This window comes from Pseudomonas sp. WS 5412 (assembly GCF_012985615.1).
Taxonomy (GTDB): domain Bacteria; phylum Pseudomonadota; class Gammaproteobacteria; order Pseudomonadales; family Pseudomonadaceae; genus Aquipseudomonas; species Aquipseudomonas shahriarae.
Genome location: NZ_JAARMB010000024.1, coordinates 1 through 83,245 on the forward strand (window position 1 = coordinate 1; position 83,245 = coordinate 83,245).

Annotated in this window: 79 protein-coding genes and 2 tRNA genes; 46 read left to right on the top strand and 35 right to left on the bottom strand. The window is 60.8% G+C overall.

Annotated features, from left to right (window positions below; genetic code table 11):
* The first annotated feature begins 700 nt into the window (after positions 1-700).
* The 22 genes from HBR94_RS24365 to recX all read left to right on the top strand — a co-directional run bounded on the left by HBR94_RS24365 (position 701) and on the right by recX (position 14,919).
* Positions 701-1,045, top strand: coding sequence for a phage holin family protein (locus HBR94_RS24365; RefSeq protein ID WP_057439345.1), 345 nt, complete (start codon positions 701-703; stop codon positions 1,043-1,045).
* A 21-nt stretch (positions 1,046-1,066) separates the two neighbouring features.
* Entirely contained in the window at positions 1,067-1,579 is a 513-nt protein-coding gene (locus HBR94_RS24370) for a hypothetical protein (protein ID WP_170045670.1), read from the top strand.
* Positions 1,580-1,583: 4 nt separating this feature from the next.
* A complete protein-coding gene (locus tag HBR94_RS24375; protein ID WP_057958617.1) occupies positions 1,584-2,195 on the top strand; it encodes a phage baseplate assembly protein V in 612 nt (203 codons plus the stop codon).
* A 9-nt stretch (positions 2,196-2,204) separates the two neighbouring features.
* Positions 2,205-2,537 (top strand): phage baseplate protein, encoded by a 333-nt coding sequence (locus tag HBR94_RS24380; RefSeq protein ID WP_038442971.1) that lies wholly within the window; start codon positions 2,205-2,207, stop codon positions 2,535-2,537.
* A complete protein-coding gene (locus HBR94_RS24385; RefSeq protein WP_170045671.1) occupies positions 2,534-3,529 on the top strand; it encodes a baseplate J/gp47 family protein in 996 nt (331 codons plus the stop codon). Before HBR94_RS24380 ends, HBR94_RS24385 begins: the two co-directional genes overlap by 4 nt.
* The gene (locus tag HBR94_RS24390; RefSeq protein ID WP_057439349.1) at positions 3,526-4,164 is read left to right on the top strand and encodes a phage tail protein I; all 639 of its coding nucleotides are present in this window, start codon (positions 3,526-3,528) and stop codon (positions 4,162-4,164) included. The genes HBR94_RS24385 and HBR94_RS24390 overlap by 4 nt, the downstream gene beginning before the upstream one ends.
* Positions 4,161-4,691: a phage tail protein gene (locus tag HBR94_RS24395; RefSeq protein ID WP_057958619.1), complete on the top strand. Its 531-nt coding sequence runs from the start codon at positions 4,161-4,163 to the stop codon at positions 4,689-4,691. The genes HBR94_RS24390 and HBR94_RS24395 overlap by 4 nt, the downstream gene beginning before the upstream one ends.
* 39 nt (positions 4,692-4,730) lie before the next feature.
* Entirely contained in the window at positions 4,731-5,576 is an 846-nt protein-coding gene (locus HBR94_RS24400) for a hypothetical protein (protein ID WP_128593207.1), read from the top strand.
* 2 nt (positions 5,577-5,578) lie between these two features.
* On the top strand, positions 5,579-5,848 hold the full coding sequence (locus tag HBR94_RS24405) for a hypothetical protein (protein WP_057439350.1): 270 nt from the start codon (positions 5,579-5,581) through the stop codon (positions 5,846-5,848).
* Positions 5,849-5,940: 92 nt separating this feature from the next.
* A complete protein-coding gene (locus HBR94_RS24410; protein WP_057444703.1) occupies positions 5,941-6,144 on the top strand; it encodes a hypothetical protein in 204 nt (67 codons plus the stop codon).
* 2 nt (positions 6,145-6,146) lie between these two features.
* Positions 6,147-7,313, top strand: a complete 1,167-nt coding sequence (locus HBR94_RS24415) for a phage tail protein (protein ID WP_170045672.1) — start codon at positions 6,147-6,149, stop codon at positions 7,311-7,313.
* Positions 7,313-7,819 (top strand): phage major tail tube protein, encoded by a 507-nt coding sequence (locus tag HBR94_RS24420; RefSeq protein ID WP_057439352.1) that lies wholly within the window; start codon positions 7,313-7,315, stop codon positions 7,817-7,819. Before HBR94_RS24415 ends, HBR94_RS24420 begins: the two co-directional genes overlap by 1 nt.
* Positions 7,820-7,988: 169 nt before the next feature.
* Positions 7,989-8,555, top strand: a complete 567-nt coding sequence (locus tag HBR94_RS24425) for a phage tail assembly protein (protein ID WP_057958624.1) — start codon at positions 7,989-7,991, stop codon at positions 8,553-8,555.
* A gap of 128 nt (positions 8,556-8,683) precedes the next feature.
* A complete protein-coding gene (locus HBR94_RS28820) occupies positions 8,684-10,048 on the top strand; it encodes a tail tape measure protein (RefSeq protein WP_262383426.1) in 1,365 nt (454 codons plus the stop codon).
* Positions 10,048-10,431, top strand: coding sequence for a phage tail protein (locus tag HBR94_RS24435; protein WP_115128871.1), 384 nt, complete (start codon positions 10,048-10,050; stop codon positions 10,429-10,431). The genes HBR94_RS28820 and HBR94_RS24435 overlap by 1 nt, the downstream gene beginning before the upstream one ends.
* Entirely contained in the window at positions 10,424-10,636 is a 213-nt protein-coding gene (locus HBR94_RS24440) for a tail protein X (protein WP_057439355.1), read from the top strand. Before HBR94_RS24435 ends, HBR94_RS24440 begins: the two co-directional genes overlap by 8 nt.
* Positions 10,637-10,645: 9 nt before the next feature.
* On the top strand, positions 10,646-11,656 hold the full coding sequence (locus HBR94_RS24445; protein WP_170045673.1) for a contractile injection system protein, VgrG/Pvc8 family: 1,011 nt from the start codon (positions 10,646-10,648) through the stop codon (positions 11,654-11,656).
* Positions 11,657-11,673: 17 nt separating this feature from the next.
* Entirely contained in the window at positions 11,674-12,225 is a 552-nt protein-coding gene (locus tag HBR94_RS24450; RefSeq protein WP_115128869.1) for a glycoside hydrolase family 19 protein, read from the top strand.
* Positions 12,216-12,719, top strand: a complete 504-nt coding sequence (locus HBR94_RS24455) for a lysis system i-spanin subunit Rz (RefSeq protein ID WP_057958627.1) — start codon at positions 12,216-12,218, stop codon at positions 12,717-12,719. Before HBR94_RS24450 ends, HBR94_RS24455 begins: the two co-directional genes overlap by 10 nt.
* An 81-nt stretch (positions 12,720-12,800) precedes the next feature.
* Positions 12,801-13,301 carry a CinA family protein gene (locus tag HBR94_RS24460; RefSeq protein WP_032858393.1) on the top strand — a complete coding sequence of 167 codons (501 nt, stop codon included), beginning with the start codon at positions 12,801-12,803 and terminating at the stop codon, positions 13,299-13,301.
* 83 nt (positions 13,302-13,384) lie between these two features.
* Positions 13,385-14,443, top strand: a complete 1,059-nt coding sequence (gene recA, locus HBR94_RS24465) for a recombinase RecA (protein ID WP_029295312.1) — start codon at positions 13,385-13,387, stop codon at positions 14,441-14,443.
* A gap of 8 nt (positions 14,444-14,451) precedes the next feature.
* Positions 14,452-14,919 carry a recombination regulator RecX gene (gene recX, locus HBR94_RS24470; RefSeq protein ID WP_057439357.1) on the top strand — a complete coding sequence of 156 codons (468 nt, stop codon included), beginning with the start codon at positions 14,452-14,454 and terminating at the stop codon, positions 14,917-14,919.
* A 107-nt stretch (positions 14,920-15,026) separates the two neighbouring features.
* On the opposite strand, the gene HBR94_RS24475 is transcribed toward recX, so the two are convergent.
* Positions 15,027-16,139, bottom strand: a complete 1,113-nt coding sequence (locus HBR94_RS24475; protein ID WP_170045674.1) for a TIGR00730 family Rossman fold protein — start codon at positions 16,137-16,139, stop codon at positions 15,027-15,029.
* 355 nt (positions 16,140-16,494) lie between these two features.
* On the bottom strand, positions 16,495-16,929 hold the full coding sequence (locus HBR94_RS24480; RefSeq protein WP_057439359.1) for a PA3611 family quorum-sensing-regulated virulence factor: 435 nt from the start codon (positions 16,927-16,929) through the stop codon (positions 16,495-16,497).
* 192 nt (positions 16,930-17,121) lie between these two features.
* Between HBR94_RS24480 and HBR94_RS24485 the strand changes: the two genes are divergently transcribed.
* The 3 genes from HBR94_RS24485 to HBR94_RS24495 all read left to right on the top strand — a co-directional run bounded on the left by HBR94_RS24485 (position 17,122) and on the right by HBR94_RS24495 (position 19,083).
* The gene (locus HBR94_RS24485) at positions 17,122-17,832 is read left to right on the top strand and encodes a tRNA-uridine aminocarboxypropyltransferase (protein WP_057439360.1); all 711 of its coding nucleotides are present in this window, start codon (positions 17,122-17,124) and stop codon (positions 17,830-17,832) included.
* Positions 17,833-17,994: 162 nt separating this feature from the next.
* Positions 17,995-18,642, top strand: a complete 648-nt coding sequence (gene erdR, locus HBR94_RS24490) for a response regulator transcription factor ErdR (protein ID WP_057958630.1) — start codon at positions 17,995-17,997, stop codon at positions 18,640-18,642.
* A gap of 72 nt (positions 18,643-18,714) precedes the next feature.
* Positions 18,715-19,083, top strand: coding sequence for a diacylglycerol kinase (locus tag HBR94_RS24495; RefSeq protein WP_169959843.1), 369 nt, complete (start codon positions 18,715-18,717; stop codon positions 19,081-19,083).
* Here the strand turns inward: HBR94_RS24495 and HBR94_RS24500 are convergent.
* Positions 19,080-20,006 (bottom strand): LysR family transcriptional regulator, encoded by a 927-nt coding sequence (locus HBR94_RS24500; protein WP_032858383.1) that lies wholly within the window; start codon positions 20,004-20,006, stop codon positions 19,080-19,082. The two genes, HBR94_RS24495 and HBR94_RS24500, sit on opposite strands and share 4 nt — an antisense overlap.
* Before the next feature lie 126 nt (positions 20,007-20,132).
* On the opposite strand from HBR94_RS24500, the gene fpr reads away from it, so the two are divergent.
* Complete coding sequence (gene fpr / locus HBR94_RS24505; protein ID WP_003172178.1) at positions 20,133-20,912, top strand: ferredoxin-NADP reductase; 780 nt, start codon at positions 20,133-20,135, stop codon at positions 20,910-20,912.
* Between the two features lie 148 nt (positions 20,913-21,060).
* Here the strand turns inward: fpr and tsaA are convergent, their stop codons facing one another.
* The 5 genes from tsaA to rimO form a co-directional block, all read right to left on the bottom strand.
* The gene (tsaA, locus tag HBR94_RS24510) at positions 21,061-21,756 is read right to left on the bottom strand and encodes a tRNA (N6-threonylcarbamoyladenosine(37)-N6)-methyltransferase TrmO (protein WP_115128864.1); all 696 of its coding nucleotides are present in this window, start codon (positions 21,754-21,756) and stop codon (positions 21,061-21,063) included.
* Positions 21,757-21,759: 3 nt separating this feature from the next.
* Positions 21,760-22,221 carry a DUF1456 family protein gene (locus tag HBR94_RS24515; RefSeq protein ID WP_057439364.1) on the bottom strand — a complete coding sequence of 154 codons (462 nt, stop codon included), beginning with the start codon at positions 22,219-22,221 and terminating at the stop codon, positions 21,760-21,762.
* 66 nt (positions 22,222-22,287) lie between these two features.
* Positions 22,288-22,998: an rRNA pseudouridine synthase gene (locus HBR94_RS24520; protein WP_057439365.1), complete on the bottom strand. Its 711-nt coding sequence runs from the start codon at positions 22,996-22,998 to the stop codon at positions 22,288-22,290.
* A 128-nt stretch (positions 22,999-23,126) separates the two neighbouring features.
* On the bottom strand, positions 23,127-23,597 hold the full coding sequence (locus HBR94_RS24525; RefSeq protein WP_057439366.1) for a GNAT family N-acetyltransferase: 471 nt from the start codon (positions 23,595-23,597) through the stop codon (positions 23,127-23,129).
* A 103-nt stretch (positions 23,598-23,700) separates the two neighbouring features.
* Entirely contained in the window at positions 23,701-25,029 is a 1,329-nt protein-coding gene (rimO, locus tag HBR94_RS24530) for a 30S ribosomal protein S12 methylthiotransferase RimO (RefSeq protein ID WP_169959842.1), read from the bottom strand.
* A 321-nt stretch (positions 25,030-25,350) separates the two neighbouring features.
* Here rimO and HBR94_RS24535 point away from each other — a divergent pair, with 321 nt between their 5' ends.
* Positions 25,351-27,252, top strand: a complete 1,902-nt coding sequence (locus HBR94_RS24535; RefSeq protein ID WP_169959690.1) for a potassium transporter Kup — start codon at positions 25,351-25,353, stop codon at positions 27,250-27,252.
* A 200-nt stretch (positions 27,253-27,452) separates the two neighbouring features.
* Here the strand turns inward: HBR94_RS24535 and HBR94_RS24540 are convergent, their stop codons facing one another.
* The 4 genes from HBR94_RS24540 to HBR94_RS24555 form a co-directional block, all read right to left on the bottom strand.
* Positions 27,453-28,733, bottom strand: coding sequence for a virulence factor family protein (locus HBR94_RS24540; protein ID WP_169959689.1), 1,281 nt, complete (start codon positions 28,731-28,733; stop codon positions 27,453-27,455).
* On the bottom strand, positions 28,733-31,375 hold the full coding sequence (gene mprF, locus HBR94_RS24545) for a bifunctional lysylphosphatidylglycerol flippase/synthetase MprF (protein WP_170045675.1): 2,643 nt from the start codon (positions 31,373-31,375) through the stop codon (positions 28,733-28,735). The genes HBR94_RS24540 and mprF overlap by 1 nt, the downstream gene beginning before the upstream one ends.
* Before the next feature lie 279 nt (positions 31,376-31,654).
* Positions 31,655-31,731 (bottom strand) — tRNA-Met (locus HBR94_RS24550).
* Between the two features lie 194 nt (positions 31,732-31,925).
* Positions 31,926-32,002, bottom strand: a tRNA-Met gene (locus tag HBR94_RS24555).
* Positions 32,003-32,293: 291 nt separating this feature from the next.
* On the opposite strand from HBR94_RS24555, the gene dinB reads away from it, so the two are divergent.
* Positions 32,294-33,352 carry a DNA polymerase IV gene (gene dinB, locus HBR94_RS24560; RefSeq protein ID WP_057439370.1) on the top strand — a complete coding sequence of 353 codons (1,059 nt, stop codon included), beginning with the start codon at positions 32,294-32,296 and terminating at the stop codon, positions 33,350-33,352.
* A 137-nt stretch (positions 33,353-33,489) separates the two neighbouring features.
* Here the strand turns inward: dinB and HBR94_RS24565 are convergent, their stop codons facing one another.
* From HBR94_RS24565 to HBR94_RS24580, 4 genes are all read right to left on the bottom strand, one after another.
* Positions 33,490-34,443 carry a hypothetical protein gene (locus HBR94_RS24565; RefSeq protein WP_170045676.1) on the bottom strand — a complete coding sequence of 318 codons (954 nt, stop codon included), beginning with the start codon at positions 34,441-34,443 and terminating at the stop codon, positions 33,490-33,492.
* A 20-nt stretch (positions 34,444-34,463) separates the two neighbouring features.
* On the bottom strand, positions 34,464-36,179 hold the full coding sequence (locus HBR94_RS24570; protein ID WP_169959687.1) for a proline--tRNA ligase: 1,716 nt from the start codon (positions 36,177-36,179) through the stop codon (positions 34,464-34,466).
* Positions 36,180-36,308: 129 nt separating this feature from the next.
* Positions 36,309-37,841 carry an AmpG family muropeptide MFS transporter gene (locus HBR94_RS24575; RefSeq protein WP_057958638.1) on the bottom strand — a complete coding sequence of 511 codons (1,533 nt, stop codon included), beginning with the start codon at positions 37,839-37,841 and terminating at the stop codon, positions 36,309-36,311.
* Between the two features lie 43 nt (positions 37,842-37,884).
* Positions 37,885-38,238 (bottom strand): MGMT family protein, encoded by a 354-nt coding sequence (locus HBR94_RS24580; protein ID WP_170045677.1) that lies wholly within the window; start codon positions 38,236-38,238, stop codon positions 37,885-37,887.
* A 166-nt stretch (positions 38,239-38,404) separates the two neighbouring features.
* On the opposite strand from HBR94_RS24580, the gene HBR94_RS24585 reads away from it, so the two are divergent.
* Entirely contained in the window at positions 38,405-39,412 is a 1,008-nt protein-coding gene (locus HBR94_RS24585; protein ID WP_170045678.1) for a DUF481 domain-containing protein, read from the top strand.
* Positions 39,413-39,540: 128 nt separating this feature from the next.
* Here HBR94_RS24585 and HBR94_RS24590 read toward each other — a convergent pair whose 3' ends face one another.
* A complete protein-coding gene (locus tag HBR94_RS24590; protein WP_115128858.1) occupies positions 39,541-40,299 on the bottom strand; it encodes an SDR family oxidoreductase in 759 nt (252 codons plus the stop codon).
* A 75-nt stretch (positions 40,300-40,374) separates the two neighbouring features.
* Between HBR94_RS24590 and HBR94_RS24595 the strand changes: the two genes are divergently transcribed.
* The 4 genes from HBR94_RS24595 to groL all read left to right on the top strand — a co-directional run bounded on the left by HBR94_RS24595 (position 40,375) and on the right by groL (position 43,871).
* Entirely contained in the window at positions 40,375-41,106 is a 732-nt protein-coding gene (locus tag HBR94_RS24595) for a HugZ family protein (protein WP_057439376.1), read from the top strand.
* A gap of 66 nt (positions 41,107-41,172) precedes the next feature.
* Positions 41,173-41,649, top strand: a complete 477-nt coding sequence (locus HBR94_RS24600) for an FxsA family protein (RefSeq protein WP_057439377.1) — start codon at positions 41,173-41,175, stop codon at positions 41,647-41,649.
* A gap of 229 nt (positions 41,650-41,878) precedes the next feature.
* Entirely contained in the window at positions 41,879-42,175 is a 297-nt protein-coding gene (locus HBR94_RS24605; protein WP_017846112.1) for a co-chaperone GroES, read from the top strand.
* Between the two features lie 49 nt (positions 42,176-42,224).
* A complete protein-coding gene (gene groL / locus HBR94_RS24610) occupies positions 42,225-43,871 on the top strand; it encodes a chaperonin GroEL (RefSeq protein WP_057439378.1) in 1,647 nt (548 codons plus the stop codon).
* 74 nt (positions 43,872-43,945) lie between these two features.
* Here the strand turns inward: groL and HBR94_RS24615 are convergent, their stop codons facing one another.
* The gene (locus HBR94_RS24615; RefSeq protein WP_170045679.1) at positions 43,946-45,895 is read right to left on the bottom strand and encodes an LTA synthase family protein; all 1,950 of its coding nucleotides are present in this window, start codon (positions 45,893-45,895) and stop codon (positions 43,946-43,948) included.
* A 201-nt stretch (positions 45,896-46,096) separates the two neighbouring features.
* Here HBR94_RS24615 and colR point away from each other — a divergent pair, with 201 nt between their 5' ends.
* The 5 genes from colR to HBR94_RS28825 all read left to right on the top strand — a co-directional run bounded on the left by colR (position 46,097) and on the right by HBR94_RS28825 (position 49,868).
* Positions 46,097-46,780 carry a two-component system response regulator ColR gene (gene colR / locus HBR94_RS24620; protein ID WP_029295378.1) on the top strand — a complete coding sequence of 228 codons (684 nt, stop codon included), beginning with the start codon at positions 46,097-46,099 and terminating at the stop codon, positions 46,778-46,780.
* Positions 46,770-48,050: a HAMP domain-containing sensor histidine kinase gene (locus HBR94_RS24625; protein ID WP_057439379.1), complete on the top strand. Its 1,281-nt coding sequence runs from the start codon at positions 46,770-46,772 to the stop codon at positions 48,048-48,050. The genes colR and HBR94_RS24625 overlap by 11 nt, the downstream gene beginning before the upstream one ends.
* A 189-nt stretch (positions 48,051-48,239) precedes the next feature.
* A complete protein-coding gene (locus HBR94_RS24630) occupies positions 48,240-48,920 on the top strand; it encodes a class I SAM-dependent methyltransferase (RefSeq protein WP_057439380.1) in 681 nt (226 codons plus the stop codon).
* 4 nt (positions 48,921-48,924) lie between these two features.
* Positions 48,925-49,641 carry a lipopolysaccharide kinase InaA family protein gene (locus HBR94_RS24635; RefSeq protein ID WP_057444707.1) on the top strand — a complete coding sequence of 239 codons (717 nt, stop codon included), beginning with the start codon at positions 48,925-48,927 and terminating at the stop codon, positions 49,639-49,641.
* The gene (locus HBR94_RS28825; RefSeq protein ID WP_057958645.1) at positions 49,641-49,868 is read left to right on the top strand and encodes a hypothetical protein; all 228 of its coding nucleotides are present in this window, start codon (positions 49,641-49,643) and stop codon (positions 49,866-49,868) included. Before HBR94_RS24635 ends, HBR94_RS28825 begins: the two co-directional genes overlap by 1 nt.
* A 303-nt stretch (positions 49,869-50,171) precedes the next feature.
* Here HBR94_RS28825 and HBR94_RS24640 read toward each other — a convergent pair whose 3' ends face one another.
* The 7 genes from HBR94_RS24640 to HBR94_RS24670 form a co-directional block, all read right to left on the bottom strand.
* On the bottom strand, positions 50,172-53,210 hold the full coding sequence (locus tag HBR94_RS24640) for a multidrug efflux RND transporter permease subunit (protein ID WP_057439381.1): 3,039 nt from the start codon (positions 53,208-53,210) through the stop codon (positions 50,172-50,174).
* A 3-nt stretch (positions 53,211-53,213) separates the two neighbouring features.
* A complete protein-coding gene (locus HBR94_RS24645; protein WP_057958647.1) occupies positions 53,214-54,377 on the bottom strand; it encodes an efflux RND transporter periplasmic adaptor subunit in 1,164 nt (387 codons plus the stop codon).
* A 174-nt stretch (positions 54,378-54,551) separates the two neighbouring features.
* Positions 54,552-57,587 (bottom strand): multidrug efflux RND transporter permease subunit, encoded by a 3,036-nt coding sequence (locus HBR94_RS24650; protein WP_170045680.1) that lies wholly within the window; start codon positions 57,585-57,587, stop codon positions 54,552-54,554.
* Positions 57,584-58,744, bottom strand: coding sequence for an efflux RND transporter periplasmic adaptor subunit (locus tag HBR94_RS24655; protein ID WP_170045681.1), 1,161 nt, complete (start codon positions 58,742-58,744; stop codon positions 57,584-57,586). Before HBR94_RS24655 ends, HBR94_RS24650 begins: the two co-directional genes overlap by 4 nt.
* Positions 58,745-58,968: 224 nt before the next feature.
* Positions 58,969-60,066, bottom strand: a complete 1,098-nt coding sequence (locus HBR94_RS24660) for a DUF1513 domain-containing protein (RefSeq protein ID WP_170045691.1) — start codon at positions 60,064-60,066, stop codon at positions 58,969-58,971.
* A 2-nt stretch (positions 60,067-60,068) separates the two neighbouring features.
* Positions 60,069-61,133 (bottom strand): imelysin family protein, encoded by a 1,065-nt coding sequence (locus tag HBR94_RS24665; RefSeq protein WP_170045682.1) that lies wholly within the window; start codon positions 61,131-61,133, stop codon positions 60,069-60,071.
* A 31-nt stretch (positions 61,134-61,164) separates the two neighbouring features.
* Positions 61,165-62,595: a di-heme oxidoredictase family protein gene (locus tag HBR94_RS24670; RefSeq protein WP_115128850.1), complete on the bottom strand. Its 1,431-nt coding sequence runs from the start codon at positions 62,593-62,595 to the stop codon at positions 61,165-61,167.
* Between the two features lie 147 nt (positions 62,596-62,742).
* On the opposite strand from HBR94_RS24670, the gene HBR94_RS24675 reads away from it, so the two are divergent.
* On the top strand, positions 62,743-63,306 hold the full coding sequence (locus tag HBR94_RS24675) for a nitroreductase family protein (RefSeq protein WP_170045683.1): 564 nt from the start codon (positions 62,743-62,745) through the stop codon (positions 63,304-63,306).
* A 147-nt stretch (positions 63,307-63,453) separates the two neighbouring features.
* Here HBR94_RS24675 and HBR94_RS24680 read toward each other — a convergent pair whose 3' ends face one another.
* From HBR94_RS24680 to gap, 7 genes are all read right to left on the bottom strand, one after another.
* Entirely contained in the window at positions 63,454-65,592 is a 2,139-nt protein-coding gene (locus tag HBR94_RS24680) for a methyl-accepting chemotaxis protein (protein WP_170045684.1), read from the bottom strand.
* A gap of 126 nt (positions 65,593-65,718) precedes the next feature.
* Complete coding sequence (locus HBR94_RS24685) at positions 65,719-66,123, bottom strand: YbaN family protein (protein WP_170045685.1); 405 nt, start codon at positions 66,121-66,123, stop codon at positions 65,719-65,721.
* Positions 66,124-66,300: 177 nt separating this feature from the next.
* The gene (locus HBR94_RS24690) at positions 66,301-66,909 is read right to left on the bottom strand and encodes a biliverdin-producing heme oxygenase (RefSeq protein ID WP_170045686.1); all 609 of its coding nucleotides are present in this window, start codon (positions 66,907-66,909) and stop codon (positions 66,301-66,303) included.
* 128 nt (positions 66,910-67,037) lie between these two features.
* On the bottom strand, positions 67,038-69,605 hold the full coding sequence (locus HBR94_RS24695) for a TonB-dependent receptor (protein ID WP_170045687.1): 2,568 nt from the start codon (positions 69,603-69,605) through the stop codon (positions 67,038-67,040).
* 115 nt (positions 69,606-69,720) lie between these two features.
* Positions 69,721-70,689 (bottom strand): FecR domain-containing protein, encoded by a 969-nt coding sequence (locus HBR94_RS24700; protein WP_170045688.1) that lies wholly within the window; start codon positions 70,687-70,689, stop codon positions 69,721-69,723.
* Between the two features lie 82 nt (positions 70,690-70,771).
* Positions 70,772-71,290, bottom strand: coding sequence for a sigma-70 family RNA polymerase sigma factor (locus tag HBR94_RS24705; RefSeq protein WP_057439388.1), 519 nt, complete (start codon positions 71,288-71,290; stop codon positions 70,772-70,774).
* A 186-nt stretch (positions 71,291-71,476) separates the two neighbouring features.
* Positions 71,477-72,478 carry a type I glyceraldehyde-3-phosphate dehydrogenase gene (gene gap, locus HBR94_RS24710; protein ID WP_029295415.1) on the bottom strand — a complete coding sequence of 334 codons (1,002 nt, stop codon included), beginning with the start codon at positions 72,476-72,478 and terminating at the stop codon, positions 71,477-71,479.
* A 221-nt stretch (positions 72,479-72,699) separates the two neighbouring features.
* On the opposite strand from gap, the gene edd reads away from it, so the two are divergent.
* The 4 genes from edd (at position 72,700) to HBR94_RS24730 (ending at position 77,781) form a co-directional block, all read left to right on the top strand.
* Entirely contained in the window at positions 72,700-74,526 is a 1,827-nt protein-coding gene (gene edd, locus HBR94_RS24715) for a phosphogluconate dehydratase (RefSeq protein WP_057439389.1), read from the top strand.
* Positions 74,523-75,479 (top strand): glucokinase, encoded by a 957-nt coding sequence (locus HBR94_RS24720; RefSeq protein ID WP_057439390.1) that lies wholly within the window; start codon positions 74,523-74,525, stop codon positions 75,477-75,479. The genes edd and HBR94_RS24720 overlap by 4 nt, the downstream gene beginning before the upstream one ends.
* Positions 75,480-75,605: 126 nt before the next feature.
* Complete coding sequence (locus HBR94_RS24725; RefSeq protein ID WP_057439391.1) at positions 75,606-76,337, top strand: response regulator transcription factor; 732 nt, start codon at positions 75,606-75,608, stop codon at positions 76,335-76,337.
* Positions 76,327-77,781, top strand: coding sequence for an ATP-binding protein (locus tag HBR94_RS24730; RefSeq protein ID WP_169959677.1), 1,455 nt, complete (start codon positions 76,327-76,329; stop codon positions 77,779-77,781). The genes HBR94_RS24725 and HBR94_RS24730 overlap by 11 nt, the downstream gene beginning before the upstream one ends.
* A gap of 104 nt (positions 77,782-77,885) precedes the next feature.
* Here HBR94_RS24730 and HBR94_RS24735 read toward each other — a convergent pair whose 3' ends face one another.
* Complete coding sequence (locus HBR94_RS24735; protein WP_170045689.1) at positions 77,886-78,815, bottom strand: AraC family transcriptional regulator; 930 nt, start codon at positions 78,813-78,815, stop codon at positions 77,886-77,888.
* Positions 78,816-79,143: 328 nt separating this feature from the next.
* Between HBR94_RS24735 and HBR94_RS24740 the strand changes: the two genes are divergently transcribed.
* Positions 79,144-79,485 (top strand): antibiotic biosynthesis monooxygenase family protein, encoded by a 342-nt coding sequence (locus HBR94_RS24740; protein WP_057958661.1) that lies wholly within the window; start codon positions 79,144-79,146, stop codon positions 79,483-79,485.
* A gap of 8 nt (positions 79,486-79,493) precedes the next feature.
* A complete protein-coding gene (locus HBR94_RS24745; RefSeq protein WP_170045690.1) occupies positions 79,494-79,775 on the top strand; it encodes a hypothetical protein in 282 nt (93 codons plus the stop codon).
* Between the two features lie 147 nt (positions 79,776-79,922).
* Here HBR94_RS24745 and HBR94_RS24750 read toward each other — a convergent pair whose 3' ends face one another.
* Positions 79,923-80,555, bottom strand: a complete 633-nt coding sequence (locus tag HBR94_RS24750) for a flavin reductase family protein (protein ID WP_120734035.1) — start codon at positions 80,553-80,555, stop codon at positions 79,923-79,925.
* Between the two features lie 196 nt (positions 80,556-80,751).
* Between HBR94_RS24750 and HBR94_RS24755 the strand changes: the two genes are divergently transcribed.
* Entirely contained in the window at positions 80,752-81,507 is a 756-nt protein-coding gene (locus tag HBR94_RS24755) for a hypothetical protein (RefSeq protein ID WP_115128842.1), read from the top strand.
* A gap of 63 nt (positions 81,508-81,570) precedes the next feature.
* On the opposite strand, the gene HBR94_RS24760 is transcribed toward HBR94_RS24755, so the two are convergent.
* On the bottom strand, positions 81,571-82,890 hold the full coding sequence (locus tag HBR94_RS24760) for an MFS transporter (RefSeq protein WP_057439396.1): 1,320 nt from the start codon (positions 82,888-82,890) through the stop codon (positions 81,571-81,573).
* Between the last annotated feature and the right edge of the window lie 355 nt (positions 82,891-83,245).

The following is an 83,245-nucleotide window of genomic DNA, read 5'->3' on the forward strand; positions in this document are numbered from 1 at the left end:
GTTGTACTTCGCCAAAATGGGGCTGGTCTCGCTGCGCAGCACTGTGCAGGGACTCCAGCGTATTAGTTGAACCGCCGTATGCGGAACCGCACGTACGGTGGTGTGAGAGGGCTGAGGGAAAAAAAAAATCCCTCACCCTACTCGATCCTATGGAAAACCGCCCAGGGCCCACCACTCAAGGGGTTTATGCGCCAATGCATTATGCGAGTAAAAATAAATGCATTTGTGCATTGACTGTATATGCATACATGCATATTCTCCATCTCAAGCCAGCCAACAAGGTCTGGTGGAGGCGGCAAGGATGCTGCCAAGGAAGACAAGGAAGGCACGCAACACTGGCATGGACGCCACCGAGTGATGGCAAGGACGCCAGGCAATACCGGCAAGGATGCCGACGCTCTTTAGTTTCACGGTTTTACAACAGGCAGCGATGAACCGGCCTTGACGGTTCAGAGGGTTGGCAACTGACCCGGGTGTGCAGCGTAAAGCACCACAAGCAGTTATCCGGCAGACAGGGATCGTGGTCGGAAAAACATCGAGGAAAGATCCGTACCGCGCCAGTAGCGCCGAAAGATCCAAGGACCGCATTACTGAAAAGCCCGGGCTACCGGGCTTTTTGGAATGCCTACCGACACACCCATCCATCTATTTATCAAAGCACCGGCCACCTGCCGGTTTTACGCATTCCAGGAGGCGTGACATGACAAACGAGCAGCAAGCGTTGGCAGAAATGCCTATCTGGCTGGTGATTATTCTGGCCCTGATCGGCGGCGTGTCCGGGGAGATGTGGCGCGCCGACAAGGAGGGCGCCCGCGGTTGGTCGCTGGTCCGCCGCCTGGCCCTGCGTTCCGGGGCGTGCATGGTGTGCGGGGTGTCGGCGTTGATGCTGCTGTACGCCGCCGGCATGTCGATCTGGACGGCGGGCGCCCTCGGCTGCCTGACCGCCATGGCGGGTGCCGACGTCGCCATCGGCCTCTACGAGCGCTGGGCCGCCAAGCGCATCGGGGTGAATGAGCCGCCCGGTTCGCCCCCGGACTCAAAGTGATCGTTGCAAGGAAGCCACACCATGACCCTCATTGAAAAACCGTCACAACTGCCAATAGCCATCGGCCAGGCCCTGCGTGCGGCGTTCCCGGCGTTACGGGTGGGCAGCCCGCCGGGCATCCTGGCGGCGGATGAAACCGCCGTGGCAATCACAGTCGAGCGTAATGGCCCGGGCGTACGTTCCCTTGAAGGACGCAAGGCCCATGTGTTGTCGATCTCGCTCAAGGTCATGGCCGCCGAAGGCGCGCAAGCTTTTGACGCCTGCGACCTGGCGAGCCGGCTGATGGACCTGGTGCTGGATAACCGTTGGCAGTTGCCGGCGGCCCAGTGCGATGTGCCAGTCAACATTGTCGCGCTGCCATCGACCCTGGCGGGGGCCGACACCCAGTACGACAATTGGACCGTGTCCTTCAACCAAACCCTCTACATCGGCCCGCCGCTGCTTGACGACCCTATGGGCAAGCCGCTGTTTGCCCGCACCTGGGAGGTGTCGAATATCGACGACCCCGATCAATACCGGCCCCTGCAGGAGTAGCCCCATGTTCGACGCATTGTTACGCCTGCAATTGGCGCCCATCGTCGAGCGCCTGGCGCAGATGGAAACCCAGCTTGAAGACCTCTATCGGCGGGCCGAGAGTTTTTGCCGGATCGGCGTGTGCCAGGAGGTCGACGCGGCCAGCAATACCTGCAAGGTCAGGCATGGCGAGTTGCTGACCCCGGCGATTCGCTTTTTCAACCCCAGCGCTGGGGCGCAGACCGAAACGCGAATCCCCACGGTGGGAGAGCAATGCCTGCTGCTCAACTACGGCGGCGGCGAGGGCGGGGGGCAGTCGGTGGCGCTGTTTGGCCTGAACAGTGATCGCTTCCCGCCGCTGTCCAGTGTCGCCAGCCTGACGAGCCGGCGTTACCCGGACGGCACGCAAAGCGCCTACGACGCCGCCGGTCATGTGCTGGATTGGAGCAACGGCCCCACGGCATTCACTGGCTCTCGCGAGCAGGTGGAAATGAGTCTGGGCGCTGCCCGTTTGGTCATGACCGCCGCAAACATCAGCGTGCAGGTCGGTGCAGTCGGCCTGCTGCTGGATGCGTCCGGCGTTCACTTGAGTGGCCCGGTGGTGGACCACCAGGGTCGAGTTATCAGCACGGCATAAGGATTTGCCATGATCGGAATAGAGAGAAACACCGGAGCCGTGGTGGACGACTGGCCGCAATTTGTCCAGCGCGCCACCCGGGCCCTGACCACACCTTTGGGCACACGGCAGAAACGCCCGCTGTACGGTTCGCTGATCCCGCAACTGCTGGGGCAGAACCTGGGCGACGACCTGTTGATCCTCGCCCAAAGCCACGCTGCCCAGGCTTTTTACAACCCACAGAACGGCATCGCCGATTTTGTTCCGCAAGTCATCGTCGCCAATCGCCAGGGCGCTGGCCTGTTGCTGCGGTTTGCCGGCACCTGGAAAAACCGCAAGCAATCCTTCGAGGTGGTGACATGAGCATGTTGATCCCCGGGCAGAACCAATTGGCGCCGCCCGACCTGATCGCCGTCGACGAGTTCGAGCCGCTGCTGGCGCATTTCAAGGCGTTTGTCGTCGATTATGTCGCCGCCCGCGCCCCGCAAAGCGCGGCCAAGCTCAAGGTCAGCCTGGATAACGAAAGCGAGTTGCTGACCCTGGCCCTGGAAGCGTTTTGTGTGCGCCTGCAAACCCATGAGCGCAAGTACAACGCGCGCATCCAGCAGATGCTGGCGTGGTGGGCCACCGGCAGCAACCTGGATGCGCGCCTGGCCGATATGGGCCTGGAGCGCCAGGTGCTCGACCCCGGCGACCCGGCGGCATTCCCGCCCGTGCCGCCGACCCTGGAAAGCGATGATGATGCCCGTCTGCGTTACTACCTGGCCCCCCACGCACCGGCTGCCGGTTCGCGCATGCAGTATCGGCGCGAGGTCTTTACCCTCGGCGAGCGGCCGGCGGTGAAAGTCCACGGTACGGCTGCGGGGGTGGTGACGGTCAGCTATACCTTCGACCCGGATGGCTATGCCGCCCAGGTCAAGGACGGCAACGCCCGGCGCACCGCGCCTGGGCAAGTCATGGTCACCGTGCTGTCCCGCACCGGCAATGGCACGCCGTCGGCGGATTTGCTTGAAGGGGTGCGGCGCCATTTCGCCCGGCCCGATGTACGTCCGGAAACCGATTGGGTCACGGTGCAGGGCGCGCAGATCGTGCCGTACAAGATCCGCGTGGTGGCCAAGATCAACGCCGGCCCGGACTCGGGGCTGACACAAGTGGCGGCCCAGCAGTTGCTGCAGACCTATGCCGAGTCCTGTCACTGCCTGGAAGGGCGTGTGGACCCGAGCTGGATCGACTACACCATCCACACCGCCGGGGCCGCGCAGTTGGAGATTCTCGAGCCGCTGGCGCCGATCATCACCACGGCGTTCCAGGCCCCGTACTGCACGGGTGTCGAGGTGGAGGTGCGCAGCTTATGACTGAACAATCTCCCAGCCTGTTGCCTGCCAACAGCTCACCGCTGGAGAAGGCTTTGGACCTGGGCTTTGGTCGACTGCTCGAACGGGTCGTCCCGCCCTTCCCGGCGCTGATGAACCCGCTGCAAACGCCTGCGCCGTTCCTGCCTTACCTGGCCGCCGACCGCGGCGTCAGTGAGTGGAATGCCTCTGCCGACGAAACCGAAAAACGCCTCACGGTGGCGCTGTCCTGGCAAATCCAGCGCCAGGCCGGCACGCCCAAGGCGTTGAGCCACGCGGTCGAATCCCTGGGGTTTACCCCCAATATTCTGGCCTGGTACCAACAGCGCCCGCAGGCCCAGCCCTACACCTTCGACGTGCAGGCGATCATCGGGCGCAGTTGGTCCAGTGGCGACCACAACCGCTTGATCCGCCGTATCAATGCGGCCAAGAGCGAGCGCGACCTGGCCACCATCACCCTGGTGCATGAAGTGCACGGTGGGCTGCCGATGACCGGCGCCGCCCACCGGGCGTTGAGCGACGGCGAGTTGTCGCTGTGGGGCGCGCTGCCGGAACTGATGCTCAGTTCAAGGCTTAACAGTGCGGGCGTGGCCCAGCACTACACCATTAACGACTACGACCTCAGGGCGCAGCCATGACCGATGACATCACACGCCTGGTGCGCTTCACCTCCAAGGGATTGGATGAAGTGCTGCAGGCAAAGAACCAAGGCTTGAAAGGCGAAATCACCCACATCGCCGCCGGCACCGGCCGCTACAACCCCACCGGCAACGAAACCGCCCTGCGCAATGAGCGCCAGCGGGTAGCGATTGTGGACTACGAAGACCTGGGCCAGCGCCAACTGCGCATGGCCGCGCTGTTTGATGGCGATGGCGAGTATGAGATTGGCGAGTTTGGGTTTTATCTCGCCAGTGGGACGTTGTTGGCCGTGTATTCGGTGGCGGGGCAGTTGCTGACGTATAAGGCGGCGGCTGCTCGGGTGCTGCAGAAGTTTACGTTGGATATTTCGCCGTTGCCGGCGGATAGCGTGACGATTGTGGTGGGGAGTGAGAACTTGAATGTGTTGTTGACCGAGGAGATTGCAGAGCTTGCCACGGCCAGCGTTGACAATATGGCTCGGCATGTTGGTGTGCTATTTCGAGTCATGGCTCTGGAAGCCAAGTGACGAGCTGATTCATAAGATAAGCAATATAGGGAGTTGAATATGAGTATGGAAACTACGATCACTAGTTTGGTCGCGGCTGCAAATAAGCTAACCAGCGTGGTCAATGGGAAAGTCGCTGAAATAGATGCTTCTGTATTGGCAGCGGTTCGAGCTATTCCTGACATGTCCAGATTGCTTCATGTCGACGCGATAGCCGGTAGCGATCTCGCGTTAGGTACGGTTGAAGCACCGATTAAAACAATCAAAGAGGCGATGAGCCGAACTAAAACAACACCTTTTGTAATGATCGCCTTGAAGGCTGGTCAGACGCATGAGTACGCAGCGCCTACTGATCAGACTCCATATTGGTCAGTTTCTAATAAGCTGGTTTTTTACAAATATGGAGGGGGAAGTAATCCGGTTTTCTACCCAAAAGTTGGCGAGTATATGGCTGGCCGCTCCAACATTCATTTTTTGTCGCTTGAAGGTGGCAGTGTCTACTTTCGCAGCGTTGATGTGGTTATGCCTACTGTGTTGAAGGCAGAAACGTCCGATTGGTATTCCTTCGGCTCATCTCTGTTTTATCGTGCGCATGGTGCTGACTCTTCGGTACAGGGTTCGGTGACCTTTTCAGGGAACAAGGTGAAGCTGGGTGCGCTTAATGTTTTTCACTCAGGGTATTCTGCGAACTATAGGGTGGATCTTACGTATTCCGTTGTAGATGCTGAACTTTCAACAAAATTTGCGGATCTGTCTGGCGGTACGATGGTACTGTCGGTGTTTGCTTCGTCAATCACCCAGAATAGAACTTGGGCACATCTTGTTGGTGGTGTAGTCAAGGACTCCGGAGGGAGTCTGTCTAATTTGCTGAGTAATGTTGGCAACGTCGTGGCTGCTGGAGTTTGATGATGATTAAAGAATTCAGAAATAAAGATCAGACTTTCTACAATGTGACTGTAGAGCAGTTGCTTGAGATGGGGTTTTCTAAAGCCGAAGTCGACGCCGCTTTGCAGGTCGAACAGGCCGCTGATATAGCTTTCAATCGTCGCCTGGCTTACCGAACAGATTCGGACCCGCTCTATATGGAGTGGCAGTACGATCAAACCGAGGCCAAGGAGAACGCATGGCGGGCTAAAGTCGCCGAAATCAAGGCTCGTTACCCACTGCCAGGTGAGTAATCCGGCAGCAATCATAAACACCGCGAAAGCGGTTTTTTTTCGCATCCAAGAAAGCCCCATCGCTGGGGCTTTCGCGTTTCTGGAGTCCCCCCATGGCCAACCGCCAAACCTACACCGTCCTCATCCCATTCCCCACCGGAGGTGGCCACTGGTCCGCCGTCGGCCAGGAACTGGACCTGCTGGACGTCGAAGCAACCGCCCTGCGCACCGCCGGCCGCCTGGAATTGACCAGCGTGCTGGCTGCCGCCCAAGACACCCCACCGGCCAAGAAGGCCGTCACCAAGAAGGCTGAATAATCATGGCTGAGGTTTTGAACTTCGAGCATAACGGCATCACCGTCAATGCCAGCGAATCCCCCGAGGCCATGGGTGGCCTGGGTGACAACGTGATCGGTCTGGTCGGCACCGCGCCCAATGCGCACCTGTCGATCCCGAAAAACGCCCCGTTTCGCATCAACAGCTTCACCGCCCAGGCGCTGCTGGACCCGACCGGCGCCGAGTCGGGCACGCTGTTTCATGCGGTGTACCAGATCCTCAAAGTGGTCAAGGTACCGGTGTATGTGGTTATCGTCGAAGAGGGCGCGACCCCGGCCGATACCCTCAACAACGTGATCGGCGGCAACGAGCCGGTAACCGGTCGCAAACTGGGCCTCGCGGCGCTGAGCAGCGTCCCCGAAGACCTGACCATCATCGGTGCCCCGGGCTTTACCGGGACCAAGGCGGTGGCCGGTGAATTTGCCGCGTTCGGCAAGCGTATCAAGGCCCGTGTGGTGCTGGACGGCAAAGACGCCAGCGTCGCCGACCAAGTGACCTACAGCGGCGAGCTGGGTGGTGCCGACCTGGGTTTCGACCGTTGCCTGCTGGTGCACAACATGCCGTCGGTGTACTCCAAGGCGGCGAAGAAAAACGTGTTTCTCGCGCCGTCGTCCCTGGCCATCGCCGCATTGGCCAAGGTCAAGCAGTGGGAAAGCCCGGGCAACCAGGTGACCTTCGCCGAAGACGTGTCCCGCGTGGTCGAGTACAACATCCTCGACACCTCCACCGAAGGCGACCTGCTCAACCGTTACGGCGTGAGCTACTACGCGCGCACCATCCTCGGTGGTTTCTCGCTGCTGGGTAACCGCTCCATCACCGGCAAGTTCATCAGCTATGTCGGCCTGGAAGACGCCATCAGCCGCAAGCTGGTCAAGGCCGGGCAGAAAGCCATGGCGCACAACCTGACCAAGTCGTTCATGGACCAGGAGGTCAAGCGCATCAACGACTGGCTGCAAACCCTGGTGGCCGACGAAACCATCCCTGGCGGCAGCGTGTACCTGCACCCGGAACTCAACAGTGTCGAGAAGTACAAGAACGGCACCTGGTTCGTCGTGATCGACTACGGCCGCTACGCGCCGAACGAACACATGGTTTATCAACTCAATGCCCGCGATGAAATCATCGAGCAGTTCCTGGAGGACGTTCTCTAATGTTTACCAACCGAGTCAGACAGGCCATTGCGGCCACCCTCCAAGGCCTGCCGCTGTCGGCGACCGTTGAGGAATTCAGCCCGCCGAAGATCGAGTTCGAGATGGAGCCCATGTCCGGCGGGCGCTTTATCGCCGAAGAAATGGCCAAGAGCGCCAAGGTGCTGAACGCCAAGCTGGTGCTGCAAGGCGCCGGTCCCGAAATCATGCTGGCCCTGGGCGTGCGCTTGGGCGAAGACATCCTGCTCAACGTGCGCGAAGCGGGCCAGGACCAGGACGGCAAGACCTACTTCACCTACCACACCGTCGGCGGCAAGCTCAAATCCCTGGAGGAAGCCAAGCTGAAGATGGGCGAAAAGGTCACCACCACCCTGGATCTGTCCTGCCGCACCTACCATCGCCTGGACAACGGCGTGCCGGTGATCGACATCGACGTGCGCACCCAGAAGTTTGTGCTCAACGGCGTCGACATCCTCGGCGATGCCCGGCGTGCGGTGTTGATGCCGTAAGCCCTTCCACGAATCGGAAATAGGCACGGCCAGTGTGGGAGCTGGCTTGCCTGCGATAGCGGTCTACCAGTGACAAATGAGGCTGCTGACACAGCGCGATCGCAGGCCAGCCAGCTCCCACATTGACCGTGTCCACGTGTTCAACATTATTCATCAAGGAATTTCGCCCATGGCCTGGAAGCCACCCCTGCATATCCTGCTGGCGCCCATCACCGCCGACAGCGGTGCGACGATCGAGCAGATCCAACTCAAACCCTTGTTCTACGCCCCACAAAAACAGGCCCTGGCCCGTGCGGGCGATGACGAAGACGACCAGTTCTTCGAGCTGGCCAAACTGGCCACCGGCCTCTCGGAAAAGGAACTCGACCAACTCAAGCGCCCGGACTACGTGAGCATCGTCCAGTACGTGCACGACCTGTCGACGCGCCCGGCTTCGTTCTTTCTGGAAGGTTCCACCGAGCCCGGCGAGCAAGTGCAACTGCTGCTGCCACTGGAAGTGGCCGGCCGCGTATTGACCAGCGTCACCCTGGAAATGCCTGCCCTGCGTGCCACCAAAGTGATGAAAAAACTCGCCACCAACAAAGAGCGCGCCGAGTTCATTACCTCGCACTGCACCGGCCTGATGATCCCCGATCTGGACGGCCTGACGGTGCCTGATTGGACGGAATTGCAGGAGCGCATTGACGATTTTTTAAACAAACCGGCGGACTTCTTTCGCAGCGCGACATCGAAGTAATCCTCGACGTTGTACCGCTGGTTTACTCGGTAAACGAAGCGGAAATCCTCGAATGGGATGCCGCAAAAGCATTGCGCCGCTACGACATCGCGATCAATCGCCTTGGTGTCAAATAGGAGTAGAGCGAGATGCAAGACCCTCGATATACGCTCAAGCTCGCCGACGAAGACAAACGCTGGATGACCTTTCCCGCACTGGCCGAAAGTGGCGCCTTGCAACTGCCGGGCCTGCTTGAAGCACAGGACGAAAGTCTGGTTGGCGCCTCCAGTGTGGGCGGCGCAACCGAGCCGCCGTCTGAGCTGAGCCTGGCCCTGGCCAACGCCAGCCTGCATATCCACGCGTTGACCGAGGAACAGGTGCGCCTGCGCGAGAGCCTGGAAACCCTTAATGGCACCCTGTTTATCACGGGTGGGCCGCTGGGCGGCACGGTCGCTGAAACCATGACCAGTGCGCCGCAAGCTGCGCCCGAAGACAAGGCCTCGGCGACTGAGTCCTGGTTGAGCAAGAGTTCCAAATGGGTGGGTGAAAGCCTGCTTGATACGGTCAAGAGCCGGGTATCGGGCAAGGTAGTCGATGCAACGCTGGGCAAGTTGCCCTACGTCGGGAAATTGTTCCGGGACGATAGCAAGGACTGCTGCTGCCCAGGCGCCAGCGAACCCTTGACCGGGCGGGCTCGTTACGGGCCCAAAGGGTCACGAAAAACGGTGAGGCAAAACGGCACTGGCCGCACAAGCCCACCGATGCCGAGAAAAACCTCAGGGACCGGCAGGAGCGCCACTGGGCCCATGGCAGTCATGAGGAGCCTGGGCGAGCGCGCAGGCAAGGTGTTTGACGGCCTGAAAACGGGGTTCCTGGCGCGGGTGACTTCGGTAAGCGCTAGCCTGCGAAGGGTTTCTACCCGTGCGTTGAACACAGGCAAGGCGTTGCTATTAAAGAGTGCATCAGCCCTCGGCCTGCGCAAGGCCCCAGCCTCCCGCCTGGTCCCAACCCTGAGCCGGCTGGGGTCTATAGGCGTGCGCAGGTTGACGCCATTGCGCTCCGCCGAGGCCGCCATCAACGTCGTCCGGGGCGTGCGCAGCGGCAACATGCGAGCCGTCGGCAGCGGCCTCGGTACCGCCGGTGCCGCATGGGCCGGCGCTTCTGCCGGGGCGGCCCTTGGCACCCTGGTATTCCCTGGCGTGGGCACTGCGGTGGGCGGCGTTATCGGTGGCCTGTTGGGCGGCGAGGGCGGTAACTGGCTCGGTGAAAAATTGTTCGGCTCCAGTGACCGCCTGCCATCGCCCGATGCCGTGAGCAAAGAGCTCAACAGCGCCCGCTCGGACAACGTCCAGGTCACCCTGGCGCCGAGCATCCAGATCACCGGCGTCAACCCTGCCGACGCCCAGCAGGTGGTCGACCGGGTCCTGCAAAGCCTGCAAAACCAATGCGTGCCGATGCTCAGCGATTCACTGGCGGTTCGGCGCAATGCGGCACTGACCGACGGAGGTGATTGATGCGACAGCAGATGGTGTTGGGCGACTTTATTTTCGGGCTGTCCCGAGGGTTCGCCTATTCCGCGCTCCAGCGCAGCAGCGATGGTGGCTGGGGCGACCTGGAGATTATTGCCAGCAAGCCCCAGTCGCGACAGAACGGTCAGAAGCTGGAAAAACTGACCTTCAATGGAACCGCCATGGCGGCCGTCGGCATGCAGCGCCTGGACCAACTGCGCGCCTTGCAGGATGCACGGGCACCGCTGCCGCTGGTCGATGGCATCGGCCGCAATTGGGGGTTGTGGCGCATTACGGCGGTCACGGAAAACCAGGCCAGTGTGATTGATGACGGCACTGCCATGGTGATCAAGTGGACGCTGGTGCTTGAGGAATTTATCAATGCGTAGAGTCCGAAGTATTGCCGGTGATTCGGTCAACCTGCTGCTCTACCGTGAGCTGGGGCGGTGCGATGACGCGGCCGAAGAAACCCTCTGGCGCTTGAACCCCGGGCTTGCCGAGTATGGCCCAGTGTTGCCGGCGGGCATCGGGGTAATCGTGCCCGAGATGGACGCGCAACCGGGTGTTGCAAAGCCGGTTTCGGCCTGGGATTAAGGAGGCAACATGGCAACGGGATTTACCCCGGTCGTGGAGATTTATGGCGCCAACGCGGCCTTGATCAACCCACGGCTGATGCAGTGGAAGCACACCGACGCGGCGGGGATCGAATCCGACCGCCTCGAACTGACCATCAATATCGAGGGCCTGGAAGGCCTGCCGAGCCTGGGCGCCAAGATCGGTTTGCGCGTGGGTTACCGCGAGTCGGGGCTGGTGGAAAAAGGCGAGTTTGTGATTACCCAGCGCACGCCTTACCTGTTTCCCATGCGCCTGGTGATCGTGGCCACGGCGGCGCCGTTCAGCGTGATGGACCAGAGTGGCTACCGCCAGCGCCGTTCCGCCAGCCATGGGCCCACGACCCTCGGTGCGCTGTTTCGCCAACTGGCGACGCGGCATGGGTTTTCGCCCAGGGTGGCGCCGTCGCTGGATGGGATTGCGATTGATCATATCGACCAGTCCAACGAGACGGACATGGGCTTTATCACCCGCCTGGCCGGGCGTTACAACGCGGTGACCAAGCCGGTCAACGAGCTGTATGTGCTGGCGGAAAGCGGCCAGGTCAAGTCGCTCTCGGGCCAGCAACTGCCGGATGTGCGGCTGTCGGTGACCCATGACAACCGTCCCGGCGAGCAGGCGTTTATCAGTGCCCGGGTTGATGAAAATGCGCGGGCCAAATACCAGGGTTGCCGTGTCAGTTGGTGGGATGCCGCGGCCTCTCGCCAGCGCGTGGTCGAGGTGGGGATCGCGCCGTTCAAGACGTTGCGCCAACGGTGCCAGAGTGAAACCGAAGCGCGCTCAGTGGCACAGGGCGAGTTGCGCCGGGTGGGGCGTGAAGGTTTGAGCATCACCATCGACTGCCCTGGTAACCCGTTGCTGTCCGCCGAAGGCCTGTTGTTGCTGGATGAAACCTGGCCGGGCTATATGCAGGGGCGCTGGTCGATTGACAAGGTGACCCATGTAGGCGACACGACGACGGGGTATCGCAGTTCGATCATGGCCCGTGGATTGGCCTCTTAAATGGTTGGAGATCAAGGATGATCACGCTGAAGCAGTTGCAACAGATCCTGCCTAACGCCCGCGCCCAAGCGGGCGTTTTTATTCTGGCGCTGAACGCCGCCATGCTCCATCGACACATCACCGGGCCTAAGCGGATGGCGGCCTTTATCGCCCAGGTCGGGCACGAGTCCGGCGAGCTGCGTTACGTGCGTGAACTGGGCGGCGAACACTACCTGAGCAAATACGACACGGGCGCCTTGGCTGCACGCCTGGGCAACACTCCCGACGCCGACGGTGACGGCCAGAAGTACCGGGGCCGCGGCTTGATCCAGATTACCGGGCGGCGCAATTACCTGGCCTGCAGCCGGGCGCTGTTTGGCGATGAACGTCTGCTGCATTTCCCCGAACTGCTAGAGCAGCCGCAATGGGCGGCCGAATCCGCCGCCTGGTTCTGGCACAGCAATGGCTTGAATGAATTGGCGGACCAGGACCAATTCACCACCATCACCCGCCGTATCAATGGTGGCCTCAACGGACTGGAGCACCGCCAACAGTTGTGGGAAAAGGCGAGGGCGGTGTTATGCCGTTGAGCGGGCGCATATGGGCGGTTGCCCTGCTGATGGCTATCTCGGCGGCAGCCAGTTGGCAGGTCCAGGCCTGGCGTCATGGCCTGGCCTTTGAGCGCCAGGCCGCACGGCATTCAGCCCTGCTCAACCGGCAAAGCCAGGAAGCACAGGGCCAATACCGGGCCGAACAGGATAGGCGTCGGGCGTTGGAGCAACAGCTTCACGCCAGCGATCAACAACACACGCGGGAGTTGAGCGATGCACAGCGTCACCAGGTTTATCTGCGCGATCGGTTGGCCACTGCTGATGTGCGCTTGTCAGTCCTTCTCGACGCCACCGACCCCGCCAATGGCCGCGCAATGCCGGCCACCGCCGCCGGCAGCGTGGTTCATGGAGCCCCGCGAGGTCGACTTGACCCGGCGCATGCTCAACGAATTATCGGCATCACCGATGCCGGCGATAACGGACTGATCGCGTTGCGGGCCTGCCAGGCGTATGTAAGTGCCATCACCCGGTAATCTGTTGAAGCCGTCTGCTGCTTGCGTGGCCGATGGGCTCCTGTAGGGTAGGCAAACCCCCGCACTTTCCTGGAGACGACCGTGAAGGAAATTACCCAACTCGCCGCCGAACTTGGCCGACGTTTGCAGGTGCTCAATGCCCACGTCACCACCGCCGAATCCTGCACCGGTGGCGGCATCGCCGAAGCCATCACCCGTATTCCGGGGAGTTCGGCCTGGTTCGAGGCCGGGTATGTGACCTATTCCAATCGCCAGAAAACCCGTCAGCTCAATGTGCCGGAAGGGTTGTTTCCCAAGGTCGGCGCGGTGAGCCGTGAAGTGGTCGAGGCCATGGCCCGGGGCGCCCAGGAAAAAAGCCTGGCGCGGTTTGCGGTGGCGGTCAGCGGCGTGGCGGGCCCCGATGGCGGCTCGCCGGACAAACCGGTGGGCACTGTCTGGCTGGCCTGGGGTGTTGGTGACGAGGTTACGGCTGAGTGCCAGCACTTCCCCGGCAACCGCGACGAGGTCCGCCGACAAACGGTAAAAGCCGCATTAGAGGGGCTGTTGCGACGAGCTGCAGCAGAAATAGAAAATCAGGGGTAGGCGATCCCCGATCTTTATGGAACAATACTGTCTACTTATACAGGTGTTGGCCGTCAGGCCTTATTGATTACGTGAGGACTTTAATGGACGACAACAAGAAGAAAGCCTTGGCTGCGGCCCTGGGTCAGATCGAACGTCAATTCGGCAAGGGTGCCGTAATGCGTATGGGCGATCACGACCGTCAGGCGATCCCGGCTATTTCCACTGGCTCTCTGGGTCTGGACATCGCACTCGGCATTGGCGGCCTGCCAAAAGGCCGTATCGTTGAAATCTACGGTCCGGAGTCTTCTGGTAAAACCACCCTGACCCTGTCGGTGATTGCCCAGGCACAAAAAATGGGCGCCACCTGTGCGTTCGTCGATGCCGAGCACGCCCTGGATCCTGAATATGCTGGCAAGCTGGGCGTCAATGTCGACGACCTGCTGGTTTCGCAGCCGGATACCGGCGAGCAAGCCCTGGAAATCACCGACATGCTGGTGCGCTCCAACGCCATCGACGTGATTGTGGTCGACTCCGTGGCAGCCCTGGTACCAAAGGCTGAAATCGAAGGCGAAATGGGCGACATGCACGTCGGCCTGCAAGCCCGTCTGATGTCCCAGGCGCTGCGTAAAATCACCGGTAACATCAAGAACGCCAACTGCCTGGTGATCTTCATCAACCAGATCCGGATGAAGATCGGCGTGATGTTCGGCAGCCCGGAAACCACCACCGGTGGTAACGCGCTGAAGTTCTACGCTTCGGTCCGTCTGGACATCCGCCGTACCGGCGCGGTGAAGGAAGGTGACGAGGTTGTCGGTAGCGAAACCCGCGTCAAGGTTGTGAAGAACAAGGTGGCTCCGCCATTCCGTCAGGCTGAGTTCCAGATCCTCTACGGCAAAGGTATTTACCTGAACGGCGAGATGATCGACCTGGGCGTGCTGCACGGCTTTGTCGAGAAGTCCGGTGCCTGGTATGCCTACAACGGTAGCAAGATCGGTCAGGGCAAGGCCAACTCGGCCAAGTTCCTGCAGGACAACCCGGATATCGCGGCGACCCTCGAGAAGCAGATCCGCGACAAGCTGCTGACCCCGGCGCCAGACGTCAAGGCAGCAGCCAACCGCGAACCTGTTGATGACATGGCAGAAGCCGACGCTGATATCTGAGTCCAACGATGACAGTTGTACTCGATACGCTGGTTGCCGTACGGCGTACGGCAATGGACCTGCTCGCACGACGCGAGCACGGTCGTGTCGAGCTGACGCGTAAACTGCGTCAGCGTGGCGCCCCTCCCGAAATGATCGAAACAGCCCTCGACCGCTTGACGGAAGAGGGGCTGCTTTCCGAAGCCCGTTATCTCGAAAGTTTTGTTTCCTACCGGGCACGCTCGGGCTACGGCCCTGCGCGGATTCGTGAGGAATTGAGTCAGCGGGGCTTGCAGCGCGCCGATATTGAACTGGCGTTGCGTGAGTGTGGCATCAGTTGGCAAACGCAACTGGAAGACACCTGGCGTCGCAAGTTTGCCGGCCATCTGCCGATTGATGCCCGTGAGCGTGCCAAGCAAGGGCGCTTTTTGAGCTATCGCGGGTTTTCAATGGAGATGATCAGCCGCTTGTTGAGCGGTCGAGATCTGGACGACTAATTCTTCGGCAAGCGGCGATCAAAGGGGCTCGACAGCTCCCACATAAAACAGCACTAAAACAAAAGGCCCGCTATGAAAATAGCGGGCCTTTTTTGCGTTTTACGGCCTCACGCCGGTTCCGGCGCTACGCGTTGCTGTGTTTTACCCTGGGCTTGGGCCCAGTTCTCCGGCAAGTTGATGTAATCCACCAACTCCCGCAACCGCCCCTGATTACGCCCGGTGAAGTTGAACACCAGTCGCGTCAGGTGGCTGAAGTGCGCTTCATCGTGCTCTTCGCCCCCATAGGCCAATTGCTGGAAGTCATCACTCAGCCGCAGGTCAGCGAATGCCGTCTGTATATGCGCCAACGCACGCTCGCTGAGAGGGTGGTTCATGCGCACCACAAACTGGCGTTTCAACCAGCGGGTGGAGTGGAAGTTCGCGTAGAACTGGTTGATTTCGTTCACTGCCTCTTCGGCGCTGTGCACCAGGCGCACCAGCTTGAGGTCGGTGGGCAAGATGTAGCGGTTGGCCTCCAGTTGGCTGCGAATAAAGTCCAGGGCGCCTTGCCAGAATCCACCGCCGGGCTCGTCCAGCAGTACTACTGGAACCAGCGGGCTCTTGCCGGTCTGGATCAGGGTCAAGACTTCCAAGGCTTCATCCAGGGTGCCGAAGCCACCCGGGCACAGCACCAACCCATCGGCTTCCTTGACGAAAAACAGCTTGCGGGTAAAGAAGAAGTGGAACGACAGCAGGTTTTCCGTGCCATCAATGGTCGGGTTGGCATGCTGTTCAAAGGGCAGGGTGATATTGAACCCCAGGCTGTGGGCCAGTCCGGCGCCTTCGTGGGCGGCAGCCATGATGCCGCCGCCACCACCAGTGATTACCATCAGGTCCGAAAGGGCCAGGGCCGCGCCCACTTCGCGGGCCAGGGCGTAGAGGGGGCTTTCCACTGGGGTGCGGGCCGAACCGAAGACGGTGACCTTGCGGCGGCTTTTGAACTGTTCGAGCACACGAAACGCGTGGTCCAGTTCATTGATTGCTTTCAAGGTGATCTTGGCGTTCCAGCGGTCACGGTCATCCTGGGCCATGCGCAGCACGGTGAGGATCATGTCGCGATACAGCGAAATATTCGGGCTACTGGGGGCAATCAGGTTGAGTTGCGCTTCGACCTGCTGGGCGAGGTCGGTCCCGTTTCCTGGAAAATGACGATTCAGCAGGTCATTCGGTTGATCAGGCATTCAGCTTCTCCTTCGTTACAGAGCCTCGGCGTCTTATTGCAGGCTGCTGACGGCGACGAAACAGGCTCTGTATGTTCCTTGTGATTAAAAACCTTTGCACTGCAAGTCGCGCGAGGGCAACCTTTTTTGCCCTGGAAATGTTACCGGATCGCTCGATCATGAGCCCCTAAAGTCTTGTCTGGCAATAACTTAATAGGGATTGATCAAGGTTTTGCAGGAAGGGCTATGGCGAGGAGGCTTGTCTGCCGTTGGGCTGCGTAGCAGCCCCCCTGAGGTCTGGCAGATAGGCCGACAACTCAGGTTTCAGGGCTGCTGCACAGCTCAACAGGGGCCATGTTGGCGCTTGGGGAGGGACTTACTTTTTCTTCTTGGCCGGAGCCGGGCAATCCGCTTCGACGAACTTGACCGACGCCACTGGGCGGTTGGTCTTGTTTTCGGTGATTTCGTAGCGCATCACCGCGCCCTTGGCCATCAATTCGCGATAGCCTTTATTCAGGCAGACGCTCTGTCCCAGCTGGAAATACACGGCCTTGGGGTTGGCGCGCATCTGTTCGGCGCGCTCTGGCAGGACGCTCAGGTGGTCAATCAGTTGCATGCCTTCGACGGTGTAGGCCACTTCCAGGGTTTGTTCATCAATTTCCCTGGGCAGGTCCTTGTTGCTTTCTGCCGCGACGCTTTGCAGTTTCTTGTTCATTTGCAGCTCCACCAGGGAGGCTGCCTGGGCGCCGACGGGTAATACCAGCGCCAGGGCGACGGTCGGGGCGGCAAGACGCAACATAAGACGCAGCATGAAACTCTCCTGATTCGGTTACTGGTCCATAGACCCGTCACTGCGCTATGCGTTCAGTGGCGCGGGATTATAGGTGACCTGTCGCCGCGACGGCCAGGCGTATTGGTTGGGCGGCTCTGGTAAACTGCCGGCACTTTTGCTGCCCCGAGTTTTGCCCGTGTCGATTTTCATCGTTTCACAACGGCACCCGCTATGAGTCATGCGGTCTTCCGTCTGCGTACCCAACGCCTGGCCCGTGCCGTCAGCCCCTTTGTCGCACGCGGCTCGCGTGCCGAACGTTGCCCCAGATGCCGGGTCATCCCCGAATACTGCTTGTGTGCGTGGCGCCCCAAGGTCCAGGCCAGGTCGGCCATGTGCCTGTTGATGCATGACGTGGAACCGATGAAACCGAGTAATACCGGTTGGCTGATAGCGGATGTAATCGACGATACAAGTGCTTTTCCCTGGGCGCGCACGGCCGTCGAACCTGAGCTGCTGGCGCTGCTGGCCGACCCGCAATGGCAGCCCTATATCGTCTTCCCCGGCGAGTTTGTAGCGCCGCAGCGGGTGGTCAGCGAGGTCAAGGTGGCGGATGGCAAGCGTCCATTGTTTATCCTGCTGGACGGCACCTGGAGCGAAGCGCGCAAGATGTTCCGCAAGAGCCCGTATCTGGAGCACCTGCCGGTACTGAGCCTGGAACCGGAGCAGTTATCGCGCTACAAGTTGCGCCGCTCCAAGCGCGATGACCATTTCTGCACTGCCGAAGTGGCTGCCTTGTGCCTGGAATTGGCCGAGGACCAGCAGGCCAGCGAAGTGCTGGACGCCTACCTGGATGTTTTCAGTACCCATTACCTAGCGGCCAAGTTCCAGTTGGCGCTGGATCCGACGGACAGTGTCCATACCCGTCTTGCACCTTATCTGTAGGACTTCGCGGCCAGATGACATTTGCATGATGGCACTGCATCGCCTGAGGCGGCTAAAATGCCATCAAGCGTAACTGTTCGTGACAGCCGCTGGCTGGCACCTCTTACGTTGGTGAGCACCGAACCCATCGGTACTCCCATAAAAAACAGGATCATTTAATAAATGGCCACATACGAAATCCTGATTGCCGATGACCATCCGCTGTTCCGTAGCGCGCTGCACCAGGCGGTTACGCTGGAGCTGGGCGCGGATGTACGCCTGGTTGAAGTGGGCAGCATCGCTGAACTGGAAACCCAGCTCACTGACAAGACTGATTGGGATCTGGTGCTGCTGGACCTGAACATGCCCGGCGCCTACGGGTTTTCCGGCCTGGTACTGTTGCGCGGGCAATATCCGCAGATTCCGGTGGTGATGGTGTCGGCCCAGGAAGAGGCCGACGTGGTAGTGCGCTCCCGTGAGTTCGGGGCCAGTGGCTTTATCCCCAAGTCCAGTTCCATGGAGCAGATTCGAGCTGCGGTACGTACGGTGCTGGACGGTGATGTCTCATGGCCGCCCCAGGCATTTGAAGAAATCAACGTGTCTGCCGAAGCCAAGGCCGCCCAGGAAGGGCTCGCCAGCCTGACGCCCCAGCAGTTTCGTGTGCTGACCATGGTCTGCGAAGGCTTGCTGAACAAGCAGATCGCCTATGAGCTGAGCGTATCCGAGGCGACCATCAAGGCGCACGTCACCGCGATTTTCCGTAAGCTGGGCGTGCGCACCCGCACCCAGGCGGCGCTGCTCTTGCAACAGCTTGAGTCAATTTCCCATTAATAGAGCGGTGCTGTTCACGCTTTTTTGACTTGACGTGCTCTAGCTTCCTTCCATCATTTTTTGCTCAGTTGCCTGCCTATGTCGCCGTTCAAGGGTCAAACCGGTATCAAACGTATCTTCAACGCCGGGGGCTATTCCCTGGATGGTTTGCGTGCGGCTTTCACCGGCGAGGCGGCCTTTCGCCAGTTGGTCCTGCTCAACGTGATCCTGATTCCGTTGAGCTTCTTCCTCACTGTCAGCCGCGTAGAGCGCGCACTGTTGATTGCCGTGTGCCTGCTGGCGCTGATTGTCGAGTTGCTCAACTCGGCCGTGGAGGCGGCGATTGATCGGATTTCCCTGGATCGCCACCCGCTGTCGAAAAACGCCAAGGACATGGGCAGCGCCGCGCAATTCGTGGCGCTGACCATGATCACCGTGGTGTGGGCAGTCATCCTGATCTAGGCGATATTCGGCAGCACGATCTCGTCACTGCGCTGCACCCCGGCGGTAAAGGCGCGGCACAGCTCGAGGAATTCGCGCATGGCCGAGGTCTGGTACTTCTGTTTATGCCAGATAAAGTAGAACTGCCGGGCCAGGTCCAGGTCCGGGGTCTCCACCGGCACCAGGCTGCCGCGCCGGAACGCATCCCGTAGTGCCAGCCGGGAAATGCAACCAATCCCCAATCCTGACTCCACTGCGCGCTTGATCGCCTCGGTGTGCTCCAGCTCCAGGCGAATATTCAGCGCGCTGCGATGATGGCGCATAGCCTGATCAAACGTCAGGCGCGTCCCGGAGCCCTGTTCCCGCAGGATCCAGGCTTCATGGGTCAACTGCTCCATGGTCGCCTGCCCGCGCAGGGCCAGGGGGTGCTGGGGCGCGCAGAACACCACCAGTTCATCCTCGACCCAGGTTTGCACCTCGATGTCCGGGTGGCTGCAGTCACCCTCGATTAGACCCAGATCAATTTCGTAATGCGCGACCTGATGCACGATATGTGCAGTGTTCTGTACATGCAGCTTCACTTGGCTCTCGGGATGCTGCTGCATGAAGCTGCCGATCAGTAGCGTCGCCAGGTAATTGCCGATGGTCAGGGTGGCGCCGACCGCCAGGGAGCCGAAGCCGGACTTGCCGTTGAGCAGGTCTTCGATTTCCTTGGCCTGGTCCAGCAGCGCCACCGCCTGGGGCAGCAATTGATGACCCAGGGCATTGAGGCTCAGGCGTTTACCGGCGCGGTCGAACAATTGGCAGCTGGATTGGCGCTCCAGCTCGGTGATCGAGGTGCTGGCGGCGGATTGAGATAAGGCCAGAAGGCCAGCAGCGCGAGACACGCTTTCCTGCTGGGCGACGGCGACGAAGACTTGCAGTTGACGGAGAGTAAATCGCATATCTATATAACCGATAACCCTTATCTTAATAATCCAGTTAACAGATATTGTCGCCGCCATTAGAATACTGTGCAATTGCGCACCTATCATTTTTGGCGCTGACCCATTTCCAGGAGTTCCCCGTACATGAGCAACATGAACCACGAGCGTGTCCTCAGTGTTCATCACTGGAACGACACTCTGTTCAGCTTCAAGTGCACCCGCGACCCGGGCCTGCGCTTTGAGAACGGTCAGTTCGTGATGATCGGCCTGCAACAGCCCAATGGCCGCCCGCTCATGCGCGCTTACTCCATCGCCAGCCCGAACTGGGAAGAGCATCTGGAGTTCTTCAGCATCAAGGTTCCGGATGGCCCGCTGACTTCCCAATTGCAGCACTTGAAGGAAGGCGACGAGATCATCATCAGCAAAAAACCGACGGGCACCCTGGTGCTGGACGATTTGAAGCCGGGCAAACACCTGTACCTGCTCAGCACCGGTACGGGCCTCGCGCCCTTTATGAGCGTGATCCAGGACCCGGAAACCTACGAGCGCTTCGAAAAAGTGATCCTGTGCCACGGCGTGCGTTACGTCAACGAAGTCGCCTACCGCGAGTTCATCACCGAGCACCTGCCGCAGAACGAGTTCTTCGGCGAGGCGCTGCGTGAAAAGTTGATCTACTACCCGACCGTGACCCGTGAGCCGTTCGAAAACGAAGGCCGCCTCACCGACCTGATGCGCAGCGGTAAGCTGTTCAGTGATATCGGCCTGCCGCCGATCAATCCTGAAGACGACCGCGCCATGCTGTGCGGTAGCCCGAGCATGCTCGACGAGACCAGCGAAGTGCTGAACAGCTTCGGTCTGAAGGTTTCGCCACGCATGCGTGAGCCGGGTGACTACTTGATCGAGCGTGCGTTCGTCGAGAAGTAAGCGCGACTATAAAAATGTGGGAGCTGCCCGGTGGGGGAGCTGGCTTGCCTGCGATGGCATCACCGTGGTGTAGCTGATACACCGAGGTGCCTATATCGCAGGCAAGCCAGCTCTCACACCGGCCAGCTCCCATATTTGTTTTTGGCGTTTATTCGGCCGCAACCACTTCAAGCACGCAAATCACCCCAGTCTCGGGATAGTGCCAACGCACGTCCACATCCCAGAACCGCACACCATATTCGCGCTCCGGCCCTGGCGTCTGATACGCCGGCCGGGGGTCCTGTGCCAGGCACTGCTCAATCAGCTCCACCAACGGCTCGCCAAGGCGCTGGGCGTGGCCTTGTGCCTGGTGCAGCGCGGTCTTCAGCCACTGCACGGGAATCAGCTGTGGCGCGCTGCTTGCGATGCGGTTGGTGGCCGTGTCGATGATGTCGGCATAGGGCACATACGGCTTGATATCCAAGACCGGCGTGCCATCGAGCAAGTCGATCCCGGAAATCCACAGCCGGCCCGGCTCCACCTTGTCCAGCTTCACCACCGACTGGCCGATGCCATTGGGGCGATGGGTCGCGCGGGTGGCAAATACGCCCATGGACGTGTTGCCGCCCAGGCGCGGCGGGCGCACTTTCAAGCGCGGCTTGTCTTCCAGGGCCTGATGAAACAGGAACAGCAGCCACACATGGCTGACCTGCTCCAGGCCCTGTACGGCCTCACCCTGGTCGAACGGCGCCACCAGCTCCAGCACGCCCCTGGCGGCGGGCGCCAGTTGGGGTTGGCGCGGGATGGCGAACTTCTCCTTGAAGCAGGAGCGCACGAAACCTACGGGTGAGACGTTGTAATTCATGGCTTACGCGCGAACCCGCAGGGTCAGGCCCTTGAGGAAGTTACGCAGCAACTGGTCGCCGCACGGGCGATAGTTGGTGTGGCCGAACTTGCGGAACAGTGCGCTCAATTCCGGCTTGGACACCGGGAACTCGGCCGCCTTGAGGATGGCGTGCATGTCGTCTTCCTTGAGCTCGAAGGCCACGCGCAGCTTCTTGAGGATGATGTTGTTGGTCACCGGGGTTTCGATCGGCTGCGGGGGACGGCTTTCGTCCTTGCCGCGCTTGAAGATCACCAGGCCATCGAGGAAGTGCGCCATGACTTCGTCGGGGCAGAACACAAAGCCTTCTTCCTCGTCTTTCTTGAGGTAGGTCAGCAGGTCGTCCTTGGACACTTCCATGCCGCCGATCTTGATGATCTCGACCATCTTGTTGTCGCTGATGTCGAGCATGTAGCGCACGCTGCGCAGTACGTCGTTGTGAATCATGGTGGGCAATCCTGGTATTCGACTGTAGACATCGCCCGGGCGGGCGATCTCGAGAAATAGGGTGGCTTAGAACTTTTCCTTGCCGGACATGTAGCGCCATTGGCCGACCGGCACCTTGCCGATGGACACGCCGCCAATGCGGATGCGGCGAATGGCCACAACCTTCAGGCCAATGGCTTCGCAGAACAGGGCGATGATGCCGGGCTGCGGGTTTTTCAGGGCAAAGCGCAGGCGGTTCTCGTTCTGCCAGCTGGCTTTGACCGCAGGCAATTCCTTGCCTTTGTACATCAGGCCATGGGCGAGGCGGTTCAGACCGTGCTCTGCCACGTCGCCGGAGACCTCAACCACATACTCCTGCTCGATCTTGGCGGCATCGGCCGTCAGCTTGCGCAGGATCTTCCAGTCCTGGGTAAACACCAACAGGCCGCTGGCCTTGGCCTGCAGGTCGGCGCTGGCGGTCAGGCGCAGGAAGTGGCCCTTGAGCGGGCGCTTGCTGAAGCGGTGCTCTTCAGACAGGGTTTCGGCGCTCAGGGACTGCATCGCGCTGTCGACATCCACACCAACCGGTGCATGAAACAGGATAGTCACAGGCTCTGGAGCCGTGGCCTTGGCCTCGGGATCAAGTTCGACTTTTTGTGTCGTGACCTTGAACTGTGGCTCATCAATCACTTCGCCATCTACCGAGACCCAGCCGCCTTCGATGAACAGCTCGGCCTCCCGACGGGAGCAACCGACCAGTTCGATAAGGCGTTTGGAGAGGCGTATGGGGTCAGTCATGACAAGGGCCGTAACAAAAGGGGGCAGCTATTGTACCTGCCTGGAGCCGGTTAATCCCGGCCCCATTTCGCCGCAGTTGCTTTTTGTGGGCACAGGCAAGCCAGCGCCAACATTTGATTTGGGCTGTGTCAGCCGCTGCGTGTTTGCTGCACCTGGCGCAAACGCATATGCAGCAACGGATAGGGCTGGCCCATGCCGTCATGCTCGGTGCGCCCGATCACTTCAAAACCCTGCTTGAGGTAGAAGCCCAGGGCCTGGGGGTTTTGTTCGTTGACGTCCAGTTCATCGGCATTCATCGACGTAACCGCATACTGCAGCAACTGCTGCCCCAGCCCCTGGCCCCGGTAGTGCGGGTCGATAAACAGCATTTCCACCTTGCCCGCCGCAACGCCGGCAAATCCGGTGATCCGTTGGCGCGCGTCCTTGGTGCAGATCAACATCACGGCATCCAGGTAGCGCGTCAGCACCAAGTGTCTCAGGCGCTCGATGTAGCTATCCGGCAGGAAGTCATGGGTGGCTCGCACCGAGGCCTCCCAGATCCGGGTCAATTCCGGGTAGTCGCTGGTTTTCGGGGTGTGGATAACCGAGTGCTGGCCCATGCCCGCTGCTCCTTGCTGCTTGTTGGCGGTGATGGGGCAAACGATAGACCTAAAAAAGCCCCGCATCTTGTCCAGAAGCAGGGCTTTTTCAATTTTTTACCGCTTAGTCGCGTTTTTGCGCCCAGAGGTCGTACTCGTCGGCGTCGGTGACCGTGCACCAGACCTTGTCGCCGGGCTTGAGGCCGCTGGCATCGTCGATAAATACATTACCGTCGATTTCCGGCGCGTCGAAGAAGCAGCGGCCGACCGCGCCTTGCTCGTCCACTTCGTCGATCAGCACTTCGATTTCCTTGCCGATGCGCAGTTGCAGGCGGGCCGAGCTGATGGCTTGTTGATGGGCCATGAAACGCTCCCAACGGTCCTGCTTGACGTCATCCGGCACCACCGCCAGGTCCAGCAGGTTGGCCGGGGCGCCTTCCACCGGCGAGTACTGGAAGCAGCCGACGCGGTCCAGTTGGGCTTCGGTGAGCCAGTCCAGCAGGTACTGGAAGTCTTCTTCGGTTTCGCCGGGGAAGCCCACGATAAAGGTCGAGCGGATGATCAGGTCCGGGCAGATCTCGCGCCAGTTCTTGATCCGCGCCAGGGTCTTGTCTTCGAAGGCCGGGCGTTTCATGGCCTTGAGTACTTTGGGGCTGGCGTGCTGGAACGGGATGTCCAGGTACGGCAGGATCTTGCCGGCGGCCATCAACGGGATCAGTTCGTCGACGTGCGGGTACGGGTACACGTAGTGCAGGCGCACCCACACACCCAGGCTGCTCAGGGCTTCGCACAGTTCGGTCATGCGGGTTTTCACCGGCGCGCCGTTCCAGAAACCGGTGCGGTACTTCACGTCGACGCCGTAGGCACTGGTGTCCTGGGAGATCACCAGCAGCTCTTTGACCCCGGACTTGACCAGGCGCTGGGCCTCGTCCAGTACATCGCCCACCGGGCGGCTGACCAGCTTGCCGCGCATCGACGGGATGATGCAGAAGCTGCAACTGTGGTTGCAGCCTTCGGAAATCTTCAGGTACGCATAGTGACGCGGGGTCAGCTTGATGCCCTGGGGTGGCACCAGGTCGATCAGCGGGTTGTGGTCCTGGCGCGGCGGCACCACATCGTGCACGGCGTTGACCACCTGCTCGTACTGCTGCGGACCGGTCACGGCCAGCACGCTTGGGTGCACGTTGCGGATATTGCCTTCTTCCACGCCCATGCAGCCGGTGACGATGACCTTGCCGTTTTCCTTGATGGCTTCGCCGATCACTTCCAGGGACTCTGCCTTGGCCGAGTCAATGAAGCCACAGGTGTTGACCACCACCACGTCAGCGTCCTGGTAGGTGGACACAACGTCGTAGCCTTCCATGCGCAGTTGCGTGAGGATGCGCTCGGAGTCGACCAGAGCCTTCGGGCAACCCAGGGAAACAAAGCCAACCTTTGGGTTGGCTTTTGCGATGGTGGTGGACATGTCTAACCTCGGTATTGAATGACGCCGCCAGTCGGGCACGACAGGGCAACGGATGGGCACTTGATGTGCCTCTGATCAAAAAGTGCGCAATTCTAGCGACGGGAAACGCGCTTGACCAGCTTTATGCAGGGAAATACGACGAGTGCTGCGTTATGCTGCGCGCCGTTGCACCGGGGGTAGATCGGTAGTCAACAAATAATCTGTTACTAGAAGTACAGCAGCACGCGCTGTGTATAGCTTAGCGTTGGGCTTAAGTGTATAGCTGTGCTGTTTATAAAAGACCTCAGGTCAAAAGGGCAGGAGTGGTTGATGGGTCAGGTAAATAGTCAGGCGGCAGGTGCCGGGCATTCCAGCGCAAAGCCAATCGGCATGTTGGTGGCGGCGGTCGGGGTGGTTTATGGCGATATCGGCACCAGCCCGCTCTACACCCTTAAAGAGGTGTTTTCCGGCAATTACGGGGTCCAGGTCAATCATGACGGCGTGCTGGGGATCCTGGCGCTGATTTTCTGGTCGCTGATCTGGGTGGTGTCCATCAAGTACATGTTGTTCGTGCTGCGCGCCGACAACCAGGGCGAGGGCGGCATCATGGCCCTGACGGCGTTGGCCCGACGGGCGGCGGGCAATCACCCGCGGCTGCGCAGTTTCCTGGTGGTGTGCGGCCTGTGCGGCGCGGCGTTGTTCTATGGCGACAGCATGATCACCCCGGCGATTTCCGTGTTGTCGGCCATCGAGGGCCTGGAGCTGGCGTTCGACGGCCTGGAGCATTGGGTCGTGCCCGTATCACTGGTGGTGCTGGTGGGGCTGTTCCTGATCCAGAAGCATGGCACCGACCGCATCGGCAAGCTGTTCGGGCCGGTGATGGTCACCTGGTTTTTGGTGCTGGGTGGCCTGGGTATCTATGGCATCGTCCAGCACCCTGAAGTGCTTAACGCGATGAACCCGATGTGGGGCGTGCGCTTCTTCATGGTCCACCCGGGAATCGGCGTGGCGATCCTCGGCGCCGTGGTGCTGGCCCTGACCGGTGCCGAAGCGCTGTATGCCGACATGGGCCATTTCGGCCGCAAACCCATTGCCCGCGCCTGGTTTATCCTGGTGCTGCCGGCCCTGGTGCTCAACTATTTTGGCCAGGGCGCGATGCTGCTGGGTGACCCCGAGGCCGCGCGCAACCCGTTCTACCTGCTGGCGCCAAGCTGGGCACTGCTGCCGCTGGTGGGCTTGTCCACCCTGGCCACGGTGATTGCTTCCCAGGCGGTGATTTCCGGTGCGTTCTCGTTGACGCGCCAGGCGATCCAGCTTGGTTACATCCCGCGCATGCATATCCAGCACACCTCCAGCGCCGAGCAAGGCCAGATCTACATTGGCGCGGTGAACTGGTCGCTGATGGTTGGCGTGATCCTGCTAGTGCTGGGCTTCGAGTCTTCGGGCGCCCTGGCCTCGGCCTACGGGGTGGCCGTGACCGGGACCATGCTGATGACCACGATCCTCGTCTCCGCGGTGATGCTGCTGCTGTGGAAATGGCCGCCGGTCCTGGCAGTCCCGGTGTTGCTGGGCTTTTTGCTGGTGGATGGCCTGTTCTTTGCGGCCAACGTGCCGAAAGTAGTGCAGGGCGGTGCGTTCCCGGTATTGGCGGGGATCGTGCTGTTTGTGCTGATGACCACCTGGAAGCGCGGCAAGCAATTACTGGTAGAGCGCCTGGACGAGGGCGGGCTGCCGCTGCCGATCTTTATCAGCAGCATCCGCGTCCAGCCGCCCCATCGCGTGCAGGGCACGGCGGTGTTCCTCACCGCCCGCCCGGACGCGGTGCCCCATGCTTTGCTGCATAACCTGCTGCATAACCAGGTACTGCACGAGCAGGTGGTGCTGCTGACGGTGGTCTATGAAGATATCCCGCGTGTTCCGGCCCAGCGCCGCTTCGAGGTGGATTCCTATGGAGACGGTTTCTTCCGCGTGATTCTGCACTTTGGCTTTACCGATGAGCCGGACGTGCCCGAAGCCTTGAAGCTGTGCCATCTGGACGACCTGGACTTCAGCCCCATGCGCACCACCTACTTCCTCAGCCGCGAGACGGTCATCGCCTCCAAGCTCGAAGGCATGGCGCGCTGGCGCGAAGGGTTGTTTGCTTTCATGCTGAAGAACGCCAACGGCAACCTGCGCTTCTTCAAGCTGCCGGTGAACCGGGTGATTGAGTTGGGCACCCAGGTAGAAATGTAGATCCAACAAAAAGCCCCCGTTGCCTTGCGGCAGCGGGGGCTTTTTGTTGTGCTGGCTATTAACCTGCAATGCGATCAACTGTGGGCGCTGGCTTGCCTGCGAGGGTTCATGATGACAGATGAACACCTGGCACCCCGGGGCGTGCCTACTGGCGTCATCGCAGGCAAGCCAGCTCCCACATTGACCGAGTCCATCAGACGTTACTCTGCCTTGACCTGACGCTTCTCGATGATATCCACCAGGCGCTTGGCCAATGCCGGGTAGTTTTCGTCGAAGTGATGGCCGCCCGGTAGCTTCATGGCTTCGCCCACAGCGGTCTTGTCGGTGCAGCCGCTCTCGTCGACTTCTTCCTCACCGTAGATGCACACCACCTTGGCCGCTGGCAGCTTTGCCATTTCCGGGCCGGTGGCGGCTTCCTTGCCGGCGTTGCCCAGCCAGCCTTCCACTTCGATCTCGAAGCTACCGGTGCGGGCAAACGCCAGCAGGATAATGGCGTCGACCCGCTGCTGTTCGGCTTCCGGCAGGCGGTTGTAGATAGCTGGCAGTACATCGGCACCGAACGAGTAACCCGTCAGCACAAAGCGTTTGGTGCCCCATTTCTGCCGGTAGTGCTGCATCAGCTCGGTCAGGTCTTTGGCGCTCTGTTCCGGGCTTTTGTGCTGCCAGTAGTAGCGCAGGGTGTCGACGCCGACCACCGGGTAGCCGATCTTCGCCATCTCGCCGGCCACGTCGCGATCGAGGTCGCGCCAGCCGCCGTCGCCGGAGAGGAACAGGGTCACGGTGTCCTTGGCCTGGCCGGCCGGTACTTCGACCACCGGGATCGCCAGGCCGCCATTGTCCGACCCCACCAGTTGCTTGCGCAGTTCATTGTTCAGCACTTGCGGGTAGTTGATGTCGTAGTCGCTGATGCTGGTGGTGGCACGCGGGGTGTCGCGTACGAAACTGGCGCTTTCGTCGTCGGGGTTGTCGTTCCAGGCCACCAGCCAGTTGCCGTGGGCGGCGGTTTTGGGCAGTGGGTCCGTGCAACCTTCCTGGACCAGGGCAAAGCCCACCGAGATGGCGTTGGCCTTGTCGTCGTTCTGCGTCGCCAGCCAGCGCCAGGCCAGGCCGGCGCCAGGGCCGATGCCGCTGACCAGGGTGGCCGGGCCCTTGAGTTGGCCCAGAGCCGCTTGCAGGGCTTGTTCCTGCAGCTTGCAGTCTTCCTTGGGCAGGATCACTTGCACGATCTGGGCACTGCCGCCCTGGCTTAAGGCAATCAGTTGGTGATCGGTCAGGCTGGCGTCGGCCATCACGGCGACCGCTACGCGGGCCTTGGTGGTAGTGCCAGGTGTTACGCGGGTCATGCTCGAGCCGTCGGCCTGGGGCAACTGTTCCAGGGTCGGTTGAGGAGCAGGGCGATTCCAGTACCAGTAGCCGCCACCCAGGATCAGGGCCAGCACCACCAGACCTGCCAATACATACCGCCAGGAGCGTCGAATCATCAGCGTTTCACCAATCCAGTCAAGCCGCCCGCGATCAGGGCGGCGGTATCGGCCAGTGCCACCAGCGGATCAAGTCCTGCGGGCACGGCCATGTAACGAGGTTCCCAGTCAGGCTGGAACTTGTCTTTGAAGCGGCGCAAACCTTGGAAGTTATACAGTTGCTCGCCACGGCGGAACACCATCGAGCCCAGGCGCTGGGTCAGCGGTGCGCCACGACGCGGTTGCAGGCCCGACAACGGCACCATGCCGAGGCTGAAGCGTGCATAGTTGTGGCTTTTATAATGCTGGATCAAGCCGATCATCATGAACTCCATGGTCTGCTTTGGCGCGTCGGGGTGCGCGCGCATCAGGTCCAGGCTGGCCAGGTCATGGCTGTAGGTCTCCAGCAGGTTGGCGAAGGCCACCGGCTGCCCCTCGAAGCGAATCACCGCGATGCGAAAATGCTTGAGGTATTCATCGCTGAAACGGCCGAGGGAGAAGCCCTTTTCCCGCACGTTCTTGCCGGTCAGCCAGGCATCGGAAATGACTTTCAGCGCGTCCATGGGCGCCTGCCTCGGCTCGAAGATTTCCAGGGACAGGCCGTCCCGCGTCCCGCGGTTCCAGGTGTAGCGCAGGTCCTTCATCTCCTTGCCCTTGGCTTCCAGGTCAAAGCGCTTGAGATCGACCCGGGCTTCTTCGCCCAGCTTGATCGCCGTCAGGCCGATGTCCATATAGAAGGGCAGGTTCTCTGCGCGCACCTGGTAGAACACCGGGCGGGCGTGATGGATGTCGCACAGGTCGCGGAACTGCCAGATCATCTCGGCCCGTGGCTGGGTCGGGCCGATCGGGTCGTACAGCGCCACCAGGCTGCGGCCACGGCGGGCATACATCAGGAAGGCTTCGTCGTTGGGGTGGAACAGCAGGGCCTTGTCGCCGGTCAGGGCCAGGCCGCCGTCGGGTTGCGACGAGGCCATCAGGATCTTGGTGGCCCGCTCCAGCTCATCGGCGCTCGGCAGGTGGATCACCGGGCGGGCGGTGCGCAACAGCCAGGTCAGCGAGACAATCACCAACAGGATCGCGGCACCCAGCAGTGAGCGCAGGCCACGCGGGGCGTTGGCGTCGAGGGTGAACTGCCACCACAGTTGATGGCTATAAGGCACATCCTGATAGGCAAACAGCAGCAGCCAGATCGACGCACCGAGCACGCAGACGCTGGCCACCAGGTACAGCGGCGAGAACGGCAACTCGGTCAGGCGGCTGGCACGGTAGAACGAGCGGCGGAAGATCGCTAGCAGCACGGCGGTTATGGTCATCAGGCTGGCTTCTTCCCAGTCGAAGCCTTTGAGCAGTGAGAGCAGGGCGCCCACCAGCAGCAGCACCATGGTCAGCATCCACGCTGCCGACAGGCGCCGACGCAGGCCCTGGGCCAGCAACAGGCACAGCACGCCGATCAGGCTGGCGCCAAAGTGCGAGGCGTCAATCAGGCGGTGGGGAATCAGGAAGCCGATGTTTTCCAGGCGTGAGTCGATTTCCGGGGTGGCGCCGGAGAACAGCAGCACCACCCCGGACAAAAAAACCAGCACGGCCAACACCGGTGCCGCGAGGCCCGAGGCCACCCGCAGGCTCTGCTGGGTCTGGAACAGACGCTGAGCCTCGCTGATCAGTAGGAAGATGCACGCGATCAACAGCGGCAGCACCACGTAGATCATGCGGTACAGCAGCAGTGCGGCGGCCAGCGGTGCGGCGCCGAGCGTATCGGCAAATGCGGCCAGCAGGATCGCTTCGAATACCCCAACGCCGCCTGGTACATGGCTCAGGACACCGGCGGCAAGTGCCAGCAGGTAAACCAGCAGGAACGGACCGAATGGCGGCGCTTCTGGCAGCAGCAGATAAAGCACGGTAGCGGCGGCGGCGACGTCCAGGGCGGTGATGATCAATTGCAGGAAGGTCAGTCGGCGCCCTGGCAGGCGCAAGGTGCGGCGGCCGGCCCGGACCAGCAGGTTGTCGGGATAGGGCTGTTCTGGCAGTCGACGGCGGTAAATCCCGATACACAGTACGATCGAGAGCAATAGCACCGCACCGGCGATCCCGCCGAGCAACGTTGCGGGTAAGTGCAGGGCATTGGAGGCGGCGGGCAGGTTGCTGAGGGTGGCCAGGGCGGCGAGCGGCGGTAGGGCACAACCCAGGGCCAGGCTGGCAAACACGGTCATCCGGGCAACTTCCGAAGCCCCGACGCCATGCCGTGCATATAAGCGGTAGCGCACCGAGCCGCCCGACAGCATCGACAGGCCAATCGCATTGCCAATGGCGAACGCGGTAAAGCCGCCGTAGGCCAAAGTCTTGGCTGGCAGTTTTACCCCGGCGTAGCGTGCGCCGGAAAATTCGTAGCCCAATAGAATGATGAAACCGGCAATTGCGGCGGCGAAGGCACCCAGCAAGGCGGGCTTCGGCACTTCCAGGATCGAGTCGTGGAGGGCGTAAAGGTCCAGCTCTAGCAGCAAGTGGCGGCAAGCGATCAAGGCAATGGCAAACAGCAGCAAAGTGACCGCCAGCCCAATGGGTTGGCGATACTTGCTCAACAGATCCAGCCAGCGCAGACGGGTGGGGGCGATCGGTTGTGTGGCTGTGACGGTGTCTTGTGGTTCAGACGAATTGGCGCGCATCAATCACCTCGTGGATTGTGCGCGACAGGATGGGGGTATCCAGCCAAGTTACCAATCCCTATGTACAAAATAATTACAAATAGTAACGCGGATCACCGGGTCCGGCGACAGCGTCCATTGGTCGCGCAAAAATGGGCTCGACACATGAGCATAGCTTGCAAATGGACGGGCTCTGAAACCCATGGGCGGTTTCATCAAAGATGCCATGCCATTGTTTCAAAAGAACTTTTCCATCAGACACAAAAAAGGCCACTCTTTCGAGTAGCCTTTCTTGATGTTTGGTTGCGGGAGCCGGATTTGAACCGACGACCTTCGGGTTATGAGCCCGACGAGCTACCAGACTGCTCCATCCCGCGTCTGTGGGCGGCATTCTACAGCGCAACGACGAGGTGTCAACCGTTAATGGCATAAAGGGCCAAATAACTGCAAATTAGCCTAAGTGCTCGATTGAACACGACTTTTCACTGCGTCGGCATATTGCATCAGGCGGCAGGGCAAAAACCTGCGCGCACAAAAAAGGCCACTCTTTCGAGTAGCCTTTCTTGATGTTTGGTTGCGGGAGCCGGATTTGAACCGACGACCTTCGGGTTATGAGCCCGACGAGCTACCAGACTGCTCCATCCCGCGTCTGTGTGTCGGCATTCTACAGAGGAATGACACGGTGTCAACCGCGGATTCAAAGAAAAGCGCTTGTGCTTCAATCGCTTAGCTCTCCAAATCAACTGCTGGAACGGTTTGCGGCCAGTCTGGCCGTGGCTTCCAGCTCTATTGGGGCGTGTTCTTCGATTGAGAAAATAAATTCATCCGGGCTTTTTCCTACCGCTTTGTCAGATGATTCAAAGTACTGGTGCTATATACAGGTGTGAATGCGATACTGGCGATCCGTCCACTTTATGTCCTGATCACGCCTCTCTTTATATGACGCAGCGCAAAATCATCCACGTCGACTGTGACTGCTTCTACGCTGCCATCGAAATGCGGGATAACCCGAGCCTGGCGCAAAAGCCCCTGGCGGTAGGTGGCTCGGCGGACCGGCGCGGGGTGATCGCCACCTGCAATTACGAGGCGCGGGCCTATGGCGTGCGGTCGGCCATGTCTTCGCGCCATGCGTTGAAACTGTGCCCCGACCTGACCATCGTCAAGCCGCGTATGGATGCCTATAAAGAAGCATCGAAGGAAATCCACACGATTTTCCGTGACTACACCGATCTGATCGAACCGTTGTCGCTGGACGAAGCCTATCTGGATGTTTCCGATTGCGCGCATTTCGGCGGCAGCGCCACGCGTATTGCCCAGGATATTCGTCGGCGGGTCTCCAATCAGTTGCATATCACGGTTTCTGCGGGGGTGGCGCCGAACAAGTTCCTGGCCAAGATCGCCAGCGACTGGAAAAAGCCCAATGGACTGTTTGTGATCACCCCGGATCAGGTGGAGGACTTTGTTTCGGCGCTGCCCGTGAGCAAGTTGCATGGCGTCGGCAAGGTCACTGCTGAAAAACTGGCGCGGCTGGGAATAGAGGACTGCCTGCAACTGCGCGAGTGGAACAAGTTGGCGCTGGTGCGGGAATTCGGCAGTTTTGGTGAGCGGTTATGGAGTTTGGCGCGTGGGATTGATGACCGTGCGGTGCATAACGACAGCCGCCGGCAATCCATCAGCGTAGAGAATACCTACGATGTCGATCTACCGGACCTGCCCAGTTGCCTGGAAAAACTCCCTGAGCTGATGGAGACCCTGGCCGGGCGCATGCAGCGTATCGACAGCAGTTATCGGCCGGGTAAACCCTTTGTCAAAGTGAAGTTCCATGATTTTACCCAGACCACCCTGGAACAGGCGGGGGCAGGGCGGGACCTGGAGAGTTACCGGCAGTTGCTGACCCAGGCGTTCAATCGCGGGGGTAAGCCGGTGCGATTGTTGGGGATTGGTGTGCGCTTGCTCGATTTGAGCATGGGCAATGAACAGCTGGAGCTGTCCTGGTAGACGGCTGGAGGTGGGCCTTATGTGGGAGCGGGCTTGCCCGCGATGGCAGTGGGTCAGTCGAATAAATCTAACCTGACACTCCGCTATCGCGGGCAAGCCCGCTCCCACATAAGCCCGCTCCTACATTGAGTGCTGCCTCAGCGGGTACCCGGGTCAGCCACCAGTCGGCCGCCATCCTGGGTCAGCGCCTTGAGAAATTCCTGCTGCAATTCCGGATCATTGCGCGTCAGTTCAATCAGGCTCTGTTCCAGTTCGCTGGCTTCTTCTTCCAGGCCCAGCTCCGACAAGCGCTTGACCCGATGCACCCATTGGCTGACTTCGTCATCCTCCAGGTCGTCGTAGATCAAGGCATGGGCTTCCAGCAGCTTGCCGCGCAAAGTGGTGCTGATGGCCAGGGATGAGTCCGAGTGCACGTCGTCCTGGGCATCTTCAATGCTGATCCGCAAGGTGCGGACCTGGCTCAGGTCCTGCTCGGCAAACGGGCTGTCCAGCAGGTTCAGGCGCAGGACGCCATTGCGGTCGGTGGTCATCTCGTGGATCTGCTTGCCGGCCTTGACCTGCACCGGTCGCTCGCTCCACGGCAGGCTGGTGTATTCCAGGCGGCGGTCACGCTGGATTTCGTCGATGCCTGCCAGGTTCTGCTGCGCCCGGCCGTGTGACTGCACGTTCATGAACGGGTTGAGCCCGGCCACGCCGTAGCTGATCCAGTCATGGGTCATGCTGTCGGGCAGGTTGCCCAGGGCAAAGATGTTCGCCACATTGGCCCCGGCGCCCGCGACCACTGCCACGGCACCCAGCGGGATCTCATAGAGTTCGCGCCAGGGCTGGTAGGGCGTGTAGCGATCATAGTGGCGCGTGACTTCAAACTCAGTGACTTCGAAAGTCCGCTGTTCATGAATACGCACGCGGCGTTGCGGCAGCTCAAGTACTTTGGGTTCGCCGACATCAATCTGCAGGCTGTGGTCGAGCAATTTGCGCTCGATCCGTTCCTCGTGCTCGCTACGCTGCGACATGTGATTGGCGCAGCCGCTGACCAGCAGGGCGCCGCACAAGGCGGCGCCCCCCAGGGCTTTGGTGTTTCGCTTGAACATGACTTCTCTTGATCTGGTTTTCAGCGACGAATACGCGCCTGAAGGAAGGGCAGCACGTCAGCCACCGGCAACGGTTGGGCTTCGGCTTCGGTCCGGCTCTTGTATTCCAGATTGCCATCGGCCAGGCCGCGGTCACTGACCACGATCCGGTGAGGGATGCCAATCAGTTCCATGTCGGCAAACTTGATGCCCGGGCTGGTCTTCTTGTCGCGATCATCAAGCAGCACTTCGAAACCGGCGGCCGTCAGTTCGGCATACAGTTTGTCGGTGGCTTCGCGAACCTGCTCGGTTTCGTAGCGCAGCGGTACCAGGGCGATCTGGAACGGCGCCAGGGTGTCGCTCCAAATAATGCCTTTCTCGTCGTGGTTCTGCTCGATGGCAGCGGCCACCACGCGGGAAACGCCAATGCCATAGCAGCCCATTTCCAGGGTCACCGGCTTGCCGTTTTCGCCCAGCACTTCGCACTTCATCGCCTTGCTGTACTTGTTGCCCAGCTGGAAGATGTGCCCCACTTCGATGCCGCGCTTGATTTCCAGGGTGCCCTTGCCGTCCGGGCTTGGATCACCGGCCACCACGTTGCGCAGGTCGGCCACGGTTGGAACCGGCAGGTCACGCTCCCAGTTGACGCCGAAGTAGTGCTTGTCGTCGATGTTGGCACCGATACCGAAGTCGCTCATCAGCTCGACCGAGCGGTCGATGATGATCGGCAATGGCAGGTTCAGCGGGCCCAGGGAGCCGGCGCCGGCGCCAATGGCGTCACGCAGTTCGGCGTCCGAGGCCATGACCAGCGGGCTGGCGACGCCAGGTTGCTGGGCAGCCTTGATTTCGTTGAGTTCGTGGTCGCCACGGATCACCAGGGCGATCAACTTGCCTTCTTCCTCGGCATGCACGATCAGGGTCTTGATGGTCTTTTCAATCGGCAGATTGAATTTTTCGACCAGGGCCGCGATGGTCTTGGTGTCTGGGGTATCGACCAGGCGCAGTTCTTCAGCCGGCGCAGGACGGGAAGTTTCCCGTGGCACCGCTTCGGCTTTCTCGATGTTGGCCGCGTAGTCGGAGCCGTCGCTGAAGACGATATCGTCTTCGCCGGACTCTGCCAGCACGTGGAACTCATGGGAGCCCGCGCCCCCGATGGAACCGTTGTCCGCTTCGACCGGGCGGAATTTCAAGCCCAGGCGGGTGAACACGTTGCAATAGGCCTGGTGCATGCGGTCATAGGTGACCTGCAGCGAAGGCTGATCGGCGTGGAACGAATAGGCGTCCTTCATGATGAACTCGCGGCCACGCATCAAGCCGAAGCGTGGGCGGATTTCGTCACGGAACTTGGTCTGGATCTGATACAGGTTGAGGGGCAGCTGTTTGTAGCTGCTCAACTCGTTGCGCATCAGGTCGGTGATCACTTCTTCATGGGTCGGGCCTGCGCAGAAGTCGCGGCCATGACGATCCTTGAAGCGCAGCAACTCAGGGCCGTACTCTTCCCAGCGCCCGGATTCCTGCCACAGTTCAGCCGGCTGAGTGCTCGGCATCAATACTTCCAGAGAGCCGGCGGCGTTCATTTCTTCGCGAACGATCGCTTCGACCTTGCGCATCACCTTCAAGCCCATGGGCAGCCAGGTGTACAGGCCAGAGGCCAGTTTGCGGATCATACCGGCGCGCAGCATCAGCTGGTGGCTGATCACGACCGCGTCGGAAGGCGTTTCTTTCTGTGTGGCGAGCAAATATTGACTGGTGCGCATGGTAGGCCGTTGTCGGTTGCTTGGACTTGAAGTGACCTGGGATTGTACGGGCGGTCGCCGCCAGAGTACAGGCATCAGGTGGTGACTGGATTTCTGTGGGGTGCTGGCTTTAGCCAACCCCCACAGGTATCAGCCTTCTTCGGGCGGGTTCAAACGGATCCGCCGGCTTTCCTGGTACCAGTGCAAGGCAATCAGCAGCAGTGTCGGCACACCGAGCATCGCAGTGATCAGGAAGAAGTTGTGATAGCCGAACTTTTCCACCATGACCCCCGAGTAACCACCGATCAGTCGTGGCAACAGCAACATGATCGAGCTGAGCAGGGCGTATTGGGTGGCGGAGAACTTCAGGTTGGTCAGGCTCGACAGGTAGGCGACGAACGCCGAGGTCGCCAGGCCCGAGCTGAAGTTGTCCAGGGAAATGGTGAAGATCAGCATCTGCAGGTCGGCGCCCATGTCGGCGAGCATCAGGAACAGCAAGTTGGTGCCGGCCGAGGTGATGCCACCGATAAACAGGATTGGCAGGATGCCGAATCGCACGATCAACAGGCCACCCATGCCGGCGCCGACCAGGGTCATGATCAGGCCGAAGATCTTGCTGACACTGGCGATCTGGTCCTTGGTGAACCCCTGGTCGATATAGAACACGTTGGCCATCACGCCCATCACCGTGTCCGACATGCGGTAGGTGGCGATCAGCCCCAGCAGCAACAGGGCCTGCCAGCGGTAGCGCAGGATAAAGTCGTTGACCGGCGTCAGCACCGGCGCCAGGCCCCGGCGGCCCATGGCCGAGAGGCACAGGGCGGTGAGGGTGATATAGAGGATGGCGCGCAGGAAGGCGCGGTCTTCCAGCAGCAGGTCGAGCAGGCTTACGCCTTCGAACAGCACGCTGGCGAAATCGGTGTTGTACAACTGGGTGAACATCGCCGGGACCGACACCAGCAGGACGATCAGCACAAACACCGACATCAGTTGGTGGGCAAACGTGTAGCGCCCGGCCTGCAACTGGGTGCGCAGGGGCACATCGGGTTCACGCATGAAAAAGCTGGTGAGCAGGGCAGGGATCATCAAAACGCCGAACAGCACGTAGGTGCCGGTCCACGCCGAATGCTTATAGTTGAAGCCGGTGGAACCAAAGCCTTCGGCAAAGAACAGCGCGCCCGCCGTGGCCAGCAGGGCGGCGATGCGGTAGCCGGACATATAGCTGGCGGCCAGCGCGGCCTGGCGGCTGTCATCGGCGATTTCCAGGCGATAGGCGTCTACCGCGATGTCTTGGGTTGCGGAGGCGAACGCGACGATAACGGCAATGGCGATCAGCCACGACAGGTGTTTCTGCGGGTCGCAGAAGCCCATACCGATCAAGCCGAGAATTACCAGGGATTGGGACAGCACCAACCAGGAACGACGACGACCCAACTTGCCCAATAGCGGCAGGCGCCATTGGTCCAGCAGGGGTGACCAGACCCACTTGAACGCATATGCCAGGCCGATCAGGCTCGCATAGCCAATGGTCTCGCGTGCCACACCGGCTTCGCGCAACCAGACTGAGAGCGTCGAGAACACCAACATGTAAGGCAGACCGGCGGCAAAGCCGAGCAATAACAGCACTAACGTCGAGGGGCTGGCATAGGCAGCGAGCGCGGCGCGCCAGGTTTTACGGGGCATGGGCTGGAGTCTGCCTCAGATTTACGGAAACAAAGCGCGCACTCTAACCGCTGTGCTCTACCGGGCGCCAGCCATGGCGCTGAATATCAACGCGATTGTTCAGGATACTGACACCTTCACTGCGCAAACGCGCACGTTGTTCATCACCTGAAGCGCTGCCCGCCGGCAGACTTATCCGACCGCCGGCGGCGACCACCCGGTGCCAGGGCAATTTCGAACCCTCTGGTAGCTGGCTCAGGGTGCGGCCTACGAAGCGTGCGGCACGCCCCAGTCCAGCCAGGTGCGCCAGTTCGCCATAACTCACCACGCAGCCTTCGGGCACTTGGGCCAAGGTCAGGTACAGCGAAGTACGGCGCATTTCGGACGGGGTTTGCGGCGTTTCGGCGGGCTCGTTCACTGTTCTGGCTGGCTCGGTTGAAATCAGTCGTTTCTATGTAAGAAACATCTGTAAAGATGGCGTTGAGAATTGAACTCAATAGAAAACCTTGAGTCAGTCCTTGCTAAGACTTCAGCTACGCCGATAATGCCCCTTTTTTCGCCAAACTTGAGCCCCGTAACCGCTTATGTTGTCCAGAACCCTGCTGTGCCTCGCTGTTTTTACTGCCTCTACCCCTGTGCTGGCCGATACCATCTGGTTGAAAAACGGTGATCGCCTGACCGGCAAGATCAAGGTTTTCGACGGCGGCAAGCTGTTGATCCAGACTGAATACGCCGGGGCGATCCCGGTGGACTGGAAACAGGTGAAAACCCTGGAAAGCGACCAGGAACTGCTGGTCAAGCAAGACGCCTACACCGGCGAGAAGGCCAAGTCCCTGCACCCGGCCGAGGACGGCAAGGTGATCCTGGCCAACGGCGAGGCTCCCAAGACGGTGGAGTTGGCCAGCATCCAGCAGATCATCAAGCCAAAGCCGGTGATCGAGGATCTGGTGTGGAAGGGCAATGTCGACGTGGCGCTGGACTACAAGCGTGCGGAAAAAGACACCGACGACTACGACATCGACTTCAAGACCACCGCCCGTCACGGCAAGTGGCGGCATATTGCCGAAGGCGAATACAACCGCGAATTCCAGAACGATGTGGTCACCACCGACAACTGGAGCGCCGAGTACGCGCTGGACCGCTTTATTACCGACCAGTGGTTCTGGCAGGGGCGCTTGACCTACAAGCACGACAAGGTTGAAGACCTGCGTCGCCAGCGCACCGTCGGTACCGGTCCGGGTTATCAGTTCTGGGACGATGAACTGGGAGCGTTCTCCCTGGGCTCGCTGCTCAACCGCACTGACTATGAGTACCAGTACGGCGGCAAGGACAACTTCTATTCCCTGGCCATGAAGTGGGACTACAACCGTTACCTGATCGGCAAGACCGTGGAGTTCTTCACCAACGGCGAAGTGGGCAAACCCCTGGCCGGTCCGGCCGACTACGCCCTCGATGCCGAAATGGGCCTGCGCTATAAAGTCACCGAATGGGCTTCGCTCAATCTCAAGGCCGAGCGCGACATCATCAGCGGCGCCTCGGACAGCAGCCTGAGCAAGACCCGTTACACCGCAGGGTTTGGCGTGACCTGGTAACTGGAATGTAGGAGTTGGCTTGCCTGCGATAGCATCACCGCGGTTTCTCAGTATTACCGAGGCGATGCTATCGCAGGCAAGCCAGCTCCCACACAAGCCCGGCCCTACACAAGGTTTTGCGGTGTCAGTTACAACCGCAGCCCGCCATCCAGCTCCAGGATGCGCCCGGTGTAATAGTCGTTCTCGAAGATGTACGCCGCCGAATGGGCGATTTCTTCCGGGCGGCCCATGCGCTTGAGCGGGATCCCCGACGTCATCTTCTCCAGCGCTTCAGGCTTCATGCCCAGCGTCATCTCGGTCTCGATAAAGCCCGGCGCAATGCCCGCCACGCGAATACCATAGCGCGCCAGTTCCTTGGCCCAGGTCACCGTCGCTGCGGCCACGCCGGCCTTGGCCGCCGAATAGTTGGTCTGGCCCACGTTACCCGCGCGGGAGATCGACGAGATGTTGATAATGGCGCCCTGGTTGTTCAGCTCCACCATTTTTGCTGCCACTTCGCGGGTGCAGAGGAACACGCCGGTCAGGTTGACGTCGATCACCGCCTGCCACTGGGCCAGGCTCATCTTGGTCATCTCGCCGTCCTTGATCTTGAGCAGCAGGCCATCACGCAGGATCCCGGCGTTGTTGATCAAACCGTGGATCGCGCCGAAATCCTCGGCGATCTGCGCTACGGTATGAGTCACCTGATCTTCATCTGCCACATTGCACAGATAGCTGCGTGCGGTGACACCGTGGGACTGGCAGGCAGCCACGGCCGCGTCGAGTTTTTCCTGATTGAGGTCCACCAGTGCCAGATGGGCACCTTTGCTTGCAAAATACTCGGCCATGGAGCGGCCCAGGCCCTGGCAACCGCCGGTGATAATGATTACTTTGTCGTTGAGATGCATTCGCATGTCCTATGAGCAGATTTAAGCGGTTGCCCCAGTCCGTTTTCTGACGGAATTTATCGAAGGAGTCATAAATTGAGCGTCCACGTTGCCAAGAATGCACGAGAACTACTGCTCAAGGAATACCGTGGGGCGCTCGCCACCCACTCCAAGGCCATGCCCGGCTTCCCCTTTGGTTCGGTGGTGCCTTATTGCCTGGATGCCGAAGGCCGGCCGCTGATCCTGATCAGCCGTATTGCCCAGCACACCCACAACCTGCAAAAAGACCCCAAGTGCTCGTTGTTGGTGGGCGAGCGCGAGGCTGATGATGTGCAAGCTGTCGGGCGCCTTACCTATCTCGCCGAAGCCGAAAAGCTCGAGGACGAGGCGGCCATTGCCGCCGCCGCCGAACGCTACTACCGGTATTTCCCGGACTCGGCCAACTACCACAAGGCCCATGACTTCGATTTCTGGGTGCTCAAGCCGGTGCGGCATCGCTACATCGGCGGTTTTGGCGCGATCCACTGGGTCGATCAGTTGACCCTGGCCAATCCGTTCGCCGGCAAGGCCGAGTTGAGCATGATCGAGCACATGAACAGCGATCACACCAAGGCCATCGCCCACTATGTCGAACTGGCGGGCCTGCCGACGTCCGAGCCGGCGCAACTGGCCGGTATCGACAGCGAAGGCATGCACCTGCGCATCGGTCAGGGCCTGCACTGGTTGCCCTTTGCGGGTACTTGCAACACGCCGACACAAGTGCGCGAGGCCTTGGTTTTCCTGGCTCACGCCGAGGCTTGGCCGAAAAAAGCCACCTCGCAAGCTTGAATTCACGAAAGGGCGACGTCATCTAGGGTCTAGTAGCAAGGCATTCTTGCGTTGAGGAACCATTTGATGCGCCCTTTTTTATTGCTCTTTCTGCTGTTTCCGGTGCTGGAGCTGTTCGTATTCGTCAAGGTCAGCGGGGCTATAGGGTTTTTCCCGGCGCTGCTGCTGATTATTCTCGGCTCGATGCTCGGCGTGTTCGTGCTGCGTATCGCCGGCCTGGCCACTGCACTGCGTGCCCGTGAAAGCCTGAATCGCGGCGAATTGCCGGCCCAGACCATGCTTGAAGGCTTGATGATGGCTTTGGCCGGTGGCCTGTTGATCGTGCCGGGTTTTGTCAGTGATGTGCTGGGTTTGATCCTGCTGCTGCCATTCACCCGGCGCTTGCTGGCAGGCAAGCTGCGCCAGCGCGCCGAAGAAGCGGCGATCCGCCAGCGTGCGTTTGCCGATGACCTGCAGCCTCGTGGTGGCCCGGCACCTCGCCAGCCGTTGGGGCGTGAAGGTGATGTGATCGAAGGTGAGTTCGAGCACCGCGACTCCAAGTAACGCCATCCCTGGCAGGGCACCTTCGGGTGCCCTGCTGACACAAAAATTTTCATCTGCGGCCCTTGTAATAAGCATATACGCCCTTATGTAACGGTCACCGCAAGGTTTCTGGTGGCGACACCAGACAGACTTCCGCGTTTCGCTTGGCGAACCGCGACCGGCACCGCCGGAATACCACCCGCCGGTACTGATACCGGCCGATGAAACTTACAATTAGGAGAGATCGACAATGAGCAAGCTTCGTCCTCTGCACGACCGCGTCGTTATCCGTCGCAGCGAAGAAGAAAAGAAAACCGCTGGCGGTATCGTTCTGCCAGGTTCGGCTGCTGAAAAAGCCAACCACGGTGTGATCGTCGCTGCAGGCCCAGGCAAGACTCTGGAAAACGGTGAAGTGCGTGCGCTGGCCGTTAAAGTCGGTGACAAGGTTGTATTCGGTCCTTACTCCGGCAGCAACACTGTGAAAGTCGACGGCGAAGACCTGCTGGTTATGGCTGAGAACGAGATTCTCGCTGTACTGGAAGGCTGATTCCCCGCTCATTTTCCCGTTACTACAAAGTATTTAAGGAATATCGATCATGGCTGCTAAAGAAGTTAAATTCGGCGATTCCGCCCGTAAGAAAATGCTCACCGGTGTCAACATCCTGGCTGACGCAGTAAAAGCGACCCTGGGCCCGAAAGGCCGTAACGTGATCATCGAGAAGAGCTTCGGCGCTCCGACCATCACCAAGGACGGCGTTTCGGTCGCCAAAGAAATCGAACTGGAAGACCGTTTCGAAAACATGGGCGCGCAGCTGGTCAAAGACGTTGCCTCCCGTGCCAACGATGACGCCGGCGACGGCACCACCACCGCCACCGTTCTGGCTCAGGCCATCGTCAACGAAGGCTACAAAGCCGTCGCTGCCGGCATGAACCCGATGGACCTCAAGCGCGGCATCGACAAGGCGACCATCGCCATCGTTGCTGAGCTGAAAAACCTGTCCAAGCCATGCGCTGACACCAAGGCTATCGCTCAGGTAGGTACCATCTCTGCCAACTCCGACAGCTCCATCGGCGACATCATTGCCGAAGCCATGGAAAAAGTCGGTAAAGAAGGCGTGATCACCGTTGAAGAAGGCACTGGCCTGGAAAACGAACTGTCGGTTGTAGAAGGCATGCAGTTCGACCGTGGCTACCTGTCCCCGTACTTCGTCAACAAGCCAGAGACCATGGTTGCCGAGCTGGACAGCCCGCTGATCCTGCTGGTCGACAAAAAGATCTCGAACATCCGCGAAATGCTGCCAGTACTGGAAGCCGTTGCCAAAGCCGGCCGTCCACTGCTGATCGTTTCCGAAGACGTTGAAGGCGAAGCCCTGGCGACTCTGGTTGTGAACAACATGCGCGGTATCGTTAAAGTCGCAGCCGTCAAGGCTCCAGGCTTCGGCGATCGTCGCAAGGCCATGCTGCAGGACATCGCCGTCCTGACCGGCGGTACCGTAATCTCCGAAGAGATCGGCCTGAGCCTGGAAAGCGCCACCCTGGAAAACCTGGGTAGCGCCAAGCGCGTGACCATCTCCAAAGAAAACACCATCATCGTTGACGGTGCTGGCGTTGAGCAGGACATCCAGGCGCGCATCACCCAGATCCGTGCCCAGGTTGCCGAGACTTCCTCGGACTACGACCGTGAAAAACTGCAAGAGCGCCTGGCCAAGCTGTCTGGCGGCGTTGCAGTGATCAAGGTTGGCGCTGGTTCCGAAGTTGAAATGAAAGAGAAGAAAGCCCGCGTTGAAGACGCCCTGCACGCAACCCGTGCGGCCGTTGAAGAAGGCGTGGTACCTGGCGGTGGCGTTGCACTGATCCGTGCTCTGGAAGCCCTGACCAACCTGACCGGCGACAACGCTGACCAGAACGTCGGTATCGCTGTGCTGCGTCGTGCTGTTGAAGCACCGCTGCGCCAGATCGCTGCCAACTCCGGCGACGAGCCAAGCGTTGTAGTCAACGAAGTCAAGAACGGCAAAGGTAACTACGGTTACAACGCTGCGACTGGCGTCTACGGCGACATGATCGAAATGGGCATCCTGGACCCTACCAAGGTGACTCGTTCCGCGCTGCAGGCTGCAGCCTCCATCGGTGGCCTGATCCTGACCACCGAAGCTGCAATCGCTGACAAGCCGAAAGCAGAAGGCTCGGCTGGCGGCGGTATGCCAGACATGGGCGGTATGGGTGGCATGGGCGGCATGATGTAAGCCAGCCTTACCCCCGATGCATAAAAGCCCCGCCTGAGTGATCAGGCGGGGCTTTTTTATGGGGGCTTACCGGGTCAACGCTGGCTCAGTTGAGGGGCGGTGGTTTTCGGGGGTTTCCAGCTCAGCAGGTGTTGCTTGAAGCCATAACTGGCCGCCTGGTAATAAGTGATCGCACGCTGGATCAGCGGGTCATTGCTGTCGACCCGGAACTCCTGGCTTGCGCCCAGGGCCTGGTCATGGCGACGCAGGCCTTGGCGCGGGCTGAGGATCGCCAGGTTGGTGCCGTCAAACAAACCCAGGTGCTGATAGTTGCCGACTACCACACGAGGAGGAAGCGGGTTGTCTTGCAGCAGGTTGCGTCCGAAAAACGTCGATTCATAGCTCAGGTTCAACAGGCCCAGGAGTGTCGGGGCGAGGTCGATCTGGCTGGCCAGTTGCGCGCTTTCACGGGCCTCGACCCATTTCGGCGCATAGATAAACAACGGAATCTGGTAGTTGGCGATGGGCAAGTCTTCCTTGCCCGCGCTGCCGGCGGTGTGGTCGGCGACAAACACGAAGATCGTATTGTCGAACCACGGTTTCTGGCGCGCGGCCTGCAGGAATTGACCGATTGCGTAGTCGGTGTATTTCACCGCACCGTCGCGCCCATTGCCGGACTTGATATCAATCCTGCCATCCGGGTAGGTGTAGGGGCGATGGTTGGAGGTGGTCATCAGTTGCAGGAGGAACGGCTGCCGCCTGGCGTAGTCGGCATCTGCCAGTTTCAAGGTCTGGTTAAACAAGTCTTCATCGGCCATGCCCCAAGCGTTTTTAAAGCTGATGTCTGCCTCGGCAACACTGCTCTGGTCGACCACCCGGTAACCGTTACCGCTGAAAAACGCATTCATATTGTCGAAGTAGCCGCGGCCGCCATACACAAACACGCTGTCATAACCGATTGTGCCGAGCTGTTGGCCCAGGCTGGAAAAGCCGCTTTCCCGGCCAACCCGCTTGACGATGGAGCGCCCCGGAGTGGGCGGAATGGCCAGGGTAATGGCTTCCAGGCCTCGGTCGGTGCGGGTGCCGGTGGCGTAGAAGTTGCTGAAATACAGGCTGTGTTTACGCAACTCATCAAGGTTGGGGGTCAGGTTGCGGTCGTCGCCATTGCTGCCCATGTATTTGGCGCTGAAGCTTTCGATAGTCACCAGCACGATATTAGGTTTGCGCAGGGTGCCGGGGTTGTCGATGGCACGGCGGATATCCAGTGGGTCGCTGCCGATGAAGCGGGCATTGGGTTCACTCAGCTCAGTGCGTAATTGGCGGGCCACGATATCGCTCGGCAGGCTTTTGTAGAACTGGCTGTAGTCCAGTTCATTGTTGCGGAACGCGGCGAAGAATTGGTACGGGCCATTGCTGGCCAGCTCATTGTTATAGGCGTTGCCCCCCTGGGTGCGCGGGCTGTCCTGGCTGACCAACTGCAGGCTCAGGCCGGCAACCACCAACAATCCCAAGGCATTGAGCAGGCGCCCGCGCATGGCCGGCAGCGGCGAGTCGAGTGCCACGTTGAACAGCTTGCGCAAGGCCAGGCTCAAGACAATTGCCAGTATCGCCAACAGGCCCAACAGTTTGCCGATTGGGTAGGACTCCAGCAGGTTGTTCAGCACTTCATCGGAATACACCAGATAGTCGACGGCGATAAAGTTGAAGCGCACCCCGAACTCATCCCAGAACAACCATTCGGCCACCGAGGTGAACAGCATGGCGAACAGGCTGGCGGTCAGTACGCCTTGCAGGAACCAGCGGTGGCCGCGCCGCCGCCACAAAGCCGGCGGGCACAGCAGCAGGTACAGGCCCAGGGGCAGCGCGGCATAGGCCAGGAACCCCAGGTCGTAGAGCAGCCCCACGCCGAATACCGGTAGCAGGTTGCCGCTGACTTCATCCAGGTGGGTAAGGAGCAGTACGCTGCGGGTCAACACAAAAATGGCCAGCCAGGTGCAGGTCAGCAGTAGCAAATAACGCATTGGCGCAGTCTTGGGCGGGCCCATGTCTATATTCCTGAGAGCGATGGGCGGCGATCTTCACCCTGACACTGTGGTCAGCTTGTGAACCTATAGTGAAAAACTCGTTAAGCCGCTCAATCGGTTGAAAACAGTAATCGGTTGACCGTTCAGGCCTAGCGGTAAGCCATACTTGGCCTTAAGCTGCGCGAGCCAACACGGCTGTTACCGCGTACGGAGACACTGCCCATGCGAATTTTATTGGTTGAAGACAACCGCGATATTCTGGCCAACCTGGCGGATTACCTCGGACTCAAGGGCTATACCGTGGACTGTGCGCAGGACGGTTTGTCTGGCCTGCACCTGGCGGCCACCGAGCATTACGACCTGATCGTGCTCGATATCATGCTGCCTGGGATTGATGGCTACACCCTGTGCAAACGCCTGCGTGAAGACGCGCGCCGCGACACACCGGTGATCATGCTCACCGCCCGCGACCAATTGGACGACCGCCTGCAAGGCTTCAAGTCGGGGGCCGATGACTATCTGCTCAAGCCGTTTGCCCTGTCGGAACTGGCCGCACGTATCGAAGCCGTGCTGCGTCGCGCCCAGGGTGGCGGCCGGCGCGAGCTGCAAGTCGGCGATCTGTCCTACGACCTCGACACCCTGGAAGTGACCCGCGAAGGGCGCCTGCTCAAGCTCAACCCTGTCGGCCTGAAATTGCTCGCGGTGTTGATGCAGAAAAGCCCGCATGTCCTGCGCCGCGAAGTGCTTGAAGAGGCCCTGTGGGGCGATGACTGCCCGGACAGCGACAGCCTGCGCAGCCATGTCCACCAACTGCGCCAAGTGATCGACAAGCCATTTGCCAAACCCTTGTTGCAAACCGTGCATGGCGTGGGTTATCGCTTGGCCGAGGGGCGTGATGGAGTTTAAGCAAAGCCTTGCCCAGCGGATCATCATTGCCTTTGCGCTGATGAGCGCGCTGGTGGCGGGGGCCTTCGCCATGGGCATCGTCGCCACGGTGCACCTGGTGGAAGAAAAACTGATTTCGGCGGGGCTGGGCGGCGACCTGCAGCGTCTGCTGTTGATGGACAGTGTCGAAGACTGGCGCCACCGTCCCGAGCCGGACCAACTGTTCTATTTCAGCGGCGGACGCGGGGATTTCCAACTGCCCAAGGACTTGCGGCATCTGGACGCCGGCTTTCACGAAGTATTTCGCGATGCGCTTTCCTACCATGCCATGGTCGAGATCGTCGACGGCCGTCGATATGTCCTGCTGCAAGACCAGAGCGATTTCGAAGAGCGCGAGCGCGTGTTGTTTGCAGTGGTGCTGGTAGGGTTTGTACTCAGCCTGGCACTGGCGGTATTCCTCGGCTGGGTCCTTGCCCGTAAGGTGATGGCACCGGTGGTGCGCCTGGCGCGCCAGGTGCGGCATCGTGACCAATTACTGGGGCTGGCGCCGCCGCTGGCGCCGGACTATGCGGCCGACGAAGTGGGCGAACTGGCAGTGGCCTTCGACGCCACCCTTGGCCGTCTGCGCCAGGCCCTGACCCGTGAGCGCCTGTTCACCAGCGATGTCAGCCATGAACTGCGCACGCCCTTGATGGTGCTGGCCAGTTCCTGCGAACTGCTGCTGGAAAACCCGGCGATTGATTCACGGGGGCGTAAACAGGTCGAGCGTATCGCCCGGGCCTGCGAGGAAATGCGCGAGCTGGTGCAGACCTTCCTGATGCTGGCCCGTGCCCAGCATGACGACACCACGATGTCGCCCCAGGTCAGCCTCTCCGAGGTTGCGGAGGGCTTGCTGGGGATCTGGCGCGAACCTATCGAGCGCAAGGGCATCGAGTTGTTCTACCTGCCGGGCAACCCACTCGACACCCGCTACAACGCCACCTTCCTGCATGCGGTCATGGGCAACCTGCTGCGCAACGCCCTGCACTACACCGAACACGGGTTTATCCGCCTGACCCTGGAGCCTACCGGCTTTGTAGTGGAAGACAGCGGGGTGGGGATTCCCGAAGACAAGCGCGAGGCTATGTTCGAGCCGTTTGTACGCGGTAACGAAAAACGCGGTGACGGCCTGGGCCTGGGTTTGTCACTGGTCCAGCGCATCTGCGAGAGCCAGGGCTGGGTGGTCAGCCTCAGTACCATGGAGCCCAGTGGTTGTCGCTTCCATGTTGAATTGAATCAGGTCAAATCCTGAGCCCTTTCCTGCCCCTTCCCCAGGGGCAGATTCCCGCCTGTTCGGCGAAGATGGCTTCATGCCATGCTTTTTCCCTGTAAAACCTTGTAATTCTTTAGGGTTAGACGGGACGTTTTTTTCACAAAGGGTTGACCTGCAGATGACGTGCGACTGCTTAAGGTTGCAGGCATCAGTCTAGGAGATCCGTTGATGGCTACCCCTATCAAACTTGAATTTTCCGCCAAGTACGACGACCGGCACGCTCAACAATATCTGCTTAAACATCAGGGCAAGTTGGCGCGGCGGCTGTCGCACAAACGGGATGAGCAATTGGCCCGCGGTGCGCTGGCGATGGCCGGTGAGCCTGGTCTGGTGTTGGATTTGCCGTGCGGTGCCGGGCGATTCTGGCCACTGCTGGCAGAAAAGCCCAACCGGGTGATTATCGGCGCGGACAATTCCGAGGCCATGTTAAGCATCGCCACTGCGTCGCAACCGGCGGATGTGCTCAAGCGGGTACGGCCCTTGCAGACATCAGCGTTTGATATCGACCTGCCAGACAACGCAGTGGACAGCATTTTCTGCATGCGTCTGCTGCACCACATCGGCGACCCGGCGCATCGGCTGGCGTTATTGAAAGAATTTCAAAGGGTTACCCGCGATAGCGTGATCATTTCGTTGTGGGTGGATGGCAACTTCAAGGCCTGGAAACGCAAGCGCCTGGAAATGCAGCGCCGCAACAAAAGTGAGCAGGAGAGTTACCGAAATCGTTTTGTGTTACCGGCTGCTACTGTTGAAGCTGAGTTTGAGCAAGCTGGTTTCCGCGTCCAGGAGTATTTGGACTTCATACCGCTGTACGCCATGTGGCGAGTGTATGTATTGCGCAAGAGGTAGCAGGATGGCAGTTGAGTACGTAGCAGGCAGTCACGTAGCTCCCGAAGAGCGCTTCGATTACTTCTGGCGGCAGCAGGGCGAGTGGGTCGAGGAGCCCAATCGGCGTCGAGGGGGCGAAAGCGGAGTACAGCGGGTAATCGGCACCAATGGGCGCTTGCTCTACAGCAAGCGCCAGACAGGTCACACCTATCGCAGTTGGCTGCATCCTTTTGGGCGGCCCACGGTGTTGCGCGAGCGCGATGCGCTCAGGGGCCTGCGCTTGCTCGATGTGGGGGTTCCGGAACTGGTGTTCTGTGGCGCCCGTCGTGATCCGGACCAACAGTGGAAGGCTTTGCTGGTGACGGCGGCTTTGGATGGCTTTGTGGATATCGACAGCTGGTACGCCGCCGGTGGCCGCGCGCAATGTGGGGAACTGGTGCATGAGCGCCTGCTAGCTGAGTTGGCGCAAACCCTGGCGCGCATGCACAAGGGGCGCTGGCAGCATGGCTGCCTGTACAGCAAGCATATTTTTGTGCGGGTCAGCGGGGCGGCAGAGGGCGCGACGGTCGAAGTGGCGCTGCTGGATCTCGAGAAGAGTCGCCAACGCTTGACCGCCCGCCGGGCCGCTGACCATGACATGCAGCAGTTGCGGCGCCATTCGTCGTGGAATGCCGCCGACTGGCAAAAACTCAGCTACTTTTACGAAGCGGCGTTTGGCAGCGCTATCAAGGGTTTAACCTAATGAAGCTAGAAATAGCACGAGGTTTGTTTCTGTTGGGGGCCTTGGGCATCGCCTCCCTGGCCCTGGCTGCCTGGGAGCAGCCCCGCACAGAAGTCCTCAGCGCGGCGCACAACGGCGGGCAATGCCCGGTGCCGCGGATCGCCAAGACCACGGGGGTTACGCAGCCTGATCATCAGCTTTTGCTGTTTATGTTTGGGATGTCCCAAGGGATGAGGCCTGCGAGTTGAAGAGATTGACGCCCCTGTAAAAGGCCCCGCAGTGCGGGGCCTTTTGTTTTTTGCGTGTTGCTGCGTTCTTGGTCTGGGATGGCGGCTATACGCTCAGCCCTGGCGGGGCGCCTCAGATCAAGATCAAAAGCAGAGCCACAGTAGAACCGGAGCGCGAAGCCGCGTTCCCCGGTGGGTGTGGGAGCTGGCTTGCCAGCGATGGCGCCGGCACTGCTAGCCTTTATGTTGTCTGACACACCGCTATCGCAGCCTCGCAGGGCGAGACAGCTCCCACAGGGGCCGCAGAAACGGATAGGTACTCAATCAATCCACCGCAGCCAAGACCTCACGCTTAGCCAACAACGTATAAACACACGGCAACACAAACAGCGTAAACAACGTACCCACAGACATCCCCGTAGCAATCACCATCCCGATATCAAACCGACTGACCGCCCCGGCCCCTGTGGCAAAGATCAACGGCACCATGCCAAACACCATCGCTGCCGTGGTCATCAATACCGGGCGCAGGCGAATCGCCGCCGCTTCTTCCACTGCTTCACGGGGCGTCAGGCCCTTGTCCTTGCGCAACTGGTTGGCAAACTCGACGATCAGGATCCCGTGCTTGCTGATCAGCCCGATCAACGTCACCAACCCCACCTGGGTGTAGATGTTCATGCTCGACCAACCCAGGAACAAGGGGATCAACGCGCCGCAGATCGACAGCGGCACCGTCACCAGGATCACCAGCGGGTCACGGAAGCTCTCGAACTGTGCCGCCAGCACCAGGAAGATGATGGCCAACGCCAGGCCAAAGGTGACCCACAGCGCGCTGCCTTCCTGGATGAATTGGCGTGAGGCGCCGCTGTAGTCGAAGGCGTAGCCGGCCGGGGTTTCTTCGATGGCGATCTGGCGCACGGTGTCGATGGCCTCGCCCATGCTGACAATCGGGAAGCCCGAGATCAGCGCCGAGTTGAGTTGCTGGAACTGGTTCAGTTGGCGCGGGCGCGCGCGGTCACTGATGCTGATCAGGGTCGACAGCGGCAACAACTCGCCCTGGGTGTTTTTCACGTAGTAACTGTTCAGCCACTCGGGGTTGTCCCGGTAGGCCCGCTCGACCTGGGCGATGACCTTGTAGCTGCGCCCATCAATGGTGAAACGGTTGATTTCCGCTTCCGCCAGCAAGGTCGCCAGTGTGCTGCCCAGATCCTGCATCGACACCCCCATCTGCGCCGCCTTGGCGCGGTCGATGTCCACCACCACCTCGGGTTTGTCGAACGCCAGGTCGATATCGACAAAGGCGAACTTGCCCGACTCCATGGCCCGTTTCTTCACGCGGTCGGCCACTTGCAGCAACGACTCATAGTCATTGGGTGTGTTGATCACAAAACCGAAGGGCAGGCCTTCGCCGGTACCGGGCAGTGATGGCAGGTTGAAGCCGAATACCTGCAAGCCGGGGATCTGCTCCAGGCGTTTCTGTACCTCAGGCAGGATCTGCATCTGCGTGCGGTCGCGCTCGTTCCACGGTTTGAGCAGGAAGCCGCCGATACCCGATTGCACCCCGTTGAACCCATTGATCTGGAACGAGGAGTAATACTCCGGGAAGTCCTTGAAGATCGTGATGAACTCGTCGGTGTAGGTGTTCAGGTAGTCCAGGTTGGTCGGCTGCGGTGCGCTGGCCATCATAAAGATGATGCCCTGGTCTTCATCCGGGGCCAGTTGCGACTGGGTGAATTTGAGGAATACCGGGATCAGGCACAGCACGATCAGGGCAAACACGATCACCACCGGCCGGGTGTTCAATGTGCCGTGCAGCATTGTCTGGTAGCGGCGCTTGAGGCCTTCGAAGATGCGGTCCAGGCGATGGGCCAGGCCCGTGGGGTTTTCGTCGTGGCGCAACAGCAGGGCGCACATCATCGGTGACAGGGTCAGGGCGACGATGCCTGAAATCACCACCGCACCGGCCAGGGTCAGGGCGAACTCCTTGAACAACGCCCCGGTCAGCCCCTCGAGGAAACCGATGGGCGCATACACCGCCGCCAGGGTGATGGTCATCGACACCACCGGCACGGCAATCTCCCGCGCGCCTTCCAGCGCAGCGTCCAGTGGCGTCTTGCCTTCTTCAATATGGCGGTGGATGTTCTCCACCACCACAATGGCATCATCCACCACCAGGCCGATGGCCAGCACCATCGCCAGCAGTGTCAGCAGGTTGATGGAGTAGCCCATCAGTTGCATGAAAAACAGCACGCCAATCATCGACAGCGGGATGGTCACCACCGGGATCACCACCGAGCGCAGCGCCCCGAGAAACAGGAACACCACGACGATCACGATCAGCACCGCTTCAAACAGGGTCTTGACCACTTCGTTGATGGACGCCTGGATAAACAGCGTGGCGTCGTAGGCGATTTCTGCTTTGAGATTGGGCGGCAACTGGGATTCCAGCTCCGGCATCAGCTTGCGTACTTCTTTGATCACATCCAGCGGGTTGGCACTGGGCGTGGCCTTGATGCCGATGTACACCGAAGGCGTACCGCCAAAGGAACTGATGGCGTTGTAGTTTTCCGCGCCCATTTCCACCCGGGCCACGTCGCCCAGCAGCACCCGGCTGTCGCCATCGGTCTTCACGGTGATGGCGGCGAAGGCCTCGGCGGTCTTCAAATCGGTGTTGGCGTTGATGCTGGTGACCACATACTCGCCCTTCACTTCGCCGGCGGCGGAGAGGAAGTTGTAGTGGCGCACGGCATCGGTGACGTCACTGGCGCTCAGGCCAAAGCCCGCGAGCTTGACCGGGTCCAGCCACAGGCGCATGGCAAATACCTGGTTGCCGAGGATCTCGGCTTCGGCCATGCCGGGCAGGGTCGCCAGCTTGGGCTGGATCACCCGCGACAGGTAGTCGGTGATCTGCGGGTTGCTCAGTTGCTGGCTGGAGAAGCTGATGTACATCAGCGCCGAGGCATCTGCGGCCTCCTTGCTCAACACCGGGTCTTCGGCGTCCTGGGGCAGTTTGTTCTTGACCTCGTTGGCCTTGGCCAGCAGCTCGGTGAACAGCCGGTCGCTGTTGGCGCCGATCCGCGCATAGATGGAAATCACCGAGAAGTTCTGGCGACTGACCGAGGTCATGTAGTCGATACCTTCGGCACTTGCCAGGCTTTGCTGCAACGGCTGGGTGATATAGCCCTGGATCGTCTCGGCATTGGCCCCGGGGTACGCGGTAGTCACCGTGATCAGGGCATTTTCCATGGATGGGTATTGGCGCAGTGGCAGTTTGCTGTAGGCCTGGAAACCCAGGAGCACGATCAGCAGGCTGACCACCATGGCCAGCACCGGGCGGCGGATAAACGTGTCGGTAAACGCCATGGCTCAGTTCCTTGAACCGTCGTTGCGCGGAGGTTGGCCAGGGGCGGCCGGCAGGTTTTTATCCGCAGTGATGGCGATATGCGCACCGGTGTCGAGCTTGATCTGCCCGGCGCTGACCACTTGCTCGCCACTGCTCAGGCCTTTGGTGATCAGCACCAGGCCATCGCGCCGTTCGCCGGTTTCGATAAAGCGCCGTTCGGCGATCAGTATCGGTTGACCGTTGGCATCTTTTTCGAGGCTGCCGTCCTCGGTTTTTTTCTGTGTTACCACGTAGGCTGAGTTGCCGTAGAGGGTGTAGGTAATGGCACTTTCCGGTATCACCACCTGCGCTTGCGGGTCGGGCAACAGCACTTGCAGGCTGCTGAACATGCCCGGTAGCAGTTTATTGTCCGGGTTGGCCAGGGTCGCTCGAACCAGCACGTTACGGGTGCTGCTCTCGACTTTCGGGTTGATCGCACTGAGGGTGCCGGGGAAGGTCAGTTTCGGGTAGGCCGAGACTTGCACCTGCACCCCCTGGCCCACGGCCAGCTTGGGCACCGACTGCTCGGGCACATAAAAGTCCACATAGAGGCTGCTCAGGTCCTGCAAGGTGGCAATCACCGTGCCGCTGGCCAGATAGTCGCCCACATCGACCTGACGAATGCCGATAGTGCCGCTGAACGGCGCGACGATGTGTTTCTTGGCCAGAGACGCCTTGAGCTGGTTGACCGTGGCCTTGTTTTTTTGCAGTTGCGCCGAGAGCCGGTCGAACTCGCCTTTGGAGATCGCCTGGCTGCCCACCAGTTGGCTGCCGCGCCCGTAATCGAGCTGGGCCAGACCCAGGTCGGCCTGGGCGGTTTGCAGCAGGGCGTCTTCCACCGCACTGTCGAGTTGCACCAGCGGCTGCCCGGCCTTGACCTTCTGCCCCGACTCGAACTGCACGTCCTTGACCGTGCCGGCAATCTCCAGCGCGAGGTTCACCCCCTGCAAGGCCTTGAGCGTACCCACCGCCGGCAGGCGCTGTTGCCACGGTTGTTCGACCGCGGTGGCCACCGCCACGCTGATCGGCGGTTTGGGCGCGGAAAAGACCTGGATCTGCTGATAGATGGAAAAGGCTTTATAGCCCCCCAGCAGCAGGACGATGAGCAGCACAACGGCCAACATGATCAGCATGCGACGACGCAGCATATTCCGGTTCCTTGGAAAAACTGAGGCAGACGAAGACGAACGATTCGGCACATTACTCCGAGTTTCGGGGGGATTCCAACTGGTAAATTTCAGCGTTCGCGGGCAGGCTCAAGCGCAATGGTTTGGAGGCGTAGGGGAATAGGGAAAGGGGTGTCAGGCCTTTCCCATATGAGGTCAGGGTGCGGGCATGTCACGCTTGGCCAGCGCCGTATACACCGAAGGCAGGACGAACAAAGTGAACAAGGTCCCGATCGACATCCCGGTGGCGATCACCATGCCGATATCAAACCGGCTGACCGCGCCGGCACCGCTGGAAAACACCAGCGGGATCACCCCCAGCACGGTAGCGATGGTGGTCATCAGCACCGGCCGCAAGCGGATCGCGGCGGCTTCTTCGATGGCGGCACGCGCCGACAGCCCCTGCTCCTTGCGCAACTGGTTGGCGAACTCGACGATCAGGATGCCGTGCTTGCTGATCAGGCCGATCAGCGTGACCAGGCCGATTTGTGTGTAAATGTTCAGGGTCGACCAGCCGAGGAACAGCGCAATCAATGCCCCGCAGATTGACAGCGGCACCGTCACCAGGATCACCAGCGGGTCACGCAGGCTTTCAAACTGGGCCGCCAGCACCAGGCCGATGATCGCCAACGCCAGGCCGAACGTACCCCACAGCGCATTGCCCTCCTGCACAAACTGGCGCGTGGCGTTGCTGTAGTCGAAGGTGTAGCCCGCCGGAGCCTCTTCCTGGGCGATGGCTTGTACGGTCTCCAGGGCGTTGCTCATACCGACAATCGGGTAAGCCGAGACCAGCACCGAATTGAGCTGCTGGAACTGGTTCAACTGTCGCGGGCGTACCTGTTGGCTGGAGACGGTGATCAACGTCGACAGGGGCAGTAATTGGCCCTTGGCATTTTTGACGTTGTAGTGACTCAGCCAGTCCGGGTTATCGCGGTAGGTGCGCTCGACCTGGGCAATGACCTTGTACAGATTGCCATCAATCCTGAAGCGGTTGATTTCCGTTTCAGCCAGCAGGGTCGCCAGGGTCAGGCTCAGGTCCTGCATGGACACGCCCATTTGCGCGGCCTTGGCCCGGTCAATGTCGATCACTACTTCGGGCCGGTCGAAGGCCAGGTCGATATCCACGTAGGCAAACTTCCCGGAGTCGATGGCCCGCTGTTTGACGCGCTCGGCCACCGCCAGCATCGACTTGTGGTCCTGCTGGGAACTGATGACAAAACCAAAAGGCAGGCCTTCGCCCGTACCCGGCAAGGACGGCAGGTTAAAGGCAAATACTTGCAGGCCGGGGATGCTGTCGAGCTTTTTGCGCAGCGGCGCCAGCACCTCCATCTGCGTGCGCTCGCGCTGGTCCCACGGGCGCAGTTGGAAACCGCCCACCCCCGAATGCACGCCATCGAGGCCATTGATCTGGAACGAGGCCTGGTACTCGGGCAGGGTCTTGAACAGCGCGATGAAGTCCTGGGTGTAACGGTTGAGGGAGGCCAGGTTGCTCGGCTGCGGTGCGCTGGCGAGGATAAAGATCAGGCCCTGGTCCTCATCGGGGGCCAGCTCGGAGAGGGTGAAGGTGAGCATGGCGGGAATCAGGCCGAGGATCAGCAGGGCGAACACGATGACCACCGACTGCGCCTCCATGATCTGATGCAGGCGGCGCTGGTAACGCTGCTTCAGATGGTTGAACAGCCGGTCCAGGACCAGGGACAGGCCCCGTGGCTGTTCTTCAGGGCGCAATAACAGGGCGCACATCATCGGTGATAGGGTCAGCGCAACGATACCGGAAATCACCACGGCCCCGGCCAGGGTCAGGGCAAACTCCTTGAACAGCGCCCCGGTCAACCCCTGCAGGAAACCGATGGGCGCATACACCGCGGCCAGGGTAATGGTCATCGAAATCACCGGCACGCACACCTCCCGCGCGCCTTTGATCGCGGCCTCAAGGGGCGACTTGCCTCGTTCGATATGCCGATGAATGTTCTCCATCATCACAATGGCGTCATCCACCACCAGGCCAATGGCCAGAACCATGGCCAGCAGCGTCAGGACGTTGATCGAGTAGCCCATCAGTTGCATGAAGAACAGCGTGCCGACCAGCGACAGGGGAATGGTGATGACGGGAATCACCACGGCGCGCAAAGAGCCTAGAAACAGGAACACCACCAACACCACAATCAGGATGGCTTCCAGCAGGCTCGACAGCACATGGTCGATAGAGGCGTTGATATACAACGTCGAGTCGTAGGCGATATCGGCTTGCAGATGAGGCGGTAACTGCGCCTGCAGCAGGGGCATCAGTTCGCGTACGCGCTTGCCCAGCTCCAGCGGGTTGGCGTCGGGGGTCGGCTTGATGCTGATGTAGGTCGCGGGCAGGCCATTGAATGAACTGAAGCTGTCGTAGTTCTGCGCACCCAGCTCCACCCGCGCCACATCCCCGAGGCGGACCTGGCTGTCGCCGTTGGTTTTCAAGGTGATGGCCCGGAAGCCTTCAACCGACTGCAGTTCGGTATTGGCCGTGACACTGGTAACGACTAATTCACCTGTGGCGTCGCCGGCAATGGACTGTACGTTGTAGCGCTTGATGGCCTGGGTCACATCGCTGGCGCTCAAACCAAAGCCTGCGAGTTTCAGCGGATCAAGCCAGATACGCATGGCAAAGCTTTGGTTGCCGATGATCTGGGCCTCGGCCATGCCCGGCAGAGTCACCAGGCGAGGCTGGATCACACGCAGCAGGACGTCGGTGATTTGCGCATTGTTCATGGTGTCGCTGGAAAAACCCAGGTACATCAGCGCGGTGTTATCCGCCGCGACCTTGTTCAGCACCGGATCCTCTATGTCCCGGGGCAGTTGGTTCCTTACTTCATTGGTCTTGGCCAACAGCTCGGTGAACAACCGGTCGCTGTCGGCCCCGACCCGCCCGTAGATGGAAATAATCGACACATTCTGCCGGCTGGTGGCGCGCATGTAGTCGATGCCTTGCGCGCTTGCCATGCTTTTCTGCAGAGGTTGTGTGATGTAGCTCTGCACGGTCTCGGCACTGGCGCCTGGAGAGACCGTGGTCACCGTGACCAGCGCACTTTCCATCTGCGGGAATTGGCGCAATGGTAATTGCCCAAACGCCTGCCAGCCCAGCAACACGATCAACAGGCTGACCACCAGGGCCAGTACGGGGCGGCGGATAAACAGGTCGGTGAACGTCATTTGTCGTTCTCCCGTTGGGCCGCCAGTGGACGCTCATCAGGTTGGTTCCGGTGGATGCTGATGCGCACCGGGGTACCGTTTTGCAATTTGATCTGGCCGGCAGTAACGACCTGTTCGCCCTTGGCCAGCCCTTTGGCAATCACGATGGTGCCGTCGCGTCGCTCGCCCGTTTCGACCAGGCGTTGTTCGGCGATCAGCAGCGGCTTGCCCTCGGCATCCAGCTCGTCACGGCCTTCGCTGTTTTTGCGCGGGGCTACGACGTACACATACTGGCCATAGGGGCTGTAGGCGATTGCGCTCTCCTCTATCACGATATGCAAACCCGGGTTCGCCAGCAGCACCTGCAAGTGGGCGAACATTCCCGGCAACAGGTCGGCGGGCGGATGAGTCAGGGTGGCGCGTACCAACACATTTCGCGTGTGGGTGTCGACGATGGGGTCGATGGCGCTAATGGTGGCGAGACTGGAAAGTCCTGGGCGTGCCGAGACTTCAATGCGCACGGACTGGCCGATCTTGATCAGTTGAACGGCGTGCTCGGGGATGTGGAAATCGACGTAAAGGCTATGGGCGTCCTGCAGTTTGGCGATCACGGTGGCGCTTTGCAGGTAGTCACCGATGTTGACTTGGCGGATGCCAAGGGTGCCGTTGAACGGGGCGACGATGCGTTTTTTGTCCAGCGCCGTGCGGCGTTGTGCAACGACGGCATTGTTGCGGTTGAACTCGGCGGACAGTCGGTCGAACTCCTCTTGGGAGATGGCGTTGATCGCCACCAGCTCGCGGCCGCGCTGGAAGTTCTGCCGGGCCAGGCTGCGGTCCGCCAGGGCTACGTCCAATGCGGCCTGCTCGGCCTGGTGTTCGAGTTGCAGCAGGGTTTGCCCCTGCTTGACCACTTGCCCGGAGTCGAAGTGCAACTGGGTGACGACGCCGGGCACCTCGATACTCAGGTTGATGCCCTGCAATGCCTTGAGGGTGCCAGCGGCGGGCAACTGGCGCTGCCAGGGTTGTTCGAGGGCGGTTGCCACCGCCACGCTGACGGGCGGCTTTGGCGCATGCAGCAGCTGCAGCTGTTGGTAAACCCAGAACGCTTTATAGCTGGCGAGCATCAGCACGACCAGCAGTACGATGCTGAGCATGGTAATCATCCGGCGGCCCGGCATAGTTGCTTCCTTGTGAAGGTGACAGGGTGCGGAGGGCGCGCGCAGGGGCGCTCGCTGGCACGATGAGCCAGGCAGTCTTCATCAGAAAGGCGAGTGCTATAAGGCGGAAAGTCGGACGTGTCTGTGAGATGAGTAGTCCCCGTGGCGGGGTTTTTTCACAGGTTGCGTAGGGTTTTTCTGGTGAGTCGGCTCCCAGGTGTGGGCCCGGGAGCGCGACAGTGGCTTTAGATCAGATGCAGGTGGTTATCCCAGAACCCAGCTGGCAGATCCAGGGGCTTGGCCACCAGTTGGGGCTGCCGGCAATCGTAGAAACGGCAACGACCCTGGCCAGAGGTCACGACAAACCCGTCGGCCACTGCCCCGACGCCGGCGCAGTCGGGCAACGGCCCGTCCAGGCGCAGTTCGCCACTGTCCATGTCCCAGATAAAGAAGCGATTGCCCCGTGGCGCGGTCAGTGCCACCAGACGCAACTCGCTGTGTACGGCCACGCTGGCGGTGTAGTGCCCCATGGCCTGCAATTGCTCATCGGCCACCGGGAACGCCACGAACGGTTGCCCCGGACGCTTGATCGCCAACAGTTCGGAACGCTCCTGGGAAGGCCCCATAAACTGTTGCCCGGTGAGGATCGTGCCATCGCTGGCGATCCCCATATGGCGCACGCTGTTCATTGGCTGGCTCAGGGTTTCCTTGCTCAGCAGGGTGCCGTCGCGCTGCATCAGCACCAGGCTCGGCTCCATGGCGTTGAGGTTCATCTCGACCCGGCTTTCGGCCTCGGTGCGAATGCCACCATTGGCCACGATCAGAGTCTCGCCATCGGGCATCCACGACACCTGGTGCGGGCCGATGCCGTGGGTGGACACCTCCCCGCTGTGTACCAGGCGCTCACCTTCGAACCTGTACACGCCCAGTAGGCCGCGACCGGGGTCGGTGGTGTCGTTTTCCGTGGCGTATAGCCAGTCGCCGCTCTTGTGGATGACTGCATGCCCATAAAAGTGCCGGTTGGCCTGGGACTTCACGGTTTGCAGCAGCGTGCCGTCGCGCAGGTCCACCAGGTAGCTCTCGGTGCCCGGACGGCGCGCCACGAACAGCGCGATGGGCAGGCTCGGGTGGTTGATGATGTCGTGGCAACGCTGGCCAACCTGGGTGGCGAACACCTGGCTACCGTCCAGGCGATAGCCCACGGCGTAGTGCTTGCCGTCGGCATCATCCCGGGCCGACAGCAACAGCGGGCTGTCGCCCTTGCGCTTGAACAGCGTCCAGCCGCCCAGGGTGATTGCACTGAGCAGCACGCTGCCGATGGCCAAAGCCTGTCGCCTGAGCATCATCAGTCACCGTCGTTGGCATTGAAGCCCAGTTGGATGCCCAGCGCCTTGGCCAGTTCGCCTTCATGCAGGCGGTGGACCACGTTGAGGCTGTCGTAGATAGCGTTGAGTTGCTCGCGCCCGGCGTCGTCGGCCAGCAGTTCATTGAGCGAACGCTGGTTGCTGTCGAACAGCTTCAGGGCGGCGGCGTAGGCGGCGTCGATCTTTTCGGCCAGAGGTTTCTGGTCGGCAGGCAGCAGGCCGCGCAGGCCTTTGTTGTCGACCCCGACCCACACGGTCTGGGCCGCCGCGAGGCTGGCTCGCAAGCCTTGCAGGGACGACTGGCTGCGCCACGCATCGGCCTGGAATGGCTGCGGGATGCCCTTGGACAGGCGACCCATCGGTGTGCCGAGCTTTTTCTTCAGGGTATCCAGGGCCGTGACCTGCACGCGCAGCAGTTCGGCGATGGCTTCGTGGGAATCGGCGTAGCGCTGGTTAGGAAACTTGGTCATCTGCGCGAGCATGCCGTCGGTGCTGTTCCAACTGGCCAGAATATCTTCGGCCAATTGCTTCTGGCGCTCGCCGATGGCCATCAGCAGCGGGCAGTAGCGGGCTTTCTGGGCGTCGTTGGCGATGTCGGTCTTGGCGTCATACAGGATGTATTCGTAGGCCGACAGGCCTTGCACTACCACGCTGGACTTGGCCAGGGCGGCGGCGTCGATCTGTGGCTGGGCAGTGGCCAGTTGCTCGACCTGGCGGCCGACGAGGTTTTTCTTGTCGGGCCAGAACTGCACCTGCCAGGCGCGATTGCCTTCAGCCAGCGGGCCGATCAGCAGCGGTTGCAACTCGGCCCAGGCTTTTTGCGCGTGGAGGAAGTCGGCGCGGGCGGTCTCCAGGGATTCCTTGCCTTGGCAGTAAGCCAGGGCGCTGACGGCCAACTGCCGGTCAGCTTCGACCCAGCGGCTGTAGGTCGGCAGGATCACTTGCTTGGCGATGGCTGCCGAGGTGACCGCTTGCGGATCCTGCGGCGAGCAGGCGCCAAGGGCCAGGGCGGCCAGGCTGGTGAACAATAACTTGGGACGGAACATGTCGAGCTCCCTTCAATAATTGGGGCAAAGCTTATAGAGAATTCAGGAACGCGAGCAATGCTGCTCGCTGCTGCGCATTAAAAGACAACACCTGTTGCTGCGCCGCCTGGGCCTCACCGCCGTGCCACAGCACGGCTTCGAGCAGGTTGCGGGCACGGCCGTCATGCAGGAACTGGGTGTGGCCACTGACGTTTTGCGTCAGGCCAATGCCCCACAACGGCGGCGTGCGCCAGTCGCGGCCACCGGCCTTGAACTCGCTGCGGTTATCGGCCAGGCCCTCGCCCATGTCGTGCAGCAGCAAATCGCTGTACGGTCGGATGACCTGGTTGGCCAGCTCCGGTTCGGCGGCATTGCTGGCGGTGGTGAACTTCGGTGTGTGGCATGCCTGGCAACCGGCCTGGAAAAACAGGTTCTTGCCGTCCAGCACTTGTTGCGCGTTGACGTCGCGTCGGGCGGGCACGGCCAGGTTCCGGGTGTAGAACAGCACCAGGCGCAGGATGTTATCGCTGACTTCCTGCTCGCCATTTTCGCCGTTGCCGTTGGGCGCCTGCTTACAGGCAACCTGTGCGTCGGTGCAGTCGTCCATGGGCCGCAGGCTGGTGGTCAGGCCCATATCACCAGAGAACGCGTGAACATTTTGTTGATTGAGGTTCGGCTGCCCGGCTTTCCAGCCAAAGCGCCCGAGCACGGTTTTTTGCTGGGCATCGTCCCAGACCCAGTTCGGGCGGCCGAGCACACCGTTTTTGTCCGGGCGTTTGCTGGCGTTTTGCAGGATGTCCGCGTCGCTGATGGCTTCGAGCAGGCCCAGGCCGATCATCGGCGGTGCTACACGGGCGGAAAACCGCGTATCCGGGTGCATCGGCCCGTAGCCGAGCTGGGTGATCTGCAGGCTCGGCTTGCGCAACTCCACCACCGTTCCGTCCTTGAACGTGACGTTGACCGGTGTGTAGTCGACCCGCACCTTGCCTTCCGGGACGACACCGGGCACGGCCATGTCCTGCAACTGCCCGCCATACACCGGCTCGGGCACGATCCCCAACTGTTCGATGACCTTGGCATAGGGCGGCGAATCCGGGATCGACAGGCGTACCAGCATCGACACCGCATTGTTGGCCTCAGGCGCGGGCGGATGGCCGCGCCCGTCCTTGATATGGCAGTTCTGGCAAGCATTGGTGTTGAACAGCGGCCCCAGCCCGTCGCGGGCGGTGGTGGTGGCCGGGGCGATCACCCATGGATTGCGGAAAAAACTGTTGCCGACGCTGAAGTCCAGGCGGCGGGTTGGTGCCAGGTTGGCCGACGGCAGCGAAAAGGCATTCTGGTCGGTCTTGCGCACCGTGGTGCTGCCCCCCGAACGGGCTTCACCGGGCTCGGCCTGGGTAAACGTCGGCGGCGGGGCGTCATCGCAGGCACTCAGGCTCACGGCCATCAAGAGTGCAGACAGGCGAAGAAGCAAACGGGGCATCAAGAATCCTGGAAGACGGGCGAGGGTGGATGAAACTCAGGGGCAAAGTCTAACAGGGCGGGGCGGATTGAATAAGAGCAATTATCGTTTGCTCCAATCTGATGCATTCCCGCTAGAATGACCGCACATTTTTTTTGGAGGTGGCCAATGCAGGCTCTCGACGCTTTGCTCAACCGTGTTTCCGTACCGCGCCTGCTGGAACCGGCCCCTACTGCCGAGCAGCGCGAAGTGCTGTTCGCGGCAGCCATGCGTGCGCCGGACCACGGCCAACTGCGGCCGTGGCGCTTCCTCACCGTGGAAGGCGCAGCCCGCGAGCAAATGGGCACCCTGCTGGCCGAAGCGGCCCGCCTGCAAGACCCCGAGGCCCCGCAAGCGGTGATCGACAAGGCGCAGAATGGCCCGTTGCGTGCGCCGTTGGTGGTGGTGGTGATTGCCCGTCTGCAGGAGCACTTCAAGGTGCCCAAGTCCGAGCAATTGCTGGCGGCGGCCTGTGCGGCCCACGGTATTTTGCTGGCGGCGTATGCCCAGGGCATTGGTGCGGTGTGGCGGACCGGGGATTTGTCGTATTCGGCGCATGTGGCCAAGGGGTTGGGGTTGAATGCGGGTGAGGAAGTGATTGGCTTCCTTTATTTGGGCACTGCGCAAAACCCGCCGCGGACGGCGGCGAAAGAAGACATCACGGCGTTTGTCAGCGCCTGGACCGGTGTCTGACTCACCGCAAATCTGCTGGTGCTGTATGTGGGAGCGGGCTTGCCCGCGATAGCGCAGTGTCAGTCGCCGGATTTATTGACGGGTCCACCGCTATCGCGAGCAAGCCCGCTCCCACATGGGGTATTTCATCGTTTTCCGGACCTGGGTCTACACCCGGAACTGATCCATCAGTTTCATCTGCTGGTTGGCCAATGCATTCAACTGGCTGCTGATCGCCGCCGATTCAGTGGCCTGACCGGTCAAGGTCTCGGTCACGGTACGGATCGCCGAAACGTTGCGGTTGACCTCTTCGGCCACGGCGCTCTGTTCTTCGGCAGCGCTGGCGATTTGCAGGTTCATGTCGCTGATCACCGTCACCGCATCGCTGATCTTGCCCAGGGCCTGGACCGCCTGCTGGATCTGCCCGGCGTTGTTCTGCGCCTGGCTCTGGCTCGAATGCATGGTGGTCACTACCCCACGGGTAGCGCTCTGGATACGTTCGATGACCAGGCGGATTTCTTCCACTGAGTCCTGGGTGCGTCGCGCCAGGTTGCGCACTTCGTCTGCCACTACCGCAAAACCCCGTCCGCTTTCCCCGGCGCGTGCCGCTTCAATCGCCGCGTTTAGCGCCAGCAGGTTGGTCTGCTCGGCAATGCTGCGGATCACCTCCAGCACCGAGCCGATCTGCTCACTGTTGACCGCCAGGGCTTCGACCTCGGTCACCGCCTTGCTGACTTCTTCGGCGAGGGTGGTGATATCGCGGGTACTGCGCTCGATAATCGCCATGCCTTCACGGGCCGATTGATCGGCGCCGCGTGCTGCACTGGCCGCATTTGAGGCGCTGTTGGCCACCTCATGGGCGGTGGCGCTCATCTCGTTGGAGGCGGTGGCCACCTGGTCGATCTCGCGAAATTGCACCTGCATGCCTTCGCTGGTCTGGCGCGCGATTTCCGAGGACTGATCCGCGGTGCCACGGGCTTCGGTGATGCTCTGCTTGATCTGGGCGATGGTCGGCTGCAGCTTGTCGAGGAAGCGATTGAACCAACTGACCAGTTCCCCCAGTTCGTCTTTTTTCGTGTAAGTCAGGCGCTGGGTCAGGTCGCCGTCGCCGCTGGCAATATCCTTGAGCATCGCCGCCACGCTGTTGATCGGGCGAGTCACACCCGTCGCGGTCAGCCATATCAGCAGCAGGCCCAGCAGGCCAGCCACGGCGCCCACCAGCAACGCCTGGAGTGTGCCGCGGGCCTGGGCGTCGTCGAGCACGCCTTGCAACTTGACCGAATCGGCCAGCAGCACGTCCTTGGGCAGCGAAATCAACACGCCCCAGGGCTTGGCACCGGCAATCGGCTTGAGCGGATATACCGCGCGGATCGTGTCGTTTTGCTCGCGGACCTTGCGCGTTTCACTGGCCAGCAGTTGCACGATCTCTTTGCCTTCGCCGCCAAGCATATCGACGATGCTCTTGCCGACCTTGTCCGGCTCGCCACTGTAGCCGGCGATCAGGCCACTGCTGGAGAGGATTTCCATGATTCCGGCGCCGTCGAACAGCTCTTTTTGCGCGGTATTGGCCGCCGCTTGCAGGGCGTCCAGGGCAATGTCGATACCGATCACCCCAATCACCTTGCCGTCGGCCAGCAGCGGCAGGGAGATGGTGGTCATCAGCATCGACTTGCCGGCCACTTCGTCGGCGTACGGGTCCAGCAGGCAAACGCTGCGGGTATCCCGTGGGCAGGTGTACCAGATGTTGTAGGGCGTGCCGCTGAGATTGAGGGTGGTCTTGGTCAGGTCCGCTTCCACCATGATCGTGTTCAGGCCTTCACCGCCGGCCCGGCTCCAATAGCTGGAGAAACGCCCGGCTTCGTTGGAGGCGCGCAGCTTGTCGTCGATAAATTCGCTGTCCTTGCCATCCAGGCCGTTGGGTTCAAACGACAACCAGATCCCCAGCACCTTGGTGTTGCGCTCGAAGGCGGTCTTGATCTGCTGATTGAGCTCCTCGCGCACGGCCCCTGCTTCCAGCGAGCGCTTGGCGGCCATGTTGCGCAAGTCCTTGACCTGATCGGCGAGGGCGGTGACCACCAACAGGCTCTCGCCGAAGGCTTTCTGTACTTGCACCGCCTGCTCGGCGGCCTTGGCCTGGAGCAGGTTTTCCACGCTGGTGGTGAGCATCTGCGAACTTGAGGCGCTGACCAGTTGGTCGTTCTGGTTGGTCTGGTAGATGTTCAGGCTGACGATCAGCGCAATCACCCCCAACAGGCAGAGGCCGGAGAGCAGCACGATTTTCAAGCGGATGGAGAGGGTGTCGAACATGGGCTTACTCGCGATTGGACTTGTTGGTGTGCAAGCAGGGCAACGGCCAAGTCCATTCGGCGCTATGCCCGGAACATCGGCACCGACGGGTAATTCATGAGGAACAGGCGATGAGCGGTAGGGCGCTCAGGCGGGGGTTCGCGCCAGGCGTTCGGGGCGTGACCAGATCCACAGGTTGCCCAGGCTCATGCCGGCGATCGCCAGGTAGATCGGCCAACCGTGATCGAGCATCACCAGCATCAGGCCGGCACACAGCAGCATGCTCACGGTGGCGCTGACCTTGGCCCGGCGCGCGATGATCTTGCCGTTGCGCCAGTTGAACAGGATCGGCCCGAACAGCCGGTGGTTTTCCAGCCACGCGCTCAGGCGCGGCGAGCTCTTGGTGGCAGCCCAGGCGGCCAGCAGGATGAATTCGGTGGTGGGCAGGCCCGGTACGACAATCGCGATCAAGCCGATCCCCAGGCTGACATAGGCCAGCAGGCCGAACAGGATTCGGGCGAGCTTGGAGGAGGAGGGGGCGGGGGCTGTCATAGGTACGATTTGTCTGGGTTTCGAAAAATCTGCAAATGGAGCGCGATCAACATGTGGGAGCTGGCTCGCCTGCGATGCAGACGCTTCGGTGCATCAGTTAGACCGAGGCGATGCTATCGCAGGCAAGCCAGCTCCCACACACGCCAGCTCCCACATTCATGGCATGCCAGCAGCGGGTCAGGCCAGTTCTGGGGCGCTAGCGTACGCCTGTTCCAGCAACACGGTGAAGCGTACAAAGGCATCCACTGCACCTTTTTCCGCCGCCGCTTCTTCTTCGGCGCTCAGTTCCAGGCTATCGAGGGTGCGGGTGAAGCGCTTCCAACCTTCGGCACGGCCACCGGCCGGCTCGCCGAGGTGGCGGGCCCCGAAGGTTTCGCTCAGGCCCAGGCCAACGGCACGTTTGATCAGGAATGCTGCGCCTAGCTTTGAACCTTCGGAGACGAACAGCCAGCCCAGGGCCTGGGCCTTGCTCGGGTTCTGCACGGCACCGGCCACGGGGGCAGGCACTTCGGTTTCCAGGTCGGCCAGGTCCAGCTTGGCGGCGTCGGCGCGGCAGCGCTCGGCCAGGTCGGGCACCAGCTTGATCAGCTCGGGATCGTTGTACAGCGCCACCAGTTCCGACTGGAACAGGTACTGCGCGACCACGAAACGGGCGAAGTTGGCCTGGGTTTCAAACGGGGCGTGAGCCTTGACCAGGGCGTCGAGCTTGGTGTGTGGCTCGTGGGTGATCTGGTTCAGGCGCTGGGAGCGCAGGCTTGCGCGTTCTGTGGTGGTGGAAGCGGTCATTGGATGTCCTTGAGAAGGAAAAGCGCCTTGTTGCCAGGCTGTTATTACTAGACGAACAAGAAGACGCGTCACAGTAAAAAATCCTCACCCCGGCCGGCGATAAAACCGGCGAGGCGGGGTTGCGTGGGTCAGATATCCCAGATCAGGTTGATCGCAAAGTTACGCCCTGGCTGGGTCAGGCGGTCCAGGCTGGCCGGCGAGGTCACGCCGGCTTCGCCCACGCCGTCGTAGCTGCGCACGTCATCCCAGTTCCAGTATTTCTTGTCGGTCAGGTTGTACAGGCCGCCGTTGACGGTCAGCTCGTCGGTGACTTTGTAGAAGCCGGTCAGGTCGACGATGCCAAAGCCCGGGGTCTTGAACGGGCCGTTGGCCTTGATGCCGGTCGGGGTAAAGAACGTGGCGCTGTCTACCCGGTTCTGTTTCTTGACCAGGGTCCAACTGACCAGCGCACCGTAGGTGTCCTGGTCGTAGCCCAGGCCGAATACACCCTTGAGCGGGTTGACGCTGTTCAGCGGCTGGCCGGTTTCGTCGTTGCGGCCATGGGCGTAGGCAATCGCGCCTTTGCTGTACAGGCCTTGCGGTGCGCCGAAGGCGTCCAGGTTCAAACGCCCTTTGACCTCCATGCCCTTGATGGTGGCGCGCTTGATGTTGCCGGGCTGGAAGATGGTACCGGTTGGGCTCAGCGCGGCGTTGTCCTCGTCAATGAAGTCACGGTACTTGTTATAGAACACCGCGACGTCGAAATTGCCTGAGTCGAAGTTGCCACGGATTCCGGTTTCGTAGCTTTTGCTGGTTTCCGGCTTGAGGTTCGAGTTGGGCTCGACGACATAGTTTTCTTCCAGGTTTTCAAAACGGCCATACAGCGCTTTGGCTGATGGCGTGCGGAAACCTTCGGCGTACTGGCCAAACCAGGTGTACTGCTCGGTCAGTGCGTAGGTCACGCCCAGTTTTGGCGAGAAGCGATGCCAGGTTTTGTTCGAGTCGTCGTGGGGGTACTTGCGGTCCGGGTCGGTGGTATTGAGGAACGCTTCGGTCAGTTTGGGTTTGAGCTGGATGTAGTCGTAGCGCAGGCTGGGCAGGAAGGTCCAGTCATTCCAGCTGATCTGATCCTGGGCAAACAGCGCGTAGCTGTTGATGGTCGGATCGGGGAAATCGCTGGCTTTTTTCACGCTGTCGGCAGGGGTTGGGCTCGGTGCGCCGATGGCAGTGCAGCCCGCGCCTACAGCCAGGCAGGTCGCCGCACCTTCGCGCGAACCGGTGACTTTCTGCTGCTTGATCGTGGTGCCGTAGGTCAGCAGGTGATCGGTATCGCCGATGACGAAGGCCTTGTCCAACTGCGCGTCGAACACCCACTGCTTTTCTTCGTAGAGGGTGTCGCGGGTACGCAGCACGCGGCGGCCGGCCTGATAGATTTCGCTGGTGGCCTGGTCGGTCTTGGCGATCTGGTAGTTGAGGCTGGTCTTGATGTGATCGGCAATCGGCGAGTCGAGTGAAAACTTGTTCTCCAGGCCAAAGCGTTCGCGGGTGATGGTGTCGTTACCGCGGCGGTCACGGTACATGTTCGTGCCCTGGCCCTCGAGGAAGATCCCGCCCACCGCACTTTTCTGGTTGATGTCGCGGTCGTCCTTGTACTTCTCGTAGGTCAGGCCCAGGCGGTTGTCTTCGCCGTAGTTCCAGCCCAGCTTGGCCAGCACGTTGGTAGTGCGCACGTCTTCCGGGTTGGCGCCGGTGCGGGCCAGGCCGGTGGCGTTGTTGCCGTTATGAGACTCCATCTCGTGGCCGTTGCGCTGACTCAGGTGCAGCAAACCGTCGAAGTCCTGCACCCGGCCGGCGACGGTGCCGGAGGTCAGCCAGCTTTCGTCCGCCGAGCTGTAGCCGGTCTTCAGCCGCGCGCCCACATCCTGGCCAGGCTTGATGATGTCATCCGGATCGAGGGTGAAGTAGCTGACGGCGCCGCCGATGGCGCTGCTGCCGTACAGGGCCGAGGCCGGGCCACGGATGATTTCCACGCGCTTGACGATTTCCGGGTCGACATAGTTGCGCCGGGTCTTGGCGTACGGGCCGTTGAAGAAGTTGTCCGGCACCTCTACACCGTCGACCTGGGTGAGGATGCGGTCGCCGTCGATCCCGCGAATGTTGTAGCCGGAGTTACCGGAGCGGGTGCCTGCGCCACCGACCGAGACGCCCGGTTCGTAGCGCACCAGTTCGCGGATGGTGTTGACGTTCTGGCGGTCCAGCTCCTCGCGCCCATGCACGGTGACGGTGCTGGGCACGCTGTCTACCGCTTGTTCCTGACGGGTGGCGCTGATGGTCATTTGCTGCAGGGTGATAGCACTGCCCGCCGTGCGCTTTTCCAGGACGATGTTGTTGTTACCCAGTTTGCGGTAGTTCAGGTTGGTCCCCACCAACAGCCGATCCAGGGCCTTTTCCGGTGTCAGTGAGCCCCGTGCGCCGGGGGAGGAAACCCCTTGGCCCAGTTCGGCGGGCAGGCCGATCTGCCAGCCGGTGACGGCGGTAAAGGCGTTGAGCGCCGACACCAGGGATTGCTGCTCGATGCTGAAGGTGTAATTGGCGTGGCTGCGCGCAGCGGGTTCGGCGGCAGTGGCCGTCAGGACCGGGCTGCCTGCCAACAGGATCGCGGCGGCCAGCAGGCAAAGCGTGGGCGAAGAGGACCGGCGGTTGAAACGAGAGGACATCGAGAGCGCTCCGAGGTACGAGTCTTATAGTTGCGAGCCTGAATCAAATAGGAATCAGTTGCATTGGCTAAGACGAGACGTACCAGCAGAGGTTATCGAGTAAAAATAATTATTCTCAATTGAGAATGACTAGCGCGGGGAACTCCGAGAGCCTGGCCGAGGTGATATGCGCCAGGGAGCGCACCACGTCCAGGGGCTGGTCCAGGCGGTAATTACCGGTCACCGCGACGCTGGCCAGTTGCTCGTTGGTGTTGACGATCCAGCCCGGGTAATAGCGCCGCAGCTCTGCCAGCACTTCACTCATCGGGCAGTTTTCAAAGACCAGTCGGCCCTGGACCCACGCCAGCTCCTTGGTCGCATCGAGCTTGGAGGGTTGGCCGAAGCCCTCGGGGCCGACGCGGATGCTTTCGCCGGCACTCAGGCGCACCCGGTTGTTGCCGAAGGGGGTACTCAGGTCAACGTCTCCGCGTTGCACCTGAACCTGGGCCTCACCGTTGAGATAACGCACAGCGAATGCCGTATCGCTGACACTGGCGTGCACTGGGCCGGCGTCGATTTGCAGGGGCAGGCCACGGTTGGCCGCTACTTCGAAAAACGCCTCGCCCTGGTACAGGCGGGCGATGCGCTGATGTTCGTCGATGGTGCTGGAAAACGCCGAATTGGTATTGAGCAGCACCTTGGAGCCGTCATCCAGCTGCAGGCGCTGGCGCTCGCCGACCACGGTCAAATGGTCGGCCTGCAGGCGCACCGGCAGGTTGCTGAAGCTGAACAGCCCGAGCAGCAACACCGCCGCCGTGGCCAAGGGCTTCCAGTGCGGCTTGATGCGCCGCCAGGCGCTGGGCTTGCGCGGTGCATTGAGGGCCACGGCGGCGCTGTGTACTGGCGCACCGCCCCAGGCGGCCTGGGCTTTGGCGAAGGCTTGGGCGTGACTCGGGTCGGCGGCGAGCCAGGCCTGGAACTCGGCCTGCTGGCCTGGCTGCGGGCATTGCAAAGCGATCAGCCAGTCGAGGGCTTGGTCCATGGCCGCATGTTGCAACACCTCATGAGCCAGCTCATGGGGGTGCAGTTTGTTCGGGTCCGTCACGGTGTTCCTCGGGTCTTCGCCACGTTTTATTCAGTGTCTTGCGTATTTTTGCGACATTTCTGTCGGCTTGTCCCGACAAAGCTTAAGGGTGATCGAGTCGTTCGGCCACACCTATGCAGATGGCCATGATCAATTTCAGTTCCTTTTGCACGGTGCTCAAGGACACCTGCAACTGGTCGGCAATCTCCTGATAGCTGCAGCCGTGCAGGCGGCTGAGGATAAAAATCTGCTGCTGGCGGGCGCTCAACTGTCCGAGGCTGACACTCAGGTGCTCCAGCAATTGCTCGGCGTGGGCGGCATCTTCGGGCGTCGTGACCGGGGAGGCGACGCTTTGCAGGACATCCAATGGGACATCTTCCTGCAGGGTGCGGGACTGGATCCGACGCGCGCGCAGATGGTCGAGGGCCAGGTTGCGTGCGGTCTGGAACACGAAAGGTTCGAGGTGATCAATCGGTCGCTCGCTGAGCGCCCGGGTGACGCGCAGGTAGGTTTCCTGCAACAGGTCCTCGGCGGTGCTGTGGTTATTCACCATCCGCTGCAAGGTGCGCAGTAGCACCACCCGTTGGGTGAGGAAGACTTGATTGAAGCGAGATAGGCTCACAGTGATACCGGACCAATTGGCAGTTAATGATAATGCTTATCATCAACGCAAATGGCAAGTGGCTATTTCTCTGAACCCACGCAAGACAAATGTGGGAGCGGGCTTGCTCGCGAATGCGGTGGGTCAGTAATGAATGTATTGACTGACCCACCGCATTCGCGAGCAAGCCCGCTCCCACAGGGGGGGTTATTCGGCGTTACACAGCGCCAGGCAGTTATCCAGCATACGGTTGGAGAAGCCCCATTCGTTGTCGTACCACGCCAGTACCTTGAGCAGCTTGCCACTGGACTTGGTGTGGTTGGCGTCGAAGATCGACGACAGCGGGTTATGGTTGAAGTCACTGGAAACCAGCGGCAGGGTGTTGTAGCCGAGGATTTTCGAGTGTTGGCTGGCTTCTTTGAGCAGCGCGTTGACCTCATCGGCCGTGGCTTCTTTTTTCAGTTGCACGGTCAGGTCCACCAGCGACACGTTGATCACCGGCACGCGCACCGCCATGCCCGTCAGCTTGCCCGCCAGTTCCGGCAGGACCAGGCCCACCGCTTCGGCTGCACCGGTCTTGCTCGGGATCATGTTCTGCGTGGCCGAGCGGGCGCGGTACGGGTCGGTGTGGTAGACGTCGGTCAGGTTCTGGTCGTTGGTGTAAGCGTGGATGGTGGTCATCAGGCCGCTTTCGATACCCAATTCGCGGTGCAGCACCTGGGCCACCGGTGCCAGGCAGTTGGTGGTGCAGGAGGCGTTGGAGATGATCTGGTGGGATTGACGCAAGATGTCATGGTTGACCCCGTAGACCACGGTGGCATCCGCGCCCTTGGCCGGGGCCGAGATAATGACCTTGCGCGCGCCGGCGCTAATATGGGCCGCGGCCTTGTCACGGTCGGTGAACAGACCGGTGCATTCGAACACCACGTCGATCTTGTGCGCCGCCCACGGCAGGTCGGCGGGGTTGCGAATGGCACTCACGGCGATCCGGTCGCCATTGACGGTCAGGCTTTCCTGATCGTGAGCAACCTCTGCATCGAAAGTGCCATGGACGGTGTCGTATTTGAGCAGGTGGGCATTGATCGAACTGTCGCCCAGATCATTGATGGCGACGATCTGCAAATCCTGGCGGTAACCTTGGGTATAAAGTGCACGCAGGACGTTGCGGCCAATACGGCCAAAACCATTGATTGCAATCCGAAGAGTCATTTGAAAGCGCCTGTCGTCGATTTGTTGTAAGAATTACAAGATTATTCGCATAAAAATAGAAAACAAGCCTTTTTAGTGGCAATATTTTGTTCAATCTACAACGAGTGACCTGAATCAACTGGTCCGATGATCCAAACGACTCCCTGCCATCCCATGAGCGGTGGGCGTTTGATCAGCATAGACACTCAGGTCGTCACATCCGTTAGCCTGGAGTTCTACACATGCATCCCCGCGTACTTGAGGTCACCGAACGCCTTATCGCCCGCAGCCGGGCAACCCGTGAGGCGTACCTTGCGCTGATTCGCGGCGCGGCCAGCGACGGGCCGATGCGCGGCAAGCTGCAATGTGCCAACTTTGCCCACGGCGTGGCCGGGTGCGGCACTGAAGATAAAAACAGCCTGCGGATGATGAATGCCGCCAACGTGGCAATTGTTTCGTCATATAACGACATGCTCTCGGCGCACCAGCCGTACGAACATTTCCCGGAACAGATCAAAAAAGCCCTGCGCGAAGTCGGCTCGGTCGGCCAGTTCGCCGGCGGCACCCCGGCCATGTGCGACGGTGTGACCCAGGGCGAGCCGGGCATGGAGCTGAGCCTGCTCAGCCGCGAAGTGATTGCCATGTCCACGGCGGTAGCGCTGTCCCACAACATGTTCGACGCCGCGCTGATGCTGGGGATCTGCGACAAGATCGTCCCGGGCCTGATGATGGGTGCCCTGCGTTATGGCCATCTGCCTATGATCTTCGTGCCCGGCGGGCCGATGCCCTCGGGGATCTCCAACAAACAGAAGGCCGATGTGCGCCAGCGCTATGCCGAAGGCAAGGCCAGCCGCGAAGAGCTGCTGGAATCGGAGATGAAGTCCTACCACAGCCCCGGCACCTGCACCTTCTACGGCACCGCCAACACCAACCAGTTGCTGATGGAAGTGATGGGCCTGCACTTACCCGGCGCTTCGTTCGTCAACCCGTACACACCGCTGCGCGATGCACTGACCCGCGAGGCTGCGCACCAGGTCACGCGCCTGACCAAGGCCAATGGCAACTTCACACCGATCGGCGAGATCGTCGACGAAAAATCCCTGGTCAACTCCATCGTCGCTCTCAACGCCACCGGCGGCTCGACCAACCACACCCTGCATATGCCGGCCATCGCCATGGCCGCGGGCATCATCCTCACCTGGCAGGACATGGCCGACCTCTCGGAGGTGGTGCCGACCCTGTCCCACGTCTACCCGAACGGTAAAGCTGATATCAACCACTTCCAGGCGGCGGGCGGCATGTCGTTCCTGATCCGTGAGTTGCTGGAAGCCGGCCTGCTCCACGAAGACGTCAACACCGTGGCCGGCCATGGCCTGAGCCGCTACACCCAGGAGCCATTCCTGGTGGATGGCGAACTGGTCTGGCGTGAAGGCCCGATCGAAAGCCTCGACGAAAGCATCCTGCGCCCGGTGGCCCGTGCCTTCTCCCCGGAGGGTGGCTTGCGAGTGATGGAAGGCAACCTCGGCCGTGGGGTGATGAAAGTCTCGGCCGTGGCCCTCGAGCATCAAATCGTCGAAGCGCCGGCCGTGGTGTTCCAGGACCAGCAGGACCTGGCGGACGCGTTCAAGGCCGGCCAGTTGGAGAAGGATTTTGTCGCGGTCATGCGCTTCCAGGGCCCGCGCTCCAATGGCATGCCGGAATTGCACAAGATGACGCCGTTCCTTGGTGTGTTGCAGGACCGGGGTTTCAAAGTCGCATTGGTGACAGACGGGCGCATGTCCGGCGCCTCGGGTAAGATTCCCGCCGCGATTCACGTCAGCCCCGAAGCCCAGTGCGGTGGGGCGCTGGCGCGGGTCAAGGATGGCGATATCATTCGCGTCGATGGCGTCAAAGGTACCCTCGAGCTTAAGGTGGACGCCGAAGAATTTGCAGCGCGCGCGCCTGCCACGGGCCTGTTGGGCAATAACGTGGGGGCCGGTCGCGAGCTGTTTGCATTTATGCGCCTGGCCGCAAGCTCCGCAGAGCAGGGCGCCAGCGCCTTTACCTCTGCCCTGGAGACACTTAAGTGAAACTTGCGCTGGTTGGTGACATCGGCGGTACCAACGCCCGGTTTGCGTTATGGCGGGACCAGGCACTGCATTCGATCCGGGTGCTGGCCACGGCGGATCACGCCAGCCCTGAAGAGGCGATCAAGGTCTACCTCGCCGAGGAAGGCCTGGCGCCGGGTTCCATCGGCGCGGTGTGCCTGTCGGTGGCCGGGCCGGTAAGTGGTGATGAGTTCAAGTTCACCAACAACCATTGGCGCCTGAGCAAGACCGCGTTCTGCAAGGCCCTGCAAGTGGACGAGCTGCTGCTGGTCAATGACTTCTCGGCCATGGCCCTGGGCATGACCCGCCTGCAACCCGATGAGTACCGCGTGGTCTGCGCCGGCACCCCGGAGCCGTGGCGCCCGGCCGTGGTGATCGGCCCAGGCACAGGGCTGGGCGTGGGCACCTTGCTGGACCTGGGCGCCGGCCGCTGGGCCGCGTTGCCGGGCGAGGGCGGGCATGTCGACCTGCCCCTGAGCAGCCCACGGGAAACCCAGTTGTGGCAACACATCTACAACGAGATCGGGCATGTCAGCGCCGAGACCGCCCTGAGCGGTAGCGGTCTGCCACGCCTGTACCGGGCGATCTGCGCGGTGGACGGCCATCCGGCGGTATTGGAAACCCCGGAGGCGATTACTGCGGCAGGGTTGGCTGGCGATCCGGTGGCGATGGAGGTCCTCGACCAGTTCAGCATCTGGCTGGGCCGCGTGGCCGGCAATAACGTGCTGACCACCGGCGCCCGGGGTGGGGTGTATATCGTGGGCGGGGTGATCCCGCGGTTTGCCGAGTTCTTTATCAACAGTGGCTTTGCCAAGAGCTTTGCGGACAAAGGTTGCATGAGCGACTACTTCAAAGGGATCCCGGTGTGGTTGGTGACGGCGCCGTATTCCGGGTTGACCGGGGCGGGTGTGGCGTTGGAGCAGGCATTTGCGTAGGCAGTGATGGCCTCTTCGCGGGCAAGCCCACTCCCACATTTGATTGTGTTCACAAATCAAAATGTGGGAGTGGGCTTGCCCGCGAAGAGGCCCTAGAGAGCACCCCATAACAACAAGGAGGCCCCCGTGAGCGTAATCAGTAAATCCATTCTTCTCGTCGATGACGACGAGGAAATCCGCGAGTTGCTGCAAACCTACCTCAGTCGCGCCGGCTTCCAGGTGCGGGGCGTGCCCAATGGCGCAGGGTTTCGCCAAGCCATGGACGAAGCCCCGTGCGACCTGGTGATCCTCGACGTCATGCTGCCCGACGAAGACGGCTTCAGCCTCTGCCGCTGGGTACGTCAGCACCCGCGCCAGGCCCAGGTGCCGATCATCATGCTCACCGCCAGTTCCGACGAGGCCGACCGGGTCATCGGCCTGGAGCTGGGCGCCGACGATTACATCGGCAAACCCTTCAGCCCCCGTGAGCTGCAGGCACGCATCAAGGCCCTGTTGCGCCGCTGCCAGTTTGGCCAGGAGCGCAGCGGCGGCGATGTGCTGGTGTTTGATGAGTGGCGGCTGGACATGATCAGCCATCGCTTGTTTCACGTTGATGGCGAGGAAGTCATCCTCTCCGGCGCCGACTTCGCCCTGCTCAAACTGTTCCTCGATCACCCGCAGCAAATCCTTGATCGCGACACCATTGGCAATGCCACCCGTGGCCGTGACCTGATGCCCCTGGACCGCATTGTCGACATGGCCGTCAGCCGCCTGCGCCAACGCCTGCGCGACACCGAGAAACCGCCACGGCTGATCCGCACCGTGCGCGGCAGCGGTTACCAACTGGCGGCCAGTGTGGTTGCCAGCAATGCCCACTGAGCGCCGGCGCATTCCGGTCCCGCGTTCCTTGTTGGGGCGCATGCTGCTGCTGACCCTGTTGGCGGTGCTGTTCGCCCAGGCTTTATCCAGCGTGATCTGGGTCTCGCAGCTGCGCGCCACCCAGCTTGAGGGCCTGGTCACCAGCGCCCGCAGCCTGGCCCATTCGATGACCGCCAGCGTCAGTTATTTCCGTTCCCTGCCGGTGGCTTATCGCCCGCTGGTGCTCGACCAGTTGCGCAGCATGGGCGGCACGCGCTTTGTGGTGACGCTCAACGACAAGCCGCTGGATATGCAGATCTTGCCGCAAACCCCGCGCAAACAGGCGGTGCTCGGCGCGGTGGACGAAGTGCTGCGCCAGACCCTGGGCGGTGACGTGCATTTTTCGGTGGAGTTTGTCAGTGCCGAAGACCTGCGCATCTTCAATGCCGGCCTGAAACTCGATGAGCTGCCACGTTCCTGGGCGCATTACGCGCTGACCCTGGAGCCGGTCAACCCGCCGGTGCTGGTGACGCAGATCGAGTTGGGCGCCGGCGAATGGCTGTATATCGCCTCGTTGCTGCCCGAGCCCTACACCAGCCTCGAAGAACAGGGCCTGCCGTCCCAGCAAGTGTGGTTTATCGTGCTGACCAGCGGCTTTCTGTTGCTGTTTATCGGCTTGCTGGTGCACTGGCAAAGCCGGCCGCTCAAGCGCCTGGCGCGGGCGGCGCGGGACCTGTCCCTGGGCGCCGACGTGGAGCCGGTGGCCGAAGGCGGCGGCAGCGAAGTGGTGGAGGTAGGCCGCGCGTTCAATGCCATGCGCGAGCGGATCAGCCGCTACCTGACCGAACGCAGCCAGTTGTTCAGCGCAATTTCCCACGACTTGCGCACGCCGATCACACGCCTGCGGTTGCGGGTGGAACTGTTGGAAGACGAAAAGCTGCAAGCCAAGTTCGGCCGTGACCTGGATGAGCTGGAACTGCTGGTCAAGGGCGCGTTGCAGTGCGTCAAGGACACGGACATCCACGAGAACATCGAGCCAGTGGACCTCAACCATGTGCTCGACTGCCTGGTGGAGCCGTATCTGGCGCCCAACGGCAATGGCCGGGTGACCCAGCACGGCCGGGCGTTGACGGCCTATCCGGGCAAGCCGCTGGCGCTCAAGCGCTGCATTGGCAACCTGATCGACAACGCCTTGAAGTACGGGCAGAACGCCCATCTGCGTATCGAGGACGATGGTGCGCAGTTCATCCTGCATGTGGATGACGAGGGGCCCGGTGTACCGGAGCAGCGTCTGGAGCAGGTCTTCGAACCGCACTTTCGCCTGGCCGGGCAGCAGCAGGGCTATGGCCTGGGGCTGGGGATTGCACGCAATATCGCCCATAGCCATGGCGGCGAAGTGAGTTTGCAGAATTTGCGCGAAGGTGGCCTGCGGGTGACCTTGCAACTGCCCCGCACCCCGGACTAAGCAGCGCTGCCGAGCCTATGTGGGGGCGGGCTTGCCTGCGATAGCGGTACATCTGACCCACCGCCATCGCAGGCAAGCCAGCTCCCACAGCGGTCCGCAGTAGGTCAGAGGCTCTGGCGCAACCTGGCTAAATCTCTAAGCGGCGGCGCCCCAAACAATCGGCTGTATTCCCGGCTGAACTGCGATGGGCTCTCATACCCCACCCGATACCCCGCCGCCGAGGCTTCCAGGCCTTCGGCGATCATCAGTCGCCGCGCTTCCTGCAAGCGCAGTTGCTTCTGGTACTGCAACGGACTCATGGCCGTGATGGCCTTGAAGCGGTGGTGCAGGGTCGACACGCTGAGATTCACTTCCTTGGCCAGGTCATCAATGCGTAGCGGTTGTTCGTAGTTGCCGTTCAGCCAGGTGATTGCGCGGCTGACCCGATGGCTCTGGCTATTGGCCACGGCAATTTCGTACAGGCGATAGCCCTGTGGCCCACGCAGCAAGCGGTAGAGGATTTCGCGATTGATCAACGGCGCCAACATCGCGATATCTTTGGGCGTATCCAGCAGGCGTGCCAGGCGCAATACGGCGTCGAGCAACTGGGTGTCGATCCGGTCGACATACATACCGCGCGCGGTCGGGCGCGTGGGCACCCCCATCGGGCCGGCTTCGGCTATCAGGGCGGTCAGTTGCGCCGGGTCGATATTGATGCGCACCGACAGGTTGGGGTTTTCGACCGTGGCGTCGATGACTCGCCCGGCCACCGGCATCGCGACCGAGAACACCAGGTAGTTGAGGGGGTCGTAGGCAAAGATTTCGTCGGCCAGGCGCACTTCCTTGCTGCCGTTGGCGAGGATGCACAGGGCAGGTTCCACCAGCACCGGCATGAAGTCGCGCGGCGTATTGTGGCGGTTCAGGTAGAGCGAAGTGATCGCGGTGCCGTAGGAACCGTCCTCCCAGGTGTGCCGGTGCACAATGCTGGCCAGTTCGGCGCGCTGTTTTTCCATCTCGGCATCGAGGGGAATGGACTGCTGTTCGGGCGACGACATGGAGCGTCCTCTGCATGCTTCTTTGATGGGCACAGCTTAGCGGTGGCGCTGCAAGCAGTGTTATGTCGATTCTGCACAATCCTTGCCTGATCCTGCGGCGCGTCTGGAATCAGGCAAGCCCCCCGGCCTGTCATCTGCCTGAAACAAGGCGCTTGTCCCTGCAATAAAGCCTGGGGCCGAACCGGGTGTCTACGCTTCTGGCAGGATTGTGCAATAAGCCGGCAGGAATCGACTAACCGCGCAGGGGCCTGCGCCCGTATCTTTGATTGTGTGGCAACACGCCCTCACAGTGCTTGCCGAGCATCACTTCTCAACGGGAGAGTCGAACATGTCCACCCCCATTCCCGCGAGCCATCTGGCCTTTATCCGCGCCCGCAGCGGGTGCAGCACCGAACTGGGTGCACGCTTGAGCAGTTTGATCGAACCGGGCCGTCAGGCTCAGGGTTGCCTGCAATTCTCGTTGCAGCATTCCCAGGTTGACCCCGATGTCTGGCTGGTTTCAGGTTTCTGGAGCAGCGAACAGGCCATGAGTGCCTACTTCAGCTCGCCGGCGCTGGTGCTGTTTACCGAGTTGTTGAACGACAGGGTCGTGCGCAGCATGGACTTCCAGACCTTCACTGACGCCTGCGCCGACAAGGCTTATGGCGAGTACCTGCAACTGGCCGGTTAGGGTTTAGAATGGCCGACTTTCCATTGGCCAGGACCTGCAACATGGCACGTAAAGAATTTGCCCACCACGAAGCTGTTTCCGCCCTAGTGTGCGAAGACCAGGGCGGCTATAGCGCCGCCATTGCCGTCAAGGCACTGGACGGCATGAGCGCACCGCGCTTTCACAAGATCCTCGATGGCCAACTGTTCAAGACTGCCGACGACGCCGACGATGCGGCGGCCCAGCAACTGGAGCGCTTGAGCGATATCGACGAAGAGGGCCAACTGGCCTGGGCAACCGCAACAAACTAAAGAACACCACCGACCCAACTGTGGGCGCGGGGTTTGTGTGGGAGCGGGCTTGCTCGCGAAAGCGTCGTGTCAGCCAGCCAATTTGGAACTGATCCACCGCTTTCGCGAGCAAGCCCGCTCCCACATTTTTAATTGCATTCGATCCAATCAGGGTTTGGTAGCCCCAGGGCGGTACATCTTGAACAGCGCTTCCGGCCCCAGCTGGAAATAATCCGCCGGGCCGCCGCCCCGCAGAATCGGCTCGGCCGCCGCAGTGTCGTACACCCCATCCTTGAGCAACCATTTGGCGATATGCACCGCGACCACTTCGCCAAGCACCAGCCAACTGGGCACCAGTTCCTTGTCGGCCCGTTGCAGCTGAATGATCTGCGTGACCTTGCACTCGAACGACACCGGGCTTTCGCCGACCCGCGGCACAGCGATCACTTTGGAGGCCACTGGCGTCAGCCCGGCCAATTCAAACTCGTTGACCTCTGGTGACACGGCCGCGCAGCTCTGGTTCATCTGCTCGGCCAGCGGGCGCGTGGCCAGGTTCCAGACAAATTCGCCGGTCTGTTCGATGTTATTCAGGCTGTCTTTACGCCCGACGCTGGAAAAACCAATGATCGGCGGAATGTAGTTGAAGGCATTGAAAAAACTGTAGGGCGCCAGGTTCAGGCGGCCTTCGCGGTCCTGGGACGAAATCCAGCCAATCGGGCGTGGGCCGACGATGGCGTTGAACGGGTCATGGGGCAGGCCGTGGCCGTTGGCGGGTTCGTAGAAATGGATATCGTCAGGCATGGACGGGGGTTCCTGCGGCGGGGAAAAGCGCAATAGTGCAGGCCCAAGGGCAGGATTTCTAGCGGATTGGCGGTGCCGCATGGAATTTTCATCCATCACCCACCTATTTTTCACAGGGCTGCGGCCAGTCTGCACGCCAGGTCGATACCCCCCATGAGTCGGCCTTTCGAGACTGAACTCTGGAGCCTTCTGCACAATGAACAAACTTCCTCAGATTACCCTGGCGTTCTGGGTTATGAAGATCTGTGCGACCACCCTTGGCGAAACCGCCGGGGACTTGTTGTCGATGACCTTGAACGTCGGCTATGCCATCAGCTCGATGATCCTGCTCAGCGTGTTCCTGATCACATTGCTGACGCAGTTATGGTCGAAATCCTACAACCCGGTGCTGTACTGGATCGTGATTCTGTCGACCAGTACGGCGGGCACCACCATGTCCGATTTTATGGACCGCACCCTGGGCCTGGGGTACGCCTCTGGCTCGATGATCCTGATTGTACTGTTACTGATGGTGTTCGCCCTCTGGCACCTGAGCGGCAATTCGCTGAACGTGAACAAGGTGCAGACCCCGCGCGGCGAGCTGTTCTACTGGGTGGCAATCCTGCTCTCCAGCACCCTGGGCACGGCCCTGGGGGACTTCCTGGCCGACGACTCGGGCCTGGGTTTTGCCGGCGGTGCGATGTTGATCGGCGCGAGCATCCTGCTGGTGGTGGCGCTCAAGTACTGCACGACGGTTTCGTCGGTGGTGTTGTTCTGGGTAGCGTTTGTGTTGACCCGGCCCTTTGGCGCGACCCTCGGGGATTTCCTGACCAAACCCCATGAAAAGGGTGGCCTGGACTTTGGCACTGTCGGCTCATCGGCGGTGCTGGCGGCGGTGTTGCTGGTGATGATCGCCGGTGCCTGGTATGTACAGCGCCGGGATAACCGCCAGCCGCTGGCAGGGCTGTCCTGACGGGATAAAAAAGGGGCCATATCATTTGCATGACATGGCCCCTTTTCTACACCTGGCGAACCCTTAGTCCGTGGTGATCCGCGAATGCTTGCGGGTGTCTTTCATGGTGATGTAGACCAGCAGCGACACGGCAATACACGCGGTGACGTACCAGTAGTAGCCGGTTTCCATGCCGATGCTCTTGAACCACAGGGCGATGTATTCAGCGGTACCGCCGAAGATCGACACGGTCAGTGCGTAAGGCAGGCCGACGCCCAGTGCACGGATTTCGGTAGGGAACAGCTCGGCCTTCACCACGGCGTTGATCGAGGTGTAGCCGCTGACGATGATCAGCGCCGCCATGATCAGGAAGAACGCGCCCCACCAGGTCTGGACGGTGTGCAGAGTGGTGAGGATCGGCACGGTGAACAGGGTGCCGAGGATGCCGAAGGCGATCAGAATCGGCCGGCGACCGACCTTGTCCGACAGGCCGCCGACAATCGGTTGCAGGCACATGAACAGGAACAGTGTGGCCGCAGAAATGGTGGTGGAGTCGGAAATGCTCATGCCGACAGTGTTCACCAGGTACTTCTGCATGTAGGTGGTGTAGGTGTAGAAGGCCAGGGTGCCGCCCATGGTCAGGCCGACCACGGTCATCAGTTCCTTGGGGTGGCGCATCAAGGTGCGCATTGCGCTTTCCTTGGCTTTTTCCTTCTTGGTGAACGACTCGGTTTCTTCCATGCCGCGTCGCAGATACAGGGCTACGACCGCGCACAGGGCGCCGATGGCAAACGGGATACGCCAGCCCCAGGCATACAGCTCTTCGGTGGTGAGGATCTGTTGCAGCACGATCAGCACCGCCAGTGCGATGAGCTGGCCGGAGATCAGGGTCACGTACTGGAAGCTGGAGAAGAAGCCGCGACGTTCCTTGGTCGCCATTTCACTCAGGTAGGTGGCCGAGGTGCCGTATTCGCCACCGACCGACAGGCCTTGCAGCAAGCGGGCGAACACCAGCAGGATCGGCGCGCCGACACCGATGGTTTCATAACCGGGGCTCAGGGCGATGATCAGCGAGCCGAAGCACATCAGCAGCACCGACGCCATCAACGCGGCTTTACGGCCTGCGCGGTCGGCGTAGAGGCCCATCAGCCAGCCGCCAATCGGGCGCATCAAAAAGCCCACGGCGAAGATCGCGGCGGTGTTGAGCAGTTGGGCGGTAGTGTCGCCTTTAGGGAAGAAGGCCTTGGCGAAGTACAGCGAGAAAGCAGCGTAGACGTACCAGTCGTACCACTCGACCATATTGCCGACCGATCCGCTGAAGATCGACTTGATGCGGCTGGAGGTGGTGCGTGCTTGCGCCGGCGCAGCCGCCGACCCCAGAGGCAGGGAATTGGAGTTATCCATTGAAGGATCCTTCATGTCATTGTTTTTGTGGAGCGCGCGTTAGCGCAGCCTGGTTGGACCTATAGCAGGAGCTGTGCCAAGCAGGTGAGGGCCCGATCTAGAAGGGTTGGGGGATTTTTTTGAGCGGAAAGTCGCTGATGATTTTTTGTTGGTGAGCGGAAATCCGCTTATGGCGGCCGTCCTCATCGCAGGCAAGCCAGCTCCCACATTCTGATTTGCGAATACATTCAAGTGTGGGAGATTCTATGGTTTTGGGGAAGCCCCCAAAACCGCTTTTGACTGGTATTCGCTCAGGTTTTTCATGAGCGAAAAGGCGATGCGCGCCAGCTTGCGGCCAATGATGACCAGGGCTTGA

Coding starts and splice junctions, on each gene's coding strand:
- HBR94_RS24370 (WP_170045670.1), top strand. CDS start 1,067: ATGACCCTCATTGAAAAACCGTCACAACTGCCAATAGCCATCGGCCAG.
- HBR94_RS24565 (WP_170045676.1), bottom strand. CDS start 34,443: ATGTTCAAGCGAAACACCAAAGCCCTGGGGGGCGCCGCCTTGTGCGGC.
- HBR94_RS24375 (WP_057958617.1), top strand. CDS start 1,584: ATGTTCGACGCATTGTTACGCCTGCAATTGGCGCCCATCGTCGAGCGC.
- HBR94_RS24735 (WP_170045689.1), bottom strand. CDS start 78,815: ATGTCGTCGCCCGAACAGCAGTCCATTCCCCTCGATGCCGAGATGGAA.
- HBR94_RS24640 (WP_057439381.1), bottom strand. CDS start 53,210: ATGGCGTTTACCGACACGTTTATCCGCCGCCCGGTGCTGGCCATGGTG.
- HBR94_RS24455 (WP_057958627.1), top strand. CDS start 12,216: ATGCCGTTGAGCGGGCGCATATGGGCGGTTGCCCTGCTGATGGCTATC.
- HBR94_RS24405 (WP_057439350.1), top strand. CDS start 5,579: ATGATTAAAGAATTCAGAAATAAAGATCAGACTTTCTACAATGTGACT.
- HBR94_RS24740 (WP_057958661.1), top strand. CDS start 79,144: ATGTCCACCCCCATTCCCGCGAGCCATCTGGCCTTTATCCGCGCCCGC.
- HBR94_RS24670 (WP_115128850.1), bottom strand. CDS start 62,595: ATGCCCCGTTTGCTTCTTCGCCTGTCTGCACTCTTGATGGCCGTGAGC.
- HBR94_RS24660 (WP_170045691.1), bottom strand. CDS start 60,066: ATGCTCAGGCGACAGGCTTTGGCCATCGGCAGCGTGCTGCTCAGTGCA.
- HBR94_RS24585 (WP_170045678.1), top strand. CDS start 38,405: ATGTTGTCCAGAACCCTGCTGTGCCTCGCTGTTTTTACTGCCTCTACC.
- groL (WP_057439378.1), top strand. CDS start 42,225: ATGGCTGCTAAAGAAGTTAAATTCGGCGATTCCGCCCGTAAGAAAATG.
- HBR94_RS24605 (WP_017846112.1), top strand. CDS start 41,879: ATGAGCAAGCTTCGTCCTCTGCACGACCGCGTCGTTATCCGTCGCAGC.
- HBR94_RS24515 (WP_057439364.1), bottom strand. CDS start 22,221: ATGATTCACAACGACGTACTGCGCAGCGTGCGCTACATGCTCGACATC.
- HBR94_RS24645 (WP_057958647.1), bottom strand. CDS start 54,377: ATGCTGCGTCGTCGCATGCTGATCATGTTGGCCGTTGTGCTGCTCATC.
- HBR94_RS24380 (WP_038442971.1), top strand. CDS start 2,205: ATGATCGGAATAGAGAGAAACACCGGAGCCGTGGTGGACGACTGGCCG.
- HBR94_RS24365 (WP_057439345.1), top strand. CDS start 701: ATGACAAACGAGCAGCAAGCGTTGGCAGAAATGCCTATCTGGCTGGTG.
- HBR94_RS24420 (WP_057439352.1), top strand. CDS start 7,313: ATGTTTACCAACCGAGTCAGACAGGCCATTGCGGCCACCCTCCAAGGC.
- dinB (WP_057439370.1), top strand. CDS start 32,294: ATGACGCAGCGCAAAATCATCCACGTCGACTGTGACTGCTTCTACGCT.
- HBR94_RS24635 (WP_057444707.1), top strand. CDS start 48,925: ATGGCAGTTGAGTACGTAGCAGGCAGTCACGTAGCTCCCGAAGAGCGC.
- HBR94_RS24685 (WP_170045685.1), bottom strand. CDS start 66,123: ATGACAGCCCCCGCCCCCTCCTCCTCCAAGCTCGCCCGAATCCTGTTC.
- HBR94_RS24650 (WP_170045680.1), bottom strand. CDS start 57,587: ATGACGTTCACCGACCTGTTTATCCGCCGCCCCGTACTGGCCCTGGTG.
- HBR94_RS28820 (WP_262383426.1), top strand. CDS start 8,684: ATGCAAGACCCTCGATATACGCTCAAGCTCGCCGACGAAGACAAACGC.
- HBR94_RS24390 (WP_057439349.1), top strand. CDS start 3,526: ATGACTGAACAATCTCCCAGCCTGTTGCCTGCCAACAGCTCACCGCTG.
- edd (WP_057439389.1), top strand. CDS start 72,700: ATGCATCCCCGCGTACTTGAGGTCACCGAACGCCTTATCGCCCGCAGC.
- HBR94_RS24485 (WP_057439360.1), top strand. CDS start 17,122: ATGAGTCATGCGGTCTTCCGTCTGCGTACCCAACGCCTGGCCCGTGCC.
- HBR94_RS24615 (WP_170045679.1), bottom strand. CDS start 45,895: ATGGGCCCGCCCAAGACTGCGCCAATGCGTTATTTGCTACTGCTGACC.
- HBR94_RS24755 (WP_115128842.1), top strand. CDS start 80,752: ATGAACAAACTTCCTCAGATTACCCTGGCGTTCTGGGTTATGAAGATC.
- HBR94_RS24480 (WP_057439359.1), bottom strand. CDS start 16,929: ATGCTGCGTCTTATGTTGCGTCTTGCCGCCCCGACCGTCGCCCTGGCG.
- HBR94_RS24745 (WP_170045690.1), top strand. CDS start 79,494: ATGGCCGACTTTCCATTGGCCAGGACCTGCAACATGGCACGTAAAGAA.
- HBR94_RS24600 (WP_057439377.1), top strand. CDS start 41,173: ATGCGCCCTTTTTTATTGCTCTTTCTGCTGTTTCCGGTGCTGGAGCTG.
- HBR94_RS28825 (WP_057958645.1), top strand. CDS start 49,641: ATGAAGCTAGAAATAGCACGAGGTTTGTTTCTGTTGGGGGCCTTGGGC.
- HBR94_RS24760 (WP_057439396.1), bottom strand. CDS start 82,890: ATGGATAACTCCAATTCCCTGCCTCTGGGGTCGGCGGCTGCGCCGGCG.
- HBR94_RS24525 (WP_057439366.1), bottom strand. CDS start 23,597: ATGGGCCAGCACTCGGTTATCCACACCCCGAAAACCAGCGACTACCCG.
- HBR94_RS24750 (WP_120734035.1), bottom strand. CDS start 80,555: ATGCCTGACGATATCCATTTCTACGAACCCGCCAACGGCCACGGCCTG.
- HBR94_RS24675 (WP_170045683.1), top strand. CDS start 62,743: ATGCAGGCTCTCGACGCTTTGCTCAACCGTGTTTCCGTACCGCGCCTG.
- HBR94_RS24570 (WP_169959687.1), bottom strand. CDS start 36,179: ATGCGCACCAGTCAATATTTGCTCGCCACACAGAAAGAAACGCCTTCC.
- HBR94_RS24680 (WP_170045684.1), bottom strand. CDS start 65,592: ATGTTCGACACCCTCTCCATCCGCTTGAAAATCGTGCTGCTCTCCGGC.
- HBR94_RS24425 (WP_057958624.1), top strand. CDS start 7,989: ATGGCCTGGAAGCCACCCCTGCATATCCTGCTGGCGCCCATCACCGCC.
- HBR94_RS24730 (WP_169959677.1), top strand. CDS start 76,327: ATGCCCACTGAGCGCCGGCGCATTCCGGTCCCGCGTTCCTTGTTGGGG.
- mprF (WP_170045675.1), bottom strand. CDS start 31,375: ATGCGCGCCAATTCGTCTGAACCACAAGACACCGTCACAGCCACACAA.
- HBR94_RS24400 (WP_128593207.1), top strand. CDS start 4,731: ATGAGTATGGAAACTACGATCACTAGTTTGGTCGCGGCTGCAAATAAG.
- HBR94_RS24575 (WP_057958638.1), bottom strand. CDS start 37,841: ATGCCCCGTAAAACCTGGCGCGCCGCGCTCGCTGCCTATGCCAGCCCC.
- tsaA (WP_115128864.1), bottom strand. CDS start 21,756: ATGAATTACAACGTCTCACCCGTAGGTTTCGTGCGCTCCTGCTTCAAG.
- HBR94_RS24540 (WP_169959689.1), bottom strand. CDS start 28,733: ATGATTCGACGCTCCTGGCGGTATGTATTGGCAGGTCTGGTGGTGCTG.
- fpr (WP_003172178.1), top strand. CDS start 20,133: ATGAGCAACATGAACCACGAGCGTGTCCTCAGTGTTCATCACTGGAAC.
- HBR94_RS24415 (WP_170045672.1), top strand. CDS start 6,147: ATGGCTGAGGTTTTGAACTTCGAGCATAACGGCATCACCGTCAATGCC.
- recX (WP_057439357.1), top strand. CDS start 14,452: ATGACAGTTGTACTCGATACGCTGGTTGCCGTACGGCGTACGGCAATG.
- HBR94_RS24695 (WP_170045687.1), bottom strand. CDS start 69,605: ATGTCCTCTCGTTTCAACCGCCGGTCCTCTTCGCCCACGCTTTGCCTG.
- HBR94_RS24385 (WP_170045671.1), top strand. CDS start 2,534: ATGAGCATGTTGATCCCCGGGCAGAACCAATTGGCGCCGCCCGACCTG.
- HBR94_RS24410 (WP_057444703.1), top strand. CDS start 5,941: ATGGCCAACCGCCAAACCTACACCGTCCTCATCCCATTCCCCACCGGA.
- HBR94_RS24690 (WP_170045686.1), bottom strand. CDS start 66,909: ATGACCGCTTCCACCACCACAGAACGCGCAAGCCTGCGCTCCCAGCGC.
- HBR94_RS24435 (WP_115128871.1), top strand. CDS start 10,048: ATGCGACAGCAGATGGTGTTGGGCGACTTTATTTTCGGGCTGTCCCGA.
- HBR94_RS24590 (WP_115128858.1), bottom strand. CDS start 40,299: ATGCATCTCAACGACAAAGTAATCATTATCACCGGCGGTTGCCAGGGC.
- HBR94_RS24535 (WP_169959690.1), top strand. CDS start 25,351: ATGGGTCAGGTAAATAGTCAGGCGGCAGGTGCCGGGCATTCCAGCGCA.
- HBR94_RS24500 (WP_032858383.1), bottom strand. CDS start 20,006: ATGCGATTTACTCTCCGTCAACTGCAAGTCTTCGTCGCCGTCGCCCAG.
- colR (WP_029295378.1), top strand. CDS start 46,097: ATGCGAATTTTATTGGTTGAAGACAACCGCGATATTCTGGCCAACCTG.
- erdR (WP_057958630.1), top strand. CDS start 17,995: ATGGCCACATACGAAATCCTGATTGCCGATGACCATCCGCTGTTCCGT.
- HBR94_RS24440 (WP_057439355.1), top strand. CDS start 10,424: ATGCGTAGAGTCCGAAGTATTGCCGGTGATTCGGTCAACCTGCTGCTC.
- recA (WP_029295312.1), top strand. CDS start 13,385: ATGGACGACAACAAGAAGAAAGCCTTGGCTGCGGCCCTGGGTCAGATC.
- HBR94_RS24625 (WP_057439379.1), top strand. CDS start 46,770: ATGGAGTTTAAGCAAAGCCTTGCCCAGCGGATCATCATTGCCTTTGCG.
- HBR94_RS24630 (WP_057439380.1), top strand. CDS start 48,240: ATGGCTACCCCTATCAAACTTGAATTTTCCGCCAAGTACGACGACCGG.
- HBR94_RS24450 (WP_115128869.1), top strand. CDS start 11,674: ATGATCACGCTGAAGCAGTTGCAACAGATCCTGCCTAACGCCCGCGCC.
- HBR94_RS24395 (WP_057958619.1), top strand. CDS start 4,161: ATGACCGATGACATCACACGCCTGGTGCGCTTCACCTCCAAGGGATTG.
- gap (WP_029295415.1), bottom strand. CDS start 72,478: ATGACTCTTCGGATTGCAATCAATGGTTTTGGCCGTATTGGCCGCAAC.
- HBR94_RS24475 (WP_170045674.1), bottom strand. CDS start 16,139: ATGCCTGATCAACCGAATGACCTGCTGAATCGTCATTTTCCAGGAAAC.
- HBR94_RS24445 (WP_170045673.1), top strand. CDS start 10,646: ATGGCAACGGGATTTACCCCGGTCGTGGAGATTTATGGCGCCAACGCG.
- HBR94_RS24655 (WP_170045681.1), bottom strand. CDS start 58,744: ATGCCGGGCCGCCGGATGATTACCATGCTCAGCATCGTACTGCTGGTC.
- HBR94_RS24665 (WP_170045682.1), bottom strand. CDS start 61,133: ATGTTCCGTCCCAAGTTATTGTTCACCAGCCTGGCCGCCCTGGCCCTT.
- HBR94_RS24520 (WP_057439365.1), bottom strand. CDS start 22,998: ATGACTGACCCCATACGCCTCTCCAAACGCCTTATCGAACTGGTCGGT.